General features: G+C 44.9%; 132 protein-coding genes and 2 pseudogenes. 23 read left to right on the top strand and 111 right to left on the bottom strand.

Annotated features, from left to right (window positions below; genetic code table 11):
• Window positions 1-20 precede the first annotated feature (20 nt).
• The 31 genes from ACSIPU_RS23760 to ACSIPU_RS23610 all read right to left on the bottom strand — a co-directional run bounded on the left by ACSIPU_RS23760 (window position 21) and on the right by ACSIPU_RS23610 (window position 18,563).
• Complete coding sequence (locus ACSIPU_RS23760) at window positions 21-230, bottom strand: hypothetical protein (RefSeq protein ID WP_435322372.1); 210 nt, start codon at window positions 228-230, stop codon at window positions 21-23.
• Window positions 231-243: 13 nt separating this feature from the next.
• Window positions 244-903, bottom strand: a complete 660-nt coding sequence (locus tag ACSIPU_RS23755) for a hypothetical protein (RefSeq protein WP_435322371.1) — start codon at window positions 901-903, stop codon at window positions 244-246.
• A gap of 424 nt (window positions 904-1,327) precedes the next feature.
• Window positions 1,328-1,708: a hypothetical protein gene (locus ACSIPU_RS23750; RefSeq protein ID WP_348851453.1), complete on the bottom strand. Its 381-nt coding sequence runs from the start codon at window positions 1,706-1,708 to the stop codon at window positions 1,328-1,330.
• Window positions 1,709-2,080: 372 nt separating this feature from the next.
• Window positions 2,081-2,356 carry a hypothetical protein gene (locus ACSIPU_RS23745; RefSeq protein WP_348851454.1) on the bottom strand — a complete coding sequence of 92 codons (276 nt, stop codon included), beginning with the start codon at window positions 2,354-2,356 and terminating at the stop codon, window positions 2,081-2,083.
• The gene (locus ACSIPU_RS23740) at window positions 2,346-2,873 is read right to left on the bottom strand and encodes a hypothetical protein (protein ID WP_435322370.1); all 528 of its coding nucleotides are present in this window, start codon (window positions 2,871-2,873) and stop codon (window positions 2,346-2,348) included. Before ACSIPU_RS23740 ends, ACSIPU_RS23745 begins: the two co-directional genes overlap by 11 nt.
• 178 nt (window positions 2,874-3,051) lie before the next feature.
• Window positions 3,052-3,795, bottom strand: coding sequence for a hypothetical protein (locus tag ACSIPU_RS23735; RefSeq protein ID WP_348851456.1), 744 nt, complete (start codon window positions 3,793-3,795; stop codon window positions 3,052-3,054).
• 6 nt (window positions 3,796-3,801) lie between these two features.
• Complete coding sequence (locus tag ACSIPU_RS23730; RefSeq protein ID WP_348851457.1) at window positions 3,802-4,314, bottom strand: hypothetical protein; 513 nt, start codon at window positions 4,312-4,314, stop codon at window positions 3,802-3,804.
• Window positions 4,311-4,865, bottom strand: coding sequence for a hypothetical protein (locus tag ACSIPU_RS23725; protein ID WP_348851458.1), 555 nt, complete (start codon window positions 4,863-4,865; stop codon window positions 4,311-4,313). Before ACSIPU_RS23725 ends, ACSIPU_RS23730 begins: the two co-directional genes overlap by 4 nt.
• A 470-nt stretch (window positions 4,866-5,335) precedes the next feature.
• Window positions 5,336-6,397, bottom strand: a complete 1,062-nt coding sequence (locus ACSIPU_RS23720; RefSeq protein WP_348851459.1) for a hypothetical protein — start codon at window positions 6,395-6,397, stop codon at window positions 5,336-5,338.
• Between the two features lie 257 nt (window positions 6,398-6,654).
• A complete protein-coding gene (locus ACSIPU_RS23715) occupies window positions 6,655-6,924 on the bottom strand; it encodes a hypothetical protein (RefSeq protein WP_348851460.1) in 270 nt (89 codons plus the stop codon).
• 267 nt (window positions 6,925-7,191) lie between these two features.
• Window positions 7,192-7,377, bottom strand: a complete 186-nt coding sequence (locus ACSIPU_RS23710) for a hypothetical protein (protein ID WP_348851461.1) — start codon at window positions 7,375-7,377, stop codon at window positions 7,192-7,194.
• On the bottom strand, window positions 7,367-7,681 hold the full coding sequence (locus tag ACSIPU_RS23705) for a hypothetical protein (RefSeq protein ID WP_348851462.1): 315 nt from the start codon (window positions 7,679-7,681) through the stop codon (window positions 7,367-7,369). Before ACSIPU_RS23705 ends, ACSIPU_RS23710 begins: the two co-directional genes overlap by 11 nt.
• Before the next feature lie 28 nt (window positions 7,682-7,709).
• Window positions 7,710-8,216 (bottom strand): hypothetical protein, encoded by a 507-nt coding sequence (locus ACSIPU_RS23700; RefSeq protein ID WP_348851463.1) that lies wholly within the window; start codon window positions 8,214-8,216, stop codon window positions 7,710-7,712.
• Window positions 8,217-8,309: 93 nt separating this feature from the next.
• The gene (locus ACSIPU_RS23695) at window positions 8,310-8,612 is read right to left on the bottom strand and encodes a hypothetical protein (protein ID WP_435322367.1); all 303 of its coding nucleotides are present in this window, start codon (window positions 8,610-8,612) and stop codon (window positions 8,310-8,312) included.
• A gap of 12 nt (window positions 8,613-8,624) precedes the next feature.
• Window positions 8,625-9,221, bottom strand: a complete 597-nt coding sequence (locus tag ACSIPU_RS23690; protein ID WP_348851465.1) for a hypothetical protein — start codon at window positions 9,219-9,221, stop codon at window positions 8,625-8,627.
• Window positions 9,222-9,333: 112 nt separating this feature from the next.
• Window positions 9,334-9,846: a hypothetical protein gene (locus tag ACSIPU_RS23685; RefSeq protein WP_435322365.1), complete on the bottom strand. Its 513-nt coding sequence runs from the start codon at window positions 9,844-9,846 to the stop codon at window positions 9,334-9,336.
• A gap of 58 nt (window positions 9,847-9,904) precedes the next feature.
• Window positions 9,905-10,105 carry a hypothetical protein gene (locus ACSIPU_RS23680; protein WP_348851467.1) on the bottom strand — a complete coding sequence of 67 codons (201 nt, stop codon included), beginning with the start codon at window positions 10,103-10,105 and terminating at the stop codon, window positions 9,905-9,907.
• A 143-nt stretch (window positions 10,106-10,248) separates the two neighbouring features.
• Window positions 10,249-10,563 carry a hypothetical protein gene (locus ACSIPU_RS23675; protein ID WP_348851468.1) on the bottom strand — a complete coding sequence of 105 codons (315 nt, stop codon included), beginning with the start codon at window positions 10,561-10,563 and terminating at the stop codon, window positions 10,249-10,251.
• A gap of 55 nt (window positions 10,564-10,618) precedes the next feature.
• Window positions 10,619-10,873 (bottom strand): hypothetical protein, encoded by a 255-nt coding sequence (locus tag ACSIPU_RS23670; protein WP_435322363.1) that lies wholly within the window; start codon window positions 10,871-10,873, stop codon window positions 10,619-10,621.
• 104 nt (window positions 10,874-10,977) lie between these two features.
• Entirely contained in the window at window positions 10,978-11,310 is a 333-nt protein-coding gene (gene mazF / locus ACSIPU_RS23665; protein ID WP_348851470.1) for an endoribonuclease MazF, read from the bottom strand.
• On the bottom strand, window positions 11,310-11,555 hold the full coding sequence (locus ACSIPU_RS23660; RefSeq protein WP_348851471.1) for an AbrB/MazE/SpoVT family DNA-binding domain-containing protein: 246 nt from the start codon (window positions 11,553-11,555) through the stop codon (window positions 11,310-11,312). The genes mazF and ACSIPU_RS23660 overlap by 1 nt, the downstream gene beginning before the upstream one ends.
• Before the next feature lie 194 nt (window positions 11,556-11,749).
• Window positions 11,750-11,995 (bottom strand): hypothetical protein, encoded by a 246-nt coding sequence (locus ACSIPU_RS23655; protein WP_348851472.1) that lies wholly within the window; start codon window positions 11,993-11,995, stop codon window positions 11,750-11,752.
• A gap of 73 nt (window positions 11,996-12,068) precedes the next feature.
• On the bottom strand, window positions 12,069-12,749 hold the full coding sequence (locus tag ACSIPU_RS23650; RefSeq protein ID WP_435322360.1) for a hypothetical protein: 681 nt from the start codon (window positions 12,747-12,749) through the stop codon (window positions 12,069-12,071).
• Window positions 12,750-12,934: 185 nt separating this feature from the next.
• Window positions 12,935-14,239 (bottom strand): hypothetical protein, encoded by a 1,305-nt coding sequence (locus tag ACSIPU_RS23645; protein WP_435322358.1) that lies wholly within the window; start codon window positions 14,237-14,239, stop codon window positions 12,935-12,937.
• Between the two features lie 107 nt (window positions 14,240-14,346).
• Window positions 14,347-14,778, bottom strand: coding sequence for a plasmid protein (locus ACSIPU_RS23640; RefSeq protein WP_348851474.1), 432 nt, complete (start codon window positions 14,776-14,778; stop codon window positions 14,347-14,349).
• Between the two features lie 34 nt (window positions 14,779-14,812).
• The gene (locus ACSIPU_RS23635; RefSeq protein WP_348851475.1) at window positions 14,813-15,676 is read right to left on the bottom strand and encodes a hypothetical protein; all 864 of its coding nucleotides are present in this window, start codon (window positions 15,674-15,676) and stop codon (window positions 14,813-14,815) included.
• A 36-nt stretch (window positions 15,677-15,712) separates the two neighbouring features.
• Entirely contained in the window at window positions 15,713-15,943 is a 231-nt protein-coding gene (locus ACSIPU_RS23630) for a hypothetical protein (protein ID WP_045268436.1), read from the bottom strand.
• A gap of 55 nt (window positions 15,944-15,998) precedes the next feature.
• Complete coding sequence (locus tag ACSIPU_RS23625; RefSeq protein ID WP_435322355.1) at window positions 15,999-16,448, bottom strand: hypothetical protein; 450 nt, start codon at window positions 16,446-16,448, stop codon at window positions 15,999-16,001.
• Window positions 16,441-16,611 carry a hypothetical protein gene (locus ACSIPU_RS23620; RefSeq protein ID WP_435322353.1) on the bottom strand — a complete coding sequence of 57 codons (171 nt, stop codon included), beginning with the start codon at window positions 16,609-16,611 and terminating at the stop codon, window positions 16,441-16,443. The genes ACSIPU_RS23625 and ACSIPU_RS23620 overlap by 8 nt, the downstream gene beginning before the upstream one ends.
• Before the next feature lie 36 nt (window positions 16,612-16,647).
• Entirely contained in the window at window positions 16,648-17,640 is a 993-nt protein-coding gene (locus tag ACSIPU_RS23615) for a hypothetical protein (RefSeq protein ID WP_435322351.1), read from the bottom strand.
• 164 nt (window positions 17,641-17,804) lie between these two features.
• Window positions 17,805-18,563, bottom strand: a complete 759-nt coding sequence (locus ACSIPU_RS23610) for a class I SAM-dependent methyltransferase (protein WP_348851479.1) — start codon at window positions 18,561-18,563, stop codon at window positions 17,805-17,807.
• Window positions 18,564-18,781: 218 nt separating this feature from the next.
• Here ACSIPU_RS23610 and ACSIPU_RS23605 point away from each other — a divergent pair.
• Window positions 18,782-19,051, top strand: a pseudogene (locus tag ACSIPU_RS23605) (DUF5431 family protein); the annotation flags it as partial.
• Window positions 18,996-19,118, top strand: coding sequence for a type I toxin-antitoxin system Hok family toxin (locus ACSIPU_RS23600; RefSeq protein ID WP_224776414.1), 123 nt, complete (start codon window positions 18,996-18,998; stop codon window positions 19,116-19,118). The pseudogene ACSIPU_RS23605 and the gene ACSIPU_RS23600, both read left to right, overlap by 56 nt.
• Window positions 19,119-19,567: 449 nt before the next feature.
• Here ACSIPU_RS23600 and ACSIPU_RS23595 read toward each other — a convergent pair whose 3' ends face one another.
• The 4 genes from ACSIPU_RS23595 to ACSIPU_RS23580 all read right to left on the bottom strand — a co-directional run bounded on the left by ACSIPU_RS23595 (window position 19,568) and on the right by ACSIPU_RS23580 (window position 23,799).
• The gene (locus tag ACSIPU_RS23595) at window positions 19,568-20,068 is read right to left on the bottom strand and encodes a hypothetical protein (protein ID WP_348851480.1); all 501 of its coding nucleotides are present in this window, start codon (window positions 20,066-20,068) and stop codon (window positions 19,568-19,570) included.
• A 397-nt stretch (window positions 20,069-20,465) separates the two neighbouring features.
• Complete coding sequence (locus ACSIPU_RS23590; RefSeq protein ID WP_435322348.1) at window positions 20,466-21,602, bottom strand: hypothetical protein; 1,137 nt, start codon at window positions 21,600-21,602, stop codon at window positions 20,466-20,468.
• 423 nt (window positions 21,603-22,025) lie between these two features.
• Complete coding sequence (locus ACSIPU_RS23585; protein ID WP_435322346.1) at window positions 22,026-22,361, bottom strand: hypothetical protein; 336 nt, start codon at window positions 22,359-22,361, stop codon at window positions 22,026-22,028.
• Between the two features lie 901 nt (window positions 22,362-23,262).
• Window positions 23,263-23,799 carry an HD family hydrolase gene (locus tag ACSIPU_RS23580; RefSeq protein ID WP_435322344.1) on the bottom strand — a complete coding sequence of 179 codons (537 nt, stop codon included), beginning with the start codon at window positions 23,797-23,799 and terminating at the stop codon, window positions 23,263-23,265.
• A gap of 188 nt (window positions 23,800-23,987) precedes the next feature.
• Here ACSIPU_RS23580 and ACSIPU_RS23575 point away from each other — a divergent pair, with 188 nt between their 5' ends.
• Complete coding sequence (locus ACSIPU_RS23575; protein ID WP_435322342.1) at window positions 23,988-24,260, top strand: glutaredoxin domain-containing protein; 273 nt, start codon at window positions 23,988-23,990, stop codon at window positions 24,258-24,260.
• Between the two features lie 179 nt (window positions 24,261-24,439).
• On the opposite strand, the gene ACSIPU_RS23570 is transcribed toward ACSIPU_RS23575, so the two are convergent.
• The 7 genes from ACSIPU_RS23570 to mobI all read right to left on the bottom strand — a co-directional run bounded on the left by ACSIPU_RS23570 (window position 24,440) and on the right by mobI (window position 29,548).
• On the bottom strand, window positions 24,440-24,973 hold the full coding sequence (locus tag ACSIPU_RS23570; RefSeq protein ID WP_435322340.1) for an HAD domain-containing protein: 534 nt from the start codon (window positions 24,971-24,973) through the stop codon (window positions 24,440-24,442).
• The gene (locus tag ACSIPU_RS23565; protein WP_348851486.1) at window positions 24,970-25,254 is read right to left on the bottom strand and encodes a hypothetical protein; all 285 of its coding nucleotides are present in this window, start codon (window positions 25,252-25,254) and stop codon (window positions 24,970-24,972) included. The genes ACSIPU_RS23570 and ACSIPU_RS23565 overlap by 4 nt, the downstream gene beginning before the upstream one ends.
• 22 nt (window positions 25,255-25,276) lie before the next feature.
• Entirely contained in the window at window positions 25,277-25,633 is a 357-nt protein-coding gene (locus ACSIPU_RS23560) for a hypothetical protein (protein ID WP_348851487.1), read from the bottom strand.
• A gap of 302 nt (window positions 25,634-25,935) precedes the next feature.
• The gene (locus tag ACSIPU_RS23555; RefSeq protein WP_435322338.1) at window positions 25,936-26,367 is read right to left on the bottom strand and encodes a hypothetical protein; all 432 of its coding nucleotides are present in this window, start codon (window positions 26,365-26,367) and stop codon (window positions 25,936-25,938) included.
• Between the two features lie 610 nt (window positions 26,368-26,977).
• On the bottom strand, window positions 26,978-27,898 hold the full coding sequence (locus tag ACSIPU_RS23550; RefSeq protein WP_348851489.1) for a hypothetical protein: 921 nt from the start codon (window positions 27,896-27,898) through the stop codon (window positions 26,978-26,980).
• 722 nt (window positions 27,899-28,620) lie between these two features.
• Window positions 28,621-29,100, bottom strand: a complete 480-nt coding sequence (locus ACSIPU_RS23545; RefSeq protein WP_435322336.1) for a hypothetical protein — start codon at window positions 29,098-29,100, stop codon at window positions 28,621-28,623.
• Window positions 29,101-29,158: 58 nt separating this feature from the next.
• A complete protein-coding gene (gene mobI, locus ACSIPU_RS23540; RefSeq protein ID WP_348851491.1) occupies window positions 29,159-29,548 on the bottom strand; it encodes a conjugative transfer protein MobI(A/C) in 390 nt (129 codons plus the stop codon).
• An 852-nt stretch (window positions 29,549-30,400) separates the two neighbouring features.
• Between mobI and ACSIPU_RS23535 the strand changes: the two genes are divergently transcribed.
• From ACSIPU_RS23535 to ACSIPU_RS23510, 6 genes are read left to right on the top strand one after another with little or no spacing between them, the layout of a single operon-like run.
• Window positions 30,401-31,420 (top strand): ParM/StbA family protein, encoded by a 1,020-nt coding sequence (locus ACSIPU_RS23535; RefSeq protein WP_348851492.1) that lies wholly within the window; start codon window positions 30,401-30,403, stop codon window positions 31,418-31,420.
• Window positions 31,421-31,438: 18 nt separating this feature from the next.
• Window positions 31,439-31,981, top strand: a complete 543-nt coding sequence (locus ACSIPU_RS23530) for a hypothetical protein (RefSeq protein WP_435322334.1) — start codon at window positions 31,439-31,441, stop codon at window positions 31,979-31,981.
• Window positions 31,982-32,003: 22 nt separating this feature from the next.
• Window positions 32,004-32,564, top strand: coding sequence for a lytic transglycosylase domain-containing protein (locus ACSIPU_RS23525; protein ID WP_348851494.1), 561 nt, complete (start codon window positions 32,004-32,006; stop codon window positions 32,562-32,564).
• Complete coding sequence (locus ACSIPU_RS23520) at window positions 32,557-33,081, top strand: hypothetical protein (RefSeq protein ID WP_348851495.1); 525 nt, start codon at window positions 32,557-32,559, stop codon at window positions 33,079-33,081. Before ACSIPU_RS23525 ends, ACSIPU_RS23520 begins: the two co-directional genes overlap by 8 nt.
• A complete protein-coding gene (locus tag ACSIPU_RS23515) occupies window positions 33,078-33,575 on the top strand; it encodes a FlhC family transcriptional regulator (protein ID WP_210846203.1) in 498 nt (165 codons plus the stop codon). The genes ACSIPU_RS23520 and ACSIPU_RS23515 overlap by 4 nt, the downstream gene beginning before the upstream one ends.
• Before the next feature lies 1 nt (window position 33,576).
• A complete protein-coding gene (locus tag ACSIPU_RS23510; RefSeq protein WP_348851497.1) occupies window positions 33,577-34,380 on the top strand; it encodes a hypothetical protein in 804 nt (267 codons plus the stop codon).
• A gap of 59 nt (window positions 34,381-34,439) precedes the next feature.
• On the opposite strand, the gene traN is transcribed toward ACSIPU_RS23510, so the two are convergent.
• Window positions 34,440-37,181 (bottom strand): conjugal transfer mating pair stabilization protein TraN, encoded by a 2,742-nt coding sequence (traN, locus tag ACSIPU_RS23505; RefSeq protein WP_435322331.1) that lies wholly within the window; start codon window positions 37,179-37,181, stop codon window positions 34,440-34,442.
• Between the two features lie 250 nt (window positions 37,182-37,431).
• On the opposite strand from traN, the gene ACSIPU_RS23500 reads away from it, so the two are divergent.
• Entirely contained in the window at window positions 37,432-37,638 is a 207-nt protein-coding gene (locus tag ACSIPU_RS23500; protein WP_435322330.1) for a hypothetical protein, read from the top strand.
• A 31-nt stretch (window positions 37,639-37,669) separates the two neighbouring features.
• Here the strand turns inward: ACSIPU_RS23500 and ACSIPU_RS23495 are convergent, their stop codons facing one another.
• The 18 genes from ACSIPU_RS23495 to ACSIPU_RS23410 all read right to left on the bottom strand — a co-directional run bounded on the left by ACSIPU_RS23495 (window position 37,670) and on the right by ACSIPU_RS23410 (window position 57,826).
• A complete protein-coding gene (locus ACSIPU_RS23495) occupies window positions 37,670-40,975 on the bottom strand; it encodes a conjugal transfer protein TraG N-terminal domain-containing protein (protein WP_435322329.1) in 3,306 nt (1,101 codons plus the stop codon).
• Window positions 40,976-40,984: 9 nt separating this feature from the next.
• Window positions 40,985-42,436: a conjugal transfer protein TraH gene (locus ACSIPU_RS23490; protein ID WP_435322328.1), complete on the bottom strand. Its 1,452-nt coding sequence runs from the start codon at window positions 42,434-42,436 to the stop codon at window positions 40,985-40,987.
• 15 nt (window positions 42,437-42,451) lie between these two features.
• The gene (traF, locus tag ACSIPU_RS23485) at window positions 42,452-43,522 is read right to left on the bottom strand and encodes a conjugal transfer protein TraF (protein WP_435322327.1); all 1,071 of its coding nucleotides are present in this window, start codon (window positions 43,520-43,522) and stop codon (window positions 42,452-42,454) included.
• The gene (locus ACSIPU_RS23480) at window positions 43,512-43,838 is read right to left on the bottom strand and encodes a hypothetical protein (RefSeq protein WP_348851503.1); all 327 of its coding nucleotides are present in this window, start codon (window positions 43,836-43,838) and stop codon (window positions 43,512-43,514) included. The genes traF and ACSIPU_RS23480 overlap by 11 nt, the downstream gene beginning before the upstream one ends.
• 521 nt (window positions 43,839-44,359) lie before the next feature.
• The gene (locus ACSIPU_RS23475; protein ID WP_348851504.1) at window positions 44,360-44,749 is read right to left on the bottom strand and encodes a hypothetical protein; all 390 of its coding nucleotides are present in this window, start codon (window positions 44,747-44,749) and stop codon (window positions 44,360-44,362) included.
• A 342-nt stretch (window positions 44,750-45,091) separates the two neighbouring features.
• Window positions 45,092-45,319, bottom strand: a complete 228-nt coding sequence (locus ACSIPU_RS23470) for a hypothetical protein (protein WP_348851506.1) — start codon at window positions 45,317-45,319, stop codon at window positions 45,092-45,094.
• A 403-nt stretch (window positions 45,320-45,722) separates the two neighbouring features.
• Window positions 45,723-46,028, bottom strand: a complete 306-nt coding sequence (locus tag ACSIPU_RS23465; RefSeq protein WP_435322326.1) for a hypothetical protein — start codon at window positions 46,026-46,028, stop codon at window positions 45,723-45,725.
• 54 nt (window positions 46,029-46,082) lie between these two features.
• Complete coding sequence (locus ACSIPU_RS23460; protein ID WP_435322325.1) at window positions 46,083-46,571, bottom strand: hypothetical protein; 489 nt, start codon at window positions 46,569-46,571, stop codon at window positions 46,083-46,085.
• A gap of 41 nt (window positions 46,572-46,612) precedes the next feature.
• On the bottom strand, window positions 46,613-48,469 hold the full coding sequence (locus ACSIPU_RS23455) for a VWA domain-containing protein (protein WP_435322324.1): 1,857 nt from the start codon (window positions 48,467-48,469) through the stop codon (window positions 46,613-46,615).
• A gap of 62 nt (window positions 48,470-48,531) precedes the next feature.
• Entirely contained in the window at window positions 48,532-49,950 is a 1,419-nt protein-coding gene (locus tag ACSIPU_RS23450) for a DUF3150 domain-containing protein (protein ID WP_435322322.1), read from the bottom strand.
• 101 nt (window positions 49,951-50,051) lie between these two features.
• The gene (locus tag ACSIPU_RS23445; protein WP_435322321.1) at window positions 50,052-51,083 is read right to left on the bottom strand and encodes an AAA family ATPase; all 1,032 of its coding nucleotides are present in this window, start codon (window positions 51,081-51,083) and stop codon (window positions 50,052-50,054) included.
• 100 nt (window positions 51,084-51,183) lie between these two features.
• Window positions 51,184-51,564 carry a hypothetical protein gene (locus ACSIPU_RS23440; RefSeq protein ID WP_435322319.1) on the bottom strand — a complete coding sequence of 127 codons (381 nt, stop codon included), beginning with the start codon at window positions 51,562-51,564 and terminating at the stop codon, window positions 51,184-51,186.
• 360 nt (window positions 51,565-51,924) lie between these two features.
• Window positions 51,925-53,079 carry a lambda-exonuclease family protein gene (locus ACSIPU_RS23435; protein ID WP_435322318.1) on the bottom strand — a complete coding sequence of 385 codons (1,155 nt, stop codon included), beginning with the start codon at window positions 53,077-53,079 and terminating at the stop codon, window positions 51,925-51,927.
• Between the two features lie 63 nt (window positions 53,080-53,142).
• The gene (locus tag ACSIPU_RS23430; protein ID WP_435322317.1) at window positions 53,143-54,678 is read right to left on the bottom strand and encodes a recombinase RecT; all 1,536 of its coding nucleotides are present in this window, start codon (window positions 54,676-54,678) and stop codon (window positions 53,143-53,145) included.
• Window positions 54,679-54,783: 105 nt separating this feature from the next.
• A complete protein-coding gene (locus tag ACSIPU_RS23425) occupies window positions 54,784-55,560 on the bottom strand; it encodes a single-stranded DNA-binding protein (protein WP_435322315.1) in 777 nt (258 codons plus the stop codon).
• A gap of 52 nt (window positions 55,561-55,612) precedes the next feature.
• Window positions 55,613-56,146, bottom strand: a complete 534-nt coding sequence (locus tag ACSIPU_RS23420; protein WP_435322314.1) for a hypothetical protein — start codon at window positions 56,144-56,146, stop codon at window positions 55,613-55,615.
• 380 nt (window positions 56,147-56,526) lie between these two features.
• Window positions 56,527-56,940 carry a hypothetical protein gene (locus ACSIPU_RS23415; RefSeq protein ID WP_435322312.1) on the bottom strand — a complete coding sequence of 138 codons (414 nt, stop codon included), beginning with the start codon at window positions 56,938-56,940 and terminating at the stop codon, window positions 56,527-56,529.
• A gap of 211 nt (window positions 56,941-57,151) precedes the next feature.
• The gene (locus ACSIPU_RS23410) at window positions 57,152-57,826 is read right to left on the bottom strand and encodes a hypothetical protein (RefSeq protein WP_435322311.1); all 675 of its coding nucleotides are present in this window, start codon (window positions 57,824-57,826) and stop codon (window positions 57,152-57,154) included.
• A gap of 575 nt (window positions 57,827-58,401) precedes the next feature.
• On the opposite strand from ACSIPU_RS23410, the gene ACSIPU_RS23405 reads away from it, so the two are divergent.
• Window positions 58,402-59,076 carry a hypothetical protein gene (locus ACSIPU_RS23405; RefSeq protein WP_435322310.1) on the top strand — a complete coding sequence of 225 codons (675 nt, stop codon included), beginning with the start codon at window positions 58,402-58,404 and terminating at the stop codon, window positions 59,074-59,076.
• Between the two features lie 139 nt (window positions 59,077-59,215).
• Here ACSIPU_RS23405 and ACSIPU_RS23400 read toward each other — a convergent pair whose 3' ends face one another.
• From ACSIPU_RS23400 to mobH, 17 genes are all read right to left on the bottom strand, one after another.
• The gene (locus tag ACSIPU_RS23400) at window positions 59,216-60,289 is read right to left on the bottom strand and encodes a TraU family protein (protein WP_435322309.1); all 1,074 of its coding nucleotides are present in this window, start codon (window positions 60,287-60,289) and stop codon (window positions 59,216-59,218) included.
• Window positions 60,290-60,291: 2 nt separating this feature from the next.
• Entirely contained in the window at window positions 60,292-61,548 is a 1,257-nt protein-coding gene (locus tag ACSIPU_RS23395) for a TrbC family F-type conjugative pilus assembly protein (protein ID WP_435322308.1), read from the bottom strand.
• Window positions 61,542-62,072, bottom strand: a complete 531-nt coding sequence (locus ACSIPU_RS23390; protein ID WP_435322307.1) for a S26 family signal peptidase — start codon at window positions 62,070-62,072, stop codon at window positions 61,542-61,544. The genes ACSIPU_RS23395 and ACSIPU_RS23390 overlap by 7 nt, the downstream gene beginning before the upstream one ends.
• A 9-nt stretch (window positions 62,073-62,081) precedes the next feature.
• Window positions 62,082-62,357, bottom strand: a complete 276-nt coding sequence (locus ACSIPU_RS23385; protein WP_348851311.1) for a hypothetical protein — start codon at window positions 62,355-62,357, stop codon at window positions 62,082-62,084.
• Window positions 62,357-64,840: a type IV secretion system protein TraC gene (gene traC / locus ACSIPU_RS23380; protein ID WP_435322306.1), complete on the bottom strand. Its 2,484-nt coding sequence runs from the start codon at window positions 64,838-64,840 to the stop codon at window positions 62,357-62,359. Before traC ends, ACSIPU_RS23385 begins: the two co-directional genes overlap by 1 nt.
• Window positions 64,841-64,860: 20 nt before the next feature.
• A complete protein-coding gene (locus tag ACSIPU_RS23375) occupies window positions 64,861-65,607 on the bottom strand; it encodes a DsbC family protein (RefSeq protein ID WP_435322305.1) in 747 nt (248 codons plus the stop codon).
• 303 nt (window positions 65,608-65,910) lie between these two features.
• Window positions 65,911-66,531: a type IV conjugative transfer system lipoprotein TraV gene (gene traV / locus ACSIPU_RS23370; RefSeq protein WP_435322304.1), complete on the bottom strand. Its 621-nt coding sequence runs from the start codon at window positions 66,529-66,531 to the stop codon at window positions 65,911-65,913.
• Entirely contained in the window at window positions 66,528-67,859 is a 1,332-nt protein-coding gene (locus ACSIPU_RS23365; RefSeq protein ID WP_435322303.1) for a TraB/VirB10 family protein, read from the bottom strand. The genes traV and ACSIPU_RS23365 overlap by 4 nt, the downstream gene beginning before the upstream one ends.
• 1 nt (window position 67,860) lies before the next feature.
• Window positions 67,861-69,021: a TraK protein gene (locus ACSIPU_RS23360; protein WP_435322302.1), complete on the bottom strand. Its 1,161-nt coding sequence runs from the start codon at window positions 69,019-69,021 to the stop codon at window positions 67,861-67,863.
• Window positions 69,021-69,638, bottom strand: a complete 618-nt coding sequence (locus ACSIPU_RS23355) for a TraE/TraK family type IV conjugative transfer system protein (protein WP_348851317.1) — start codon at window positions 69,636-69,638, stop codon at window positions 69,021-69,023. The genes ACSIPU_RS23360 and ACSIPU_RS23355 overlap by 1 nt, the downstream gene beginning before the upstream one ends.
• Window positions 69,635-69,919 carry a type IV conjugative transfer system protein TraL gene (gene traL, locus ACSIPU_RS23350; protein WP_348851318.1) on the bottom strand — a complete coding sequence of 95 codons (285 nt, stop codon included), beginning with the start codon at window positions 69,917-69,919 and terminating at the stop codon, window positions 69,635-69,637. The genes ACSIPU_RS23355 and traL overlap by 4 nt, the downstream gene beginning before the upstream one ends.
• 56 nt (window positions 69,920-69,975) lie before the next feature.
• Window positions 69,976-70,818, bottom strand: coding sequence for a DsbA family protein (locus ACSIPU_RS23345; RefSeq protein ID WP_435322301.1), 843 nt, complete (start codon window positions 70,816-70,818; stop codon window positions 69,976-69,978).
• Window positions 70,819-71,109: a hypothetical protein gene (locus ACSIPU_RS23340; protein ID WP_348851320.1), complete on the bottom strand. Its 291-nt coding sequence runs from the start codon at window positions 71,107-71,109 to the stop codon at window positions 70,819-70,821. It lies immediately after the preceding gene.
• A 91-nt stretch (window positions 71,110-71,200) separates the two neighbouring features.
• Window positions 71,201-71,860, bottom strand: coding sequence for a DUF4400 domain-containing protein (locus ACSIPU_RS23335; protein WP_348851321.1), 660 nt, complete (start codon window positions 71,858-71,860; stop codon window positions 71,201-71,203).
• The gene (locus tag ACSIPU_RS23330; protein ID WP_348851322.1) at window positions 71,853-72,227 is read right to left on the bottom strand and encodes a hypothetical protein; all 375 of its coding nucleotides are present in this window, start codon (window positions 72,225-72,227) and stop codon (window positions 71,853-71,855) included. The genes ACSIPU_RS23335 and ACSIPU_RS23330 overlap by 8 nt, the downstream gene beginning before the upstream one ends.
• A 12-nt stretch (window positions 72,228-72,239) precedes the next feature.
• Window positions 72,240-74,207 (bottom strand): conjugative transfer system coupling protein TraD, encoded by a 1,968-nt coding sequence (gene traD / locus ACSIPU_RS23325; RefSeq protein ID WP_348851323.1) that lies wholly within the window; start codon window positions 74,205-74,207, stop codon window positions 72,240-72,242.
• Window positions 74,200-76,848: a MobH family relaxase gene (gene mobH, locus ACSIPU_RS23320; protein WP_435322300.1), complete on the bottom strand. Its 2,649-nt coding sequence runs from the start codon at window positions 76,846-76,848 to the stop codon at window positions 74,200-74,202. The genes traD and mobH overlap by 8 nt, the downstream gene beginning before the upstream one ends.
• 145 nt (window positions 76,849-76,993) lie before the next feature.
• On the opposite strand from mobH, the gene ACSIPU_RS23315 reads away from it, so the two are divergent.
• The 3 genes from ACSIPU_RS23315 (at window position 76,994) to ACSIPU_RS23305 (ending at window position 78,957) form a co-directional block, all read left to right on the top strand.
• On the top strand, window positions 76,994-77,575 hold the full coding sequence (locus ACSIPU_RS23315) for a hypothetical protein (RefSeq protein WP_348851325.1): 582 nt from the start codon (window positions 76,994-76,996) through the stop codon (window positions 77,573-77,575).
• Window positions 77,576-77,603: 28 nt separating this feature from the next.
• Window positions 77,604-78,527 (top strand): DsbA family protein, encoded by a 924-nt coding sequence (locus ACSIPU_RS23310; RefSeq protein ID WP_435322299.1) that lies wholly within the window; start codon window positions 77,604-77,606, stop codon window positions 78,525-78,527.
• A 67-nt stretch (window positions 78,528-78,594) separates the two neighbouring features.
• Window positions 78,595-78,957 (top strand): hypothetical protein, encoded by a 363-nt coding sequence (locus ACSIPU_RS23305; protein WP_435322298.1) that lies wholly within the window; start codon window positions 78,595-78,597, stop codon window positions 78,955-78,957.
• A gap of 54 nt (window positions 78,958-79,011) precedes the next feature.
• Here ACSIPU_RS23305 and ACSIPU_RS23300 read toward each other — a convergent pair whose 3' ends face one another.
• Window positions 79,012-79,662 carry a phospholipase D family nuclease gene (locus tag ACSIPU_RS23300; RefSeq protein WP_348851328.1) on the bottom strand — a complete coding sequence of 217 codons (651 nt, stop codon included), beginning with the start codon at window positions 79,660-79,662 and terminating at the stop codon, window positions 79,012-79,014.
• Between the two features lie 334 nt (window positions 79,663-79,996).
• Here ACSIPU_RS23300 and traA point away from each other — a divergent pair, with 334 nt between their 5' ends.
• Window positions 79,997-80,335, top strand: a complete 339-nt coding sequence (traA, locus tag ACSIPU_RS23295; protein ID WP_348851329.1) for a TraA family conjugative transfer protein — start codon at window positions 79,997-79,999, stop codon at window positions 80,333-80,335.
• Window positions 80,336-80,427: 92 nt separating this feature from the next.
• On the opposite strand, the gene ACSIPU_RS23290 is transcribed toward traA, so the two are convergent.
• Window positions 80,428-80,715 (bottom strand): DUF1294 domain-containing protein, encoded by a 288-nt coding sequence (locus ACSIPU_RS23290; protein WP_348851330.1) that lies wholly within the window; start codon window positions 80,713-80,715, stop codon window positions 80,428-80,430.
• Window positions 80,716-80,775: 60 nt separating this feature from the next.
• A complete protein-coding gene (locus ACSIPU_RS23285) occupies window positions 80,776-81,156 on the bottom strand; it encodes a hypothetical protein (RefSeq protein WP_348851331.1) in 381 nt (126 codons plus the stop codon).
• Window positions 81,157-81,545: 389 nt separating this feature from the next.
• Between ACSIPU_RS23285 and ACSIPU_RS23280 the strand changes: the two genes are divergently transcribed.
• Complete coding sequence (locus ACSIPU_RS23280) at window positions 81,546-83,012, top strand: 3'-5' exonuclease (protein WP_435322297.1); 1,467 nt, start codon at window positions 81,546-81,548, stop codon at window positions 83,010-83,012.
• Window positions 83,013-83,048: 36 nt separating this feature from the next.
• Here the strand turns inward: ACSIPU_RS23280 and ACSIPU_RS23275 are convergent, their stop codons facing one another.
• From ACSIPU_RS23275 to ACSIPU_RS23240, 8 genes are all read right to left on the bottom strand, one after another.
• Complete coding sequence (locus tag ACSIPU_RS23275) at window positions 83,049-83,714, bottom strand: hypothetical protein (protein ID WP_435322296.1); 666 nt, start codon at window positions 83,712-83,714, stop codon at window positions 83,049-83,051.
• A gap of 53 nt (window positions 83,715-83,767) precedes the next feature.
• Window positions 83,768-85,024, bottom strand: a complete 1,257-nt coding sequence (locus ACSIPU_RS23270) for a hypothetical protein (RefSeq protein WP_435322295.1) — start codon at window positions 85,022-85,024, stop codon at window positions 83,768-83,770.
• A gap of 34 nt (window positions 85,025-85,058) precedes the next feature.
• Window positions 85,059-86,036 (bottom strand): ParB/RepB/Spo0J family partition protein, encoded by a 978-nt coding sequence (locus ACSIPU_RS23265; protein ID WP_435322294.1) that lies wholly within the window; start codon window positions 86,034-86,036, stop codon window positions 85,059-85,061.
• An 82-nt stretch (window positions 86,037-86,118) separates the two neighbouring features.
• Window positions 86,119-87,195 carry a restriction endonuclease gene (locus ACSIPU_RS23260; RefSeq protein ID WP_435322293.1) on the bottom strand — a complete coding sequence of 359 codons (1,077 nt, stop codon included), beginning with the start codon at window positions 87,193-87,195 and terminating at the stop codon, window positions 86,119-86,121.
• 12 nt (window positions 87,196-87,207) lie between these two features.
• A complete protein-coding gene (locus ACSIPU_RS23255; protein ID WP_348851337.1) occupies window positions 87,208-87,579 on the bottom strand; it encodes a hypothetical protein in 372 nt (123 codons plus the stop codon).
• A 436-nt stretch (window positions 87,580-88,015) separates the two neighbouring features.
• Complete coding sequence (locus ACSIPU_RS23250) at window positions 88,016-88,660, bottom strand: hypothetical protein (protein WP_435322292.1); 645 nt, start codon at window positions 88,658-88,660, stop codon at window positions 88,016-88,018.
• On the bottom strand, window positions 88,650-89,375 hold the full coding sequence (lepB, locus tag ACSIPU_RS23245) for a signal peptidase I (RefSeq protein ID WP_435322291.1): 726 nt from the start codon (window positions 89,373-89,375) through the stop codon (window positions 88,650-88,652). Before lepB ends, ACSIPU_RS23250 begins: the two co-directional genes overlap by 11 nt.
• Entirely contained in the window at window positions 89,372-89,806 is a 435-nt protein-coding gene (locus ACSIPU_RS23240; RefSeq protein WP_348851341.1) for a hypothetical protein, read from the bottom strand. The genes lepB and ACSIPU_RS23240 overlap by 4 nt, the downstream gene beginning before the upstream one ends.
• 183 nt (window positions 89,807-89,989) lie before the next feature.
• Between ACSIPU_RS23240 and ACSIPU_RS23235 the strand changes: the two genes are divergently transcribed.
• The 3 genes from ACSIPU_RS23235 (at window position 89,990) to ACSIPU_RS23225 (ending at window position 93,014) form a co-directional block, all read left to right on the top strand.
• Window positions 89,990-90,793 (top strand): hypothetical protein, encoded by an 804-nt coding sequence (locus ACSIPU_RS23235; RefSeq protein WP_348851342.1) that lies wholly within the window; start codon window positions 89,990-89,992, stop codon window positions 90,791-90,793.
• Entirely contained in the window at window positions 90,793-91,908 is a 1,116-nt protein-coding gene (locus ACSIPU_RS23230) for a toxic anion resistance protein (RefSeq protein WP_435322290.1), read from the top strand. Before ACSIPU_RS23235 ends, ACSIPU_RS23230 begins: the two co-directional genes overlap by 1 nt.
• A gap of 62 nt (window positions 91,909-91,970) precedes the next feature.
• Window positions 91,971-93,014, top strand: a complete 1,044-nt coding sequence (locus ACSIPU_RS23225; protein WP_435322289.1) for a hypothetical protein — start codon at window positions 91,971-91,973, stop codon at window positions 93,012-93,014.
• A 50-nt stretch (window positions 93,015-93,064) separates the two neighbouring features.
• On the opposite strand, the gene ACSIPU_RS23220 is transcribed toward ACSIPU_RS23225, so the two are convergent.
• From ACSIPU_RS23220 to ACSIPU_RS23200, 5 genes are all read right to left on the bottom strand, one after another.
• Entirely contained in the window at window positions 93,065-93,250 is a 186-nt protein-coding gene (locus tag ACSIPU_RS23220) for a hypothetical protein (RefSeq protein WP_348851345.1), read from the bottom strand.
• A 154-nt stretch (window positions 93,251-93,404) separates the two neighbouring features.
• Window positions 93,405-93,614 carry a hypothetical protein gene (locus ACSIPU_RS23215; RefSeq protein ID WP_348851346.1) on the bottom strand — a complete coding sequence of 70 codons (210 nt, stop codon included), beginning with the start codon at window positions 93,612-93,614 and terminating at the stop codon, window positions 93,405-93,407.
• A 24-nt stretch (window positions 93,615-93,638) separates the two neighbouring features.
• Window positions 93,639-93,899 (bottom strand): hypothetical protein, encoded by a 261-nt coding sequence (locus ACSIPU_RS23210; protein WP_348851347.1) that lies wholly within the window; start codon window positions 93,897-93,899, stop codon window positions 93,639-93,641.
• On the bottom strand, window positions 93,880-94,344 hold the full coding sequence (locus tag ACSIPU_RS23205) for a hypothetical protein (protein ID WP_435322288.1): 465 nt from the start codon (window positions 94,342-94,344) through the stop codon (window positions 93,880-93,882). Before ACSIPU_RS23205 ends, ACSIPU_RS23210 begins: the two co-directional genes overlap by 20 nt.
• On the bottom strand, window positions 94,341-94,769 hold the full coding sequence (locus tag ACSIPU_RS23200; RefSeq protein ID WP_435322287.1) for a hypothetical protein: 429 nt from the start codon (window positions 94,767-94,769) through the stop codon (window positions 94,341-94,343). The genes ACSIPU_RS23205 and ACSIPU_RS23200 overlap by 4 nt, the downstream gene beginning before the upstream one ends.
• A 210-nt stretch (window positions 94,770-94,979) precedes the next feature.
• Between ACSIPU_RS23200 and ACSIPU_RS23195 the strand changes: the two genes are divergently transcribed.
• The gene (locus ACSIPU_RS23195) at window positions 94,980-95,300 is read left to right on the top strand and encodes a DUF3846 domain-containing protein (RefSeq protein WP_348851350.1); all 321 of its coding nucleotides are present in this window, start codon (window positions 94,980-94,982) and stop codon (window positions 95,298-95,300) included.
• 417 nt (window positions 95,301-95,717) lie between these two features.
• Here the strand turns inward: ACSIPU_RS23195 and ACSIPU_RS23190 are convergent, their stop codons facing one another.
• From ACSIPU_RS23190 to ACSIPU_RS23170, 5 genes are read right to left on the bottom strand one after another with little or no spacing between them, the layout of a single operon-like run.
• Window positions 95,718-96,284, bottom strand: coding sequence for a hypothetical protein (locus tag ACSIPU_RS23190; RefSeq protein WP_435322286.1), 567 nt, complete (start codon window positions 96,282-96,284; stop codon window positions 95,718-95,720).
• A 2-nt stretch (window positions 96,285-96,286) separates the two neighbouring features.
• A complete protein-coding gene (locus ACSIPU_RS23185) occupies window positions 96,287-96,739 on the bottom strand; it encodes a hypothetical protein (protein WP_348851352.1) in 453 nt (150 codons plus the stop codon).
• The gene (locus ACSIPU_RS23180; protein ID WP_348851353.1) at window positions 96,739-97,200 is read right to left on the bottom strand and encodes a hypothetical protein; all 462 of its coding nucleotides are present in this window, start codon (window positions 97,198-97,200) and stop codon (window positions 96,739-96,741) included. Before ACSIPU_RS23180 ends, ACSIPU_RS23185 begins: the two co-directional genes overlap by 1 nt.
• 44 nt (window positions 97,201-97,244) lie before the next feature.
• Complete coding sequence (locus ACSIPU_RS23175; RefSeq protein ID WP_435322285.1) at window positions 97,245-100,655, bottom strand: hypothetical protein; 3,411 nt, start codon at window positions 100,653-100,655, stop codon at window positions 97,245-97,247.
• A gap of 40 nt (window positions 100,656-100,695) precedes the next feature.
• Window positions 100,696-101,208, bottom strand: coding sequence for a hypothetical protein (locus tag ACSIPU_RS23170; protein WP_348851355.1), 513 nt, complete (start codon window positions 101,206-101,208; stop codon window positions 100,696-100,698).
• Window positions 101,209-101,343: 135 nt separating this feature from the next.
• On the opposite strand from ACSIPU_RS23170, the gene ACSIPU_RS23165 reads away from it, so the two are divergent.
• From ACSIPU_RS23165 to ACSIPU_RS23155, 3 genes are read left to right on the top strand one after another with little or no spacing between them, the layout of a single operon-like run.
• Window positions 101,344-101,709: a DUF7673 family protein gene (locus tag ACSIPU_RS23165; RefSeq protein ID WP_348851356.1), complete on the top strand. Its 366-nt coding sequence runs from the start codon at window positions 101,344-101,346 to the stop codon at window positions 101,707-101,709.
• On the top strand, window positions 101,699-102,232 hold the full coding sequence (locus ACSIPU_RS23160) for a hypothetical protein (protein ID WP_348851357.1): 534 nt from the start codon (window positions 101,699-101,701) through the stop codon (window positions 102,230-102,232). The genes ACSIPU_RS23165 and ACSIPU_RS23160 overlap by 11 nt, the downstream gene beginning before the upstream one ends.
• A gap of 24 nt (window positions 102,233-102,256) precedes the next feature.
• Window positions 102,257-102,661, top strand: coding sequence for a hypothetical protein (locus ACSIPU_RS23155; RefSeq protein WP_348851358.1), 405 nt, complete (start codon window positions 102,257-102,259; stop codon window positions 102,659-102,661).
• Window positions 102,662-102,684: 23 nt separating this feature from the next.
• On the opposite strand, the gene ACSIPU_RS23150 is transcribed toward ACSIPU_RS23155, so the two are convergent.
• The 12 genes and pseudogenes from ACSIPU_RS23150 to ACSIPU_RS23095 all read right to left on the bottom strand — a co-directional run.
• A complete protein-coding gene (locus ACSIPU_RS23150; RefSeq protein ID WP_435322284.1) occupies window positions 102,685-103,332 on the bottom strand; it encodes a hypothetical protein in 648 nt (215 codons plus the stop codon).
• 232 nt (window positions 103,333-103,564) lie between these two features.
• Window positions 103,565-103,864, bottom strand: coding sequence for a hypothetical protein (locus tag ACSIPU_RS23145; RefSeq protein ID WP_348851360.1), 300 nt, complete (start codon window positions 103,862-103,864; stop codon window positions 103,565-103,567).
• Window positions 103,865-103,913: 49 nt separating this feature from the next.
• Window positions 103,914-104,684: a hypothetical protein gene (locus ACSIPU_RS23140; RefSeq protein ID WP_435322283.1), complete on the bottom strand. Its 771-nt coding sequence runs from the start codon at window positions 104,682-104,684 to the stop codon at window positions 103,914-103,916.
• Between the two features lie 219 nt (window positions 104,685-104,903).
• Window positions 104,904-105,323, bottom strand: a complete 420-nt coding sequence (locus ACSIPU_RS23135; RefSeq protein WP_435322282.1) for an H-NS family histone-like protein — start codon at window positions 105,321-105,323, stop codon at window positions 104,904-104,906.
• A 763-nt stretch (window positions 105,324-106,086) separates the two neighbouring features.
• A complete protein-coding gene (locus ACSIPU_RS23130) occupies window positions 106,087-106,518 on the bottom strand; it encodes a hypothetical protein (protein WP_435322281.1) in 432 nt (143 codons plus the stop codon).
• Window positions 106,519-106,528: 10 nt separating this feature from the next.
• Window positions 106,529-107,353: a hypothetical protein gene (locus ACSIPU_RS23125; protein WP_435322280.1), complete on the bottom strand. Its 825-nt coding sequence runs from the start codon at window positions 107,351-107,353 to the stop codon at window positions 106,529-106,531.
• Between the two features lie 9 nt (window positions 107,354-107,362).
• Complete coding sequence (locus ACSIPU_RS23120) at window positions 107,363-108,031, bottom strand: PIN domain-containing protein (RefSeq protein ID WP_435322279.1); 669 nt, start codon at window positions 108,029-108,031, stop codon at window positions 107,363-107,365.
• Window positions 108,032-108,052: 21 nt separating this feature from the next.
• Window positions 108,053-108,367 (bottom strand): hypothetical protein, encoded by a 315-nt coding sequence (locus tag ACSIPU_RS23115; RefSeq protein WP_435322278.1) that lies wholly within the window; start codon window positions 108,365-108,367, stop codon window positions 108,053-108,055.
• Window positions 108,368-108,426: 59 nt separating this feature from the next.
• Complete coding sequence (locus ACSIPU_RS23110) at window positions 108,427-109,110, bottom strand: hypothetical protein (protein WP_435322277.1); 684 nt, start codon at window positions 109,108-109,110, stop codon at window positions 108,427-108,429.
• Window positions 109,111-109,130: 20 nt separating this feature from the next.
• Window positions 109,131-109,475 carry a hypothetical protein gene (locus ACSIPU_RS23105; RefSeq protein WP_435322276.1) on the bottom strand — a complete coding sequence of 115 codons (345 nt, stop codon included), beginning with the start codon at window positions 109,473-109,475 and terminating at the stop codon, window positions 109,131-109,133.
• Window positions 109,472-110,215 (bottom strand): hypothetical protein, encoded by a 744-nt coding sequence (locus tag ACSIPU_RS23100; RefSeq protein ID WP_435322275.1) that lies wholly within the window; start codon window positions 110,213-110,215, stop codon window positions 109,472-109,474. Before ACSIPU_RS23100 ends, ACSIPU_RS23105 begins: the two co-directional genes overlap by 4 nt.
• A gap of 60 nt (window positions 110,216-110,275) precedes the next feature.
• Window positions 110,276-110,560, bottom strand: a pseudogene (locus ACSIPU_RS23095) (DUF4942 domain-containing protein); the annotation flags it as partial.

The raw sequence follows: 110,560 nt of genomic DNA, 5'->3' as shown, positions 1-110,560 counted from the left end.
TAAAACAGACAAAAGGTCAGTCATCGTGGCGGGTAAAGTATTATGTCTTCAACCTCGCCTAACCGAGCCTGATAGCTTTCGGAGAGGTCTTTGCCAAGCCGGTCATCACCCAAGCCATTATCAATTAGCCATGCACGATGAGTAGATATGGCACTACGCACGGCAACTGTTTGGGCATGATCCAATACAACACCGTTAATAACTATGCTTGGCTCTTTATCTACAAACATGTTTACTCCTTCTTTAATCTTCAAATTGGCGCACATACTCCGAACAATCCCAGTGCGTGCAACCGTCAAAATCATACGAGTTTAATTGCCAGTGAATTTTGCCACACCCCGGACAATTCCAACGAACTTTCCCGGTACTGTTATTTTTACGACGACGCTGACGTTTCAGCCACTCAGGCATTTTCAACCCCTTGGCCTGAATCATTGTACGCCTGTCTAGAAGACGTAGGGCGAACGTGCGACGTTTCACTGCATCCGCCCGGTCAAACGGAATCCAGACAATATCTTCGCGACTCAGATCTGGTTTGTCGTAAATTGTCGCGTTATGAAAATCAGTCACGGGTATATACCCATCACACAACCAGTACAGATCATTGCCATCCCATTGGTCTTTAGCAAAGCCAACATAACGGGTGCAGCCATCGACAAGCGTTGTCGTAGCCGGTACATGCTGGCAGTCCACATGAAAGACGGATAGGGCGCTTACCCAGTATTGTGACACGGGAACATCAAACTCACGGGCTGAATCCCAGAATCTCTGGGCTTCTTCTTTTGAAAAGACCGCAGCCTTATCAATATCGGTAGTGTATCCAGCACCATCAGTACAATGAAATGCCATGTTGCTTCCCACAGTATCGCGAATACATGCCATGAAAAATTTATTATTGTTCATATCTGTTCCTGAATGAGTAATTGGCTTCTCAATTCATTGTCTCACGCGGATATTTGAGGCCGAAATTTGCGGGATTTCGCCCCGAAATTTTATGCAATATTTATTTTGTTTCAATGACTTATTGTTTGGTTTTCTGCGGGGCGCTGGATTTTTCCCGTAGGGAATTAGCACCCTAAAGGGGTGGCGGTCGCTGATGTGTTCCGGGGATTGGTTGCCCCCCTGAAAATGTGGTAGTAGCCGCTCCGTGACCGGGCTAAAGGCAAAAAAAGGGGAATGGGTTGATGTCTCCCATTCCCTCTGAACGATCAGCGCCGGTGGGCGCGTGTCGTTGTCTCATGCCAGAGGTTATCACTCTGGCGATGAGAACTGCGGTTGCCCGCAAATCGCTACGCTCTTTCTACCCCAAAGTCACAGGTGACGATCACTAGTAGCGTCTTTCCCGGCGATAGTAAGTGACACCCCCACCGACGATGACAATCAGGACAAATACAAGAAACTGGAATCCACCGCTGCCGTAAATGGGTCTGTACTGGTCTGAAAGGATTTCTCTGGATGCGCCAACTAATGAACCGTATTGAACCTCATCAGCCATAGCATCCAAGATAGGTAGCGCTCCTATCCATGTCATAGCAACCGCAAATGTGACAACAATGGTCGTAGGAAACACCGGAAAGCTGGAGTAATAATAATGGCTGCTGTTCTGTTTTACGTAGTAAAAAATGATGGCAGCAGCGCCACCCCCCCAAATCAATATTGAAAGGAAGATAGTCCAACCCCAACTCACGCTGTTAAAAAAATCATCCATAGATTTTCTCCTTATAAAATCAACAATTAAAGCTACATCAATCACTTAGAGATAGTTTGTTAATGCAAGCATCATGCGCAAAAACAGTAGGGCCAGAATGGTCAGCATAAATAGAGCCATCTTCCCGCTGCCTCTCGTTTCCTACTCGGGACAAAAAGCACTCTGACATGTGTTTACCGCAAATCTCACATGGGCCGAAACGCTCACTGCTGTCACCAGTGGATTTAGTTATGCGTAACTTACGGCCTGTTAACTTGCTCGGTATCATTATCATTTTCCTTGGGAATACTTGTAAATGATTTGTTGTCAGCGCTACTTATAACAATTCAGAAAGAGACATGATTGGGCGGTGGCTCTCAACAGTCGCCGGTTTTAGCCAGCTTTGTTCAAATCTGGATCTTCTATCGCTTCAATATGGGCTTCGCCGCGATAGTCTTTACTCCACCCAATCCACACAGAAGGCTCACCATTTGTGGATAATTCTCGGTTGCCGTACATCGAATCGACATCATGCGGAACCGTTTTGCAAGTTTTCACGAGGTCAGGTGATGCAACCATATTAGTGAACATAGTTTCATAGCCAGCGACCAGAACTACAGCTTCGGGATCGGCTTTCTGGAGTAGATCGATAAGCTCTTTAACTTTCATATTCAGCTTTATCCTCTTCTGCTATCGCATCATCAATTTGAAGAAGGAGACTCGCAAATCTGTCCTCCAGTTCACGACGTAGCGCTCCAAGCGCACGTTTGCGAGTGGAATACAAAAGGGTTCCACCCTGCGATGAGTGGCGGCGTGTTTCAGGTGAACCATCACCCGTTCCATGAGAGTTACGTTCAGACCATGCCGCGTATACAGCCGGGCTATAGCTGCTGATTGACCCCATTGAGAACACGCGGCTGACGTTAAAATCAAAGCCAGCCACCAGCCCGGTATCGGAAGATTTGGCATCAAGATCGGTGCTGGTGGGATAATCGCTAAAACGGAGTGAACGATAACTTCTTGCTTTATCAAAGGCGGCCTGTTCTTTTTTGGTCATTGCCATGATGGTTGTGCTCCATTTTTCTTGTTCTGTTATGAACAGACTAACATGGGGCAGGGGAGGCTCGAAGGAGGAGCGCAGGGATAATTTGATGGTTGAGGGGTTAGCTAGCGGCGTTTTACTCACTATAATATCGCGGGATTTCGCCCCGAAATCCTCACATATAGATTATGTAATTCATGTGGTTAGACATGATTTAATAGTTGGGGAGCCTTGTCGGACACTCCCGGAGATAACGCAGACCAGAGCGCTTAACTCGAAAAAAAGGTCGCAGTATGCGACCTGATGAACAAGAATTCCGCCGTCAAATTTTGACGTACCGGTTAAGATCGGCACGCGTAACCGTGTAAAGGTACTGCCAACCTTCGCCGTGACCGCGCCGGTAGTCCAGCTCAGGCACACAGGCATATGCGGTATTACGCTGGAGAAAGTGTGCCAGCTCATGTGCCACCAGCGCTTTAACGTGATTTAATCGGTTTAGCGAAATGAAATCTCCGATAATCGAGGATTTGCTGACATGCCGGTATTCCCAGAACGTGAACCCAAAGAAGTCTGATGGTGTGTTATACAGATAGCCCGGCGAGATCGTAATCCCTTTTTTCCCACCCCACGAAGATTTGGTGTGCCATCGTGTTTTAACAACCGGATCAGGGCCGGTATAACCGTGACTCGCTCTGAATTGCGCCAGCAGGTATCCGGCATAAAACGTCACCAACGCTTCGACGTTCTCTATTTTTTTAGCGCCGAATGACGTGACTACTCTCTCCCGCGCTTCAATCGCACCGTTAGTCTTGCGGGGTAGGGCTGGTGGATTGATCAGGTCGCAAACGTCGATGCGGAAACAGTCTTCAAAGTCGCCTTCCGGCGTATCGAGATGAACCACCAGCTCTTCCGGTTTTCCGTATTTCTCCAGTAGGACGTCAAGGTTCCGTACCTCACGACAATCAATAAAGTCATCCGCACCGGGTATATCCAGCCAGAGAAAGCTACCAGTAGGCACTGTACGAAATTGCCTGACATTCTGGATAATGGCTTGTCTAACGGTCATAAATCATCAATCCTTTATCTTCATGGTGGCTACGGCTTCTTTCCCGGCATCCGTCAGACAGACCGGGTAATAGGTGGATAGAATCTTTAACCCCGGATGAGAATATTCCACCAACCCAAGACGTACCAGTACCGGGATAGACGGTGCTGCTATGTCATCAGTACCGAATGTGCTCCTGATTCGTGGTCTACATTCCAATGCCTTTTTCCTATCCCCGCGAAGCGTGTAACGTGTGCCGCTGGATAAACGGCGCAGCGTGTAGATTTGGGCGTTAGTCAGTCTTTTCATTAAACGCACTTTAACCTCATTTTCTGCGTACTTACACCAACCTGCGTAGACGAAAATGGCTTCCGGCTGATGCGCACGACTGCACTCACGTTCTTCGCGTTTTTCTTCACTATCGTCTTTGCAATGCTCAATAATAGCTTTCTCGATGGCTTCATCACGGCTAATAGCAACAACGTGATAATCGGCGTAGCCCGTGTGGTCGCTCAAAATGACGGTGTATCGCTTCATCATTTTTCCTCTATCCTGAATTTAATGCCGTTATCGGCGCAGGCGTTTGTAACTGCACGGACTGCGTTCTGTGTCCCGTCAACGAACCCATTGCAGTAGTCTTTGCTACCACCTGACATGTGCTCGACAGCGCCAAAATCGCAGTCCGTTAACTTTACGGACAATACTTTGTCGCTTAAAAGTCGGATACCATCTTCGGCCATCTTCTTATAGTGGTCACGGGACTGGATAACCTGCGAATGGCTTTCACTCAGAGACGCTATTTCGGCCTCAAGGTCAAGAATGCGCCTTTGCTGAACATTCCACGCTAGCGCCGCATTTTCGCATTCTTCCGGGTCAGTTTCGCCGCAGTGCGGACAGGAACAATCCCCATAATCGCCGCTGTCTGCTATTGGCTCTCCGCCATAACATTCATTACTTGGATAAACGTTACCGCAGCCCTGACACTCAACGAGATAATAGCCCCCAGAGTTGTTGTCCACGACGTAACGATGCGTCCCGCTGTTGTGCTGGTTTCGCTGTTCAAAGTCCCTCTGCTGGGATTCTGCTGTCATAAACACCTCACTAAAATTTCCATATTAGATTAATGACCATTAAATCATTGCGTTTGTAGAGGCCGAAGAGTTTGGCCCACAAAAAAGGCCGCAATATGCGGCCCGGATAAAAATGTTTTCCCTTTACTTGTTATCATCAACGTCACCCGCAGGGGAGGGGACACAGATCGCTTTAAACCCATCGTATGGATCATTCTTTGGGGAATAAATCTTAGTAATGGCATTTGAACATTCAGCCAGACTAGAGTAGCCGTGGATTTTCTGGGAAGTGACGCCTTCCTTTAAACCGAGAGCCATGATAAGAACCAATGTGTACATATTACTTCCCTCGTACCGGTTGTTCGTCAACACCCGATGCTTTTTGCGCCCGGCGGTGACGTAACGCTTCGCTGAACACGTCAATGAATACGGTCAGATACATAAAGTGACTGCCATAAAAAACACCCCCCGTAAAAACGAGGGGTGAGGTGTTATTGTTGCTCTTCAACGGCACCTTCTTCGGTGTCTTCTTCCTGCTCACTCGGCTCTGCGTTCTGGCTCGCTTCGTACTGCTCCAGAACGGCCAGCAGCATACGGGCAGCGTCTGCCGGGATGTTGATGCTAACTGCGTCAGGGTCTGCGATATCGTCAGTTTTCACACGCTCAATCTGAGAGCGGATCTGGTTACTGGCTGGCAGCAGAGAGGTGAACGTTTCACGGATAACCTTCGGTTTCACCGACACTTTTTTAGACTTAACAAAACGGGCTGTTACCTTCGTTTTACCCGCTTTCTGGGCTTCTTCCAGTGACGCCAGCAACTCTTTATACACGTCGCGTTCAGTGCCTTTGCACTCCACCAGCAGGTTGATAGCCACATCAGCAGATACTTTGTCTTCACGCACCAGCTCTTTAACATTTTCTTCTGCATCGACCAGAATCAGTGAGCGGCGTACTGTTTGCACATTATTGCCAGAACCAGCCGCAATATCTTCGATGCTCAGGTTCCATCCACGCAGACGGCGGAAGCCTTCGGCTCGTTCGATAGGTTTAAGCGCCAGCCCCTGTGCGCTTTTGAGCATTTCAAATACTTCATCCGCTGAGTTACCAGTGTATTCTTCAATCGGCACCGCAGGAATGTTTGCGCCTTCATTGATCGCAGCCATCAGACCAGCAAAACGGTGATGGCCGTCGATGATTTTCAGTCGCGTAACACCGTTGAGGATGACAACTTTAACCAGAATGGCCGGAACACGAGCACCGCGCATCCACATACCTTTGAACATCTCAGCCTGTTCGATGTTCAGGTCGCGCAGGTTAAAGCCAGACTCAACGTACAGCCATGAAGGAGAAACTTTGTACCCGTTGTTACGACCCACATCAGCTTCATCGAACTGGATGCTGCTGTTCTCTTTCTTCACTTTAGTGAGAAGGTCGCTAATCTGACGAAGAGAAGCCGGTTTCTTTTCCATTGCAGCGATAGTGCTAGCAAGATCACCAATAACAGAGTTGTCCTGAGACTTAGCAAAAATTTCCTGTACGTTGATATCGCTCATGTGTCGTGCCCCCGTTGAGATAAAATGTGTTTTGTGTGTGCTGCTGTATTTCTAGTAAACCACGCTGCCGCCAGAGGCCGAATAGCGAAACGCGAAAAAAAGTGTTTTTTTTAAGAAAAAATCCATCAACCCAGTAATACCTCGTCATCAGGGTAGGGGGGAAGTCTAAAAAAAGACCAAAAAAAGACCACAACCCATAGGGATGTAGTCTCATTTGTGCGGAAGCCGGTTTCAACGTGCGTTAAAGTTGTCTTTCGTTACCCCTGAATTTTCAGCCCGACTTCGGTCAGCATTTCACGAACCTGATGGGCACTTACGCATTCCGTGCCTTCGCCGTCCTGCCACGTATGCGGCATTGAAAGCACTGGCACACCTGCAAACATGTCTTCCACCAGCATCAGCAACTGAGGGCCAGTCAGCGGTGTGCCGGGCTTAACGATACCTGCTTTCACCGCAGCGTTCCCGATGGCTTCTGCCAACTGGTTGCGCTGGTGAATGGCATCTTCTAACGAAATATTCTCCCCCATACTTCTCTCCTGAAAATCGCACCAATCAACAGGGCAGGTTACAATCACCTGCACATATAGCTAACAGCCGCAACCACATCAGTCGGTATAACTCATGTGTTCTACAGGTTATAAGACAATATGCAAAACTGTTATAAGCAGTAAAGCAGCCATGAATATTGCGGCCCATTCGCTCATCAATAGCCCGTTCTCTTTATCCATAACCACCTCAGTCAGTACACGTTACACCGTCGTAATCAGCAAGACATCCATCAGCAGGGCTGCGCTTCATTCATCGCCTTCTACGTAAAAATCACGCTGATGACCGTTTTTCGCAAGCATACGGTCAATCAACCGGATATGCTTCGACCAGATGTGATCCGATTCATCTTCTCCGCAACCTATCATCGAGGCGCAATCATCGGTCAACTTCTTTATCGCTTCAAGCTGTGCCGGGGTGACTTCAATTTTCATTGTCAGCACCACTGTTTAACAATTTTTTTCCGGCATGGGTGAAAAACAGCCCCGCATCATCGTCAGCGTAAGAGCAGAATCCTGCGTTCATAATGAACGGCATACCGCAGTCATCAGCCTGACAGTCACCTGTACAGTTCGGCTCAATTTTGGCAACGTGTTTCCCGTTATAACCAGAAAGAGAGTCGAGATTTGAATAAAACTGCCCGCCAGCGTTAACGAACTCTTCCACCGCTGCTTGTAGCTTCTTCCACGCTTTTAACTGTGCCGGGGTCAGTTCCACCAGCTCATCAGCAGTTTTCATAATTCTCCCGGAGATAATTAGATTCGTTTTAAAAACCACCGCTCAGGTGACTGCTAAAGTCGGTTGGCTGATGAAACTCATGCTTTGGACTGAATGCGTTGTCCATGATGTCGATTCTGCAACCGTCAGACGAGAGATAAGGGATGTGACTCAGTGCCGTGATACCGTCTACAGTCCGGCAACCCCATCCATTGTAAGTTTTACGGGCGCTACGAGGCGACTGACGGCGGTTTGATACTGCCTGCTGATATTCCTTTGAGGTCAGCGCGGCCAGCTCGCAGATCAACTCCCGCAGCTCGCGCTCATCATCAACAACTTTAGGTAGCTGAGCAACGACGCGCTTAGGGGCGTAAACGTTGCCATGCCACACAAGCTGGTGGCCTGTGTGCTGATAGCTGAACAGCCACTCAGACTCCTGCCCCTCTTCCCAGAAGCACAGGAGCAGCGAACCGTCAGAAGTCAGACCTTCTTCCAGCGTCAACTCAAAGCCGCGCTTCTTTGCCATATCAAATGTTTTTTTGCTGATAGTGAACATGGTGCAGCTCCTGTACCGTAAAATTGTTTAATCGCTAAAACAATTTTCTCACATCACAGGTGAAGCCGAAATTTAGAGAAGGGAAATGGCCTTTTATGACTTAATTAACCATTTATTGAGTCGTTTACTTCCCAGCAGTCGAACCACTGTGCGTAACTCCGTTTCGTCATGGATTATCTCGGGCATGGATTTAACAAGAATACTTTTCGCATAAACATTTCCATGCCATACCAGCCCACTATCATCAAAGCGGTAACTGAAAATCCACTCAGACTCTTCCCCGCGCTCCCAGAAGCAAAGCAGGGTAGAACCGTCATCAGTGCAGCCGTTCTCGACCGTCAGCTCCAGCCCGCGACGATGAGCCATATCAAATGTTGTTTTCCCGACAGTAAACATGGCTCACCCCCATCAATCTTTTTGCTTTGTGGCGTCCTGTGCGCTATCCATCATGGTATGAATTGCGTCGGTCAGCTCAAGGCTTTTGCCCGTGGTGTATGTCGGCCACGGCATAAACGGTTTGCTCGACATCCCCAGAAGAACAAAACCCTGCGGGCAGCGCCATTCAGTAGGCTGCTTTTTATCCGCGAGATTAACGGCCATCATTTCGCTTTCACATTCCACGTCATTGATTTTTATCATCTGACTGACAAAGCCGAAATTGAGCACGCCGGTATTGTGTGGAGAAACAAACAGCAGGCTGTTCGCGAATATAAAGGTGAGGGTTGCCCCGCAAATCGAAATAAGACCAGAGGCAAAGGCCCGTTTGTTCAGGAAAGACCAGCCATAAATCCCAATCAGCAACAGACCGCCAGCAAGGCCAGCCCATTGCGTTATCAGCGAGACATTTTCACTCACAGAATCCTGGAACATCGTAATATACAACGGGCTTAGCAGCAGACATACTGCGCCAGCCGTAACCAGCGTGGTTGACGCGCCCGGTCTGAGCACACGACTATCATCCAAATTGTCGAACTTATCTTTCAGTGTCGTAACCATCAGATACATCAGATACACCATGATCACTAAGCAACTCAGCATATACAGCATGAAAACCGCGCCCTCATCATCCCATTAGAATAAACAATAATTTTAACAACAATGTATTCAAATTTCGCCATCAGCCATCTACAGACCGAATGACTTCAAAACATGGAATAGCATCAGACTTTTCTTTCAAACACGCCTCATAGAACCTGTCGCGCTGTTCAATGCTCTTTCGAAAGATAACATCAATATCAGGCACATTCAGCTTGCGTGCTGCTTCTGCGTTATACTTCCTCATACGCTCCAGAATCGTCGTTACGGCCTTGTCGGGATATTCCCGATCAGCAACCACAGCATCATGTACGGAGCGCTTAAAATCGGATACAAGAGCGATCCACCCACTATCCTTCACCACGGCCACCGGCAAGCGGTGATGTTCGAGTATTTTCTCTACGCGTAACTCGACATCATTTTTACCGTTTAGAGATGCCCAGTCGATCTTTGAGCCGATAAACGCCGACTGCACAGAGAAGGTAGCCACCAGCGCCAGCACCATCACTTTGCCTGATCTGTTTAGTCGAGATAGGACAAACCACAGGAATGCTAAAGACGGGAGCACCATAAGGATGCCTTCAAGCGAAAACATAGCCACTTCCTTACCAGAGTACGAAGACAAACCCCGGACTTCGCCGGGCAGTGACGGATTAATTGTTTTCGATGCGTTTGCAGTGCGCCTGCTGTTGGATACGCAGCTCGGTCACTTCGTTGATCACATCAGTCAGGCGGGCATTGAGAGCATTAGGGATAGCGGCTTTGTTCGCTTTGCTAAGGGCAGTCATCAGCGTCTCTTCGACGTCATGTAACTCGATCAGTTTCAGTCTGGCCTGCTGGATTGCAGTTGTCATAAAAATCCCCTGTTTCAAAACGTTAGCATCGTTTTATCGATGTTTTGAATTTTCTCACAGGGGAGCAGGGTGCCGAATAGCAACGAGATGATTTCAGGCAAAAAAAAGAGCCACATAAGCGGCTCATTTCACACCATACCGGATCATGCGCCCATTGCCCGTTCCATTGCATGAATACGTTCTATCTCCCTGTCTTCGCGCATGTCACGCCGAATAGCAACCAGCTCACGCTTTTCAGCGAAGGTCATACGGGACACATCAGGGGCTTTGACTGACCCGCGTCCCTTGCAGCGTTCACAAGTGACATCAAACATACCGTCCATATAATTGCGTCGGTCTTCTTCATCCCATTCGTTCCATTCACTTGAAGTGATGCCATTATCGAACGCAGGGTGGCCGGTCTTACCTTCACCATCACAACGGTCGCAGATCACCCAACGGTATTTAGAATATTCCACTCTCATCCCTCCATTGCCATTAACAAGAGACAGCGCTTTGCAGTGTACAGTGAACCTACCGACAACAATCTTTCAGAAATAATCTCTCGAAGCGTCCGAACAGGAAGAGACGAACCAGCGTAGAGAACCTTTCGCAACTCGTCCCGACATAGAGTTTCGCAAGCGTATCGCGCATTGCGTTCCACTCATTGAGGTCTTTCCCACCAGCTTCCGCAGCGGAAACAATCTCACGGTATTCCGAAGTGACCTGACCTCGTGTCCACCCACCCAGAGAGCCGGTGCCGATCACTTCATCACTGATGTTTGTCATAGATATTTTCTCCGTCAAAAATAACTGTTTTTAGTTTCTCACGACAAACAGTTACCCCGAATAACTCCCGATACTGGCTGATGGGGGAATGCCCCAAAAGGGGCTTAGCCAATCAGTGCTTTCGCTTTTGCACGTATCTCTGACAGCTCTGGCCTGCTAACCGTGGCTTTTTTGGTTACTTTTCTGGCTCGCCAGTCAACGCACGTCACCTGATCCGACAGGGCAACTCCTTCTTTATTGCCCGACAACGCGACTTCAAAGGGGTATCCCTTAATTTGCGTAGTGCATGGAACACACAGAAGGAGGCCAACCTTGTTGTTGTAGGCAAAAGGACTCAGAACAACGGCAGGTCGGTGTCCTCCTTGTTCATGCCCGGCAACCGGGTCAAAATCAATCCAGATAAGATCTCCTGCATCTGGAACATAACGTTTTACCATCAGAGCAGTTCCTTACCCATCGCCGGGCCAAAATCCGCTTTATCGTGCAGATTTTCGGAGGAAATCCCTGACAGGAGTGCATCAAGTGAATATTCTTTCGGTCTGGCGGGGATGATGATGATACGGCCATCCTCTACTTCGATATCGACAGTATCATCAACGTTTAGCGATGCCGCTTTCATCACCGCTACTGGGAGCCTGACTGACGGGCTATTACCCCATTTTTTTACTATTGCTTGAGCCATAATCACCTCTTAATGTATCAACGTATGTTTATACTTTACTGGTGGCAGTAGGAAGTGTCAACATTGTTGATACATGCCGACTGTCATCAAGGATGACCAATACCCGCCGCAGCCCACTCAGCAGCCACGACCAAACCGGCTACGCCGCATTTTGGGCAAATTCACGTATATCATTTCACCCTACATCTGACGCTTTAAAGTTTTTCGTTGTGGCTGTCTTCTGGCTTTTTGCCCGGAAACAACATCCACGAACCTAACACCAGCGCCCCCGACATCATTAGACCGAATCCAATCCACGCCACCAGCGCGAAAGGATGATTATCAACCAGCAACGCATTGATTGCCTCGTTGATGATTCCCCCATCACCGACGCTTCCGCTGCTGACGAAAATGATCATCCCGCAAATCGCAAATGCAGTACCTACATTGAGTCTATTCATTATTTTCCCACCATCATTGATTTTGATTTCGATACTTTTTACATGAAAAGCTGCATTCCCTGAACTTTTGTCTCTAGTCGCTGGTTTTTTTATCGTCCTGACGATCACTGTTCAGCCCGACAAAAACCTGCCATGCGGCCATTACCAACAGATAGTCCGGGTTATCCGCATCGGTGACAGTTTGCCCTGACAGACGAGAGCGGTGCTGGCGATACGCCCGGCGAGCCTCCGCATAAATGCGCGGCATCAGATCGGCTGGTGGAGAGAGAGGGGTGAGACCGGCTGCGATATTTTCTGCATCAACGATATCAGCGTATTCCACTGCTGCATTACTGGCGCGACTACGCCAGTTATCATGATCACCTGACTTAATGGATTCGCAGGCAAGCATTTCGGCAAACATGCGCAGTGCAGTCGTTGCCGGGAAGGGGAGCATCTCAGGCACGGCCACTTCCGGTGCAAGATAGTAGTCACAGACCGTTTGAATTTCTGGCGAAAGGTGAGCATCTTCTTCGTTGCGCTTACGTTCACCAAACTTTATCGCTCGTTGTGCCACAACACCCCATGTAACGCTGGTCACTTCATCAGACCAGCCATCACAGGCTTCCCCACGGTAAGCATCAATTGCAGCGTCTGCCGCTTCTCTTGCCTTCTCCGGCGTGTCATGTTCTTCATACCCGTCGTCGGGACTGTAGCTGAAATACGTCGCTGGTGGCCGAACGAGAACCGCTTCGCCTCTTAGAACCTGAGTCATTACTATCACCTTCTTAAAAGAGTTTCGCAGAGGTATTATCCCTCCCGCAGAAGAGAGGCCGAATACCACAGGCACAAAAAAACCCGGTGAACCGGGTTTTGGTGTAGGTATTTGCGAGCGAATGTTTTTCCCTGAAAATCACTTTCCAAAAGCGCCAGCACATTCGAGGATTATTACCGCTGTATTCATGCCCGATCACCATCTGCTGTTTTTGCTTTACAGAAGTTCGCCGTAGCCAGCACAAGGTGCGCCAGCTCTTGCAGCTTGTAACTGAACTGCCCCGCAACAATTTGCTCGCAACGTTCGCGCAGGGAGTCGGGTAGAGTGAAACCACCATCCAGCAGCGAAGCTATCGCGCACATACAATCTTCGCTTAACTCAAATTTCCCACCCGAGTTCTGTTCTGCGATATAAAACTCAGCAATGCCGGGATGTAACTCGCCGGGCCTATTGCCCCCGCGTCGGGTCATACCATCAAGCGCGATACGCAGCGCCTGAATCACCGTAGACTCATCTTTTGGGATCAGGCCGTAGCGTTCGAAAACAAAAAGATGATTACGCATTAACTGCGGTGTCAGTTCCCGGTATGCAAAGGCAAGAGGCGCATCATGTTGCTGCCCAGTCATCGCCCGGCTGATACCATCCAACAACGCCCGACTGCGTATCACATCATTCAGCACATGCTCCCGAGCTATATCGGTACTGTAACCTTTTTGCAGATGGCTTATAGTTCTGTCCAGCGTCGCTACCAGTTTCTCAGACCAGTTCGGCGTATTCAGGGCGCGGGCCACAGCTTCACGTTCAGCCGGAGTAAATCGCTCACCTTTTGCCGCATCGGCCAGAACCTGCGGATCAGCGCCGCGCTGGTGGAGCATCATGGCAAAATTAGCGACATCTTCGAATGTACCGGTGTTCCCTTTCAGCAGATGTTCCACCAGCAATTTCGCCAGCAGTGCATTACTGCACCGTTCCGGGTCTTCCCAGCCCCCTCGACCTTTCACGCGGGCGTTTTCAAGCTTCGCTTTACAGGCTGTAGCGAAATGGTCAAAGGCAATATCATCCGCGTGATTAGTTACACTGTCACTCTTAGTGAAGGGCAAAACTGATAAAAGTCGGGAAATAACGCCCGAAGCTCGTGTTGCATAGTCGGTTATTGAAACGTCTGAGCCGGTATCAACCCCATTCAGCTCAAACCGCAGCTCTACAGTGTCGCTATCGAGATCATCTGCTTCAATACTGCCTATTTGCTCAAGGATGAAAGCGCACATACGCGCTTCATCCAGAAAGGCTGCATCAGGGGCTGGTGGATCGGCATAAGAGGTTGCATACAGTACACGCTTCTCCCACACGGAAGGGTCTTTCAGCGGAGTATGGAACTCCCGTTCGGACACTTCCACCCACTGCTCAGCTTCGGCTGAGTTTTCCAGCATACGCATTTGATACACTGGCTTTCCATTTTCTGTTTCGCGGAATAATAGTTTTTCGCTCATCGCAGGTTCAGCCTTTTTTAATTTAACCCAGTACCATGAATAAGTTACGCATGTGCAAAAGCCAGCAAGACTGACGGTTCGCAGCTTTATACTCAAAAAAACCACAGCTACCCTTCTTTACGGGTATATACAGTGATCGCTACAGAAGGCCCGCCCGTAGATGCTTTTGATGCTGAATCTTCAATAACAAAACCCGTTTCATGCACCCCGGCAGGATCTGAGTACCCCATTTCTGGTTCTTCATCATTCGGCAACAATTTAAAGACAGAGCGGGCCAGTGCTTCCTGCTCCTCAGTCACAGCAACATAGCAGTTGTTTTCATGCGCGGTCAGCGTACCGGTCGCGTGCCGCAGGAACACAATGTCAGAGCCAAACTGACCCACTTTTTTTCTGACCTGCACACAGTAACCGAGCCGGTTCTCAGCCGGGCCACCGTTGTAGCCTGCCACCACAAACTGACCAAATGCGGGGTTGTCGCTGTGACTGATCATTCTCTGATAATCTGCGGCGTCAACTATTGCCTTGATAATGTTCGTCATTTTTCATCACCTTAATTGATGTATAGGCCGTCCATCACTTCAAGCTGGTTGGCACCTGAACGCGGATAATCGGTGGTACAAGTGCGGCTGCGGCGTGCAGGTAAGGGGCTTCGATTGCGTGCAGCGCGGCTTGCTCTGTCGTCACGCGGGCCGCTGTTTCATCGTGCAAATTTTGAAGTCGTGAAAGCAGCGGAGCCAGCTTTTTAGACGCTTCCCGGCACTGACTGGCCGCTTTGTCCAGACTCTGCATATTGAAGAACGAAAATATGTCGAATGCTGGCGCTATGGCGAGGTCTACGGCAAGATCAAGGAAGTCATCCGGCATATCGAATTCGGTGGCCTCCGCTCGCTTTGGAAGGGCTTGCGATAAGGCTTTAAGTGCGGCAGTTGCTTCTTTGACTGAATCGGCAGCGTCTGACGTTTCAAACGAAGACAAGAGAGAAAGCGCCTTGTTGGTCGAAGCGAGATCCAGCAGTTCTGTCGTTGATGCTGATTCGCAATCGCTGCTGGCTTCTTCCAGCTTGTAATGCGCTGTTCGGGCCAAATCCAGCAGTTGGCGGGTACGGTCTTGCCGCTTATTGGCGTTATTGAGGCGCTGACACTGTTCGGCATGTCGGCGCGTATCCTCTGGTGAGGATTGCAGCCCGGAGACAGCTTCGTTGATAATCCATTTCCGCGCTATCTTCGAAGCTTCCGCCGATATTGTGGACAGTTTTTCTTCTTTATCCTGCACTTCCTTCTCTGCGGGCGTAGATGTAAGCCAGTCCACGAACATGCCGCGTAGGGACGATTGGCGACGTTTTTTATCGTCTCGTAGCGCTTGCTGAGCTTTGGAAAGGTCGTTGGTCGCACTAGCGATCTGATCGGCTAATGCCTGAATATCATGCTTGTTCTGCATAACCCTTTACCTGTTTCGTCAGTTGAATCGCGATGACTAAACTTTTACCCATCCTTTTGGCGTGCTGCGAATCACCCCAGCTTTGCGCAGCGCTTGCAGGCGTCGATCAAGAATCCGGTACGGTTCTTTCGTCTTTCCCTCTTCGCTGGCAATTTTTTCGCATTCATTCGCAATATCACTGTCACGTACAAACAAAAGGGAAAAAGGCACCGGGTTATCCCCGATTTTGACCATGATTTTTTTGTCCAGCTCTAAATATTTTTCCATCAGCGCACCTAATGACTTTTATGTTAAGAATTAGTCAGCCCAAGTTAGTCATACATCATTGACTGTCCGGCTTGGTTTTGTTGCTGTTGTTTATGATGACTTTGCGAATTTTCTTCAATGCGGCCTGTACTGCGCCGGGTTTGTACACCGCTGAGTCTTCATGGTCTTCAACGAACGGCAGGGCGGTATGCAGTGCGTCCACCAGCTCATCGCAGTGTAGGCGCAGAAGGGCTAACTCCGCGTTCATCAGATTTATCGGCACATCGGTAAACACAGGGGTACTTTCTGGTGACAGGAAAATTGCAGCCGAATCTATTTCACCACGCTGCATACGACGCAGATTGCAGGAGTCAACGTAGCCCACCGGTTTCAGGTTGGCGCGGGACAAAACAGTTTTTGCCAGCCAGCTTTTTTCCTCATCGCCGTAAGGGTTGTCCGCGATCTCACGTAAACGTCCTTCGCTGATATCGCCCCCATCGGGCCGGTATGCTTTCACATCAGTCATCGTAACCACCAAAGGCGTCGTAGTAAGCTGAATCGACAGGTGTACCCGCTTGATAGATGCCTTCCCAGTCGTTTTTGTCACCGGCATTTTCACCGTTGATTTCCGCCATAAGGCAAAGTTGCTCAAACCACGCATTTTTATTTGTAGAGGCAAAATCAGCCATAAACTCTTCTCCGCTCCGCGTTTTGCTGATGTCCAATCAGGCAGACACCAGCGTTTTAACTTCTTCTACGCCAAAGGCTTTGCACTTCATTTCCGTTTTCTGCCCGGCAGTTGCTGGCGCTTTCCACTTGACGAAAAGCTTGTCTTGTTTCGCCATAAATGTCGCACCTTGCAGCTCGCATGATGGTGCCTGTTGCTTGCCGTCCTGCGATGCTGTGACAATGAACATCCATACGTGATCCGCACTAAATGCTTTCGGCATATCATAGGAGAAGGAGTCTGACGGCTTGTCAGCGTGATGGCTGTCATCTACAACCTTCAACGCAGATGTATCAACCCCGGCTTCTTTCAACTCATTGATAGCCGCTTCCCGGCTTTCACCACTACTTTCCTGCTCTTTGATCTGCTGCTGAATCCAGTCTTTATCGCTACTGGATAAGGAAGATGCATGGCTGTTACTACTGCTGGTGAGCCAGTACAGCATTGCAAGGTGCGACCAACTAAAACCGTTGCTACGATCTCGCTCTATAATGGTTTTGGTAAGGTTTTGAGATGGGGCCGTGTAACTTAGTGATGATTTATTAGTTACACCGGGGATTGAATCTGGGCCACGACTGTTCATTGATTTTGTTGTCGTGTTACTCGATGTGGCAATTTTGCCTTTTTTATCCACCAACTCAGCGCCAGTCGCTGACTTTTTTGCAGCAACACCACTTACAGTGGCTCCGCTTGCGGATTTACCTGTCGCTTCCGCACTTTTACTACCCGTTAGTCCGCCAGAAGCCTTTTCTGACGCAGATACCGCACCTGCTGATACCACAGCGCCAGCCGCAGCGGCTTTCGTTCCAGTAGAGAGGGGCTTGCTGGTGGATGATGACGGGGTAGAGTACGAGCGCGAACTGGACGATGATTTGTATGAAGAACGATATGAACTCTTATAGCTGGACTTGTACCCAGCTTCGGCAGAGAACGAAACAGCTAAGAACAGACTAAACAGAGCAATCACAACGTTACTGATTTTGCTGCGCATGATCATTTCCTTGTATGGTGGTAACAGGCTTTGTCTTATTCATATACCGTATGATTTAAGCTACCATGCTGTAAAAAGGTGCCGAATAGCATATCAGCGTTTTTTTCACCCTCTAAACAACAAAGCCCACAGATTGCGGGCTTTGTTCATTCAAGAAATAATGGTCAGAGGTTCAACTCTAAAAGCACCGTATTCACCATTGTGCCTGACTCCTTAAAAGAGCCGGGTTCAAGGTCAGTAAACTCCCCACCTAAGTTGGCAACCCGCTCCCGGAATGCCTTTATCAGTTTGGTGTTACGGAATTTCACGCCCGCAGACATCACGGCAGAAAGGCGACCGCCCTTGTCGAGCATTGAGATAGCGCGATCAACATGATTAACATCAGCAGATTTGATAAACGGCGGGTTCATCAGGATTACATCGAACTTCTTCGCCGGGTTCCAGCTCAGAAAATCACATTCCACCAGCTCTGCACCGGTACTCGTGATCAGCTCATTTTTGCGAAGCAGTTCAGCTCGTACCGGCTCAAGTTCAACACCAGTCAGAATGATGTCTGGTTGCTCCTGATATGCGGCATACAGGATTCGTCCGTCACCGCAGGATGGTTCCAGCACCCGATCACCAGCATGAAGGGAAACGCTGTCGAGCATGTGACGGATGACCTTCTCTGAAGTAGGGAAAAAATTGAAGTCGTCTTTTGGCTTATCCACTGACGCCGTGAGGATGACCAGCTCTATACGTTCCTCAGCATTAACCGGGAACAGGTGGGCTTTTGCCTTTCGGTTCCACTTGCCTCCGGCAAGCTCAATGACTTTATTCGTCTTCACGTACAGGGCACGGTCAAGTTGGTCGGGGAGTACAAGCTGATTAGCATGAAACTGGCAGTCGGATAAAACGGAAAGGACATCCTGAGTAACGTGCATAACAAAAACCCTTATTCATATAGTGTATGAATAAGCTAGCATGTTCAAAAAGCGCCCCGAAGGGTTCAGCTCCATAAAATAAACCCCGCACAGTGGAGGGGGTTACAGGAACGCAGTGAATTGTTTTTCAGGTATTCGCGGCCAGTTTTTTCCTGACGTAACTAGCGGAATGATCGGATATTTCTGGTCAGAAAGCGCTGTAAGGCGATATAATTACCGTGGCGCTTGAGGCTTTTTGCCTCATACGTGAAGGTGGTTTGTTACCGTGTTGTGAGGCAGAAAGAAGAAAGCCCCGTAGGAAGTTAATTTTCATTAACCAACCAAACGAGGCCATCTGCTTGACTAGACACCAACAGAATAGCCTCTTAGCTGCCGCAAGGCAAGGAGAAGAAGGCCATGAAACTGCCACGAAGTACCCTGATCTGGTGTGTATTGATAGTGTGTCTCACGCTATTGATATTCACGTACCTGACCAGAAAATCGCTCTGCGAAATCCGGTACAGGGACACGAACAGGGAGGTGGCGGCTTTCATGGCTTACGAATCCGCTAAGTAGCCAACCCCGGCGGGGGGTAACCCCCGCCATTCAGGGGCTGAGACTGTCTGGACATGCCTGAAGCGCCTTTAATGAAGGGGTTGCCGGTTCGCCGGTAGCCCCTTTTTCCTTTTCCGGCGCATGGGTTCTCAGGCGCGAAGAAAAATATATTTATATGCATCATTGGGCAGATGACGGCTGGTGGAGGGGGCTGCTTTGATCAGGAAGGGGGCCATGCCCCTCCAGTTGAGGGGCATGAAAGAACATCTTGCACCAGATCTGGCCGATGTTCATGCCGGGCAGTAAAGTTTATTTAGTCTCTGATTTAAATTTATGCATTTACATAAATCCTCCTGTTTTCTAACGGGTTGTGTCTGGCCCGATTCCCAGTTTTAAGTCCGGTGACGTATGTATGCCCTAAAACGATAACCCACCGCAGAGAGACCCCGAATAGCAAAGCAGGGATTTTTTTACCCGGCCCGTAAAGCCGCTTTCTTTTTCTCAAAGTAATGCTCAGATGCAAGGTTTCCGCTCAGCACATAGGAGTAGTTCCCGCGCTCGGCAAAGTCCTCCGCTTCCTCCGTCGTAAGCTGATATGAGTTCATCAGGAATTTCACCACGTTGTTCACTCGGTTCTCACTGACTTCGGACACCAGCGCTGTGTGGCTGGGGCAGTCGTCCGACATACAGACGGCAGAATCGTCATAGACGCGCCCACATTCACCGCAGGTGAACGGCAGTTCGGGCAGAGTGCTCAGCACGTCGTCTACCGTCCATTCGTCATAATCAGGGACGGGCGTGTTGTTGTACTCCACCAGCTTAACGCCCAGTGATTTAGCCAGTGTGGTCGCTGTTTCATGCACACCATGCACTGAACAGTTGGCCTCTGACTGCATAATCAGCGCACCGTTGACACAAAGAATTTCATCACCGTTAGTAAGACTGACAAAAACGACATTTGGCAGGTTCATGAAGATAATCTCCTTATTCATACTGTATATGATTAAGGATAGCATCGACACCTTACCATCCGAAGGGCGGGTGCTGTTCAGAAAGGGTAAGGAATGGCAGCGGGAAAATACCCCGCGAAGCCATTGAGAGTTAATTTGCAGGATAACTATTAGCAAACAGATAAACGAGGAAGCCGCAGATCAGTTGCGTTACCAGCGCCAGCAAGAGGTAAGCTACTGGCCCTCGTGAGTTTGCGACACACCAGAGCAATCCCTGTACCGAGGATAGCTACAGTCAGGATTGCAGGCACTATCTCAGGAAGATAGCCATGTCCTAAAAACTTTGGCATAGAGGGGAAGGCGTAAGGGCTAATGGTCAGGGTTCAGGGCTAGTCACACCCTCTCGTCAGCTATGCCATCAAGAATCTTTCTCTGGTTTATTTGCGGTCAATACCCAGTGAATGATAAACGTCAAGACCACCAGCAGGATAATCAGTTTCGGCCATATCCCCCAGAACGTCCATGTGTTCGCGCTCACCCCGTGGCCGCTCATGTATGCAGAGTATGGTTTCCATACCGGGTTCATTAGCTTGAATTTCGTGATCCCGAGACGGAATCCGTACCCGTAACATTCATCACCGCAGTCGCGTGCCGGTACGTGGTCAAAAGCTTCTCGTGCTCGGTCTCGTGATCCGGCCCTGAGATAGAAATCAGTTAGTGATAGATACAACCCAGAATCAGTGATGTCGGTTGTCAGGGTGCTCTCTATGCGGTCAACGTCGTCAGGTGAAATAGTTCCGTGCTGGCGCTTCCAGCGTAACAACGCACTCACTATCAGAGCATTGTCCGGGTAACGGTTCACCAGCGCCGGTAACTCCCCTCCACGCCCGGATATTGACGACGTTAAAGCCCTATAGATGGCAGGAATTACGGGGTCGCCATACGCTCGCGGGGAGTAGTACGTTCTGTCCATCGTTTTTTTATACAGTCCGTTCCTGAAATCAAAGGGTCTGCCTTCGTTGTTTTTCCCCGTCGTTTCGTGATAGCGAAAACCACCATGCTCATCTTTCCACGCGATAAACGCATGGCCGGGCGCATAAACGATGTAGGTGGGGAGGCCCGCCTCTTTCGCCGCATCCATCATCAGGAACACATTGGCGTCACAGTCCGAATTATGTTCTGCATATCCCCGGCCAGCATCATCAGCAGAGTGGTAGTAGAAATGCCCATGCAGTACGCCGTTGGCACAGTTCAGGAACGTCGCAGCAGCTTCATCCCCCGGAGCATAGTGGCAGCGGTGAGCAACATCAGAAAGAAAGTGGTTCACATTTGCCAGCGCATCGCTGGTGGTCGCAACCCCGATTATTCCGTCATCGGCATCCATTGCTATTATGCGGTGAGAGAGGCGAGAAGGGGTGAACGTAGTGTCCCGCTCTATGGGGGGCTGGTATTTGTTGTAAAACTGACGGGCGTTCGCGTCCAGCGCCCTGCTTGCCGGGAATGCCTGTTTGTAGATGATGATCCCGGCACACGCGACAGAATAGATAATCAACACAGACCGGCAGAGTCCGTAGATGTAGGGGTTACGTCTAAGAGTGGCGAGTATTTTCATCACACAAGTATAAGTCAATCAGGTGTGAAAACCCTACCACGCACAGCCGCTTTGAGGTGAAGCGGGGCGCTCGGTGTCGGGCGTCAGCCCGCGCCTCAGTCGCTGATGGACGAAGGGAAAAACCGGCTTTTCAGTGAAAGGGGTTTTCGCAGAGCGGTTCATCCCGTGATAACTGGTGGCATTATCGTCGCGTTAGATTTCAGGACAAAAAAAACCGGCTGATGAGCCGGGTTTCAAAAGGAGGCTATTACTGGAGATTGTTTTGTTTTTCACGCTGGTGTTGGACTTTCCTTAGACTAACTTTCAGGTCGATGATATGCAAATGAAATTCATATCGATATATTTCTCGCCAAATCACCAGAAGGCTTATTCGCTCCGGGATGCCCCTGCATAGTTTTTCCCTGCCACCATCCCCCCAGTTTGAGCCGCGTAGAAAACATCAATGTTGTTACTTATCTGCTTAATGGAGAAGGCGACGGCAAGCAGAACATTAGTGAGCATAGAGAATTTTATGAGAGACTGGGGATGCGCGAACAGGGTACTGAATGACACATCAAGATAGAGGCTTGCTGCGATAGAAACCCAGAACAGTGTCAACGGCATCATCTTGAGAAATTTCTCTACCACCAGCCCGGTGATACTCCCCAGAGTGAACACAGGACGTGCCACCATCAATAAACGATCTCGGGTTTGAAATTTCATGCGTACTCCTGCACGGATTGATAAAATAACCCGGCGAACCGGGTTATCCAAAGAACGCGGCAGTTTTTCCACCATGATTTATGTTAGTCACTTTCAAACTTAAGTTCACTTCTTTGTGCGAGTAAGAAGCCTTACGTTCCGGCCCTCATCTGACAACTGAACGCTTACGATACCATTTTCATCAAGCATCAGTGTCGCTGCATCTTCACGGCCATCAGCACCACGCACCATTATGTTCACCCTGCCACGCTCGGGCAGAATCATGACTATACGAGCGAGGCTGCTGATCAGCGTAAGACTCCTTGCAGCGAGAGCTGCCCGGACTTTCTCGATGACATCCTGCGGCATCCGCTGACCTCCAATCATTTTGCGCCGAAATGTATCGGCGTGAAAATTATGGCACAAATATCGGCATGATAATATTCGCAGGCTAACACCAGTATCAGGCAGAACAGCAGAAGGAGATCCGGGCGTAGAGGAAAGCGGTCAGAAGATAGGCAGGGAAGGGTGGTTAAGGCAAAAAAAAGACCGGGTTAACCGGCCTATTTTTGCAAAAAGGATAGCAGAGCATCCTACTCAAGTTTTGGGGTTCTGATATTGCCGGTGCTCATCCAGACCTTAGACAGCATCCGGGCAGATAACATCAGCAAAACAGACACTATCGTTCCGATAATCCTCATGTCGCTTTCTTGCCCCACCAGCATCACGACAAAAACCCCCAAAACAACCAACGCAATTATCATCGTCGGTAACATGACGAAATTAGTCTCATCATTCCCCTTCTTATAGAACAAGCTGCCCCCCGGCAGACATGTTCGCCACACCATTTACTTAAAGCTTCTGTGGTTATATCAACCACAGAAGGTTAGATTAACATGAAGTTACTTCTCGGTGAAATTATTTACTCCGAAACCGATACCATTTTTCTAAGCTCATGAAATTTTTCAATAAATATTTTTCTGGCTGTAAATGAATCGACAGGTTTTATAATGAATGATGCTGGTGGATAAAGCACTGGATCAGGTGTCTCATCTTCATCGTATTCGCCGAGGTCGCGCATTTCAGTTGACAGCATGATCAGGTCAGCACGCTTTATCAGCGGGTTCTTGGGTGTATAAATACCAAACCGATGATTTATGGCTGTCTGGATACGACCTTCAATCTCCCGGTACTCAGGCAGCAGCGTCTTTAGCGGGCTGGATATGTCATTGCAGTACGCTTCTGAACCATCATGCAATAACGCCTCAAGTGCCAGTTCTACCGGAACCAGCTCGCTCACCAGAACAGAATGCTGCGCAACGCTGTACATCGTTTCAAGATGACCGGTAAAGCGACATATGTTTGACAGGGCGCACGCAATGTCCTCAATGCAGATGCTTGCCGGATCAGGGTTCAGAAAGTCGAACCTTTTCCGGGAAAGTGTTTTGATCCAAGGCATGTGTATTTCCCCAGTAGTATGTATAGAACCAAGCTACCACAGAGGTCAGGCTCGCCGAAGTTGATGGCAGGAGAGGGCATTGCCGTTTTGGTTGTTTTTCAACCCAGCCTATTCGGCCATCAAGATGCGCGGGGTAAAATATAAAAACATCAACAAAATAGACATATGCATCTACGGGGATATACACCATGAAAATCACTGTCTACTCAAACCAAAACTGCGGCCCATGCGTGGCAACGAAAACAGCAATGAAACGTGCAGAAATTGAATTTACAGAAGCATCAGCGAGCAATGTTGCTGAGCAGTTACGTAGCCTTGGTTTCTCCAGTGCACCGGTAGTGATTGTGCAGACTGAAAATGGCCCGGTTGGTTGGAGCGGATTCAGACCTGACCTGATCAGAAAGCTGGAGGATGGACAAGCACAGGGAACAGAACTCGGCCCGATAGCCATAACACTATGAACCAGCAATAAATAAAAAAGCCACCTGAGTTTGGTGGCTTTTTATTGCCCCACAAAAAATATCTGATGCGACGAGCAGGAGCATTAGACAGAGACGCTGTGACTACTGAACGCCTTAATTTTTTTCAGGCTCTTCTTGTCCAGCTCGACCCCCGGATATTGGCCCATACCAGTATTACCTCACGAAAGCCTGCGACAAAGTTGCTCTGCCGCATCGCGATTTAGTCCCTGATGCCGGGATGTCAAAAACAGATTAGGACAATTTAATGGAAACAGCCGCGCTGTGTCATCAACAAACGTGTAGCGCTCAAGGCCGAAATTCTCAACGACGGACATGCATTCCTGCCACCGCACATATTCTACAACCTTGCCATCCAAATCGGGATTAGCGCCAGCTATGCGTTCACGAACGGCTGGTGGAAAATGACGGAGAATAGCATCACGGCTTACGCCAATGCGCCAGTTGGTAGAAAGGATGATCCCCACGTTAGGATGACTGGCTAACAAATCCTCCAGAACAGGCATAAATTCAAGGCTACCGTTTTCAGCTCTGTGTAGCACACCATCAATGTCGAGAAACAGCCAGTGCCGTGATGGATTTACATCTAACCAAAATTCGCCCTCACAACTCAACGGTTCAACCGGCAGGCCGGGGAGTGGAACAGTACGGCCATTTAATTCACTTAACCAATTCAAAAGACAGCGCAACATCATTGCTCCCGCACATGCAGGATCACGTCATAGAATTTTTTTTCGCTGGTGGCGCGGATAAACTCTTCCAGCGATTTTTTTGCCGCTTCAAGCTCCCCAAGCCGGGCAACTTCAAGGAAATCAATATCGCATACTTTCCATCCCGTTTCTGCGTGGGTCACGACAAGATTGTTAAGGTCGAGAGAACTTGTCACGCAAAAAATCATTTTTTCACCGCACAACACATGGGAAAACTCTTCAAATTTATCTGTCTCACTCCAACCGTGTTTAGTTTTTACCTTCATGTACCCACCATGTTTCAGAAAATTATTGGCCTGCCATAAGCTGCTGATTCCAGCCTGCAAGTAGTTCGTTTGTTTTAGCCGCTGAGAGTCCAGATATATCTACGCGGAATCGGCCACATGGTGAGAGGGCGAATAAACGACCATCCACCAGCGAACAATAGATAGTCTCGTAATCGGCATCCACCCCAATCGGCGCTTCGCTATAACCGGTAACATTGTTGCGAATGGCCATTACATCATTTTCAGGATAGTCAGCCAGTTCTGCCAGTGATGAAAAGGTGCCACTCAGTAAATCTTTCACGATAGGAAGGCTACCATCCTGCTCGGCAACTTTGGCACAAGCCAGTAATACGCCAGCACTAAATTCACAATAACTCATACGCAATTTCCCTCTAAGTTCAAAGTATGCCTTCGGCCAACCCCTCGGCAGGCAGAAACAAGTTTCTACCAACCTCACGGTTATGATTAAACCCAGTATGGTGTCGTTATTGTGATCGAGACATAGTGAACTCTACGTACTCATTTATATCCATACTTCACTGGGGCAATATCCCGAGAATGATAAAAACCATCATTCATTTCTCATGCACTGCATCTTAACTCAAGTCTTACCGATAAGAACGCGTTTAAATAAACCAAAAAAAACCGGCCTAAGCCGGTTAAGCGATATGCTAGCTGGCCCTATTCATGTTCTGGTGTACTCACCTGTTCATTCTTGATGTTACTTGCTGGTGGCTCTTCTAAACTAAAGCGACCAATGACCGCATAACGGCCAAGATTAAAGCCGACAATACCAGAGAGAATAACGCTTATTACTCCGGGAAAAGATACCGGCTTGTGAAGTACATGATCGAGAAGATTGCACATAGAAAGAACACACAACGCATAAATCAGAAAACCTTTCTCGCTTCTGATAACTGCCTGCGCACTCACAAGTGGTTTCTTCATGCCAGCAGCAGCCATTAAACCAAGCGAAACCACAACAAACGCCCCCGGAAAAGAACCAGATGTCAGAGCATAGAACGACACAAGAACTAACAACAGCAATGATACGTTAAACCAGTACAGCGCACTCGGTGGTTTTATAGGAAGACCAAACATACCTTCACTCATAGCAACCTCATAATTTTCCAGTCAACAAATATAACCGACCACCAGTTTTTAGCATAGTGACACTACCACTCCTGAAACAGTCAGGGTTTAAAACAAAAACCGGCCTGCCTGCATTACTGTCATCCATACCAAAAATTTTTCCATGCATAACAACAAACGTCCCGGACGCGCGATAGCTAACGATAAAAACACCAGCATACCGCCAACCAAACTTATGACTATAGAACTTATTCAGCGTTACGTATTTGTGTGCCGAAAGGTGATATGTAATCACCTTTCTGAGCGCAATGATAAAACCAGAGAGAAGAAGGGAAGGGATTACATAACCCGGCATGGACTCTTCTCTTTCAGCGTCAGACGAAACTTAAACTCTGGCACCCGGTTTCTGATGCAATAACTAATACTAACGTTCTTCCCGTATTTATCACGTAGCTGCTGCGCATGTAAGAACGCGTCGCCCGGTTCGTAATTACGCATAACAACATCAACGAAAGTAACACCGTCTCTTTGTACCAACATAAACCCCCCGCCACGACTTGATAGTTAATAAAATTATCACATGCCGAGGATGGGGGTCGAATAGCAAAAATTAAAAATTATTGGTATTAAATCAAACCTTGCCCCCCTGAATTTCACTCACCAAAACAACCTTCCCATCAATACCCCAGTTGCAGTTAAGCTTATGGCTTATCGAATTTAAAACCTCTTTATCCAAATCCGTTTCATGCTGACACGTCAAAACGATACGAACATTTTTCTTTCCGGATTTTTTCAAAAAAATATTTAGGTAATCATTATCTAGGCAATTAGCATCATCTAATATAAGTGTTTTCATATCACTATATTTCTTATCGTTTGACCATAAAAGGATTACCCGTCTCGGGTTCGAGCTTCTCGTACCTTGTGGCATCAAATCTAAAAAATGGCATTCACCTTTACTGACTGTTTTATAAAATCCCGTACAAAAACTCTTTCCCGTCCCTGTTGCACCAATAAGAAGAACATGGCCCTGTGTTCGACACATAAACTCTTTAAATGCATCACCAAGATCAAGCATCTGGTCAAGTTTAGAATTATGTCCTTTGTTATAACCGATAAACTTTCCTTCAATTTCCTTATCCTGATAAACACTGCCTGCAATTGATTCTAACTCCACCGCAATAACAGCACCGCGAGAAGATAATCCACGCAGAAGAAGGTATCGAACCTTTTCACTGAATGTTTCACTCGCATGGCGCGTTTCACCCGAAAAATCCACCAAGCCCGGTACATCATCAACAATTATCCGTTCCAGTGGTTGTGGTATTCGTATCTGGTATGAACCGCCCCCTGATAAGGCTATAGTTTCATCCTCTGCTATTAACTCTGGATCTGTTAGTTCGTATCCTCGGGAATACTTCATTTCAATGATTGCCTCTTCAATCAAAGCAACCAACTCGGCGTTACGAGTCCTTCCGGTTCTGGGTAGCTCTGCATCAATGCGAGCGATCAAATCATCTGATATACGCACGTTCTTTGTCATGATTTTCATTTCGAGTAAATTCCTCTCGTTCTTACTGATTGATTGTTACTTGCATTAACATTGCTGTGGTTATTTCAACCACGAGATAATCTATCGTATACGCAACATAGCCTGCAAACCCATCGGCTCAAAAACATTTAAGGCTGACACACTAATGTTAACCAAACCCTCGAAAACCAAAAACCCCGCTCTTGCGGCGGGGTTATGAAAACCTGAAACACACTTAATTGAAAACAATTATGTAACATAATCACTCACTTACACAGAACCTACAAACACTTAAATCATTAATATAATAGAGAAATAATTTCACAATGATAACCCAACCTCCGCCATGTGAAACCTACAATTGAGGGGTACACCATGCACCGAACTTCCACTCGATTCCATTTGCCATATATCCATGTCATCTTAGCTATCACCCGTGCGTCGCTAACGCTCCAAAAAGAAAACCCTACCTTTTTTACCGTTATCCACTTAAACAGCATCGCTACGTTAACCATATTCAAAGCCATCCTTTGTGAATCATTATCTCATTTTGACAAAGCATGTATCTGCCCCATTAGGGGGAACCCGCGTGTTACGCATCTCAGTTCCGCCCAACACATGTATCGCCTGTTAGCCCGAGGTCGCCTGAAGGCTCACTTGATCAAGACTCAAATTCCGGTGCATAAAAAAAGCCCCGCATATCAGCGAGGCTTTTTTTGTTTTCCCGTCATGCAAATAAAAGGTTAGCGGACGTCCCCAATCGGCGTAGACATGTTGATGGCCCATTGCGATAGTTCAAGATCGTCACTAACCTGCTGAGTTACGATGAACTGGTAAATTCCCATAGACAAACGCGAGGGATCGCTGAAACCGAGTAATGCCTTTGAGCCAACCTCGGACGACTGGAAGGCAACACGCAGAAGCGTATCCTGATTCCATGTGTCCGCATTAGGGATAAACACGACAGTTCCTTTCCCGAGTCCCTTAAGTTGCGGTGACTTTCCTCCATCTATATGAACTGGCTCATGCAGGATTTTCACGGCGCAGACCTTTTTCTTATCGATACACTCAGAGAGAACAGTAGCCGTGTTTTCTTGAAGGGCTTCACTTGCCTTAAAGCCCCAGATAAGGGGTTCATCTTTTTCCCCAATTTTCTTGATGAAATTTCTCATCAGCCGGTTAACCACCAGCAACACCTGTTTATTCACAATAGCTTCTGACATGTTTATACCTTTCAATTAGGCAAAATTGCCTTTTTGGGTTAGTTAAGCCTGCGCAAAACTATTTTCCGTAATGTGTAATCAACTTTGACACACGCATCCGTATCGCACGGTTAGAACGGATAGCTTTGCGTATTTCTGTTAGCTGTGTTTCGTACTTATAAAAAAGCACTTCAAACCATGCCGGACACCCCTTTAATTGAGACAAAAAATACTGGTCTCCTTTTCCCTTATTTATGTGCTTCATCTGTACCCGCCGAGACTCTCCGCCAGCCCGAGTTTTTGGTTTGTATAGCGACCCCCAACGGATTCGATATGTCGCCTGCTGCTGCTGAATATTAAATGCAAAAGGAGCAAACTCATTACGCGCTTTCACATCCACCCAGAATTCCTCAAGCAAAACGTTCGCATCCTGAATGAGAACAAGAACAGCACCATCTAACTCGCTCACAACTTTCCTTAGTGACTCAACATACTCGCTATACCTCATAACACCTCCATAAACATCGACGGGTTTCAATATCAAAAATGTATATATATTATTTATAGGCAGAAGTGATGTGTTCTGCCTATAAGGGAAACACACGAAGCATCTCCAGATTTGAGGTAAATATTGATGTTTTTAACTCCAGATTGCCAATAACATACATAGGCAGAACATGTTGTTTCTGCCTATAAAAGCCCCACATCACTGTGACTTCTGCCAATGTATTAGACATAACAAATATTGTATGCCTATAGCGATTTTCAGGATATCTGGGTAAAGAACAAAGACAAGTTTTTTAGGGGCGTTTTTGTCGTGTTTTTTTCTCTTTCCCGCATGAACTGCACGCCGGAAGAGAAGAAGGAAAGCTCTCGTGAGACTTGATAACGATCGTGATTTTTCAAACGAAGTTCATCGATTGGTTTCACGTTCTCATTTGTTGGCGGGTGTGGTGTGGTTTGAAAAAACTAAATAAATTATTATTTTGCTATTCGACCCCTTAACAAAGCATGAGATTATGGTAGTACAGTTGAAAGCGACACATTCAATAGACAGTTGAATGACATGCGAACGATGGTTTAATGGATGTTGTTTATCTCTCAAAAGAGTGTAAAACGACATTCAAATGGATGTCATTTGTTGTTGTTTTTAACCGTGGAGAATGTATCATTTGTAAGCTCTTGTAAATCGATATGCACTGATGTCACAGGACTTATGAACATAAACGGCATGTGGCTGATTCTTTATGAAGTTGCCGGGTGCAAGAATTTACTGAGCTAAGGCAGAGGCGTTAGCTGTTTTTAAATCAAAGGTGAAAGAATGACTCAAGACTCACACTTCATAGTCGGTTTGGATATCGGTTACAGCAACGTGAAAATTGCCTGTGGTAACACCCAGTCATTTGAGCCATCGGTATCAGTTTATCCAGCTTACGCAACTGCGGAGCCTGAAACAGACGTAGCACTGACAAAGAAAAGTGATCATGAATTGAAAGTGTACCCTCATGGAAATGAGTGGCGGGTATTCACAAATCGTATTGGTCATCGTGAACTTCATGATAAATATCACACCAGCGAAATGTATATGGCGCTGTTTTACGGCTCTCTGATCAAGGCTACGAGTGGGCGTAGCAACATCATTGATGTGCTGGTTACTGGTCTTCCTGTACGAATCGCAAACTCTGATGATGAACGTCAGCAGCTTTGTAAACGATTCACTGGAACACACGAAGTAGCCCCCGGAAAGTTCGTTACAGTGAAAGAAGTTGTCGTTCTTTCACAAGGGGTGGGTATCATGAACGATGTACTGAACCGTGACGGTCTGATCTCTGATGATGACATTGAATTCTCAAATATTCTGGTCATAGATCCGGGGTTTTTCTCAATGGACTATGTGACATTCTCTCGCGGAGACAGAAAACGCGAATTCAGCGGTTCCTCACTGAACGCGACCAGTGTCATCATTGATGAAATCATTCGCACACTGGAAGATGAATTTCCAGAAGAAGGGACACAGGAAGCTGAACGCATTGAAACTGCATTCCGCCGTGGCGATAAAACCTTCAACAACGGCTTTCGCAATGTAGAGATTCAGCCACTTGTCGATAAGATTACTCCGCGCATTGTCGGAACCGTGGTTGCTGAACTACTTAAACGCACTCGTTCTATCGGGCCAGTTCATATCATTATTTCTGCTGGTGGCGGATCTCGCTTCTATGACCAGTCAATTAAAGATGCTTTCAAAAACGCTCGGGTAATTCAGAGTCCTAACCCCGTAGCGAGCAATGCAATTGGCTATTGGCATTACGGAGTAGAAGAACTCAACAGCAACGCACAGTAACAGCCACGGGATATCGATATGAAAGTGCATGTGACTGTGGACGAAAGTATTTACCCTGAGCTACACGAATTAATGGAAGCTACACCTGTTAGCAAGAGAGCGCGAGTGCTTGCCAATCTTGCTTTCAAAGCGTGCCTTCTAAATAACGTCGCACTTATGAATGCTGAATTGACTACGCCCTCAAGGGGGCGTAATTCTAGCAGCAAAAAGAAAAACCCCACGGCAACTGGAAAGAATCGTCGGGATGATAGAAAAACTGACAAACCTGTTTTCGAAGACCGTTCAGGTCTGGGAGAAGATAAGAAAGAGATGGTCAATAACGGGGATAATGTTCAACCAATCCCTCAGTTAAATGTAAATGAGCAGGCAATCGCAGGAGGTGAAAATACTACACCGGTAGTAAATATACCGACACCAGTACGTTCAGATGGCACGGGGGTGCCAGAAAGAAATTCAGGTAATGGGGATGCTTCTGATCAGCAAATCAATGCTGACGGGGAAGGAAGCAAAAACAGTGCGCCGCAGGTGCCTAACACAAGAAAACGGCGCATTTTGGGGTAGGTTAAGTCTTGGTGGGGTAGTTATGAAAAAGTTGCTTATGACTCTGTGTGTGGTCACAGGGGTTATAGCAGTGGAGTCTCCAGCGAATGCGGCTATTGTCGATCTTCGCGGAACTGCTTGGGAAAAATATGGTAAGGGTGAGTGTGGTCTTGATCCTTACCTCATGTATGCAATTGCTTTATGGGAGAGCAAACAAAGAGCTGGTGGTGGAGGATGGGTTGCCCCGAGTCCTTGGGCGCTTAATAACTCTGTTTATGGAGCTTATTATCCCACCAGTTATGAAGATGCGAAGAAGGCTCTTGTGCGCTACATGAAAGCAACATCGGTTACGGACATAGGCATTTCACAAGTTAACTATAAGTGGAATGGTCATTATGTTTCAAAACCGGAAGATCTTCTTGATATCGAAACTAACATCAAGGTGCAGGCAAAAGTTCTTTGTGCTGCTATCAAAAACAATCCTGACGACATCGAACTAGCAATAGGAAGCTACCACACGCCTAATCCAAAGCTACGCGCTAAAGCTATAAATTATGCCCGTAATGTTTTATATATTTGGAAGAGGTTAATTGAAAATGATTAAAGAAAATATTTCATTTTTGACGTGTGCAGGATGCATTGAAACTCGTGAAAGCAGTTTCTACAAAAGCCCTTTCAACTTTTCAGAAGAGGACAAGGTGATCCTTAATGACAAAGACCAACGAGCTGAGCTTTTCAATGCAATTGAAGGGTTGTCGTTGCCTATCTTCATCATTGAACATGACCCATACAAGGCTACAAATCAGGTAGATAAGTTTGCAAGAATGGACTCCTACATTTTGAAACTTGCGGTACTTATCTACAGCGTAAGGCTTAAAATAAATGAGATTGGAGATTCAGAACGTTTCCTCTGGACAGGTTCTGAAGAAGCGTTTTCATTTCTTTCAAAGATGGATCATGACGGGGTAATTGATTGCCTGATAAAAAGGGAAATATCAATTCGTCCAGTTTGCGAACTTTGCGACATTCTCAATGGTCGCTGGCAAATGCAAAATGGAGACGGTCATCATCTGATGAGCCGCTACCTGCAACTCCGTTATAAACATTGGAGAGTGGCATGAATCCGATAACAAAAAAAGAAGCTGATACCCTTATCTCAAAAATGGTAAATCTGGGATTCAGGAAAGTGATTATCTGCTCGTCCCTTGGTGCCCCAGAACGTCAGATTGATGCGCTGAAAAAAAGCAGTGGGCTAGAAGATGTTGGGCGTGGAAGGTTGAAAATCGCAACTACTTTTCTGGTCATGCGACAAGATAAGATTGAAGCAACCAACTTCATGACTATCTATCTCAGAGTAGCAAAAGACCCGGAAAAGGTAGCGGACATAAGAGAGATAATCACAGCATATGAGATTTATCTTAAGCTACACCATAAATTTCGGCCTCGGAATTCATCTGGTATCATCATAGATGCAAACGCAGCGTGGATACTGGCTCGTGATTACAGGACAGAAGAAATAAAAATGGTGACGTGTAACCACTGTTCAAATCACTTCATATCGCCATATGAAGACAGGGCGAAACACAAGTGTCCGTTTTGTGATAGCGGAACCTGACATGACAACAACCATAAAGGTAATGACGATGAACATGAAAGCACTGACGATTAGCCTGTTTGCTGCTACTGCTTTACTGACTGGCTGTGCTAGTAACCAACCAGCCATCACTGTGGATCAGAACCCTTCTAAGGCGTTGCAGTTTGCGCGGGCAATGGATTTGATGGTTATCGCTGATGATGGTAATAACTACCTGATTTATAACAAACTCAGTACTGGAATAAACATCTATCCTTTAGAAACCCCAGTACGTGTGGGGCAGGCGCAGGGGAAAGTGAAGAGCGCAGGAAATGGCGTGGCTGACATTGCTGCTGGTTTGATTACCAATACCTCATTTATTCCAGCCCTTGGCGTCCTGACGGCTCATGGGCCTGCATCGGTGCCGGATGGTGTTCCACGGTTAGGTTCATGGACAACGGGAGATCAGTATAAGGATGGAAAGGAAATCGTTGCCATCGTGAAGGATATGCTCCCGAAAATGGACGGGTATAACGAAAGCGAGGGTTGTGCGAAATATTCAAGTAGTGTTTCTTACATGAATAAACACACTGGGACAAATGGGAAACCAGTAGATCTGGAGCCTGAACGTCTTCCTCGCCCGCCGATTAGTACGACGGAGATGGTCAAACCTTTCGGCTTTTCTTCCTGTCTGTTTTACCTCGCTTCAAAACCATCGAACCATCAGCGCTTGATCGAAATGAGTAATAAGTTCGGAGATAAGCGGGCCTTGTTTATTCCGGGGTATGAAAGTCATCAGCCATACGTTTTTTATAACGGTGAAGTACTGGCCTTCAAGAAAATTTGATGAAGGTTATGCCATAAAAAAACCCGCCGAAGCGGGTTTTTTTATGGGAAGGGAGATAATTACTGGACTCTCATTTGCTCTTCGAGTGTATCTTTTGTCCCTTGTACATCCACACCATCAACACCACTCTGGAAGCGTTCAAGTGTGTTTTTACGGGTGCCGTCTACGTTCAGAACACTACCTTTGCCGGTAATGCTATCTAAATCAACGCTATCTGCTGTAGGTAGAAGGTCTGCTTCGTAAAGTGATCCAATCCATTCGGAGAGGTCAATTTTATTGAAATCAATCTTACCAAACTCCAAAAGCGTCAACCCACGACAATCCGGGTTTTTAGGATCATTACCCCAACTCAGACCTAATTGCTGACGGCCCTGTTCCTGAATAATCCTTCCGATTTGAGAGTTAAAACCGCAGTAGCTGGAACGTTTTTCTATGCACTGACCGAGGACTTTCGTCTGACACCAACTGTCAATGAATACGGCGAGTTTAGTCTCTTTTTTGACCGCAAGTTTAAATTCATCGGCAGTGCAGGCCCAAATGATATTAACTAGGATGTTTGCCATTTGGTAAGCCATGTAAGCATAACCAACAACACTGACAGCGGAAACCAAAGTAGATGAGATCTGCGTGGACGCTGTAAGAGCACCATCTGCGCCCACGGCACTTGAACCTTCCGATACACCGGCACTAGCGCCAGCCTCAAAGATGGCGTTAGTCACACTTGGGCCGAAGGTATCTAACGTCCATTGGGCCGCCTGTTGAGTCAACTGGCTGACGCCTTCATTGATCGCATTTGATATGCCTAAGTCAGATATTTTCTCTGCGACAGCAGAACCAGCGTTACCTGTTAAAGAATCAAAGGCTGATATGGCAGGTTTTGTTATAGCGTCAAAAGCATTGCTGGCAAGCTCTGACCCCATATCGAAAATGCCTTTACCCTGCTCAAAAATACCTGCCTGAACGGATACTGCATCAGTAACTTTGAGCGTGTAATAGGTTAACTGTAGATACTGTATCCAACTTACGTTCACAGGTTGATTGCAGCAATCCACCCAACCGCCCATAGCGGTTTTGCACTCCATTGCTTCACCTTTGAAAACTTGACAGGTTGAGGCATCGTTATTCGACTCACCTGTAGTATCGCAAGCTAATTCATTTTGTGCGTAGGTAGCCGCTTGCAGCATAGCTGCTGCCGTAGCGAAGTCACCACTTGGCTGAGAGGTAGGAGCAAGACATGTGCCATTGATGCACTGTACGCCTCCGGGACATTGGTACTCTTCATGGCTTCCAGTGGAAGGTACTGTAACGTCTTTACCACAATCCCAAACCTCACTCGCTTGCCAGCATCCGCTGGTATTTCCGGTTGACCCATCAAGGCAGGTACTCTTCATGAAATTACAACTGGCATTTTCGTATTGTTGGCAAGTGTTGTTTACGCCTTCCTGCGTACCACAGTTTGCGACAACAGTTGCGCTACGACAAAATTTTGAAATGCCGGGAATAGGGGAAGCGACCAGATCATCCTCACAAACCAAAGCACCATTTATCATGGCGCATCCATTCGCATCAGGCGTTACACTATCATTACACGTTGCGGAATAGTTCTGACAGTAGCCCTGATCGATAGCTTGCTTAAGGGTATCTAAACCTTCGTTGTCAGATGACCAAATATCATTTGTCACAGCGGCATTGGGGTCGAAGCGAATTTCAAGTTTTGCATAACCTTCCCCATTACCACTAACGGAGACGCGTGTTTTAAAGGAAATCTCATCGCCGGACTTAACACCTTTAAAACTATTCGTTATGTCCACGTTGGGGTTAACCGCCCAACTGGTATTTAGCTCACAACTACCGGCAGTTTCAGGTGGAAACTGCTCAGGACTATTATAGGTTGCGGGTTTTCTTCTCCCACCAGTACCAGCATCAATCATTCCCGGCTTAGGGCCACCCCAGACTTTGTTGCCACCGAGATAAATTTGCATATAGTCATCCCACGTCGCATAGATGATTTTTGCGGACGTGATAGCCTCGGGGTTATAGACACGAACAGCCATTGACTGCTCATAAATTGTACATTTACCTGCCCAGTAGTCATCACCAACTTGACCAACCCAAAGGGTGATACAGTCATCACCACAACTCTGAATGTTAGCAGGGCCAGAGCTATGAGAAAGAACCCCGGCAACATAGGGGTGGGAAAGATTATATGTACCAGAAACACTGACAGTTCTGGTGCATTCTCTGTAGTCAGGAATGTGGTTAACCTGATCTTTCGAGTCGAGAATAGTTTGCTTTGAACAATCGCCGAGCAAACTCATATACTCATTCTGGTTTTCAAGGAAGTCTTTATGGGTATTGAAAATAGAATCAGTATTTTTAAGGGAGGATGTTTTTGTGGATACGTTCTGCACTGTACGGTACGCATCACCACGCAAAGAATCCTCAGTAGTTAGGGTTGTTCCTGTTGTGGAGCCTAGCTTGCTTGTCGCTGAATCATCACCGTAGACTGATTTTAATGAATCGAGAGAGGTTGATGAACCTTGTTGGTCAGGATAAACAGAATTAAGGTCAACAGTCTGGCCGCTTCCATACGTAACAGTTCCTTGTCCACTGGCAGAAATTCCGGGCAGTGTATTATAGAAGTTCACTGCATCTTGTGCTTTTTGATTTGTAGATGTCGCTGTTGCAGTGCTTTCGGCAGCTACTGCGTATGGAACAAAACTGATTAGCCCGAGGTGAGATATTATAGACAGCGCGCAGATGGGTATCGAAAACCACCGCTCACGGAAAAGTTTTTTCATAGTTAGTTCACCTTTTTTCATCTAAAACTAACGTCTAATTGCTAAAAAAATCCACTTAGGCTATTCGGGTCAGGCAGTTGACATGAGACTATATGGATATGAACAGTGTTCACGATAATGGTTGATGCTGTTGGTAAGCAACAAACAAAGGGGACAAAACAGGGGGTTTTAGCAAATAGTCAAAATGGCTAAAACGTTACTCGATTTTTGTTTTATAGTTAGTAAAAGTGTTTTTTGAAAAGGTGAGGAAATGAATAACTTTGGTGTCTTTGGGATCATGCCTCTGACCGGGCCGGTTCATAACTTTTATCCATCGGGTTCTTCTAAATCAGAGAAAAAGGCAGAGAGTAAGAATAATGAGATGCCTATAACTCCGGCGGTGTTTAAAGAAAAAATCATAACGTTTGGGCTGTTGATTGCATCATTGCCACTGGTCTTTATGATTGTTCAGCTATAAAAAAAGCCCCAAAAATAAGGGGCTTTTTAGCTTAAATCTTTCTTTTGTGTGGATCAGGGCTTTCATTACCTCTGGTTATTTCAATGCGAATTTCCTCATTATCACTTGCTGATGCACCATTACCAGAACCCTCACCACCCCCAGAAGTTGTAACATTAGACCTTGCTCCTGTGAGGCTACCACCTTCTGCATGACTTGTGGTGTTTGATGGGAGCGTTTTTCCTGCGGCTTCATTCAGACCGAGGGTGACAGTAGACAGAGTGTTTCTGTCATCAGTACCCTGACGTTCGAAGGTTGATTCAATCGCTGTAACAGCTCGTTCCCCCCATTCACGATTACCACCGTGAATTGTGCCATCAGAAGACTGATGACCACCTGTATCTAATGAGATGGCAGCAACGGCATTATCACGGGCTTGCTGAAGGGTATCGCCAGTGACTCCAGCCTTACCGAGAGCATAGTATTCGGCAATAGCTTCGCTGGCTTGAGAGTTATTTCCATATTTAGCTTGTACTTCCTGCGCCTGACGTCGGGTTTCCTGAATGACAGGATTATCATCAGATATACGTGAAGTGAGGTTATTTACAATGCTCAATCCTTCCCGAGCGATGCTGGAAGGAGCCAAATTAGCAATGGAGTTATAGGCGCTCTCTTGTTGAGACGTCACTACTTCTGCACTTTGTTTGTTATGGTCAGTTTGTACAGGACCATCTGCGGCAATATAACTATCAAAGCGATCACCAACTCTTCCAGCAGTTGCAGAAGGGGCGGTATACCCCTCCTGAGTACTGACCGTACCACGAGCCTCGCCTTGAGTTGAAGAAACACCAGCCATAGTTACACCACCGATCCCGTCAATTTTACCTGTGATTTCTGATGCATCTGGAGCAACGTTGCTATATTGAGAAGCAGCAGAAGAAGTAATTTCCGGGCTGCTACCACCATTTACAAATCCTAATTCGTGCGCAACCTCATTTAACTTCCCTGCATCTTTTAAGGCCAATACAGATGCAGCACCCTGTGCTTCGGCACTACTCAAACCATTTCTCATCAATTGGTTAGCATATTGATCACGTTGTTGGGCAGATCCCGGTTCCGCATTAATTAGTTGTTGCATTTTTTGTTCAAGGCCCGGTGATGACGTGACTTTTTTACCGAGGACGTCAAAACCTATAGCCTGATTAACGGCAGAAGACTGGCTAAATGTCTCAGCTTCTGAATACGCTTTTTCGGCGGACTGGCTGTTGCTGTAGGCGCTTGAATAAGATGAGCCTTCGCTTGATGACATACCAAACTGACTGGTATGAGCGGCAACATCGTTTATAGCTCCTGAAAGCTTTTTCTCATAACCGGCACCCAATGAAGATGCGAGGCGAGCAGCGTCCTGATCCCCGGATGATTCACTGCCTTGTATAGAATTACCATGCTGGTCAGTCGATCCACTTGAAACTGCCGCTGTCGCGCCAGCGCTAACGCCGGGGCCACTCCCTGTGCCTACGCCGAGAGAGCCACCTTTAGTAACACTGTTCAGATCCGCGACAGCATCAGTAGCTGTCTTTCCATGAGCCTCCATGTACGAGAAAATTTTAGATGCATCACTTCCGAACGCCTGACTAAGTGAGGACGATACCTGTGCGTTCTGGGCAGTGGAATGCGTACCAGAATGTTGATTTGATGCCAGTGAATTAACAAAGGCATTCCTAGCGGCAGACTCTTGCTGAGAAGCTGTTTCTTTTTTAGCAGCGGCACTTTGTAAATTAGAAGATGCCATTTCCTGCATAGATATAGAGCCGACGATTCCAGAAGCACCGGTCATTGTTGTACCAGACATTGGTGAATTGGAAAATTCTGCACTTCTGTTATTCAGTGCTGGCGCGTTAGTCATATCTGGTGCAAGAACTTTAGTATCAGCAGGCGAAGGTGCAGCCGCTGAATTTGCAAGTGAGTTGAATGCTATAGAACTACCCCAAACAATAAATCCTCCTAATGCTGGAATTAAGCCAAATAAATTACCAGCAAGAGCAATATTCTTTTGGGTGTTAACAATTAAGTCATATAATTGATTGAACGCTACTGTTCCTAAGCTTGAAACACCAGAAGTAATAGACAGAATAGCAGCGGAATCTGACTGCATTTTTGTAAGCATATAGAGGTTGATCACAGCGGCTAAAGGAACCCATGTCTGAGTCCAAACAATGATCAGGAAATACTTCATAATTAGCCGAAGACCCATTACGCCCAGACCTAACAGGAAGGCCATAAAGGGCGTTAATGCATAAATAACACCCTGAAATATTGGCATGAAGGAAGACATCCAATATAAGAATGATGATCCACCAGATGACCACTGGAACGCTTGCTGTGTGGCAGTTTGTGCACGAGTAATTGCCGCAGTACCTTTAAATGAATCGAGGTACGCATCTTGTGGGATTTTAGCAATGTTAGGCATCATCAGCATTTGAAGTTGAAAATCTCTAACATTTGAAGACGCTATGTTATAGAAATTCATCATATTTGTAACTTTCACCTCTGGTGAACAGGTATCATCACAGCGTCCATAAGCGGCCATTACCCGACCAGAGGTGGCAACCAGAGTTGGGTATGAACCTGCGGCTTGATTTTTAAGTCTGGTATAAGCTCCGGCACAGGTATATTGAGATGCGTTTCTAGGATTTACTTGTGGCCCATTAGAGTTAAGACCATCGTAAAGAATAACATACGTTGAGGCATCACTGGATCTTACAGAGTCAACACCACCTCCGTTTCTCCAGATATGTGCATATGTAGTGGCATTTCGGTTTATATCGTTAATAACACAGGTTCTAATATAGCTATCTATTGAAGCTGCGATATCAGGATTACTTCCACCTGTGCCTAGCCTCCAGCGCATAGGGTCTTTAAGAGCATCATAGTATGCGGTAAGAGTGAATAATGGGTCTAACGCCCCATATTCTGTCATTGCGGGCGTAGAGAAGGCTTGCTCCATGTTTTCTGTAACGGAGTAACCTACCGTTGATATAATAGACGCTGGAGCCGCAAGTCCCCAAGGGACGTTATCGACAGCCCTGAACTCACCAGTTGTAAGATCTTCAAGATTAACTCGTGCTGACACTTGAAAGAAAAGCATGTACATGACGATGCACACAGCCATCTGACCAAAAGACAGAGTTTTACCGCCAGAAACAGCGGAGGCTATAACAATCCCAATAACACCTAATAATGCTGAAATACGGAACGTATCCGAATAAGTCCCGTTATTCAGCATCATCGCGATGGAATTGAGTACGTTGTAAAGAAAATCAACGCTCCCAACAGTATAAATATTCCACTCGCTCATAAATACCCCTTATTGCGCACTTAATGGAGTTTGATCTCGTTCATACCGCTGGAGCGGTAATGCATCCATATACTTCATTTTCAAATCGACGATTTTACTTGCTCCACCGTATCTGGTTGCTGCTGCTTGATACGAAGTGGACAATCGTTTACGGGCATCAGCGATAAGATCCTGACATTTTTGAAAATAAGGCGCGGCTGGGTTATCGTTTGATATTTCAATTCTAGCCCCTGTATCCGCAGCAGTTAACATATCGCTCATATATTGATACGCTGCCGTATATGCCAGTACAGGTGCAATTTCATTGATGTATGATTTTGCCATGTTGATGTCGTGTCGAGCCAATGACGCAGCGTTAGATGCTGCACCGTTAGTATTGAAAAAATCCGCCTGTCTAAGTTGTGCTTCTGATAAGCCTGTACCACTTACTATTGCATCAAGGTAACCATCGTTGTTAAAAAAGTTAATGATTTTTGCTGCAAGGCCATCAATCGAAATTTGAGTGCTTATGGGGTTTGGGCATGATTCTGTGTCAGAGCAGCTATAAATAGCATAGGCAGGGTTGCCATTTGTCGCTGCTTCAAGGGCGTCAGAAGTATCCAGTGCTGCTATTTTATGAGGTGCGCCACCGATAAGAGCGCCGGTATCATCAGTAGAAATATCTTTTGGCACAATGTATGTGCCAGTCAATGACATGATGAACTCTTTCTGCTGTTGTTGTGAACCAATAAACTGGCTAGAAAATTCGCCATTATTGAGCAGGCACCACATTAAATTACCGTAATCTTTACAAGCCTCACGTTTACCTGACTCTTCTTTTTGAGCAACTGAGGATTTTTTCCCGTTTTTTTCGCTCATAAAGGCAGTGAACTGATCTGTAAGACCAGTTGAAGATAACTGTGAAGATACAGCGGCTTTTGCTTCTTCGCCGAATGCAGATGCAGTGTCAACTAACAATCCTTTTGCAAGCTGGCATGAGTTTGCGGTCAAGTCGTTCATTTGTTGAACTACAGCCTGCATTCGGGAGATTGCATTATCAAGAACCGCATCCATAGCGTTGAGAGCAAGCTGGAAAGCTAAACCAGCCGCGTTTGCAGCTATGTTACGTAGCATTTGAACAAACTCATCAGCATTGATGAATGAGAAAGAACCACCGAACAGGTCAATACCACCACAACCACCAGCCGCACTAGGCATCTGGATATTGACAGGCGTCAGAGAACGAAGCTTATTACGCAAAGTAAATCCTCCGCCTGTATATCCTTCGCGTGTAACACTTCGGTAGTCGCCGGGGTTAGTAGTATTGGACATAGAGCCGAACATGTTATTTAACTGATCATTAATACTATCCGCATTGGCAGCAGGAACCACTGTGAATAATCCAGCGTACATAACAAGTGCGGCTGAAAGGGTTAACCTAAAACTCTTCGCAGGCTTATAGGCGGAAAAACACTTTTTCATATAACTGTCTCCGGGTTATTTTTTTGCCTGTGAATCGGCATCGGCAGGGGCATAACCTGCTTTTGTTTGAATATATTTAATGAACTGATCAGGGTTTTGCATATATTCCTCTGGCATATCTTTGAGGATGTCTGAATCGATGTAACCGTTATCGTTGAAAGGTAAAGTGCTTTTATATCGTTCGTCAGAGACGATCCCGGCGTCATGTGCTATAAGCACTGTTCGCTTGATTAGCTGATCTGCACTTATAGGGCCAAATGAAACGATGCGGGTTGTATCGGGAGGAATAGCCAATGCAATAGCTGGCACGTTTCTTATTTGCAATTTTTTAGCCTGACCATTATCAATCCTGACCCTAGGGAAGGGATTACCGGGAAGATCATTACCATCAACTGATATAGGTATTATAGGAATACCTGTCATGTAACTGAACGTCTGCATGATAGATGCCTGTTTAGAACAAAGAGTGCATCCTTCCCCTTTGAAAAAGAAGAAAAGGCCAGCTTTCTTACCTATCTCTCGCGCAACATCTCTTTCGTTATCTTCTGCTGAAACTGATTGGGAAAGAGAACCAAATGATGATGTTGAACGGCGTCCAGTTTCATCAATCAACGGGTCTGTGATTGATATAATTTGGGCCATATCTTTATAGCGGCTCGCCTTATCAAGCATGATACGTTGCGCTAATAGGTATGCACGTACATTTTCCGGCGTTGGATCATCAATAGCACGATCACGTATCTGCTGAATATTTTCTCTAAACCAGACAACAGAAAATGGTGGGGGACTGTTTTTAGTCTCCGGTACTGCTGGCGCTACAGGAGAAGGTGATTTTTTTTCTTTCTCCTTTTCCTCTTCTTGCTGTTCTGTTTGTGGGGGTTCTTGCTTGACTACCTCTTCAGGAGGTGGCGGATCTTTTTTCCAAAACCAGCCCTGATCTTTTTCTTTCTGGAAATCTTTACCCCCAGCATAAACATCACCGCTTGTTTTAATATCTTGCTGGCCTTCAGCCGCTATGGCATGGGTGCAGACAGTGCAGCTAACTAGAGCAGCCAAAACTGTTTTCACGAATTGATTAAATGCCATTGGTGTTTCCTTCAATCAAAATCCTCGCAATTTTATCCGTCCAAAAGGCAGTATTTTTTCCGGGAAAAACACGAGAATAAAACAGTTTGCGAAAAATTAAGTGATGCTGGAATTTTGAGTTTCCAATCTTGTGAACGATAGCATTCTTCGTCACACCTAACTCAATGCACACAGCCTCAAGAGACATGCGCGTTCCATACTTACGTTCGAGTTCAAGGCGTACCGCCTCTTTCAGAGAACCATCATTAAGCAACGGTGGAATCTTGTATGCTGGCATCAATAATGCACAAGGTGGTTCTGCAAAATATGGTTTCACCTATAAACCTCATAATCTATGTACAGACTCAGGATTTTGCCACGAAAACAACCGGCAAGGCACGGATAAAAGGGGACAAAAACGGGGGTAAAAAGTTTTGGATTTGAATGGAGAGGTTCTGATAGGTAAAGAAGATTTGCTTAGGTTAACTTAACGAAAGGGTGTTTATAACATTGGAGATAAAGTAGGGAGGTTGAAAGTCAAAAAAAAACCCTATCAAAATGATAGGGTTTTTTAAAGTTATTTAGCTAACATCCTTTCATTTATCCTTCTTCTTTTTCTTTGTTTTGACAAGGGAAAAGGGAAGGGAGATAAAGATTAAAAACCGAATAATGAGTTCCTCATTAACCTTTATACCGAGAGACTCTCCGCGAAAAATCACTATCATCGAAATGATGAAAATGAATATCAAAGAGACGAAACGAAGGTTGTTAGTAGACATGTTAAAGCTCACTCTGGAGGGAAGTTAGCGTTAGATGACTAACGCAGGAGGGAAGTTGATGAGAATACAGAAAACCCTTTTACCAAGCCGACTGCTGTCTCATAAATTCAGATTCTAGCGCGACAAAACGCACAGCCTCTGACACAGTTTGATTGAAGTATCTGGGACAAATACGCATACCATCTTCGACAATCTTATTTTTGAGGTCATCAAGTCTGCTGTCAGAAAAACGACCGCAGGAACAGCAATATGCAAGCCTAGTGCCAAGCATTAACGCTTTTGATTCATTGAGAGTTACACCAAAACAGGTTTGGTGATTACCAATCCCTTTTGATTCAAGTAGTCTTATCGTATCCATATCAGTTGAAATCAACAATAAATCGTCCAAATCTTTAGAGTAAGATCCGGGCCAGATTTGCATATCTCCTGACACAAAACCATAAATCTTGTCTTCATCAAGCAAGTCCATAATGAACCTCGTATCAATTATAAATTTAAAAGAGTTAGAATATATCAGGACGGCAACGACTGAGTGCAGCAACCACTCGATCACGAGATAGGGATGGTTTGACCGTGCTTTTAATAGCGGCAATCCAATCCTCAACTGATAATCGAATGAATGTTTCGTCCGTATTGCGAATGTTGAAGGCAATAATTGCCCAGTTATTGAGAGCAAAAAGAACCAACTTAACATCGCCGGGCAATACAACTCCACGCAGTATAGCTGCATGGCGATTGTATTCGATTAATGCACATCCGCACATTTCATACCTCGTGAAGTTATAAAAGGGCCAGTTGGCCCTTTTAGTATTTAGAAGTCGAGAGGTTCATCAATAACGATAACCGACCTTTCAGGAAGAGAAGAGAAATCCAGAAAAGTAACTTCTTTGATGTTTGTTGCTCGGTATTGAAAACCATTTTTTAAAACAAGGTTTTCGACACTTCTGTTTGTGATAGAAGGCCACCTATCAATGATCTCTGATTCACGAACAAGATAATGCTTAGCGTTGAAGGAAAATGAAATATATTTAGTTTCCATAACACACCCACCTCACAACATATTTAGGATTTCGTTTTTGCTCTCAATTCATTGAGTTACGCGTAGCACTCTCTTTCGTTATGATTCGCTATTTCTAACGATTCATCGGAAATATCAACCTTATGCATAAGGCAAAAGTCAAAAAAGGACTGACGTTCTTCAGTAGGTAATGAATACATGTGAAGACGACAGTGCCTTATCATCTGAGCCAGATACACAGGGAAATGAGAACCACTATCACAAGTGCTGCGAACATATAGATTAAAAAAAGCCTCTTTATGTCCGACGCGTCTGCCTAAGTCCTCAATGACAATGGGATCATTGCAGTAGAGAGTTTCAGTAGAAGCAACACTTGATGATTTACGGAAAATGGAATTGATAAATTTAATGAGATTTTTCATGATTAACGCACCCACATGGATTTTAAAAGTGATTTCACATCTGTCAGACAATCCAAAGTTGCGTAAGGCCACCAATAGCCATCCTCATCTTGGTAAAGATAAAGACGGAGAGTGTCCGGCGCATTTGGATGATATATATTGATGGTGACTGTTGAATCGAAAATAGGAGCTTCATGCTCAAGCATGTAGAACTCCGGGTCGCGATTAGAGCAGACATAACTAATCAAGTCATTGAGATGTGAAGACGTAAACCCATACTGCGAGCCACCAATCTCCTCATTAAACCAAAATTCATTAGCAATTTTCATGTCGATAATCTCCAAATGAAAACGCTGACCGAAGCCAGCGTTTATCAGTTAATATCAGGAGCACTTGCGTTTCGCAGCCTCATGAGGGTAGATATGATAAAAGGCTTTTTTGTACTTCTCGTATCCTGCAATTTCACCATCAATATACTGTGCAATATAACTGATTTTGCTGTAACGACGGTTGTCTGGAGATTGGAGAAGAGAACGCTTGTTATCCAATTCTTTTTTCCAGCAATGCAAAACACTCAATCTTATCTCATAGGGGTCTAATCCATTCATACGGCAGCAATTTGTAAAAGAGCATATGTCATCCTGATTAACATCAGAAAGTATCCATAAAATCTCATCAATTCGTTGCTGGAGGTTGCTGCGATTAAAGGTCATCAGATAAAGCGAGTCACGGATCATTTCGTAAGCCACTTTACTGCTGAATCTGAAATCGTATGACTCTTCGTATTGAGCTACGTAGGTCACTTCATCAGCCTCAAGTATGTGCAAAAAAGACATCTGCGATTCATCGACAACTTTATGTTTGGAATTCATTTTGTATTTCCTTTGATAAATTTATATATTTAATTTATGTATTAACGGTTCAGTAATGCACGACGAGCGACATCAAACAGCTTTGAACGAAGGTTCGAAAGACTGCCGATTGCCACACCGGTTTTACCGAAAATGCGGGACATCATTGATTGATTCACAGAACCAAAACCAATGCCGATCACCACCATTCCGTCAGATTTTGCATCATTAATCATTTTAATAATGTCCTGTTCAGTACCCTTATCAGGGTCGCCATCAGTACAAACAATTAAGATGCGTTGGTCAGCTTTCTCAACAGCTAAATCAATAATTGCAGGCCATAACGCGCCGCTCAGAGGTGTTGAACCTTGAGCGCCTATACCGAAATGGTTTGCAGAAATAGCTTGCCGCAGAGTTTGCTTACGGTCTTTTAATTTACCGACTGAGTTTCCATTGGAATGAGGGAAGTGATAAGCAGAAGTTGTGACGCCACTAAGATTATCCAGTGCATGTAGCAATGAAATAACCGCAGCCTCAGCCTCAACAATACTTCCACCCATTGATCCGCTGGAGTCTAACAGAATGGTAAATGCAGAATTAAGAGAAACAGTTTTGGATTTGTGTTTGAAAACTTTCGAATTGCCTGTAAAGACAGTCGGAAGAAGTCGCCCTTCAATCTTATGACCGGACTCTTTATAAGTTCTGCGAACGTGTTGCATCCCTTGAAGTAAACCGTTAAGAGATTGTCTCAAACCAGCAGAAGCATTTATGCCGCGAGCGACACATACGTTACTGGTTGCAAAGCTTTTAGCGGGAGATACAGAGAAAGGACTAACAGGTTTCGCACGTTGAGCAGGTGTTAATTTATCTTGCATCTTGTTGTTGAACTTATCCGAAATATCTTTTGCGGCGCGATCTATATCAGCATCGTTAGCATCAGCAAACGGATCATAGTTTGGTGAACCAGATGAATTGCCGTTATCAGAAGAGACAGACTTATCACCCGATGAGCCAGAGGCATTGGGTGCATTGTCATCGGAGGTATCGGGTTGACCGTCAGAGCTTCCAGAATTGCCGGAGACGTCTGTAGTGTCAGCATCAGGGGAATCATCAGACCGATCATCAGAACCACCAGCAGAGCCGGGAGCATCGTCAGAGTCACTATTGTCGTTAGAATCACCAGAAGTACCACTCTTCTGATCAGGTTGGGAAGGCGGGGTGTTTTCCTTGTCTTCCTGTTCCTGTTTAAAAGCATCTATTGCGAGGTCATATAACTGCCGGGCTACATCGAGACAGTCAAGAGTGCTATCAGCGAAGACAGCAAGACCCAACGTATCAAGCGACTTATCAAGTAAATCCTGACCAAATACAGAAATGAACTCATTGCGACGAATATCTGCATGTGTATCGAAGCCGTGGTAACGCTGACGACCGCAAAGCAACATGGTATCCAGATAAATCGTTGCAGGAACGTCGCTGGACTCAATATCACCATCAAACACAAAACTACGTACAGCTTGAAGATAACGAAGAGAACCGGGAAACAATCGAACAATAGAACGTTCGATGCGCAAATCCTCGGCAATATTCCAGAGACTGTGGAGTACTTTCTTATTGTAACGACCAGAAGCAACCAGATCGCCGAAATCATTCCTTATATCTACTGACTGAGCAGATAACGCTTTAAGAGCAGGCGATAAAAGGTCGAATTCAGTAAATCGAATGTGAGCGGCTTCATGCACAGTAAAACCTAAAATGGCATCGGAAATACTCTCAGCATCCTTGTAAAAAGGAATGTTGATAGAACCTTTACCATCTACTACAGAAGCATATGCATCCGAGCCACCAACTGTAACGGTAATGTTAAGTTGATCGCCAAGCGCACGCGCTACAATCGGGAGTGAATTGTATATGCCCATTAGAAAACCTCTTTAGATAAATTTATATATTTAGAAAAAGGCTCAATAATGAGCCTTTATATTTAGAAAACGAAAACCCCATCTTCTTCATCGTCGAAAACCGAAGAAATCACAGCGTTATTAACGTCTGCGTTTTCCGAGGTTTCAACAGAAACAACCTCAATAGCGTTGTGATCAGGCAAATCACGATGAACTTTCTCATCATCGAAAAGCGGCTCATCAACAACGACAACATTACGGAAACCTTCAACAGCAGCAGGTGCAACATCATCAGCAACAGGAGCTGGTGATGTTTCAACGACAGGTTCGACAATCACTTCATCACCGGAAGGTAAGTCAGTGGCAAAACCATCGTCAGCACGAGCAACAATATCTGGTGAATTTATTTCTTCTTTCTGAGCCGGAGCAATTTCAGAGGCTTGAGCAGTTTCCAAAGCAGGAGCTACGGAGGCGCTTTCAGCATAAATTTCATCAGGCACATAAGAACCGGCATCAACGATATGACTATCAACAGCTACGGGAGCTGGTGACGGAGACGTGACGACAGATATGGACTGAGTTGCATCAGCTACAGGGTCAGCAGAAACAATTCCAGCAGAGCCAGATAAGTCGATAAAATCATCGACAGTGGACTGTGCAGTAGTTGAATCAGCATTGAGTAAATCAACAAATGATTTAGCTCGTTGCGGATCACGAAGGTTATTTAACAGAGACAGGATGTCAGAGTATTTGCGACCAGTTACTTTGCCAGAGACAGGAACATCATTAAGTACCTCACTCATATAGAGCGCAAGCTTATTAACGCTGTCAGATATAAAGCCAAGAGATGTCAGTTTTTCAGCAGTACGGCGAAGCGGGTTGATAGTATGCTGCGTGAAGGCATTTTGGTTCAAATTCTTCAGGAAGCCATCAACTAGCCCGGATACTTCATCAAATACTTCATCAGTGAGGCTTTTAATCTGCCCGGCAATACCGTCTTGAATTACAGAGTTACCATATGGTGTGATATGAATAGCAGTAAAACCAAATTGTATTTGGCTGTCCATGTACTCAAGGTCAACACTGGCACCATCACGAAGAATCTTGCGATATTTTTCTTCGCATCTGTCAATCCAGCTATCAAAGTCCGATTGCAGGAAAACATTTTTATAGATGTAGAACTCTGTTTTAACATCGTTCAGAGCAGAAATTAGGTCATTGACGCGATCAGCAGGAACTGCATAACCGCCAAGGAAACGAATACCTACAGCAGAACAAAGCGTGTGAGCTTTGGTTTTATACTGCGTAAAGGGATTCAGAAGCTTTGGGTCAATAACCTTTTTGGAGCCGAGAGACACGATTACATCAGGTGGCAAATCAACTCCTTCCCCAAAATCTTCGCGTTTCAGTTTCTTACGCCCACTAATTCCGTGAATTTCAGATAAAGAAACGAGGATAAGGGACTCAAGAACTTTGTTTACATTTGTAGATGCATTAGTCATTTTAGACCTCTATATATTTATATATTTAATAGAAAGTTAATGGAGCGCATATAAAGGCGCTCTTTCAGTTTTGATACAGCAGGGATGATACGAGGGGGAGGTTAACTTGCTAAATCACCGAACACTGACTCTACGATGGTATGCAGAGCTTTTTTCTCATCAGCGGGAGCACGATTACCGATGTGGAAATCGAACGACGTGATGATGGCTTTAGGCATTTTCGCGTGATGCATAATAGCGAAGCGAGATACCCAAGCTTTAAGCGAGCGGGTAGAGCAGGTTACAGACAGTCGAGAAACATTCATTGCATTTGCGTCATCTAGCGAAATTTCAGTACCGACAAATTGTTTACGGATCTGATTAGCGACCTGTACAAATTTGCTGGCGATAAGATCGTCAGGAATGTATTTAGCAATGATTTTCTTTTCAACATCTGGAGCCATGTAAGTAGTGTTAACAAACATATAACGGTCAAGGTTGGCCGTGTTCTGCATTTTAACGCCACCATACATACCAGTAGTGTCACCCTGTCCAATCGAGTTGGCGGTTGCAACAAAACGGAAGTTTTCATGCTTTTTAATAACTTCATTCGTTTCAGGGATAATTAAATTACCGCCTTCAAGAACAGTGTTAAAAGCATTAGCGCAAGAACTTTCAAGCTGGTCATATTCGTCCAGCAGGTAAACCATGCCATATTTATACGCCATAGCCAGAGGGCCATGAACGAAAACGGTTTTTGTATCACCGGTCATAGGATCAGTAGTAATCCGCAGACCACCGATTTGAGTGCTGATATCCATTTCAGGAAAAGCTGTCACTTTCATAACAGGCCAGTTAAAACGGTTAGCAACTTGCTCGATGATGCTACTTTTACCGCAACCAGTTGGGCCAGATAACCAAAGAGATTGACCCATCGGTAAGTTAAACCACATCAGGGTAGCCTGACGCACACTGGCTTCAAACACATAATCTGCATCAAGAGCTGGAACATAGTCTTGGAATGCATGACCTTGTGGGAATCCTGCGTAGTGCTTAACTTTCTGATTGGCTGGGATATTGATTCCAAACAGCGCCGGAGAAACAGGAGCGTTACGAACCAAAGCGTCAACAGCGATAGTATTTACGTTAGTCATGATTTTTACCTTATAAGTTTATATATTTAAATTAGTTAATAGATTTGTGAGATTTAAGATATTTGTAATGCGGTTTTAAATGATGATTGGAGTCTTACTGTTATAATTCAGGCGAGCATTCGACTAATGCTTTATGTACATATGCCTTATCCATAACAGTACCGCCCTTAACGATCATGGATCGTTGTGCAAACGTATAAAAAGGAACTAATCCTTTTTTCTGTAAAGCAGAAACCAGAGTTGGAAGAAAGAACGATTTTGCGTTAATTAAAACGTTCGGCGTTCTGTATTCTAGGCTCAGTTTAAATGCAATGTCAGATATAGCATTTGCTTTATTCAGCATTTCACCCTTTTTGGGTGCCGAATGAAAACTAAGGTATTCAGTCAGTGCTGATGCAACATTCCCATCAACATCAAGGACGCCCAAATTACGCTGCTCATCGCTGGCAAGGTAAGTGGTGAGATTAATGAAACTAGTCATAACGACTCCTGATATATTTAGATATTTAAAGTGATTTGATATATTTAATTGGTAAATCATTCAGGAGAAAGTGCCTGAATACACTGAGTTCCTCAGTTGAGGAAAAACACCTTTTTCGACGCACAAAAAAGCCCGAAGCCATTAAAGGCATCGGGCCATCGAATTCTGTATGTATAGACGTAGGAAAGCCGTGAAGACGAAAGTCTGGCTTTTGTCTGGGGTGGCTGGTGGCCGAAGTTGCTAAGGTGATTTTAAGGGCATAAGCCGGATGTTAGGCGGGTAAACCGCTAAAGTAAGATTAATGGACATTGGTACATTGGTCAAGGCAAAAAAAACCCTGCCGAAGCAGGGTTGGGGGCGTTAGAAGATCATAACACCATCACTTTCACTTACATTGCTTTGAACTGCTCCAGAATCCGCAGAACCATTATCAGACGCGATTGTTTGCGTTTGAGGTAGGAACACATATGGAGACTGTTTAACTACATCAGGTACAGATACAGCTATCGTATCTGATGATGTAGCCACATACTCATAAGTCGTAAGCTTTGACGTTTTCTTGTCGTTATTTATGCAGTCTGGATGATCGTCCGGGTTTACATTCGGAACGAGTTTTTTAGCCAGACTTTTCCAGTTTGTAGTTCCTTTAGAAACACTTTCAACGTACCGAATACCAAACCCATCCAAACGGATAAGATCGTCAGGTCTAAAGCCTAAAGAATCAGCAAGACCAGCAATGCCAGCCTTAGTTAATTTCTCAAGACGTTCGACTTCTGCTTTAGCTTTATCAAGTGCAGAAGCATGACCACGAAGAGCCGATACACGCACATTAAGATCGCTAGGGATGGTAAATCCGGGAGTTTGTTTTATTATCTCGGCATCTGAAATAAGCAAAACATCTTTTTCTTTGTCAAAAACAGGAGCCGTTTTGTTTTTAACCGAATCAAAGAATTCCGTAGAACGTTTAAGTAACCGTCTATGGCAGTCAAGATTCGGCTTAATGTAAAAAACAATAGGCTCATCTTTAGCAGACCAAAAAAGAAGATAAACACCGGGCGCTCCTGTGACGAAGAGCTGATGCTGTGCTTGCCAGAAGTAATATCTAAAATCCGGCGACTTTGTTTGCTTTTCAAGAATATCCAGATGCTTTTGTGCTGAAAGGTTTTTTATCTCAAGGAGATTCATGTCGTCAAATTGACCGTCCAGCGAGGCGATCATGTGAGGGTAATCACGATGACTGACACATAGAGGTAAACTGATTTGTCCGTATTTTCTTTCAGCCCATGCGCGAGCAAGAGGCTCATTAAGCTTTCCTGCACGAACTTGTTTAATGACTGAAAGATCTTCCGGCTCAAGTAGACCAGCATATTGCAGGTATAACTGATATGGGGTTTTCGTAGCACTATCTGCACCCATAAGGATTGGAGCGCATGTAGCGGTCACACCAGTTTTACGCCACTCAAGCCACTCTGGAGTGCCTTGTTCAACATCAACAACAACCATTACTGAACTCATGATCTCACCTTTGATAAATTTATATATTTAAAAGTAAACCGGCTAGGATAGCCGGTTCTGTGTTTAAGCTGCTTTTGTGGATGAAAGCATTTCACTCAAAACCGTTTTTAATGGTTTGAATGAGATTTTCTCAATAGCCGCATCTAAAGCAGTGAAATTTTTTGATTTCATGGCTTCATCGAACAAAGTTCGCATTTTGTCAGTTTCAGTTTGTACATCCTGAACAAACGCTTTGGATTTCTGTTTGAATTCACCTTCTGGTAATTTATTTAAGAAACTTTCAACATCTGTAAAGTCACATTTGTTGACAGCATCAGTTAATTTTGATTGGAGAAGGTTACGACGAGATTCTTCAAGAGAACGAACCGCATATTGGATTTCGCTATCATTGAATTCAAAAGCAGTCTTAACTTCAGCAATCATTGTTTCAAAAGCCAGCGTGTTGATGACACGTTTAACGAGCTTGGTGATACGACGTTTTGCAGACTGACGAACACCGGGCACATCAGACATTTCCTCAGTTTTATCACCCGATTCACAGGTCTGAACGGGAGGAGCCGAGTTAGTGCTTGATGATTCAGTTTTAGTCGGTTCTGGCTGTGTTTGTTTGGTAGTTTCTGTTGCGTTAGCTTCTTGAACAACCTCACCATCGTAAACGTTACCTGATGGGGCTGCTGGTTGCGCTGTGGAGTGATTTGGCTGTACATCATGCCGTTGTGCAGCATGACGAGCAGACATTTCAAACTCAGCAGCCTGTACTGGCGTTGCATTCACGTCACGGAAACCCTCACCTCCATCTTTGTTCAGATAGTCGATGATGGTTGCAACACGAGTGCGATTGCCGGGGATCTGATGAATAGTCTGCTTGATAGCAGATTTACGCACCATAGCCCAAGGGAAGCGAACCCAAGGAGACATATCGCGCTCTTCAACCTTCTTCCATGATTCAGAAGCACCACGGGCGGAGGCCAGTTCTGCTTTGGTTAGGAAGTAGACAAGATTACGTCCGTCTTTCATTAGGTAATCGACATAAACTCCCCTGAAATTACCTCTGTCACCTACATCCCCTTTATCAGCAGTAGTAAGCAAAAGAGCGCCTTTATCCGCAAACGGATCAAAGCTATGTTCAGGACTTTGACGACGACCATTGGATTTGAAGATATCTTTTTCAAATACCAGTTCTACAACAATATCCTCACACAAGCCTTCATCGGTAGCCATTCGACTTAAACCAATGTAAGACACGTCGAGGAATACACGACCCATGCGAGGGACGAGGTAGGCCATCTTCTGTGCTGGATCGAGTGTTAAACCGCTTGTAGCAAGCTGGAGAAACGCAACCTCAAAGGACTTGAGGTTCTGGACAGCGAGCTTAGTGAGATAGGGACTATTGTTGATAACATGTTTAGCGAAAACACTTTCTTTCGTGAACGAAAGAGTCGGATTCCACGTTGCAGCAGCCATAAAATCTTTTTCGAGTGATACAATATGTCTGGTAACAGTATCTAACTGAGCAACTTCATTTCCATTGCTGTTATTGCTGTAACCATTGTTACTTTGACTCTTGTACGCACTACGGCTTTTATTGTTGTAACCCATGATATGTTCCTTAATTTATATATTTATAAAATTTTAACACTGATTTAGAAAAGCCGAAGCCACTCAGAGAGTGGCTTCATTGGCTTCGGATAATTAGTTAAACGTTTATTGAACGTTTGACCATCCACCACGTACATGAGCGTAGCCATTGCTATTATCTCGAGCGCGTCCAGAATTTCTGTTTAAAGTGTTTTTTGCTTTAAGCAGATTGTCAGTTACAGAATTCCCCGAGGATATTTCTGTAGCAGGAATGGATGTACAGGGATTAATTGCAGGAGTACGTCCACCAGCAGGAGCAGGAGATGAAACAGAAACCTTTTCAGGTTCGGTTGCTTCACCTTTAGCTGGTGCTTTTGTGGCTAAATCGGCGATTCTTTGTTTATGTGCTTCAAACGTCTGACGGAAACGACTGGCAACCTGACGTGCTTCTTCAGCAGTTAATGGCTTAGGAGGCTGTTTAGGCTGTTCTGCTACTGAATTTTCTGGCTTATCCATTTCTGGGAAAGGCAGTCTTTCAGATGCAACAGGCGCAGGGGATGATGTTTTGTCAGTTTGAGCATGATTTATTGCATCAGCATCAGACATAACACGAGCAGTGAAGGCATGGAACTCAATGCCTTGACGTTCGACACCATTGACTATCCAACGTTTATTGCGGATTGAAGCTTCCAGAAACACAAATGAGTCTTTCTTTATGGTCTGGTGCAGATAGTCAGCAACACGACCGAAAGCCTTAATTGTGTACCATTCTGTTATTTTCTTTGTATTGGTGAATACTTCACAACCGAGTCGAAAAGCGATTAAAGAATCTTTTCCATCAACAGCAGCTTTGTATTTTGGATCAACACCAACAACACCGATCAAAGTGGCTTTAGAGAACATAATATGCTCCTCATCATAAATTTATATATTTGGAAGATTTAGTAAGGACTATTTAAAAGCTATCAGACCAATGAACTAACTCATCTAGTTCGCCTAACAGGATGAAAATAGAACGTTTGATATCCCGCGAAAGTGGGAGACCTGCAAACTGGGTTAGATCGAAATTGATTACATCTGAACAGTTGCGATGGATATCATCCGTAACTTTGTTAGAGATGGCACCACAAGCAACATACTCGGAAAAATCAATTTTTACTTTAGCCAGAATAACCATGAGGTCAGTTTCAATTCGCGCTAGAAAGAGATAAGCCAGAACTAAACTGGTGATCCCGTAGCGACTGGCAATTTCTTGACCAGTTTCTATACGAGAGCGTTCCTCGCAGATATTGCAGCATTCATCATCACAAGAGTGATAACCACAGGACGGACATTCAGTAGCCTTCTGAGGATTCAAACAACCGAGATTACAACTTTCAAAAAAGCGATAATTGGCAGGTGAACCGCAGGAAGGGCATTTACAACCATTAGCGACTGTGTGTCCGTTCAGATCAATAACACCTTCGGAAACCAGAGTTTCATAGTTCATGATAGAGTCCTTATATATTTAATATATTTGATAAATTTGAGGGAAGTTAAGAGATTTAATTAAAACATTCAGGAGAAAGTGCCTGAACACACTAGTTCCTCAGTTGAGGAAAAACACCTTTTTCGACGCACAAAAAAGCCCGAAGCCATTAAAGGCATCGGGCCATCGAATTCTGTATGTATAGACGTAGGAAAGCCGTAAAGACGAAAGTCTGGCTTTTGTCTGGGTGGCTGGTGGCCGAAGTTGCTAAGGTGATTTAAAGGGCATAAGCCGGATGTTAGGCGGGTAAACCGCTAAAGTAAGATTAATGGACGTGGCAGCATTGGTCAAGGCAAAAAAAAACCCAGCCAAAGGCCGGGTTTTATGGAGGTTGTAAGGTATCAGACTGCGTAACGCAGAGGTGCCATTTCGGATGAAAGTAAGCGAAGAGAAGACACTAGACTTACAAGCATCGGAGTCTTAGGCAAAGAAGATTCAAGGAATAAACAGTAATTGATCTGCCCATCAAGAATCATAGCCTTAGCACTAGTAGAATCCCCGAATTTGAGCATAGCTTTTGCCGACAACAATGAACCTTCAACTTTACTTAGGAAGACCAAAGCATCAGTAAGCGTTGAAACCGAACACATGACATCAAGATAGTAATCGGCTTCTTCCTCTGGACTCATGGTAAAATGCATATCACATATATCGCATATTTCAGCATTACATTCGTGATGCCCGCACACTGAACAGTTAATTGAATACCGTTGATTGATAGAACCACCTTCACAAGTTTCGTAACGACGATCCATGCAATTAGCTCCACAGTCAGGGCATTGAACAATGTTAGTGTCATCGTCGAGCAACATTCCACCCGGCTCTACAGTGTTTCCATAAACTAAAGTCATGGGATACCTCTTTATTTTATATAGTTAATAAATTTATATATTTAGCTTGCAGAAAAAAAGCCCAGACAAATGTCCGGGCTTATATTTGAAGTAAGCTTGTTTATTTAAGTACAAATTAGTCAGAAACAACTTCCATAATCCACAATCCACGACGCTTGTCCTGAGACAGCGTGCGGCATCCGGTTACTTTGCCTTGATTATCAAAAACTCTAGCTTTGTTGGTTCTAACTTCAGCTTCTTTCCAGAAACGGATGATATTACCAGCTTCGGCATTGCAGTTTTTGATAGCGTCTTTCAGGCCAATCCCCCAAACTTTTTTGCCATCACAATCAACAAAATATGATTTGTCATTGCCTGGGACATCATTGTAAGGAGCGAAACCGTGGCTCATCAGTGTACCTTCGTAAACAGTGAGCTTTGTTTTCTTAGGCTTGGAAGCTTTCTTAGATAACTCATCGTCATCTACGGCAGATAGGCGTGGGATGTCAGAAAATTCACTGTCATCATCTCTATCTTCGATTTCATCGAAGATAGAAACAGCGTCATCTTCATCTTTACCGCGATTCTTAGCTGCTTTTTTCTGAGCAACACGAATAGCATCGAGAATGAAAAACATCAGCAGAACTGCAAACATTAGAATAGTAATTAAACCATATCCTGTAACAGCACGACCGCTGAGGATAACAAACAAGATGATCCACATAGGGGCCAGAAAACGGATGTATGAGACGCGATAAAATAACATCGCGAACATAGCGAGAGAGATCATAGCCATAGTTTCGTTGAACATAATTCATACCTTATATATTTAATAGACAGTTAACGTGAACGAAGTCCGGCCACTGTTCTTAAAACACACAATAAAACGCAAATGCAGCGTGAGGAAGCATACGTTTGTTGTGGGTAATGAGAATAATGACTGAGTTCATGCTTTACACACGAAGTCCGGCCACAGTGGCGGGTTACGCACAGGAGGTTGTGGGAAGTTTTCAATTTATTGGTTTGGATTGAGAACCAAAAACACCCTCGGAAGGGTGGCAAAGTGACATGATCAGTCAAGGGACATGAATCACATCGGAGGTGCTCGGGGCCGTTTGACGGGCGTGCAAAATCCTGACCAAAAAGAAAATATCTTTTTGAAGAGAGCGGTATCGTCACGCTAAGTTGAAATCAGGATTTTTGAAATTTATGAGGATGTTGTGCTGAGTGCCATCAGCTAGGTAGAAATAGACTAGTCCAGAATTTTCACCGTTGCAATAGAAAACAGATTTTCCACCGCAAATCGTCCTGTTTTTTAAGTGACTTTTACTTTTTAGCGTGCCTAAATACTTATGCAGTAAAGAACCTTAACGTGAGGAAGTAAATATGGCCGAAAACAAAAAACAACAGCAGAAAGAGGTGAATGCAAACGCCACTAGCAGGCTCACCCGGCGTACTCGAAATGTAGAGAAGATCCCATTCTCAAACCCCGAAATCGAACACAAATTTACGTTGAAAACACAGGAAGCTATTCGTCTTTATACGCGTAATTTTAATACTACCTCTCAGGCGTTGTTCAATATTATGATCAATACAACGCGGCTTGAAAGGCTCGGGCAACGTGGGGTAGCTGCATCAGCTAAAAAAGCTATTGATGCAGCACTCGATACGCCCACCAAAGAGATCGAACTGGGCATTAAGGCATTCTCTGAAATGCTTAACTCGGCAGGTGATGTTTCAGAGGTTAACTATACGAACCCACGAGAGTTCAGCACATCAACACGAACGCCAGAAGCTACCAAGCTCATTAAGCTTTTCAAAAGTTATGATCTCATTATAACGATTCTGGATAAAGCTTACCTCAACGCACTGGCCCCGGCTGACGAAGTAGAAGATACTAAATCTTTCCATACCAGTAACATTCAAACCCTTGCCAAAACTATTAAAGGTCATGCGCAAAGTTCTGTTCAACAATTGGAAAGTATTGCAGGTGCAGAAAATAATACTGACAAGGCAAGCGTTAAAGAACCGGTTGAGAAAGAAGAAAACACAGAAGCGTAGACTCCAACTCAGGAAAAAAAAGCCCCGTTTTTCGGGGTTTTTTTACGTCCAAAAGTATTAGTGGTTTATTTTATATCTGGAATCCCTCATCGTTCAGAAACTTGTTTTCTGAACGATGAGGGGTTGGCCGAAGGCATGTTTACAGTGTCCTGCAACAATCGCTCCACTGGAAAATCATATAGGTCGAATCCTGCCCCATACCTGTCGGATAGCGGAACATACCACCTTGCCATTTATATGGGGATTCACCTATATTATGGCCCTTTTTAGTCTCAGGCGTAGGGTAAAACATATTTAGCTTGTACTGTTGCTTAGGTATTGTTGGGTAAATTTTAGCTCGACATGCAACATCATCTCCAACTGAACGATATGCAAGCCCTCTGCGATGCTCTACAGCAAGTTGGCGCGTTGCAGCCAAGCTCGTAGTTCGAGGTGTATCCATAGTTCTTACTGAGCCGGTGAGCGGATACTGACCACCCCACGAGCCAGCGCACCACCATAATGTAGATTGTGGTTGAGAGCCTGCAAATTGTGCTGCTGCTTCAACCGCACAGGCTTGTTGGGCAATAACGTTAGATACTGCGGCTGACTCTGGGTTCTGGAAGAAGGCCAGCGTAGTGTTATTCCACGTTGGATCAATTTCGGTAAAGCTTATGATATCGAAATCCGAATATGGGTCTGCGTTACAGTCTCCCGGTAGATAAAGGTCTAACATTCGAAGTAATGGCATTGCGTACATATGTGCATTATAGAAGCTGATGGATGCTCGCAGACGCTCATCCTGAGCACCATCAGTTTGTGGGCCGTATTGCAACTCACTGCCCAGATCCAGTTTTGCTCCCCCAAGGGAAGACATACATCCCGGTGTTCTAGTTAACTCAATGAAACGCCGAGGCTCCCACATTGCGGAAAGAATGCCCGGATGGTATACGCCTAGCCCATCAGCGCAGGCGCAGACCATTCCCTTTGCGGCATCATCAGGAACTTCTCCTGACGGGCCAAGAGTCGCTCCCGCGACTTTGATAGGGAATATACATCCCCAGCATACATCAGTGAACAATTTCGCTGATAAAACATGGTTGTCACGACACACCTCGTTTTCTGCCTGTGTATCTCCGGGGTCATCGGCGTTAACACCAGCAGAGAATACCAGCGTTGCTGTTGTTATCACTGTGGCTAGACCTAATTTTAAACGTGATGTATTCGCTCTCATTATTATCTGGCCTCTTCTTTTGGATATTCATCAACGACATACTGCGATCCGTTGGATGTCACAATGCTAGGTAATGCGGTGACGCCAAAACGCTCTGACATTCCGGGCTGAATCATATATAAGCGACTTTTAGCTCCATACATTTCACCTGCATCTTTAAATGTTCTCCAGCCATCCCCGTATACGTTTGTAGTAATGAGAATAGGTTGTATACCTGTCTTGGCATTCTGATACTCACGTTTTGCAATTTGTCTTTGCCAGTCACTGCGTGCGTCAAAAAAAATGAGTTTTAAGCGGAAAGGGATTACTTCGAGAGGGTTTATCTGTCCCTTCTTAGCGATTACTTGACCATCTGGCGCGAGTATATCCTGTGGGATCACAACTTTTGGATTAATGGTTTTTTGATTCCGTTTTATTACGTCAGGGAAAACCTCAAATTTCTGTTTTTTCCAGTAGCTATCAAGAGCTTCAGTTTTCATCTTTTCAAAGTCGAGGTTTTTGATTCTTTCTTCTATGATATCAAGCAGACTTATTTCCGTAATATTTTTTGTAGGGCCAGCCGTACCGAGATCACCATTTTTATCTTTTAGGTAACCAACATTGGATATACCGGATACTCGGGCCACCAGCTTACCGTCTTTTTCATGGATTATTGTTGGCACAGAAGTGACGCTATAACTTTTAAAAATTGTAGGGTCAAGGTTGACCGGTGTGTTACTGCCTGAATCGAGCACCAACTGTTGCCAATGAGTAAGTTCTTGCAGAATGTTCTGCTTGTCTTTAACACCTCTAATAACTAGGGCAACATCATTACGGTTCTTGTATTTGGCGAGTATGTTTCGGATTTCATCGTCAGACAAAGATGATGAGACGAGAACATAATAAAAATCGCCGACTATTTTATTTTGCTCACGATCAGCAATATCGGATTCTGAAATCGCACCTGTAACGGCATCTGTTATAACTTCATGCTCCGTTTTGGGGACAGGCATTTTTCCGATCTTTTGATGGTTAGTTATTGCCGTTTCACGGGATTCCTTTTCATATTCGGCTTGTTTTTTGTTCGCTACCTTAACCAGTTCATCAAGATCGAGTTGGTCTTTTTCTGACAGCGGTGCAGGGCGCTGAGGAAGGCTCGTTGCAGGTATATAAGCGTTTGGCCGCGTAGGAAGTTTTGTGCTGTCATCAGAAAAAACCGACGTGCTGGTTAGTGCAGCGGCTGCGATTACTGATATTGTGTAAAACTGTTTTCTCACCATAGTGGATATGCCCGTCCTAATATATGTTCCTGCGACACCGACCCCCAGTAGCGAGAATCGAAGCTAAGCTTCGTGCGGCCCATCAACCAAATTCGTCCTTCTGGTATTTCTCCACTACGAGTAAGTTCCTGTTCACTGTGGCCTGATTCTTTAGAAAGTCGTAACTCTTCACCAACCATTGAACCGTTAACAGTCGTTTCTTCTGGTGTGACTGAAACGATGTCACCCGGAACCGCGTCAACTATTTTAATTCCTTTTCCGTATACCCGAATATATTTGGAAGTAAATGCAAATGGTTTTCCTCGAACCGGTGTTTTGTCGAATTTATCGACAAGGTAAATCCTGTACGGAGGGAGGCATTGATTGTTTTGCGGATCAATAGCAAATTGATAACGATTCATCAGATACAGGCTTGTTGGAGCAGAGACTAGGGCCACCAGAATCATGAGCGCGGCTTGTTTTTTCCAAGGCCGCTTTTTCTTATAGACTTTTCGCCACACCACATTGAGATATTTCGCCACCATGAACCCCCGTTATTTGGTGTCAGTTACAACCGACTGAGGCACGGCTAATCCAGATGGGAATGCGTACATAGATGAAGAATTGAAAATGATGTAACCGGCTTCTGACATCTGATCAGCGCGACGTTTGACAAGTTCTAACTGCGCTGGCGGAAGTAAATTTCCTGCATTGTCTGTATATTTTGCAACGGCGATATAGTCATAAGGTGATTGAGCGGGGAAGAAGCGCCCATAAAGGGCTGCTCCGATAAACCCACACACTAAAGCGATGGCTGCCGTTTTGAACATTAGGCAATCCCCCTGTCTTTCAGTATGTCGTTGATGGCTTGTTCAGTGGTCAAACCAGAGTCTTTTTTGCGCCTGATCTCAGAAACATCGTCAGGGTGAGTGGAGTACAGAAGCAGGGAGAATGGATCAACGATCAGGCGGCTGATACCCTGTCCTGATTTTGAAATGACGAAGACTTCTGAGTACACGCCACTGCTGGAGCGGACGGTTTTCAGGAAGCGATATCCGGCATCGTCAAGTGCCAGTCGTTTGCTGGCCTGAGCTTCATTAATGGCTGATTCGCCCTGACCCAGTAATAACATAAACGCAGAGTTATCGGCGATAGCTTTACCGACCCCATCTTTATAGATGTCGTTAATAGATTGAGTAATCGTGATTGCTGCGCCTTTATATTTACGGAAGCGTCGATATCCTTTCTCAATAAACTCCCCGATGTTGCCTTTAAGCAATGCCCACGCTTCATCGATAACGACGATTTTCATTTGCGAACGGTCGCCAAGGAACATGTCCTGCTGGATCTGATAAATGAGCTGCAACAAGACTACCTGCTTCAGGTGTTCAGAACTTTCAAGTCGAGAAAGTTCGAGAACAGTGAACGGATTTTTGAAGTCAATGTTGTTCTTACCAACAAAATATTTTCCGTACTGGCCTTCGCTGGTGAAGGGATACAACTGGTGGCCGATATCAGTTACACGCGGATCATCATCGGTAAGGCAGGAAGCTGCGACCATATCAATGGTCGTGTCTTTCTTATGAAGCTTGATAAGATCGGCCACATGCTTTTTCAGGCGAGCGGTTTGGAAATCGTCTAGCCCTTTTTGCGGTGCAGCCATTACCGTCAGCAAGCCGATAATAAGGTCTTCTTCACCATTACCGTCTTCGTTAGACGGATCTTCACCGAAATAGTCTTCAACTAATTCAAAGAAGTTCAGGCATGGCTTTTTGTCCGGGTGGAAGTCGAGATAATCCCCACCGTAGGTTTCGCAAATGTTTTTGTACGAATCACCCACATCGATACACCAGATCTTAGCACCAAGACTTCGGTATGCTGTGATGATGTAGTTAGTCAGGAATGATTTACCGGAACCTGACTCTGCGGCGATACACGCATTATAGTTTGTGTCGGAGTCAAACAGGTCGAGCATCTGGATTTGACCAGAGCGTGATGTCAGCATAATGGCCGGGTTTTTGGTGCCTTGCCAGTCCGCATATAGTGGAGTGAGTACAAGGGCTTCACTGAGTGCCAGAGTGCGATACCGGCCCATTGTTTTTTCTGCGGCTACTTCATTAAACAGTGGGAGTGTTGAAAGGAATATAGGGCAAACAAAGTTCGTATCAGGGATCATCTTAAACTGATACGTATTGAGATAACTGGCTGCTTCCTGCGCTGCACGGAAAACACCATCTTTTGAATTTGAGAATATCGTTACGGAAAACTTAGCTTTACAGATCGGTTCACCGTTATCGACTTTATCACTGAGAAGGTCATAACCTTCACGAAGTGTTTTCAGTGATGGTATCCATTTGATCATTGGCCCATCGCTTTGCTGCACTACCCAGCTACGCTTTTGAGTGAATTTAGTTTTCGCATTCTGCTGGTCGAAAAAGATCATACTCATAGAAATGATGCATGAACTTTTAATACCTGTAGCTCCACTCATCAGGTCGCCGAGATAATATTGAGCTTGCCCCGGCCAGAATCGACTAGGAAGCTTTTTGGCGCTCAAGGTTTTAACAAACGTGGTATTCGTTTGTCTTTCACCGCGCTGATTCTCATCTTCTGGATTACCGATACCAATGTATTTAGAACGGACGAAGAAAGAACGGTCAGGGTCGAGTAATTGTTCCGAGATCATTAAATCATCCTGCACCTGCACAGGGGAGCGATCACGCCAGCTTGCATTCTCTCCCTGATTAAGAATGGATGATAGAATATCAATGTATGATTCACGCGTCAGAGCAGTAGGCGCTAGGCCGAGAATACCGAGAGAGGTATCAAAGCTGTGCCTGAATTCGTTTACTAAATTCAATTCTTCTTCTTTGAGGTCATACTCTGCTTTCACAGGAATTTTCACTGTGCAGACCATAAGGCAATCGCGCACACGCGTACCAGTGCCTTTCATTGGATAGTCTGTACTGTGAAGAAGAAAACGAGAGCGATTGATAATCGCATTTTTTAAAATAGGATCGCCGCAGTTAATTCGCAGGAAATCCATCTGATTAATTTTGTTAACAATGTTAGGGCTTGCAATAAGGTCAAATTGCACAATGGTTTTTGCAGGAAAATTTGATGAAAGCAATGTTTGAAGTTGCTGCATTTCTTTTCCGCTACTGCCCGATAGAGGACGACAAACGAAGCCGAAGCCTACACATTTGTTGTCCAGCATAAAGATGCGATTTCTCTCATCATATGCTCTTACCGGGCATACGTCTGAAAAACGCTTAATATTTTTCAATCGCTGAACAATGATTGATTCGCTCATATTTCCCCTCAGAACAATACCTATTTAGTTTCAAGGTAGGCTTTCAGACCTTGGGCTGGTTTGCCAATGCTGTAATGGCCGTCATCGCGAATGATGAATGGAACCATACTGACACCCAGAACCTGTGCGGTTATATTTCGTCGAATCATTGCTGATTGGTCGCAGTCTTTTACCTGATCGAACTTAGTCGTTTTGTCCCCGGAAATGATTGCACGGTCGGCGCGATAACGATCGCTTGCACAGTACAATTCCTGATTGCGTTTTTTACTTTCTTCTCCCAGAGCACCAAGTGAAACAACACTGACGGTGTATTTTTTTGGATCAAGATCGGCTAGTTCTTTTAGAACTGCATGACAGAATGGACAATTTGGGTCTGAGAAAATCATTACTTTCTCAGGGCCGCTTCCCCATACAGCAGGTTGCAGATCGGCAATATTCAGATTCAGTTCTTTCAGTGGAATAATAGATGCGTACTTGGCAACATCATCAAACTTATCCAGAGGTTTTTTCGCCCACGTATCGTAAAGATAACCTTTAAGAACGAAACGACCATTGGATGTCATGACATTAAGATTACCGTCAACATCTAATGCAATGAGGCCATTAGTTGGGACAACGAATCGCTTTGGTTGTGCTGAATTCTTGGGGGCTGCTTTTAATGCATTTTCAGTGAAAACCGTATCAGTTGGTGACCCGGTTCCGGCAAATGCATTAGAAAGAAAACCAGCAAGTAAGGAGGCGGCTAAAAAACATTTTTTAAATACCATATTCTTTCTCTCCACGAATAGAAACCGCATTGTTTCACATCTTTTCAAGAAAGTAGTAATGAAAAAGGGGACGTTTTGGGGGGGAAAAACCCGCCTGAAAATCAGGCGGGTTTTACAGTGAACTCCTGCCTGCATATTTTCAGCTTGGTGGGGTTTCCTCAACGTCCGGGGGGAGACGTTGCTGCTGTATGCAAAGCAATGTGGTGTGGCGAACACTGCACTGGCAATGATAGGTTATAAGCCGCAGAAATAGCAAAGGGATTGTTCTTACAATCCCTTTTCTTTTGGTGTTTTTAAACTAAATTAGCGATTTGGCATCATTGTACGTGTATTTGAGGCTTGATTTTTCCCTCCACGGGCGTTCGCAGAAGTGTTCTTAGCTTGTGTTTGAGCGGCTGTATTTTCAGCAATTGGTTCAGAACTGACAGGTGCCTGCATCGGTCTGATAACAGGTTGAACGGTTGCCGCACGAGATGCACCGACTTCCCAGCGACGCGGTTCAATTTCAGTATAGACATACCCCGGAACGTTCAAATCGCCGTCATCAGACTCATATGGGTCTACCAGTACGCGCATAACTTGCGATGGAGTACGAATAGGCTGTGGGTTAGCAGTTGGCTGAGGAACTGGCACATAAGGAGCACCACCGCTGACCGATGGGCCGGAGCCTTCACCACCGGCAGTTTGCTGCTTTACGTTGACGTCTTTCCCTGCCATTTGTTGTTGTGAAACCTCACTGACTCGCTGCTTGTAATTATCACCGTCAGTAAGTTCATACACATCGCCGACGCTCATACAAGTGACGGAATCAGGCATACCTTTACAACCGTATTCGGAACTCCCGCCCACCAGCGATGAGCATCCTGTTAGCGCAACCATGCTAACCACCCCGAACAGAGCTAAAACCATCTGTTTCATGCTCATTGTTTACCCCCAACATTGTTAATCTTGTTAAATTTCAGAGCCACGCCTTTTTGCACAATGAAGTCAACACTGCGAGCAGGATCGATTTCAATCACAGGGAACAAGTCACCAGCCATTTTCATATAGAAATCGGCTAAACGGTTTAAAGCGCCACCCACACCAGCAATTGCAGCGCCTTGCATGGCTTGACTACTCATTACTTGTTGGTACGGGCTACTGTTTGTATCTCCGTCTCGGTTAACGTTGATAGTCGGAATTGACTGTACGCTAAACAACTGAGATGCGGCTTGCAGGAATCCGGCTGTAAGTGCTTTAGCAAGGTACTGACCTTGTTTTGTTACGAGACGTCCCCGCACACCAGCTTTACCATCTTCACCTACAGCGTAGGCATCAATTTTTGCTTCAAATACAGCACCGTCTTCCCGGATGCAGGTGATGACCTCAGACCGGAAATAAGCTCGCTCTGATGAAAGATCGCCAAATCCAGCAGCCAGCAATGCACATTCACGAATGTCAGACCGAAACCGATTCGGAAGAATTGCGTCTTTCTTGATACGAATCAGCGCCGGGTAAGGGTCATTACGTGCATTTTGTGCTGTAGGTGCATCCATCCCTGAAATGAAAACGCCGCTCATGATGCTGGTGGCAGGAAGATACGTTTGAAAAGCTGGGTCATCTTCGGGGTTAGGCTTTTCTTCTTCTTTGATATCCTGCTGAACAGTCACAATATCAGGGATGGATTCTACCTTCTGATCTTTACCATTTTTGTTGTCCGCTTCATCACCGCTAAAATCAGCCGGATCAGGCGCAACATCACTTTCATAAACACGTTGCAGAGTACCGTTGTTACTTTCATTGTCGGTAACATCTGATGGTTTGCCGTCTTTCGGGGCAGCGTAGAGATTCTTATTGGCTGAAGTGCCATTTGCAGAAATTCCAGCTTTAAGACTATCAACACGAGTTGCCAATGAAGCACGCGAAGCCGCCTCACTTTTTTGTGCGCTTTCGATAGCACTTAGTCGTTTATTTAACACCTCTGGATCAAGCGTTTTTGTCAGAGTCTCAACAGACTGTTTGGTGCTTTTAATACTGTCGTCGAGCGAACGCAGCCGGGCTGCAATCGCATTTTGACTGACACCAGTTGTGTCCGAGTCGGTCAATACGTTTTGAATGACTTTCTCTTTGTTTGACTTTGAACGAGGTGAATTGTTCTCGGGCATTAGGAGAACGAGAATAGGAATCAACACGACGAGAATGGCAATCCACAACGCCCAGCGTTTTTTGTTTGGGGCTAAGTTAACCCAAATATCTTTTATTTTATCCATCATATTACTCCGCAAGCTTAGGACGCGCACCGTCATCAACACGTACTTGACGTTGACCATTTCGAAGGACGAAATAAGCTTCGGTCTTCTGACCCGGTTCTAGCGTATTTCGACTCCACAAGGCACGCGCGGCCATTTGCGGATGTGTGCATAGAGATTCGTCAACGGTCACTGTAGTCGGCCCAGTATTCTGAGCAACTCCGACAATAACGCTGAACTGGCTACCGTTGATGTATTGCCCCCCTTTAAAGCTGTAACGGATGTAATCCTGTACTGTACCGGTACTAAAGTTGCAGTTGGGAATGCTTACGCCACTACCGAGATTCCCGAGTGCATAGCCGGGTGGGAGATCCCCCAGAGCAATAGTACGAAGGATGTTGCGGACAGTTTCTACATAGCTATCTTTCTGTTCCCACTTCTTCGCTTTCGTTTCACTACCGCCATACATCATAGGAGAAGCGCCACCAGTAAACGCCGCATTATTTAATTTTCGGGACACCATAAGGGTGGCCTGCACTGGAGCAATACGTTGAGGGACAAGTGATAATGAAATCGCAACGCTTTCATCACCTTTCTCAGTAACATAAAGGGCTACTGGTCGAGGGTTAGGAGTGAAAACATAGATTGCGTTGCCCTCGACGTTTACCTTCACATCGTTTAACTGGAGCTTCTGGATAGTAGGGCGTTCAAATGGTGTGACAATACGGTTAATCTGTCCCATCGAGATAGGGATTAGAGTATTGACACCCGGCTCAACAATAATTTCCTGACGTGATGGAATAACGTCGTCAGTAAGACGTATTGGCTGCACAACTTTATTAGGTACTGGTTGAACATTAGTTCCATCAATAGCAGGGTTATCTCTGCTGTTAGCGTTTTGTGATGCGCCAGCCGTCGCGGTATGATTTGCTCGATCAGTCGTAGCACGTTTCGTGTTATTTACTGTTGGATTACCGGCAGAGACTACTACAGGTTCATTACTCCCAGCAGTGTTCCCGAGAACAAGCCCTTCATCAACAGAAAGAGTGTTTTTTGCAGAACCTGATTGCTGCCCCCCGGCAGAATTTTCAGCAAACGGAAGACCGTAGCTATTTACATCAGCAACGGCAGAACCGGTGACTATCAACGACACGAGCATTGCCAGCGATCTAACTGGTAATTTCATTATTTATCCCCCTGAGCATTACCGCGACCACGATGCTTAGCGGCTTCGGAAGGCAATACAGCCTTACCTTGCGCGATATTCACATACGTGATCACCGGACGATACCCCTTAATATCTACATTAACTTGAAATGTCATTGGTTTGACTACTGGCGCTCCGCTGATCCCCTCTAACCCTTGGTTCCCTTCCACATAATAAACACCCGGAGCAACAGGATCGGTGATCACTCGATTAGGCGTAAAATAGAGACTGATACGGTCACGCTTAATCTGGTCAATTTGATCATCAATGCGCTTCATCATTTCCGTGTAAATCTTAGCGTCAAGAAACGGGCCGATTGCATCTTTAACCATGTCAACAGAAGTTGGATTCGCATTTCCCAAAGACTGAGCGACATATACTGCCCACGCTCGCATATACGGTGCCGAAGCGGCGTTTTCATCCAGCCACGCAGTTTGTGTCAGATTCGGAGGTATAATGGTGACGACCTGCGACCGGGACATTAACGTTGCTGAAAGAATTGCTACCACACCCAACAATCCTAACACGAGCCATTTGAGGGTCGAAATCTCACCGGCCATCTGTAAAAGACCTTTTTTAAACTGTCTGATTTTCATACCACAAATTCCCGTTCAAATGAGTTGGGTACAATTGTACTTTTGCCAAATGAAACGCCGAGGTTCCAATAGCAAAGATGCAAAAAGTATTTTTCAGATGCGCGTTGCAGGAAGCTGCCGTAATAGCGCGTGATCACTATCCCAATGATCGCGAATGTGAGAATACGACCGGTGAAGATTCCAACCATGAGAAATACAAAAAAAGGCATTGCCTCATCGATACTCCAGAAAAAAAACTTTGGTGGATCATCGACAGAATGTGAAATTTGAATTGGTTCCATTTGCTGCTCCAAATATTAATTGAACACCACACAGTTCAATACCCGAAGGCATATTGTTATTTACCTTTTTGTTCTGACGTTCCCCCATCAACAAGCTGGGCCATCATTTGCATAATTCCTGTCCCATTTACCATCCCCTGAACTAAAGCAGAGCGATCACCATGAACTACAATAGTGGAAGGCGTCTGCTGAATATTGAGACCAGCCGCTTCCCGAACGTCTGCTCCGATTTTCTGTGCAGGACGAGCTGCATTAACACACTCGATAAGTCGTTTACCATCAAACCCATTTCGAGTCGCAAGTACATCGAGTGGGGTACTCAATCCACGTCCATCAGATTGTGTGTTTTCAAAAATCGCCCGAGCCAACTTGTAAAATCCGGGATTACCATTTTGTTCGGCTGCGCACTCAGCAGCGAGTGACTCGACTTGGGAAGCTTGACCGTGTACAGGGACGTGCTTAAAAACGAGGGCTATGTTACCGGAAGATGAGTCAACGAGATCAAGGAGCTGTGGGAAGTGCTCTTTGCAATAAGGACACTCAAAGTCGGAGTATTCGATAAGATAGAATTGCGCATTCGGGTTACCGTAGATTCGTTCATCAGAAGGTGAAGGAATATAGTCTTCTGCATTTCTGGCACCAGCACGTTTAGATGTGGACTTATTAGGTATTGCATGAGTCATATCTAGTCCACCAGCAGAAATGTATTGTGAAAAGAGGTCATTCAACTGCTCTCGATCAGTTACAAGAGGGCGACTGTTTTGCACCATAAACGCTACATCATCAAGAGTTTTCCCTTGCTTGTGAACGCTGTATACAATGTATGACGCTGTACCTATCAAAATCGCCAGCGGAATAGCAAAGATAGCTGTCATTTTAAGTGAAAACATTTTGGTCATTTAGTAGCCTCTGGAATTTTGTAGCTGTTCTGGTGCGTAAACCGTATCGGGTTTTTTGATTTTCTTTCGGGCCTCTTCTTCCTTACGCTGCTTTTGCAAAAGTGGAAGCATGATGTCTGCCATCTCTTTGTTCATCTTCTCTTGCGTAGTCAGATAAACAGGTTTTTGGGCTTGTTTCGCTAGAGCCTCAATTTGAGACGATTTATCTGCATATGAAAATGTGGCAACAAGTAGCGCTGAACATACAAGGCTAAGCCCTGCTGATAGGAGGAACATTTTGGTTTCAGACATTTTCTCACCTCTTTTCGGGTAATCTATCAAAGAACCGCTGAGTTCCGATAAGAAAAAACAGGACGTTTTGCCCTGTTTTTTTAAATAGTTCCTAGATGCGTTTTGGAAGGTTACTAATAAGCAGGATGAAGGCTATTGGCATGGCGACAATCATCACCACGGCTCCTATCATTGGAGGTATAGGGAAGGGTACGAACAATGACAGGAGCATAGAAAAAATCCCCCATCCTATCATTGTCAAACTGCGCCTATTGAAGAATGGTGAAGAGTAACCAAACGTATATCTTTTTGACATCCATTTCATTAATCCTGCAAACATCGAAGGAACGCCGACAACTAGCAGAAATGGAATCCAGTAGATGATGAGGCTCAATCTGTATGTCATGATAAACAGCAGATAGTTGAATACCTTTGCCCCGTTCATAAAGAATGGAACAGCGAGATCTCCAATTTTGTTGAAAACATCTCCTGTAGTTGTTTTTGCTTTAATGGGTTGATAATAATTCTTTAGTCCTGCGTCGATGTGCGTATCAATGAAAAAATATTTGTAACGAGCATTAGTAGTGTCCATAACAGCGGGAAATTCGTTCGCTCCAATCATCTTCTCACCCCAGCCAATTTCCTTCATCATATTTTCATAGACAAATGAAGCTGGTACGAAAAACATGATAACAAGCCAGATTGCCGTTCCCCAGATCATCAATCCTTTAAATGATATGGGCCATTTATCATCCTTTAACTGGTCAAGCATATTCTAACTCCATTGACAGTTTCTTCGCTGTATCCTCAATGAAAGCCGGAGTCATCTTCCTTGGCAGAGCGCAGGTTTTTGCCACCTCATGAAAATTCATTTTCCCAGCAAGAATATGGGTGGTGAAATTGATTGTCATAATGAGGTACACGGCAAGTCGTTCCCAGTCCGTCATATAGAATGGATATGGCTGGTGGTAAGCTGCAATGGCTTCCTGTACGACAGGGACGATTAAACTCTGCTGGTCATCAGGAATAAGAGAGGCTAGATGTGACGAGATTTTTTCTGCACAAGGCCACACAAGGACGAGTCCTTCGTAAGCAGCGATTTCATCCTTAGACCGAAAAAGTGTTTTTAGTTTTACCATGATTATTTCGCCTTACGCCTGAGCTGACTTAGAGCGGACTTTTTCACCGCGAACCTTTTCTTTGTAAATCTTCTGGAACCGAGCGGCTTTTGCTTTTATTCGGTCTATTTCATTTTTATTCTTTGGCTTGGATAAAATTGGCACTTTACCTTTAACAATCACTTTTGCCTGATTCAGTGCAAAGAATTCAAGGTTAGGCAACCAGCCGAGCAGTGGAGCGGGGAACAATTCGCTTTCTTCTTCCATCAAACGCTCCCCAACACTACCGGTAATTTGTTCAGGGTCAGCCCCAGCACTGGAACCGTGACCGCGCATGATGTACTTGAATTTTGTAGGAGGCACTCGTTCCATGATCGCTTTCTGTGCTTTAGGTGACGGTGTACGAAGGGCAGTAAAGTGGTTCGTGTTGACTATGATCTGTTCCATCTTCGCTTCTGAACCTAAGCGAGCTTCGAAGTCTGACGTGCCCTGAGAGGCAATAAACATACAGAAACCAGCGCCACGCGATTTATTCAGCATCTTAATGACCTGATCGTTAACAACCTCAGCGGCCTCATCGACCAGTATCATGACGTTCGCAACGTCTTCACCACGCGGTTGCATAAAGTTATAGATTTCTGATGCAACGCTGGTTATGTCAGAAAGGAAAATCGAGCCTACAGCAGAAGCGGTATCACCGTCTGCTAAAGCATCCAGACCGAGATATAACATTCCGTTAGTGCTGATAATTTCACGGATGTTGGCGATAGGGCGGTCATCTTCAAGTTGGTCAGGATCAAACGTGTCAGGTGAAAGAAGATCCCCCATAAATCCAGTTGTGAGCTGGGAAAGTATTGGCATCACATTAAGGATCATTTTCTGAAAATGCTCTCGATTATGGCTAAGGGTGTCTATTCCTGCCTCAATATCCGGGAATGCCTTGTTCTGTCGAATATCGCTCATATAAAGTTCGCTACATATTTTGGCGATAGCGACTGCATCAATAGTTTTTCCTTGCAAACGACTTTTTCTTGCCGCAAGCATAGAATCAAACCAGCCATCAGGCATGACCTCACGTCCGACTTTCGTTATTGCGTGAGTCACTAATTCAGCCAATGATGTAATGTTAGAACCTAATTGCGTTTTAAGGCTTTTTAATGTCGGTTTTATCTCACACATTTTCATCATTTCGAGAATGCTGGTTAAGGACATTGTTGCAAACGAAATAAATGGATCACTGGTAGAATCCGAACGTTGAATAACTGAAATAATACGGTTAGCCACCTCACCAGAACGGGTGAAGTTAGTAATAGGCGAAATACGCACGGATTTTTCCGGGTGGGCCAAAGAGAAATAATTCAATTTATGTGATCGGCCCACAAAGTCAAGACACATCTCCATCCACTTCGCCAATCCTTCATCGTTTTTAGGGTCAACCATAATCAAAGGTTGTCCTTTTAAAGCAGCCTGTAAGATTATCAGTTTGTAATAAGTCGTTTTACCGGAGCCGGTAGTTCCAGTAATGAGTGTATGTAAAGATAAAAGGTCTTCAACAGTACGAACATAATCACTATCTGAGCCAACTTGATGAATCCAACCAAGGCCCATAAAGTTATCATCAGTTTTGGCTGCGAGCTTTGATATGTCACGTTGGAGGAGTTCAAAAGCTGACTGTCCTTCTTTTTGCCCCCATTGAAAACCCTTCCCAAAAATATAAGAGTCTGGGTATTTAATCATTGCATCAATAATTTCTTCTATGCGCATGATTAATACATCTGGCTTCTTAGCAAGACGACGTTTGTGCTTATAAACGTAATGAGCTTCTGGCAATGCTCTTATGCCATATGCAACCTGAACGGCTACAGCCATGTAGCACGGCAAAGATGGCATGTTAAAGTATGCATTTACCGCAATCGCACTGGCGATCCCTGCACTCCAACCAGCAACTTCAAATGCTTCATAGTTGGGACGCCAAGGCATGTTGTACTTCCACTCACTCATGAGAATCCACCATGTAAGGTCTAATGTTTTCGTCTACAAGTACGTGCTCTGAGCCGCGCTTATTGACGGAATCAAAGTTGAAACACACCAAAAAACGAACACTGGTTGTATCCAGTTCCAGTGACTTAGCCATATTTCTAATAGCGGAACCACTCAGCGCGATAACTTCTTTGTTATCGAAAGTTTTTTTTACTTGCCCATAGCTGGCGATAGCTCTGTAAAGATCATTTTCAGGACAATAAACATTGTTAGGGTTTACTGGCAGTATGCTCTTTAGGTAATTGCCTCCTGACAAATAATCTATATCATCATTAAGCCCACGCTTAAGGAAGTAACCCGGTTTTGATTTATACATATGAAACTTATCATTAGGATCAAGAAAAGGTTTCCATACCCAACCGGCAGCAACCATAGCTGAATAGTTTTCTTCGTCCTGCTCATCTTTTTTATGAATGAAAAGATGATAATTATCCGCGATAAGTTCTTTCGGGCGTTCATTAATTATTTTTTTTAAAATCAGTTTCGTTGCATCTGGAGCATCTTTGAACAAAGAGGAAAAAAGATGGCCTCCCTCAAGAACACCGGGGATATCTTTTAGTTCATAATTTTCGTGCTTATTCGCATAAGGCTGAGTTGTTTGCTCGTATGCTTCATCCTTTGATTGTCGAATGCGCTGCTGAGCCTCAGCCCACAGGTCAAGAGCGGGTTTAGCTGAGTCCTGCTGGATGTGAGCTTCATCATCTTTATATTTTTGCTGAATGGTAGCTTGATCCATCCGCTCACGTAAGGTGATAGTTGATTGTTCGTTATCCTGCATCTGATACTGGTGAGCTATATCAGCCGTATCATCATCAGAATCAGCCTCAATGTAAGGATGTGAGGCATATTCTTCAGCGAACAACTGCCCCTGAGTTTCAGCAGGTTTATCCGGGGACTTTGTATCTACAGGGTTCTGATTGTTCGATGGTTTTTTGTTAGATGTGTTTTCAGGATGATTATCTTTCTCTGAAAATCGTTTACCTATGGTTTCTGGAGGGCTAGCTGCTGTTTCTTTTGCCTTTAAATTTTCTGCGTCGCGTTTTTTTATTGCCGCTGCAACTTCCGGGGATAAGAGGTTAATGCGAAGCATATGATCAACAATGTTTTTAGGCTCAACAACGGTGCCGCGTTTAACAACAGTGCCATCTGGAGGTAAGTCTTCCGTTGGAGGGAGCGATCCACCTTTAAGTATTTCCGGGTCAACATTAATCGGTAGGGTTTTTTCTTCTGGCTTATCACCGATATAAGCCCGGCTTTCTTTTAGTGTGCTTTTTCCACCAGCAGCCAAAAATTCTTTCCAACCATCAGCCAGTTTAATGCGGCATGATGTTGGGTTAGGCACGACATCCTCGACAAAGATAACGATAGGATCAACGAACTTAATGCAACTTAAAGCATTTTTTGGCTCTTTGTCTTGACGTGATTTCTTATCGTTCAGGATGTGTGGGGCCATGCGCCAGTAGACCGAATCGTTTTCGTTTAAAACGAAGAGGCCATAGCTCAGCATGATATCGGCAAGACTATCGGCAGAGTGAGGTACGTTCACGCCAGATGACTTCACAATAGTCGTAATCGGTTCTACTGCTGAACCCCAGACAACAAAAAGCCCTTCTGTTGTATACCAGATAGGTGAGCCGGGCTTATTGGGAACCCAATCACCACGTTTCACAAGCAGACGGATAGCATCGACTATACGAGCCACAACTGATACACCGGTTTGCGCTGCACGAACAGCATCCCCAGAATAACGTTTAAGGTCTTCTTTGACCGAACGGCTATCAGCGGTAGAAACTATTTTATGGATCTTGTTTTTATACGCTGTACCCGTTTCGATGCGAGTAGCTGTAGCTCGGAATGAATTACTTCCGGCGAGCGCTTCAGTTAATTCGTTATATATGTCGTTGCCTTCTTCCATGAGAAATGCGAGCAATGTCTTTGGCACAATATCAGTCATTTTGGTCAGGCTGGTATTGTGGTGACGTTCGTGACGATCTGAACGCCAGTATATGTAAAAACGTTCAATATCTTTATTTTCAGCCCATTCATGAATGCAATTAACAGTTGGTGACCAGTGATGCTCACCTGATTTGTCCCATACATCGACATCAGAGATTGGCTTTCCGATATCGTGCATCACAGCACCTACAACAACAGCTATACGCCATGCCAGCGCACGGTCTGATTTTATAACGGGTGATTCGTTTGCATCAAACTCAAAGCTTTTAGCTATTTTGATGGAGTACAAAATAACTTCAAGTGTATGACGAAGCAGCCCACCTTGTGCCCGATGATGATGGGATTGTGAGGCAGGAAGAAGATGAACGAAGTTTGCAAAATTATTGAGCATAGGCTGAACGAACTCTTCAAATTCCGAGTCCCGGATCATCAGCTCACGCTTGATTTTGATAATAATCTCTTCTTGCAAGGACAGCAGTGCATAGCCTGGGATTTTTGCCGGGAAGCCATTTTCAGCAGGAGGATATTGCAAAATGTCCCTGCTTGAGCTGAGGGCTTCGACGACCTCTTGTGGCATGATAATCTGTCCACCAGTCGGTTGTTTTTCTTTCGTTCCAAAAAGCAACCTCTGAATTCTTTTAAACATTACGGTGCCTCCATTTGATGCAGACACATTACAGTAAAAGAGTTGAAAACATTAAGAGAAAAAGGCCGCAAAATGAGGGGGAAAAAGTTTTTTACTGGGAAGTAAATGCTGGATAATGAAATTGCTATTTACCGGAGAACCGTCAATGAAATGTAATTATCGCCTCAAACTGTCAATTGTATCAGTCGCAGTGGCCGGGATCTTTCTGTCGGGTTGTTCAGACAGTAAAGAGAAAGAAAAGCGTCAATACGAATACGTAAACTACACGCAGATCATCCCACCAAAAATGTACGTCCCGGAAGGGTACACTTACTCTGAATCGTGGCATGGAACACAGCGCGGTGGTGCAGCACTGCGAACACCAAGCTATGAACATGCACTTGTTAGCCCATATGCGGTATATGACCCTACGGGGAAACGCTATGCCGATAATCGTGACAAATACACCGATATGCTCCTGACCAGTGTGGCGAACTCCGCTTATGCAAATGGGCCGCGCGGTACGTTCACTCAAACGCCGAGTTTTTGTGGTGAAAACTCTCGACTGTTGAATAGTTCAAGTCAGAAAGCTTCCCGGTCTGAATATATGCAAATCAAAGAGCGCTATTGTTCTACTCCGGGATACCGCCTCAGCCAACATGAGATCGATGTCCTGAATGGTGGTGAGCCGCAAGACCTACGCGATTATCGCATCAAAATGTACGTTGATAACCAGTTACCAAAGTAACTAAAACAATTTTCATGGGGGAAGTTAGATGAATGAAATGAAAAAAGCATCCGTTCTGGGGCCGTTAGTGATCGGATGTTTAGTTCTTGTGGCTGCTGGTGGTTCTGTCTATACCGCAGTAAAAGCCCACGATATCGATAAAAGTCTAAATGATGTAAAAGGTATTAGTATTGAAATCAGTAATTCATTGAAAAGCATTCAAGAGCAACAGGATTACCAAACGTCATTGCTGAAAAATAGTGGCGGGGATGCTGCAAATTTACAGGAGTCAGTTGCTGCTGCACTGGGTAAAATTGAAAGTGATAAGATTGCACAACAGCAAGCCGATTTGTATAAAAACTGGAATGCTTCTGGTGAAAGTAAAGATGGCCATCACCTCTACGGGAATCCTACGGCGCGTTTCACTCTGGTAAATTACTCAGATCTCGAATGTCCATTCTGTAAACGATTTCACGAGACACCGAAGTATCTTGTTGATAGTGCTAAAAATGGCATGGTTAACTGGGAATGGCGACATTATCCGCTATCCTTCCATGAACCGATGGCCTCTAAAGCCGCTGTTACCGGTGAATGTGTAGCCCAGCAAAAAGGCAGTAAGGGCTTTTGGGCGTTCACTGAATATTGGTTCACACATACCGCTGGGAACGGGCAGGGTTTCGCCAGCTCTGAAGAGGTTCCTGCTTTGTTTGGGTTGGATAAGTCTAAATTCGAAGCTTGCCTGACCGATCCGACGATCATCCAAAAAATCAAAGATGACATGCAGGCCGGTAACACCGCAGGTGTAACCGGCACACCGGCAACTGTGATCATCGATAACCAGACGGGCCAAACAGAAACTGTCGTCGGAGCGCAGCCGTTCGCTAAATTTGTTCAGGTAATAGAGGGTATGGCTCACCCAGAAAAAACGAAGGCTACACCGCCTGTTGAAGCTGAACCTCCGGCTAAAAAATAACATTTCATATCAGCGCAGGCACCTTTTTATGGTGCCTTTTATTTGTGTTTGATGAGGTATGTTAAGTATGAAAAAAACTCTAATCGGTGTGCTTCTGGCATTTTTGTCCTTACCGGTTTTAAGCCAGAGTGGTGAGATAACTGTAAATGATGTTTCAGCCAGCGAGGTTTCGGCGGACAACAGTGAGATCAATGATTATCTGGATGATCTGACTGATGAAGACGCTGCGTTGGGTTCAGTAATGACCGATGTGGTTAAAATTAAACGAGAACGTTGTGATTTGAATATGGGTATTCTGGATATAAAACTGATCTCGACGAAAGACGATGTATTTAAAGATCTAGAAGAGAAGGTGGAAGCAAACCCCGCATATATCAAAAGCTTCGAGTATGCCAACCGGATGAAGTCCCATTTTGGAAAATGCAGCTAAGCAGCTAAAAAGAAGGCTCCTGATCGGAGCCTTCTTTATTTTAGGGCTGGTTCACTAATAAGATGACTCCCATTCTTTGCCGTCATTCCAGCGTGATGTCCAATGATTAAGATACTGGGTTGCTACTTGAGGCATGTTATATAACACAATGACATTTTCACTGTTCCGTAAGTTAGCAGAACGAGAGTAATTGAACGACCCTGTTTCAACGCTCACCCTGTCAACCACAATGAATTTATCATGATGTATAGCATACTTCTGGATTGTTCTAATTGGTATTCCAGCATTAACAATCAGGTTCATAGCCGCGACGGAAATCTTTCCTGTATTACCCTTGTAATCAACAACCAACTTAACGTCTACCCCGCGTCTTTTTGCCTGAGTGAGAGCTTTCACCACTTCAGGTGACGTAAAAGAGTAAGCGGACAGCCGAATTTCTTTTTGTGCTGAGTTGATCAGGTCAAGAATTGCTTTCTGAGCTGACCCCTCTGGCGAAAAGCCGATAGCAATACTGCTTTCGCCAACATCACCACGATAAGTGTTAGATGTTGATACCTGTGAGTTGTGATTTGTACCTGTTTCACTTTCTTCAGATAACGCCTTCTTAGCTGAGTCAACAAGGTCTCCGATGCTAAGAGCATATACAGGCGATGAAATCAAAAAGCCAATCAATACTGTCAATAAAACAGTTTTATTTTTAAACATACCCCCTCCAAACTTTAAACATACTCCCCCCACAAAACGACTTTACCTGCTCTCCAATTAAAACACGGAGGTGGCTTTAGTCGAAGCAATTGCGCATGAATAATAGATAACAGACATATGAACTATGAAGTTAAAAGCAGCGGATGTAATTATTTTTATATTTGCCAAAAAAGCAGAGGTTTTTCTACAATTTGCCATCGATTTTGTCCCCTTTTACGCGTGGTTTTTAAGTCAAATGCCGATATAGTTTATTCCGTTCCCGGCTGAAAACCGTTAAATAGTCGAGGGGCATTCCAAAATCGTAAACTCTGAAAATGACTTAGGAATGTTGAAAATGAAAACTCTGAATCGCGCAAATCTGAAATCAGTTCTGGCTACTTCCGCAATCATCGCTCTGGGCGTTACTGCTGTTTATGCAAACGGCACAGAGCAAACTGGTTTCAGCGAAGTGTGGACAACCATCACTGAATACATGCAAGGCTCTCTGGGCCGCGTACTGGTCGGCCTGATCGTAATCGTCGGTGTTGCTGCTGCGGTTGTTCGTCAGTCTCTGATGGTGTTCGCTGTAGCAGTCGGTGCGGCAATCGGCCTGTACTACTCTCCGAATATCATCGACGGTATGATGGCTTCTACCGAAGGTGTTCAGACTGTACTGCCTTCTGTTGGTATCTAATTCAGTCGAAAAAAGAAAACCCGCTTCGGCGGGTTTTTTTGTATCTGAGAAAAATGAAATAAAGAAAACCCGACGAAGCGGGTTTTTATTAACTAGATTATCTGGCCTACCCACAGGAAATACCAGAGTGCGCTGTAACCTAAAATCCATGTAATAACTAATGCTCTAAAACGGCGCTGGTAGGCGCTACGGGTTTTGTGGCGAAATTTATATTGAGCATAAATGCAGCCGGGCCAGCCACCAAGTAAGGCTAAAGCATCGAGGGTTAACTCTTCAACTCTTAACCCGCGTGTTTCCGCCTGCTTTTTATCCTTTCGGTAGACGAAAATAGAAATGATACTCCATGCGATCATCCAAAGGATTGTATAGAGATAAAACATTGAACCTCCAATGTCAGTTAGAAGCCCTTAAGTGGGCTTCTTGTAGTAAATGACCGGAAGTTAAAGAACCTGTTCATCTGTGATCTCATTAATCAACTCATCAAGGAAAGAGCGTAGTTCTTTCAGCTTATCACCAGTTCCGTCTCGAAGCTCTTCATAGCTGTCGAGGAACTTATCCAGCTTGCGAGAAGCCTTGTTCAGATCCTTAACTGCATCGGAGTATTGTTCGCGATTATGCTCTTCGCCATTCGCCAATTTTTTAGATAGAAGATTTACTTTTTCGCTTGCAGATCCAACATCGGTTTTTAATTGTTTTTCAGTTTCATCCAGATTGAAGGAACCGCGCAGAGATTTAAGCGCGATTTTAGACAGGGAAGAAAATCTATTCTCTTTTTCTTCTGTTGTCAGATCTGCAAATGGTTTAACTGCATCTTCGCTCATTTTAGTTCCTTAGTTTGAAATGATTGAAATCGAATGCTCTGTGTCGAATTCAAATATACAATATTCTCCACTGTATCTACGAACAAAAAACAGGTCGTTTTGTGGTGTTTTTTTGAAACGGCATCTCAGCAACACTTTCGTGCGTTAACAGATCGTAATTTATGTTCAAGCGAAAGGTGTAGTGATGTCAAGTACTGGTAGTGAAAATATATGAAACAGGAGATGAGTGGTTGAAGGAGATGTCTAAATGACTTTCGGCCTCAGAATGTCCTGTTTTTCCGTAACTATTAGACGGAGAGTTGAGGTATAAAATATCCTTGCACTTGAAATTGCAACACAGGCAAAAGTGTTTTGCCATTGTTTTTCTTCTGAAAAAAGGAGCGCTGTTCATGGCATTAACAGATGAACAACAGCAGATCGTTGACTACACCGGCAGACTACTTTGCGGAAAGGCATATGCAGGTTCAGGCAAGACGTTCACACTTATTCAATTTTCCCTCAAGAATACTGATAAAAGAATTCTCTATATTGTTTTCAACAAAGCGATCAGAGAAGAAGCGGAGCGAAAATTCCCTAAAAATGTTCACTGTGCTACTTCACATGCAATGGCTTTTGCCCGATTCAAAGAATATGCCGATAAGACAAGGATGAATATCAGCGTAAAGGAGTACCGGGACATACTTGGAGAGGATAACTGGCAGGTTGTAAAATTAGCTGTAGCTGGAGTCGGTAACTTCATGAATTCAGCAGATCGCGTTATTATGATGGAACACATCAAAAAGAATGTTGAAAATGAAGATAAGATATCATCGTCTCGATTTGATACTGCGCTCAGAGCAGCTAAAAGGCTTTGGGAAGGTATGATTGATAAAAATTCAGATATACCCTGTACAGGAAATACCCTGTTAAAACTTTTCCAGTTATCGAACCCGGAACTCCATACTCTTTATGACATTATTCTCTTTGACGAGGGTCAGGACGCAAACCCCGTTACATTGGATATCGTCATGAATAACACCTGTCAGAAAATCATCGTTGGCGATGACCATCAAATGATTAACAGGTGGAGAGGTGCTGAGAATGCTTTATCTGTAGTTGAAGAGCAGGGGGCTGATATCCTGCGACTTACCAAGTCGTTCCGCTTTGGCCCTATGATAGCGGGGCTTGCTAACCTCGTGTTGAGTATGAAAGGTGAAACTCATCCACTAATAGGTTTAGGTGATCTGGACTATGTATGTGAGCCGCAGGACATAATAGAGCAAGGTTTCCATGCTGTTATAAGCCGAACATTCATGGGGGTTATTCAGTCAGCTCATGAGGCTATCATGATGGGCAAGCGGGTGATGTGGAACGGAGGGATTGCGAAGTATAACCTAGATGAGTTACTCGACATTCACTCCCTTAAATTGATGAGACCTGATCTTGTTAAAAATAAAAAAATACTCAGTGATTATGGTAACTGGGCAAATTATGCGGACATAGCTGAAAGTACTAAAGACACCAATATGAATCGTGCCATCAGGATCATGGACGAATACATAGACATTCCCGGCATGATAGCCACTATGCGAAGTAATGAAGCCAGAACGGAATCTGAGGCCGATCTCGTCGTAACCACCGCACATACAAGTAAAGGTTTGGAGTGGAATAACGTGATTCTTAATGATGATTTTTCTTCCGTGCTTGAAGCAATTGATATGAAAAAACCAAAAGCAACAATAATTGATGAAATGAATCTAATCTATGTTGCCATTACCCGAGCCAAAGACAGATTAAGTATTAATTCGGTTATCATGGAGTTGATAAAGGAATATTACACCCGACAGGAAAGAGGTGAAACTATCGTTATTGTATAAATTCGATAGCGGGGCTACTAACGTTGCCCCTATTTTCTAAAAACCCTCATCCAGAGGAAATCGGAAGGATTGAGGCGAGGATTTTGCCATATGTGGAAATATCTTTTCCACATACCTCAAAGAAAGTAGTTTACTCAGGTTGTTTTTTATTAAGAACTCATAAAGTAATTTATCACTTCTCCCAAGCTCATTCAGTGGTAGTGCTGAAAGATACGCAGCTTCCGTCATGGTCAATCCAGCAACTTCAACCCTAAAGCCAAGTAAACGACTGAATACCTCTTTATGAAGACCTCGCCGAACAGGATATAGTTCATCTGAACTATAATGTGTTGGTAAATCTCTCATGGTCATTGTTAACGGATCAACAGGAGAATAGTATTCAGCAGACAACTTAGTTTTAAATAAAAATTTGTCAGTAATTAAATGATCTGGGTTACACGGATCAAATATTCCCTCATCACCAGCGTCAATCCACGCATAATTGGAATGCCGAACGGAATAACCGTCAGGGCGTTCCTCATCATATGACTCATAAAAACGTTCACGCAGAACGCCGATTACGGCTTTACCCGGAAGTATCCCGTTATCCACCAGCCCGCGACATACGAGGTATGATAACTTTGGTGTCCACTCATTTAGAGGCACGTTGATATATAGCGAGGCTAAATAAGCGCTGATACCTTCGGTTATTGTATCGTTCATTCGTTCTCCTGAAAAAAGGCGCATCTAAAATGCGCCTGTAGGAATTAGAATAATTATTTTTTTCCAGCCTTAGTTACCGGGATCGCCTTTGACTCAATGTAGCGAAGACTATCAGTACGCAATTTTGGCTCGTCAACGCCTTGCAAGATCAGGGTATATGTGCGTTTACCAGCAACAAGGAAGAGGTCAGTAGCATCGCTCCAATCTGACTTATTATAAGAACGTTTGATGCGAAGAATGTCACCCGGCAGTTGGCTAACTTCCCACCCTTTGCTGTCAGAAAGGTATGCGTTGATTTTTTCACTTTTGCCAATCGGCAGAAGATACACTTTGGCAGCGAATGAACCGTAAACATATACCGTATTTTGTGACTGTGAATAATAGGGTACTTCGCTTGATTGCCCGGTATAGCTTTTCAGCATGTCGTCGCTGCTGATGTCAGAAGACTGTTCTGTGTTTTCAACTTCCTGCTGAACTGGTAGCAGATGTTGAACTGAACGAGACTGCTGAACGGAAGGGGAAACAGTGTTGGTTCCAATACCAAATTTAGCCGCATCGAATTTTTCGATTTCAGTTCCCGCTTGCGAAACCTTTTTGGCTTCGTCAGTGGCCTTCACTGTAGGATCGTGGATTACAGCATCAGCGATACCCTTAACATCTTCCGGTGGAAGTTGGCCTGTGACGCGTTGTTGCACTTTTTCCGCAGGAACAATCTCAGTTGAAAGGTTTGCTGGGGCAGCATTGTCCAGCAGGTGCTGTTCAGCCTCGTCAACGCCGGAAATATTTTCCGATGTATCGACAGCGGCAGCTTTATCAGCGGCGGCTTTGTCAGCGGCAACTTTGTCAGCGGCAACTTTGTCATCGGCAGCTTTGTCATCGGCAGCTTTGTCATCGGCAGCTTTGTCATCGGCAGCTTTGTCAGCGACAGCTTTGTCAGCGGCAGCTTTGTCAGCGACAGCTTTGTCAGCGACAGCTTTGTCAGCGGCGGCTTTGTCAGCGGCAGCTTTATCAGCGACAGCTTTGTCTGTATCTGCATTAGCAACAACAGGCTTAGTAGCTTCGCTATCTTCTACAGAAACGCCGTCTGAATTTAGCGCAACAACTTCTTCTGTCTTTTCTGCTGGCGTTTTACTACCGCCGAACAGTACCGGATATAATGCCCCCACACCAATGATGGCAATAATGAGGACGCCGATTAGTTTTAATTTAGATTTTGGCTTTTTTTCGTCAGCAGCCAAATCGTAATTATCTGCTCTATCCTTTAATTTATCCTGACCGTATTCAGTCCCGGTTCCGCGTTTCTCAGTCATATATTTACCCCTTGGGATCTGTATCAAAAATTGGTTACTCAACCAGCTTCGCTAACACACGGATACCTGTGCTTAGCAATGCTCGTAATTCGGATGCATCATAGTCATCAGAGAAACTCGCTAACTGACTTTCAGATAATGCAGTGTCTATAATATTGCCCCCATCGTTGGTATCCTCTGCGGTTGCCCCAAGCACGATTATAGCGTCTAGCAATGAGTGGCCGAAATCGTTCGCTTCATCAATGGATATTTTTTTTCCGCGTGTTTTCCTCACTTTTACAGAAGTGACTTCATTTGCCAAACTATCATCATTTTTCATATCGATAGTTTCCATTTCAATTTCACTTTGTGATTTTTTTGTTTCTGGAAACGTGTAATTTTCAATAGCATCCAGACCAATAATCCTTTCAGGATCGTCTTTTTTCTTTCTGCCTTTCCCTTTAGTCATCGCTTTAATTTTCTTAGCGACTTCTTTTACACGCTCAGCGCCTTCGCTAACGATAGATTTCTGATCTTCCGAATTAAGACGGGCAATTGCCGTTGCATTGTGAAGGCTTATATCACCGGTCTTTACTCGTTCAATTAACTTAGAATCGGCATTTTTTTTAAGACTAGTGGCTTCCACTACCATTCTTCGTGATATGCCTAGTTTTTTTGCTATGGCTTCTTGAGTCTCGTACTCTTCTTCATCACCATGTTGTCCTTGTTTAAACTCAGCAAGAAATGCCGCAGCAGCAGCCTTTTGGCTTGGTGTTAACTGACGACGATGAAGATTCATGCTTTGAACAAATCCAACAGGGTTATCGCCTTCATATTCCTGAGTAGGGATATCATCAAGTCCAAGTTCTTTAGCAACACGATACCGGTTACGACCATCGATAATCTTGCCTTCGAAAAGATAAACGGGTTCAAGAATGCCATTAATACGGATGTCTTCTTTTAATGTTTCATATGCATCGCCACTAATATACGGAAACGCATTAGCTGTATCATGGAAATCATATTCAATCATGAGCACGAGCCTTTGTCTGTTATGGGTTCACAGAGTTAAACGCTCCGATGGAGCGCTATTCATGAGACTAAACATATGGTGTTTAGACTTCATGAGTGTTTCGACAATCAGGGTAGTTAGAGCACCCCCAGAATGTTTTTTTATTAGCAGTTCTCAGAACCATATTCCCGCCACACATGGGGCAGGAATTCTCTTCGATTGGTATTGTGCTACTTATCGTCGCATCAGTTTGTTTTTCAAATTCAGAATCACCTTTAATTATTTCGATGAGAAGGTTTCCGTCAATCAGCACTACTTTTCCAGATACTTTATCGGCAAATTCACGGGCGTCTTCTGTGAATAGGCCAGACGTAACAATGAATCCCCTGTGCATCCTCTCTGCCTGAACAACACCATATATTTCTCGAACCACGGAAACACCGACACGATTTACTTTCCAGTGTTTGGCTTGCACCATTTCTCTGCGTCCGTTTTTCTCCAGTGCTACGTCGATACCGCCATCAGAACCTGTACTGGTTAAAGTGGCTTTATATCCTTTTGACTCGAAAAATTTTCTGAGTATTTTTTCAAATTGATCCCATGTCATTTGCTCTAGAACACGCCTAGCATCCGCGCTGTTTCGTATGCGATTAATAATCTTCCCTGACATACCAATCTGCATGTTTTTTACAATCGATCCGATTCCGAACAGATAAGCTAAATACAGTGCTAGGGAAGAAAATAAATTGGGTAGTTTTGTATCCATAACACTACGTAACTTTGTGAGCATGGCACTGTTGGTAATGTCTTCACTTGCTGGGAACACATAACTCATAACTTCGTCACTAACAACACGAGAGTATGTTGCCGTGTGAATCATAAGTGCGGCAGCGATAACAGGGATAGCTACATAGAATTTGAAAAAAACAGTTTTTTGAGGAACGTTAAGAGTGCGCCATTTTTCTTTATTGGCCCATGTTCCAACCAGTACACGGCCAGCAGGAGTGAATAGAAGGGTGGTTATCAGCATCAGACCGAGTGTCAATAACTGAACGCGAATATTGTCTGAAAATACAATATTCAAAACGATGACTAAACCCGACATCCCGAAGAAACGTTGTCGCATCACCTTCTCGCCTGATATCGGCTTGGCGACAAACTTCTGATTTTTCCTTCCCATGTTCACCCTTCATTATTTTTTAAACGATACTGAGTACCGCTTCCCTGTTCGCTGGTAAATCCCTTTGCATCGGCAGACCACTACATCATAGAAGGTGATCAGGACATTCAGCCCGGCTACGCCAAACACAACAACCAGAGGAACATCAAGTGCATCTGGATAGATGAACCCGAAGTAACCGGCCAGCACGATGAGGTAAGCGCCCCATACGTAGTAGAAGTGTTTTCTAGCATTCCACCAGATGACAGTGAACAGGAAAACAATATTCAGCACTGCGTAGAATTTCATGATTCCGGCGTGGAGAGGGATATCACCACCCAACAAAGGAACCGTTGCGTAAATCAAAACCATGCAGGCCAAGTAACCCAGATAATAAAAAAACATACCACCCCCAAGAGGTTTGCGTTCAAGCGTGTCATTCCCGAGGCTTGATTATATCATGACCTTTTTTACGCCAAAAAAGCCAAGTTTTTTGACCGCAAAATGTCGCCAAAAAACCTTTATGGTGAACATCCGATCTGATTTGGCATCCAGAAGTCCCCATTACTGGTAGTGATGTAACGAAAAATCATTTTACACGGAGCATTACGTACATCAGCAATGATCATTGTTTCATTACTGTTTGGAATGTAGTCGGCTGAGCTGTAGTCATCGTTAACCATTAACCCGGCATCCTTCAATATCTGTAATGCTGGGGTGCGTTCAATTACCGTCTCAGATGCATCTGGTTGAGGTGACGAATCTGACGATTCGTGTATAGCTTGTGGTGTAGAGCATCCGCTTATAAAAACAAGAATGACTGGTAGAGTGCATTTCAAGGTCATGCTTCGTCCCTTCCTGTTAACTGGGCGTTGTGTGTATTGAATAAAGTAATAACCTCGTGAGATGAGATTGCTTGCCACACGGAAGGAACAGACGGAACGCAATACATTTTGTTTTTTTCGGTTAAAGCCGCAGGGATGGATGAAACAAGCAATGCGGAACCCTTAGAGTCGATTATTCGCCATACCTGTGAGAACGCAGTTATGTCACCTTGATTAATAGTGTGGTCGATGCCGAGAAGCATACATACAGCATGTTGGTATCCGACATGTTTTGGTCGTCCATAAGCCTCCTGCCTCAGATTAACAGACGCTAACTTTGTTCGTGACAGATCATCTATTTGACGATATATCTCTGCGCCAGCAGGGTAATCGCGCCTGAGCGTGAATACCTCAAAGTCTGACTGAACGTATACGGATTTGTCGTTAACCGGGTTAAAGCCCCGACCTCGCAATTTTTGACTAAAGCGCTCTTGCAGAAAAAAATCTGGAGTGCAAAAGTCAGGGCCACAGAAAGACTCAAACCCATGTTGTGCACAGATATTAAGCATACTTTTCCGCCATTCCTGATGAGCTTTAACTACCAGCGAAAAGGTATGCATGGCGTCTTTGTCCCGTGTTGTGAAATAGACTTCAATAACCATTGTTTCGAATAATCCTCAACTCAGCTTCCAGAGGGTCATAGCTGTCAAACAGCTTAAAATTGAAGAGCCTTGCAACGTAACGTGATTCAATCTGATCTTTTTTTATCAGGCCGCGTAGGTGTTTTGGTGTGCCGGGCGGATTTTCCCAGTACCGGCCATCCCAAGAATGATCACGGTTATCACCGACCATAAAGTAATAATCGTCAGGGATAACCCACTTATCTTTTGATTTGAGGAAAGGGGTGCTTTTGTCGATAACGAACTCATAGTCTTCACCAGTTCGTTCGCTTTGATCTTGAAAAACCAGCAATTTGTCATTTTCAGAAATTACCTTACCAACAGGTATGTTATTCACAGTGAAACTTTTGTTCTGATGGTATTCAACGACATCTCCCGGTCTCCCCATGACACGTTTGATATACAGGGTACGAGGGACTGATGGGGCTTTAAAAACAGCCACATCACCTCGTTTAATATCTCCGTTGTCTAACAGGCCACCGATACGGACACCAACGATGTAATCACCGACATCAAGAGTCGGCTCCATTGATGCAGATGGAACGTTGTAAACGCCTCCAACAAAACGCATACAGAAGAGATTAGCGACACAGACTGCTATAGCAACGAATACCCATCGAGCTGGTTTTTTTTTCTGTAAAACATTTTTTGCCAGCAGAACAGTAAGGAGAATCAATACAACGACAATACTGATCATTTAGTATTTTCCTGTGTTTTTAATTTTCTGGCATAGCGGGTTAGCGCGTTACAAAGGCTCATGTAAACGTAAAGCACATAGCGCTGATAGAATTCTCCCATTGGCACTTTAACTGGTACTGTGATTTCTAAAGGCTCTTTACCGCAAGCTTCGGGCTGTATGATCAAAGCAACACAGATAAACCCAGCATCGTATTCGATGTTCGTTTTGATGAGGTTATGCATTTCAATGAGGCGGAAGTAGCGGGTGTAGCTGCTCCAAATGTAAAACGCGGCCAAGATAATTGAAAAGCAAAGACCTACCGACCAATGTATGACCCCGACATACGAAAGATACAATGCGTATAGCACCAGAAAATCCATGAGTGTAACTATCATCCGGTTGTGAGCGACCCGGCCAGAGGCAAACATTATGGGCAAAAAACGAAGCATAAAACCCCCTCACAAAATAGATATTTCACAGCATACATAAGAGGGGCAAAAATCTTCGTTTTTTTCCACCTCATTTTGCGGTCAAAAGTGAGATTTTTTCTTCGACCTTTTTCATCGTTATCTATTCGGCACCTTAATACACCATGTTAAGATCAAAAAAAAAGCAACAGGCAGAGACGAATAATGAATGAGGTTCTGAACGCGAGCTTGTTAAAGAAGCAATTGCCGGTATATGTCAACGATACGCTAGGTAGCGTGAATTTTGGCCCATCGTTGAAAACACAAAGTGATGATGTAGTCATGGTTGGGAGCGTTGCCATCCGTATCGATGATCTGATGAAGAGATGCTCTGATGATATCGAGGTAAAGGCACTTACTGCTGAGCTGGTGGACGCTATCGGAAAGGCAAGTCCCCGGAACCTTTACCGGTATAAAAACGCCGGTTTCTTCGGGCGATTATGGAATGGTCTGACAGGGGGGATTGACTCGAAGATCATTGAATTCAACCTTTACTGTCGCAGGGTAGAGAAACTCGCAAAACATGCGCCAGCAATGCTTGAGCAGGTAAAGGAATCTATTCAGTTGATCAGCGGGCTTAGAGAGCTATATCAAAAAGATGTGGCACTGCTTGACCAGTACATAGAAGCAGGCACTGCTTACTTAAAAGACTTTGAAAACTGCGAAGAAAAACTTTCGGGTTCTCTTGAATATGGTTTGAACCGGCTTAAACGAAAACTGGTTAATCTGAAAGTCACTAAAAGCACGTTGGAAATGCATACCGCCTCAGTGGAGATGTCTCTTCACGCTTCACTGGACAACCTCGAAAGAATGAAAGACTGCGTTAATGGCCTGATACCTATGTGGCAACAACAGGTTCGAATGCTCAAGTCTGGCGCATATGACATTAATACAGATGCAGAAACCGATGAAAGATTTCGTGCATTGGTCAACAAAATTAACGCGAACACGGGTAAAGGAAATTACTAATGACAACTTCAACTAATTTGTCTCTCGATATCAGCACTATCCAATTTGATCAGCAAAAGGCTTTCGGCATCACCGAGGCAAACCGCGATGAAATCATGCAAGCGGCCTCAACCATTCGGCTCGGTGATGCTATGTCAGTTCATAACTTTGGGCGTCCTAAAGCGGGTGATACTAACTATCTTGATACATTGCTTGAAGATGTGAAAATTATCGATCAGGGCCAAAGTGGTAAGAAACTTAACGAAGTGGTTGAGCTAACCCGGCAGATAAGCGAATCAGTTCAACCTTCACCTTTTCAGTTAGCAGTAAGCAAAGTTCCGGTGGTTGGCCCCATTATTTCGCGTCTCACCATTATGCAACGACGTGCATTGAGCCGTTTTGACTCCGTTAAAGGGCAGATCGATATCCTCACTAATGGCATTGAGTCCATTTCTACAGGGTATCTCACTGAAAACGTAAAGCTGGAGGCGATGTATAACGACGTGATAGTAGACGTGCGTCAGCAGGGTATCAACATCGTTGCGTCGGAGCTGGCTATCAAAACGATTGAAGCTGAGCTTAAAAAACGTCAGGAAGAGTTTAGAAAAGACAAGTCAAATACGTTACTGGCTGTAGAGATCAACGGTATCGAATACCAGCTTACGGCATTGAAGAAGCGCCGAAAAGACATGATCACCAGCCAGCAGAAATCCTACGATGACCTGACAATGCTGCGAATGATCCAGCAAAACAATCTGACGATGGTCGATAAATTCCGCTCTATTGAAGAAATGACCCTCCCTGCGGCCAAGCGCGGACACCTGATCGTTGATGCGCTTGAAAAGCAAAACAGTGGCGTGAAACTGACAGAGGCGATTGACGATACTACTAACGCGCTGGCGATACGTCAGGCTGAGCTGGTGAAAGAGAACTCTATTCGTATCGCCAAGCAATCACATCGCGCTGTGTACGACGTAGAGACGCTGGATCGGGTATCTAAGCTGATGAACGAAACTATCACGGAAGTGAAAGCAATACACAAAAGCAGTTCAGACAATCACCTCATGCTGGAACGTCGCGCTGCCAAGTGGCAGGAAGAGCGCCGGGAGCGGTTGATTGAGGGGATGGAGAAATAATATTCACCATGCCGGGGTTCCCGGCATTCCATTACGACCGTACAAAATTGTGAGTAGCTGATATGATAAAAAATCGGTTTAAAGATGAAATACCTGAACCATCGCATACCGTTAAAAAAATAAGGGGCAAAGCAAGGCTCTACCTGATCTTTTGGGTGTCATTTTTAGTAGTATCTGGGTTGGTGTACTGGGCATCAATGTTTACTGTTGTTGATCTCCCAACATTAACAGCAATTGCCAAGTCCTCTCCTATATCGTTCGAACTCACTATAAATTCGTCCCCTTCGATTGAAGATACATTCGGTACGGTTGGTTCTCCTGTTTTTACAAGCATGAGTGACTTTCTGGGGACTGGCGTAAAAATTGCCTCTGCCTTGATGATTCTTGCTGGTGTCGCTTCCTTCATTTTCACCAGAAACATCATGGTTCCTTGTATATCGCTAGTTATGGCTGGAATGCTAAATTTCGCACCAGATATTTTTGATGTAGATGGCGATAATACTGGTTCATCTGTCCCAGCGTCTGTTGCGGAGAAAATCGATTTTGGTAACTATATAAAATCAGGGAATTTGAAAGGCTTTCTGGAAGGTATTGAAAAATACTCTGCACGGGGCGGTTTCATACTCAATAGCGTCATCGAGAGTAAAGCAGCTAATCAGGACGACGCAAGAAACCTGCTGGATGTGTTCTCAAAAAACGATGCACAGAAAGTCAGTGTGGGACTTGCAGAAACACTGGCAAATGCCATATCAAATGGTGACACTTCATTGAATAACAGTACATCTATTGCCTCAGCATTATCTGCCTATGTTCTTTCGTCAGTCGAACTGGATGATAATGAGCCTGTTGTTGATAACAGAACCGGATTTGCCATCTTCGATGCAGCGAAGGGATTAAAAGGTTTTGATACATCCAATATGTTCTCAGATGCAGTCACCGCTAAAGTCACGTCGCAGGTGAAGGTTCGGGCTTTCCTGATCAACATCTCGGCGATATCTTTTTCATTGGGATGTGTATTTCTCTGGTTGTGGGGCTTCTCTTTCAGGAACTTCCACAGGGCAGAAAAAGTGTTTGTCGAAGAGGAAAAGCTACGTAACATCAGCTAGCAAAGAAAAGCCCCGTATGCCGGGGCTTTATTCTCTGTGTGATGCGGGGATTATTCTTCGTCTGAATCCTGCTTAGTGCCTGACCAGACTTGTGGCTGCTCCGGTTGTTCACGTTCGAGACGACGACGTTCATCTTCCTCTCGTACTTTCTTGTAACGTGAGTAAATGAAATGCGCTCCAAACGCAGCAAGCGCAATGCCAATTAATACAAAATCTGTAGTATCAAGCGGGTGCATGTGTCCACCTAAACGGCTGTGTGGTTTCTGTCCTAGGCTGATGTTTACGGGGTTCATATCAGCTTTAAGGACTCGTAAAGCCGAGTATATACGATAAACTAATCGTGGATAAAACATAAAACGGGACATAATCAGGGGTAAAAAAAGAAAGTTATTAAGACTCGTCTTCAAGAGCGCTGTTGAACAGATCCTTGAACATAACTATCCTTTGTCCTTTAAGCTTTCGATTCATGTTCGTTTCATACTTATAGCGATATGCTGCCTTTATCTCACCATCGCTGTCGATCAGAGCATACGCGTAACCGTTGGTCATAAACTTACTGAGGTACTCCAGCCGTTTCTGTTTAGCTGATTTTCTGAACATAAAGATTCCTCGGTCTGCTGCTGCTCATGGAAACAAGATGTCGAGACAGTGACGGGTCAGTAAATTTAACCGTTCACCTGCAAGATGCACTTTCATTAGTTTTGCACCGAAGATGAAAACAATAAGTGTGACGAGAATGACCATCGCTATAGATGGCTCACCAAACAAAGAAGATACCCAAAGGAAAAATAAGAATGCGAGCAGAACGAAAGAAAACACAAACTTATTCTCAATTGCATTGCTGAGGTATTCTTTTAAAATACTCTTAATTATATTTTGTTTCATCTGCAAATCCGCCAACAATTTTTTTATTAACAACTTTATTTAAAACGGGGAGTTTAAAGAAATACAAATAACCAATAAATAGCGTAGCGACAACTCCGCCCTCCATGCTAAACAGACTAGAGGCTATTACCATTGAGGATAAATAAGCTATGCATTTAAACGGAAAAAGAGATGCTTTGATTATGGTGGTTAACGAGGAAAAATTGACAGAGGTTCGTGAACGAATTCTACACATTATACCGCCAACAACTAACGTCAGGAAGTGTTCTAACGCTATGAGGAAGATAGTGAGACAAAAGAGCAGGCCAAGTGTTATAAATGTTTTATCTTCAGGGCCACCGTTCCATACAGGAAGAAAATGCAGCCTCCCTAACTTATAGATTGCATTGGGCGAACAAACAGATATTAACCCAGTACATACCATTAGCAACTTATTCATCTTCATGCGTCCATCCCCACATTAATTTTACTCAACTCCAAGCATTTAACCATGCACTCTTTTATTAAAGGCTTTCTATCTAGGCTGTTTAAGTAACTCTCAAATTGAGGTCTAAATCCACTGTTCTCGGCTTCTCTCAAAAAAAATATAATCTCTTCGTCAGTAGCTATTTTGTCTTGGTTTTCCACAAAATATTCCATTAGATTAAAGCTTATTATTGAATTTCTATTTATCACGGCATAGAAAGCTATCGTCATCATTATGAAGTAGAATAATGCAGCAAGACCAGAAACTAAATCGTTGAAGTCTGATTTTGCAAAGTCCACAGTTTTTATGAAAAACAAAGCGGTAAAAAAGACAGTGATGAGTTTGCTGAGTAAGGGGTTTTTGTAAAAAAAGACCATCAGCCCGGTTGTTATCTTGTGAAACAATGTCTTCTCCAGTGCTTGAGCTGCTCAAAAGGGAAAGTTACGGGTAGTTGTAGCACAGGAGTGGGGCGGTTGTGAACTATCGTTACGTGACACTGTAACTTGTTGGGCGGGCGGGGTCTGTTGAACTCTCCTTAAAAACTCTTTTTTGTCGCTTCGGGGCCAGCAAACCGATGGTAAAATGATACTTAACTAATATGTTTGGGAGGATTTATGGCTTTACTGGTGAAAACTGACAGAACGATGAAAGAGATTAACGCCGATGATTTACAAGCCAGCAGAGGCAATAATGGCGAGCTATCGCTTGAAGATATTCATGACTTTATCGGTGGGTACATGCAACTTGTCCCGCTCTCTCCGCCGCTCCTGCTGAATAGCAAAGAGTACGTTTACCTGCTGTGCGATGAGGATGGAAAAATGAAACAGTACCCTATAAATCATCTTGTCACCGATTTCCTCTCGGGTACACGTATTGCAAGTGATGATTTTGTTGTAGGGGACGTCTTGCTGATTGAACGTCACGAAATGTCCTAGCAACTTCGGCGGGCAGCTAAAGAATGTCATTGCCCGCTCTATCGTAATACCCAGCGTTATCATTTCTGTTATTTGTTGTACGTTTTATCCACAAATTCTGGGGATAAAACGAGAGTAAGCACCTCAACACCATGAAACGTTTTGGGTTTTATCATGGTTTACTTTGTGAACAGGTGTTTTCATTTGGAATGTTTTGCCATGAAAATTCTTACAGGATAACATCGGCCATATGGGCCAGATCTAAGTGTGTCACAGTGTAGTGTGAGCAGAAAGACATAACGAATGGTGGTGCTGAACGGTCGGGATGCCCTTCGTACGACCAGAAGGTTGATACCCCATCTATCTCATTAAGTGCTTCACACAGGGTGAAAATACCTGTCTCTATCTTCCCAGAATTCGGGCGTTTAACTTCTCCCTTCACTGAGCATCAAGCCTCAGACGTAAGCCATAGGTGCCGGGGGTAAAATCAAAGCCCATGTTAACAAACCGTCCTTTTCCGGTAGCGGGATCATACTCACTCACATGTATGCCATCGAGCGGACGAAGCTGGGTTATGATGAAATCAACAACTCCCGTCGCTGTGTTCGGGGGGACAGCGAAATAAACGTTTTGCCACTCAGCGCCAGACAGATCGTGACTACCATCGGTAACACCTTCAATTTGTATCCACTCAGGAGGTGGTATGGGATTCCGAAGGCTACTTTCAGCATCAAATGGAAGTGGTCGAATGTGATCACTTTGGCGAGGGGGGCGGGCATAAACAGCCTCAAAAAGTTGGATAAGATAGTTATCCATTTCCAGCAGCCAGCCTTTGATCCACGGCTTGCATACCAGCAAGTCGGTGTGTCTTTCTACCTCGAACATTAGCTCGCGATGTTCGTCAATTCGCTTACTTAATTTAGGGGGGCTATTTAAAACATCACATGGTACAGATTTACTTTTCTTCTCTTTGATAACGTCCGCGATTAATTCAATTATTCTCATAATTATTTCTCCGTATAATATACCGATGTTGTTTCTGGTATCTTCAATCTACCTGCAAATCCATCAGTCATCAGGTTGAGAATCCCCATATTTACGTCAGAGGCGGGACTATTTCCTGTCGCGGTATATTCATAGTCATAATCACCGGCGTTGGCCGCGAATATGCCATGTGGCGCACCGGCAACCTGATCTGCCCCGGAGAGAATGCGAACCCACATCCTTAGCCGATAATCCAGAATGAAACCATCGATATTAATCCAGAGGTGGGGTGCTAGAGTGAAACAACCGTCCTGACCGGAAACGTTGCCGACTACACGTTCGTGAGGAATGCCCGCCTTAGACAAGGCGATACTTACCATCAGGGTGTGACCATCACACTCAACGGGAGCAGCATCGACACTCATCAATTCGTCATGCAGGCAAGCAAGGTGCGCCGGTATCGCTAACGTGGTCATTATTGTTCATCCGGGTTTTTTGTCAGACTAGCCAGTTTCTGGTTGACTCGCTTTCGGGTTGTGGTCTGTTTAGTGGTCAATTTTCTTTTATTCATGGTATCCACATAAAAGTCATATTCCCATTGAGTGATCAGCCTGCATTCCAGAGCAAGTTTAATGGTCTGAATATTGGCTGACTTATTGTCATCTTTAGATACGCGGTTTACAGCGTTAAATATCGTGTCAGAAGGCAAACCCATGAATTTTTTCACACAACAGTTTCCCACCGAGGCTGTTCTGCGATTAATAGTATTCTTGAGCACACACACATTGCTTATTGGCGTGTGCCCGCACAGACAACTCATCGGCTTGTCTGTTTTATAAATGCGATCAAGCCGCCATTCTTTGCGTGCTGATTCCCACTCATCGGCCTGTGAAAGCCGGATGATCCGGCTTGTCAGTTGATACTTCGCATCTGCCATTACCTTTCTCATCGCCCCCACGAAAAGATGTTTTGTAAACAGAACTACGCTCTGACTAGTCTGATCACTCCTGCTGGTGGCATTGCCGCTTCCGGCACGCCTTCCATCTCGTCAATTAGTTTGTACGAGTTGTGGAACGACTGGCGATTGATGTAACGCTGCGCGGCGTCACGGTTATTAAAAGGTAAACGCTTAATTTTAATGTCTCCGCTTACCACGCCGGACAATAACGCCTCAGTCGATACGTCCCGCTCGCAAATGTCATACCAGTCGTAAAACTTCACACCTGCGCCAGTTTCCGCGTAGTGACACTGCGGCGGCTTATCATCAGTAACCGAGCGGAAACGGTTGTAGTCGTTCAGGTAGATGCTCACGAGATCTACCGGCTGATAAGTTTCCGGCATCGGGTTATTCAGCAGTTCGTCAACACACACGTCCCCGGTCTCATTTACAAGCTGAGGTGAGATGTAAAGAGAAACTTTTTTCCCGTTCTGCGAACAATTTCGGCCCAGCTCGCTTTTATAGAAAGTCATGGCATCCGCGAAACGATCTGGAAGGGCATCAGTTCCCAGAACTCGATGAGGATACCCAGCGACATTAAATAAGCGGCCATTGCTGATATTGGCATCACCCGCCATATAGAGGGAGAAAGTTGTCGGTTTTATTGCCCCATCTACGAGTTTTCGTGAGTAGTTTTCTTTGTAACTTTCACTATACCAATTGATGTAAGCCTTCCTTACTGCATCGCGGGATTGCTCATCTGGAGCCAGTTTGTACAAGAGTTGCTCAGGGTTGGTTACGCAAACACATAGGAAATCCTGTTCGTCACCCCTGACACGATATCCAAACGGTATCAATAGATGAGGGGTTACGACCGTTGAACTCTTCATCGTAAGAGCATCATAGGCATCACACCATTCCTTGAAGATCGGGGCAAAGACTTCTCTGCTCATTGTCCCGGAGAACATTTTCAGAATGTCGCCGCACTTTTCAATTCGTTCAAAAATTCTTTGCTTCGCATTGTAAGAAGAGAAGACAGACTTTTTACCTGCCCATGCCTGTGCCTCATCCCACTGGTGGATAGTGGTTTCAGCGGCCAGTGATTCTGGAAGAATAGTCCATGTCCGGCTTGTCTCACGGACTTTGCGCTTTCCACGGACGATATTGATACGATGAACCCAGACATGCTTTTCAACGCGTTGATCACGTTCGTGCTCCAGTGATTCCGCATAAACAGCCAGCTTTCCTGATGCATTGACAACAAGGCGGAGCGGCTTATATCCCAACGTCATTACAAATTTTTCTACATCAACGATCTCGTTACTGGCGCTGCCTGCCAGCATATACATCTGGTTCAAAAGAGATTGCCAAGATTTTTTACTAACCAGCGCATCACGGAGTGGAGCACCGCGTTGCGCCGCACGCCACGCTATAACGGCTTGTTTTACCAGAGAAGGGCGTTCATCTGGCGCACCAATATTACCTTTATCCAGTGCATCCGCCATGCCCTCACGAACTTCTTTTTCTTCCTCCCGTTCGGCACGTATGAACTTGATGGCCATTTTGAAGAAGCGGATATAAAACAGATGGTCGCTGCGATATTTTCTGTTAAGCACATACCATTCGAGATCATCTGGCTCGATAGCATCAAGGCAAAGATAAGGAAGTTGCTTATCAGTATCATCATAGTTTCCGAGACTCGCGGTCAAATCGACTTTGCAGTTAAACCACGAATCGGAATATTCACGTTTAACCGGAACATCAACGCAAATCGACTGCGCCTTGCGATAGGCAATTGAGAGGCTGATATCCTCTGCGGGCCGGGCGGTATGGTAGAACGAACGGTAACTTCTCTGATTTTCCTCTTTACATGCCCCCGGCGCAGTTAAAGGCGTCATGAGCGAATACCAGTTGCACAGCATACGTGACCCGGAGCGCATATACGCGTTCGCTTCCTGAATGTACTGGCTTAGGCCCGGACGTGCATCGCTTGCAGCCAGAAGCCCTGCACCGTCTTCATCGTGCAGGAAACGACAGTAATTCTCCTGAAACTGCATTGATACGAAGTTCATTGACGCAGGCTCGTCATAGAAGTCGCCAAATAGTTTTTCGCGATGGTCAAGGCCGCAAATCAGCAGCAGGAAGCGTTTGTAGTGGAGTGCGCGGAGTTCGAAGCCTTTCAGACGGTCAGTATAGGCAATGTCATCAAACTTAATCTGGGAGCCATCCAACCCACGGAAGTGAGATTCGGTTTCATCCTGTGACGGGAATAACCGGTGTGTTCCAAGGTGACTTTCGACAGAAGAAAACACCTGATAGATGTTTTCTCCATCACGAACCATGAGAAAAACTTTGCGGTTCTGACGGTTCATGTTTTCATTCGTCCACGGATCAGCGTAGTTGAGGTCGTGGTTTGTCATTGCCATAACCAGAACGCAACGCTCCGCAGGGAATATCTGATCCACCAGCTCAGGATGTTCGTTCAATGCTTTAAAGAACAGGTCAGTGGAGCGGAAATCAAACCATTCATCGAGATCAGCCCATACAGCAAGTTCTTCTTCAACGATAAGCTTTCGCTGGACAAACGTAAGAGGGATGTCTGGCGCTGCTGATTCACCTTTTTTTACCGGCACAATCTCTACGCCTTCACCGGTATAAAGGAAAATCGACTGAATGCCTGATTGCAACTTATCGACGTACTCTCGAACGTCTTCCGTCTTCGCCAGCGCCGCAGCGGGCATTTCGTTGAAATAGGGCATCAGCTTCTTGAGCGTGCTGCCTATCTGGTTTCTTTTAGACTCCAGCCATTTTGACTGAATTTCGGCAATGCGATGCTCACGCTTCGCGGCCAGTTTCATTGCGTTAACGGTTTGCGGCGTCACACCCTTAGCCAGCGCATTTTGCACTGTCCCTGTAACCATTGGCACGGCTTCATCATACAGTGCTGGTGGGAGTGCCTGCTGGGCTTCATTTCCGCGACTATTACGCTCCTGCTCTTCATCCAGTCTAAGTTGTTCTGCAACTATGGATTTCATCAGCGTGGGATTAGACATGCCTTCGCTCATTTCCTGCTGTATCTGGGCGACTTCGGCATGTACAGCCGCAACTTCACGCTCGCGAATCTGCTGGTGATCTGGCTCAAATTCGAACCGCTCCAAAAAATCGTTTACCAGAAAACGATGTTCTTCCATTCTTTTATGAGTGCGCTGTTTCTCACCGTTCTGGCTGACATATTCGATGTTGACGTGCTCGCCGTAGTGGCGAGGGTGAGAGCGAAGGATGACCGTGTGCGGATAGTTATCTACCCAACGAATAGACATCAACAGAAGCACGTCACCGGCACGTATGGCCTCTTCGTCAATATCCTGCTTTGACTTCCAGAACTCCCCGGACTGGAGAGACTGGAAGCGAGCGATACGTTCCACGCTATCTTCTTTACGAACGATGTCATTCATCACTAATCCTCATGCACCATAATTTTGACTGACGCCATTATCACTCATCTGAGCGGGGGGCCGAAGTCATCTGCTGCAAGACTTTGGAAACAGTATTTTGTGCATTCTTACTCATGTGGGAGAACCGTTGAGTTGAAAGGGCGCGGATAACCCGAAACAAGGCAGCTTTTCTCTCTGGTGACGCAGATAGTGACTCAGCAAGATATTTTTCAGTGATAAGGCGTTCCTTGCGCGTCTTGCGAATCAGATCAGGAATAACAAGCCACTCCATACCCCGCAGCGGCCAGCTCGGCCTGAGTGCTTCAACTAACTGTAAGGCGATGTTATGAGTAATGGCATCCCGGAGGCGGTGATCGTCTGGCGTGAGAGTGGTTAGGTTAATCAGCTTCTCAGGGACGTCATGCAGGTATGCCGTAGCAAGTGGGGATGCGAGTAAGGCAATGTTTTTTCCATCGATGTTCTCGGTGGCGTTTTTGTCGAAAGGTGGGTATTCAGCAGCCGGATTAAACGGAACTGGTCTTTTAGGGCTGGTGGCCTTCGTCGTTCTACCCATATCGATATCCTGTCTTTAAATGAAAAATAAAATGCAACTACAGCAAAATCATATCATGAAGAGTTGAAGCTTAACGCTTCGGCCCGCCGGTGCGGCATGTATAATGGATCAAACGACACTCTTTGAAAGGGGGACATGATGGATTCAGAATCTTTTAGAGAAACAATGCTGGCGCTTGATGAACGCGCAGCGCAGCGTGCTCAGGTAGTTAGTGACGGTACAGCGGCACTGAAAAGGCTGGTGGAGGTAGCGCAGGGGGATAGCGGTCAATCTCAGGTGATCGCCTCATTCCTGCTGTCTTTGTATAACAGCTATCGTTTCAAATTTAATCTGGTTGAATTACGAAGCCTTGACTTTGGCCTTTTTGATGATTGTATTTCTGTTTTAAAAATGGATTATCAGCCCGAAGTTGATGTGCATGAGCGCATTGAAAATGGTTCTGCAATATGGGAATCGTTGGCACAACAATGGAAAAATAACGAGACTGAAAATGACAGATGAAATTGATAAAGAAATCAGCAAACACAATCTTTCTGCTTTCGGGTGGAAAATGGGGGAGTTCAACCACTCAACTCCGTTCGATTCCCACGTAATCTATCTACGCGATTTTCGGTATAAGCATCAGCAGTTATTCACTGTGGCACAAAAAGACTTTTATCAGCTAAAGGTAAAGGAAGATTTGCCAAAAGATGAATGCGTGAATTTTATTGCACAGATCATTAAGAAGCTCGCGAAGAAGAAAAAATTGAACGAGGTAGAAAATCAGGCCATTGTTCCTATTATGATTCATTACATAAAAAGCACTCGGGTGTTCTCTCAATGGCGCTCTCAGGCATCACCTGACACTCGCTTGCATATGGTCATGAACATTTACCACGATGGAACAGCCAACGCGAACGCAGTGCGCCTGCGTCCATTTATAGTCATGCCTGATGCCGTCATGTTGACCGTTGCTGAGTTTATGGATTGCACCTCTCGGGTTCATGATACGGATAAAAAGAATCACCCAGAGTGGTTTAGATAATGAATGTTATTGGGGGATAGCACTATGACCGTAGAGGTTGTGCTTTATGCTTGCCAGCATTGCGCAGGTGAAGGGACGTGTAAAAATGGTGTCAATGGAAAGACATGCGTAATTTGTGCAAAAAGAGCAGAATATGAGAAAGACATTCCAAAATACTACGGAATTAGAAGGAAAGAGCATTTTGAATCCTTTTCTGGATTGGTTTGTAGTTGCTGTCGCGGAATAGGGAAAACAGATGTAATGACTGCGAGGATGAATAACAGAATAACTGTTGCCTTAGCGTCAGTATTACCATTCGTTTTATTAGGAATGACATGTATATCTTCTGTTAATATGTTGTTTAATGAAAAGCTATTTTACACATTATCGACATTAACTAGTTCGGTGATCGGTACAATCATTGGTTATTATTTTTCGACAAAGAAGTAAACGAACTAACCTATGTTCTGTAACTATCCAACAATCAACGACTCTGCATGTTTTATGTTCAGAGTCGTCATATTAGACCTTAGCCTTTCCATCATTCCGATATTCCCATATTTAACAAATGGTTTTAACTGACCGTCGTATGAAGCGGTGGTAGTGATAGAAAGCTGTTTGTTAGGCTCGTAAAGATGACATAAACCTTTCGCAAGGTCATGCTCGATAGCGTTTAAATATACCGGTGACGCGGCAACAACAAACGTATCCAGTTTGTGTAAGCGCATCAACTCTTCAAGTGAAGATATCCGGCCCGGAAGAACAGGATTAGCCGTCAGAAGACTCCAGAGGTCAGAACTATTTTTACGAATCTGAGTAAAACTCGCTTCATAGGGAATGGCTGGATCAGAACTATGGCGCAGTCCTAGTCCGGCAGACACAACCCACAAGCTGATATAGTCATGCTTTTCAGCAATTCTTTTGGCCGTATCCCAGTGCTGCCCACGATAAAGATGTTGAGTTTCCATCGTATCATTTCCCTGAACGTAACGTTCGAGCAAACAACTTTTCCAGTGCTGGAAAGCAATGTTTATGTCCTCATAGCCGTAAGGGAAAATCGTATCCCCAATCGAGCCATTCTTACTTTTTGAACATGTGGTGACAAGATGGATGATGGACATTCATTAACTCATTTTTGACGATGGCCCAAAGTTGCCGGGAAAACCATGCATAAATTTTAGCAGGGGAGAAGCCTCACAATATAGCTGTATGCATGTACATATCGCATTTAACATAATGCACATTATGCGCACTAAGTCGTTGATAGATATATAGTTTATTGGTGCGCGTTTTTCGGGAATTCGTGGCTCAATCCAAATGTCCATTGCCATTTTCAGTTCGGTTACGTCAAGATCAGGCTGGCACGTACACAAACATCATGACTATGCAGACAGAGATCCCGACTAAAGTGAAGACGTTGAGCGACAGCGAAATGATGCTCTTCTTTTTGAGGAGATCGGTAATTTCCGGGTGCTCATCTTCATACTTACCAGCACTATGCGCTTCCTGTATTTTTTTCGTGACCACATAGGTCGCATAATGTCTGGCTGACTGCCATATCAGAACCAGATAAAAAAGGACAACACCAGTGATGATTAGATATTTGTTCCCGTTTAACAAATCAAAAACTGTCACAACCTGATTTTCTAACATTGAAATTCCTGGCATTTTTTTTGGATTGTAACATACCCTAAATGCCTCGTTAACACCTCGGCATTCTAAGCTTGCACGCATCCAGAATCGCTTTGTGCAAAGGATGATCTAGAGGAACTGAATCATAGGTATAGTCAAGTAAGTACAAACGTTCATCGTAGCGAATTAAGTGATATATTTCCTTTTTTCCTTCATGAGCAACACAGAATCTGTAAAACATCTCATCGTTACTCTTGCTACGCTTGCACCCCTTGTACGCTGCTCGTATCGTGTTAAGGGATGATTGTTCCACCAGCGCTTCATGCCATACTGGTTCGCTGTGTTGATACCATTGCTCATAAGCTGCGGCCATCTCGCCAGCATCCATTACAAGTGGCTTTGGCTGGAAGTATTTAGAAGGGAACTGAGGCCAGAGAAGCCAAGCAGAGAAGTCATTTTTGGTGCTTAAAACCGCTCGGATCGAGTCAGGCTCAATGTTTTTTTGGTTGTTAGCGATAGTTGAATAAATTCCGGCAAGGTCAAATTGCGCAATGAAGGTGTTTGCATCTGATTGGGAGATTTCCGATAGTGTTACAGCCCGTTCAGCGCCATAAAAAACGACACCTAACCTAAACCCCTTCTTCGACGTCCAGCTCAAATCTACTTGTTGATTCATCAGAATATCGCTTCTGACAAAGTTACTGCTTTCTTTGGCGTTCACTTTTCCCGGCGTGAAATCATTTTTATTAACAAACAGATCACAGCCTGTCATTAGCATTTCAATGGCCGTATCAACGATGATATCAATACCAACCTCGTCAGCACTACCCTTGCAAGCCATACATTCCCCCAAATGAAAACATAGTAATAAAGTTAATGGATATGAAAACTCATTAACAGTTTTTTACAGGACAAAAACAGGGGGAAATATTTCGCAGTGTCAAAGCTAGGTGACAAAGGTTTAACGTGCTTAGAGGTTTAGAACGTTATGAGTGTGGTTAAATTCATTACATTGTGATGCAGGCTAAAAAAAACCGCCTGTAATTAGGCGGTTCATTGATTATTCGGATTTTGGCTCGATGAGAAAATCTTCCAAAGTTTTACCTGCATCCAGTAACGTCTTAATCCCTACAGGCGTTCTGCCCTGCCCTGACCACGTTCTTTCCTCCCCGGACTCGTCAGTGTATTTGTATTTAGGTGGGCGTGTCTCACGTACCTTCTTTTGCTTACGTGGTTTGGCGACGCCTTCTTCAATCAGTTCATAAGGGTCAACACCTTGCTCGACAAGCAACTCACGGAGTTTTTGCACCTTCTCCCTATGTTCTCGGTTGGCCTCTTCTTTCGCTTTTTCTTCGTCCCGACGCTCGCCTGCAATAACCAGCAATTTTTCGATAATTTCTTCAATAGTTTCAGGCGATAGCTCTCGCGCTTGAGCGCGAAGGGTACGGATATTATTTAAAGTTTGTAGTGAATCGCTCATTTATACCTCATGATCAAATGTTAGTTAATGGTGCTACCTGCGCACATTAGTTTACCAGCCGTGCATCCGGCAAGTTCTCTTTTAAAAGTTATTGTAACTCATCCCCGATTATAAATAGCATTCGAAATGCAGGTAAGCAAATCGCTCTGATTATAGGCTCGTTTTACGGGGAGGTGAAGTATCGGTAAACAAACAGTTTTGAGTAGAACACAGGAGCAAATCGTGAAAAATTTACACTGTTCAGCACTCCTTCGATTATATCCATTAATTTTAGTCAACCACTATAAGTGGGATTGTGCTCACAATATCTTTCAAATCACACAGACCCATCATTATTCCCATCCTTGTCGGGACGTTTAAGCGCCTTTTGGCATAAAGGTATGCCATTGCCCCCATACAGTATGACTCTTTCCCTGATAGCTGATACTGGTCTGAATCGTCATCATAACCTCCCCCCGTCGAATATGTTGTTTTATGGCAAAAGAAAGGTACGGTGTCATCGGCCAAAAGGTTGTTCTTAATCCCCTGCAATCGACCTTCAGCCAGAGAGATGCCGTTCTTTTTCAGAAACGGGCAATTCTTACATGGGGCTTTCATTGCGAATAATTTATTTATCTTCAATTCGTCTGTACTCCCGGTTGTTCGCGCAGGCTATTGAGTTTCGCAGAAGAAAACGTAATTTTACATCATGAGCGAGATATCCCAAACGTGGCGATGGAAACAAAAAGGCCACTACGGAAGTGGCCTTTGGGAGAGGAGCGCCTTATTGTGCTTGGCCGTTAAGCTTAAACCTCTCACTTGCCTCAGTGGCTCTTTGCTCACTGCCGCTCACCAATTGTTCACAGGATTTCTTGCGTAGCTCCGGGCCTGCACTCACTTCGTCGAACTGTCGGGTAAGTTGGGCACCGGGATCTTCATTTTCGATACGCTTTTCCAGCACGGCGATCATCATTTTGGCCTTATCGCGATCATCCGTAGCTCGGGTAAACGCCTCTTCCGCTCTGCTGAGGGCTTGATGATATTGTCCGTTACCACCATCTAACGTTGTCCGGCAAGCATACGTTGCTACGATGGCAGATGTGTAAGCCTTAATGACTTCATGCGCCCCTTCTTTAGCCAAGGGTTCACCGGCTGCTGTAGAGAATGCGGAGATCAGCATCAAGGCACCGACTAATATCGTATTTTTCATTTGCATAAATTAGTTCTCAAAATCTGGTATGTGGATTGACACCTTTGACACTGCCGCGTTTAAAAAGGCACTTTTCAGGCATGTAAATCTGTTCTGCGATCACGTAGGAAAATACTGACAGGTAAGCCAGCGGCAGAGCAGACAGGAAGATGAGGTATTCACTTTTAACGGCCATGTACGACCACAGAGCCATCAGGCAAACAGTAAAGATAGAGAACACCACCATAGTACCAATATTACGGTGCAGGCCACGGAACAGCAGCCCAAGATTACGGTGAAGAGGTGCGTTAACGTTAACCAACGCCGCGATAATGACTGCAACAAATGGTACGAAAGCGAGCACGGAGAATGTTGCGATGCTAAATATGTTGAACATTACAGGGAAAACAGAACCGAAGCTGACCGGTGTAGCCTTAAAAGGCTGGGGGGATAGTCCGACAGGCGCATTTGTGATTGCAGGCTGAACGTCAGCAGCACTAGCGGTCGGGATATAGATGCGAATTGACCAGAGGAGCAAAAGTAACAAAATGGTCACGGCAACCCCCATTAGTACATTGAGGATAACATTGCGGAACTCTTTGCCTATGGGTAAAGAGGCGTTACCAGAACGGTAGCGGGCGAGCAGGCATACAAAGTAGATGGCAAATACTGCTGGCTGGATAATGAAGTACCCTAACCCCTGCATTGTTACCTGTCCCATAATCAGGCTAATAGCGCCACCACCAAATCCAATAATAACTGCGAACATCAGCAATCCTGAGACGGAAAACATTAGTTTAAGGGAGTGAAACAACATGGTGTTCCATTCAGATATTGCCAGTTTGCGTGGATAGTTATGCATAGAACCCTCTTATGCCGTCTTCTTAAGTTTTGTGTTTCCGATATGGTAAGTAAACCGATTACCGTGTGTGTTAACCAAGCCGCGACTGGTCAGTAAATAAATCATGCGTTTCAGTTCTTTGTTGCTGATACCTCCTTCACATTCGCAGGTTGATTTAATTAAACCTTCCAGAGCCTTGCGATCTTTGGGGGCGTGAGCAGACATAGCATTGAGCGCACGAATGATGCGTTTAATGTGACTCTCACGCTTGCTGGTGTGCTTTCGATAAGGAAGATGGGAAACCTTCGCCTTTTTTCTTTCAGGGGCAGCAGAGACGCACAGACGCTCTATCTTCGTTCCACTTGCGTTGAGATAGCTGATAACTGGATCATAACCTCTGTCGTTAGACACAATGACAAAGGCAGCGCTCGGGTCACGCTGAGTGATTTTCCCGACGAATAACGCGATATGAAAATCTAACGCGTTGGAGCCGGTTCCGTGAATTTTCACGTACTCAGCCCGTTCCCCAAGAGGTTGCAAAATAGATGCAAGGTCAAAGTTAACCCGATCCTGCTGATGCCCGACAAAGATGATGAAATGCGTTTCAGGTCGCGTTGCGAACCGGCTTACCGATGGCTGGACATTTTCATAGTCAACCATGACATACGTCTTTCCCGGCTCCGGGCTGTCGTTTCTCATATACCCCCCTATAGATAACAACTACTTCGTGCGATATTTCTCAAACGAGACAACGGTACTCTCCCCAGAATGATCCGTTGGCTTTGTATCCTTTTTACCCAGAGGGCGAAAAACGTAAACTTTAAAGCCCATAAGCATCAGCGATACACCACTACCGCCAACCTCTGAACAGCTCCCGCCTTTCTTCTCGTGGATGCGCATACGGTTTTCAACCTCATTGAAGCTGCGCCGAATATTTTTCATTAACTTTCTGTCATTGCGGGCCATACTCAGCTCTTCACTGCTTACCGTTAAACGGTAAACCAGCAGTTCGAGCCATGAACGAAACTTTCCCATAAAGGCGACTCCGTAAATGCTGTTTCGCTCATTATCTCATGCAAAATTAATAGCCGAAGTCAGATAACAACGACCATCGAAACGATAGTGCGGGTTTTCTCGCAATACGAATTACAAAACTCGCAACGCCCTTCCCCACGAACAATTTCATCAACAACAGGAACGGCCCATGAGATATTGAGTTTTTCATCCATAGATACGCTATGAATGTTGCGAAAACTGCGCTCTTCTGATTTCATTGCATCGTAAAGATGAGCGGAATTCCACGCTGGATCAACGGAGCTAGGCTTTCCCGTGATCACGGAAGAGCTACAGCGGGGGCAAGTAGCAAAGTTTTTAATGAACAAACGTCCTGACATTTTGTTACCTCGCGTTTTAAGGTGTGATTTTGGTTCTATGTGAACCATTTTCTTCTGGTCATACGTTACAGGTTGATTGAAGCCAGTAACATCGATAATCAGTCCGCTACTTGTCAAAGCAGTTGCTACGTTATCAGTTAAAATACTGACTCTTCCTATGCGGCAGTGAACAAGTCCGTCGTCAAAAACATAGCAGCCGAGTACACTATCCCATCCTGTTTTTTTTCCATAAAGAGTTTTCACATACTCATCAAGCAGAGCCTTTAGTTCTGGCCTGCGTGCATAGATTAAAAACAGAGAAGTGATTTCCTTTCCCTGAATATCACTCTTAATCTGGAACAAAAATGGCCTTTGTTCTTGAACCTTTTTTTCTTCATCATCCATTGCATCAACCCATAAAAATGCTATGTCATTTCAGCGAGGTATTGCTGGCATTTTCGGTAAATACACGTTGCCAGAGCAATAACCTCGGCATATTTCATTGTATCGAGGCCAAACTCTTTCTCATCATCACGAGTAGTATGCGACATCCTGTACTTCCCAGAATGCTTGCGCCCGGAGACAAACCAGCAAAGTTCTCCTCCCTCATCGGCGACAATGAGAAGCTTTGCCTCACCTCTTCTATCGGTAATAGCGAAGCCTTGCGGGACAGGATATATCAAACCAGATGATTTATCAGGGACTGTCGTTTCGTTTGCTGTGGTAAAGAACAGTTTTTTACTGCCTAATCTGATCAGCTTCCTCGTCATGCCACCACACCCAGTTCCCCTGCAAGAACAGAAAACAGACGACGGGCCACCTGCGAACGGTGAATGTCCAACAGTAACTCCCCTCCAAGTTTCCCTACGTCAGCGTCCTCAAGAGCAAACATGGAAACCACACGGCCATCAACGTCAGCAGCAGAACAGAAATAGCGTTCATTAGCACATTCCGTGAGCGCAAACACTGGCTGGCTGTTGGTGTCTATGAAAATAAACCCTTCAATCGGGTCATGATAAACAGCACCGTCCATCCCTTTCGGAATGTCGCCCCCTTTGGTGATGAAATATGTTTTATTGAAAACCGTTACCGAGCGGCGGATGCTGTCAAAAAAAGGCTGTTTCTCCGCAAACTGCGAAGACCAAAGCTGGTGAACTTGCCTGCAAGACTTGAGCATAGTAAGAGCCAAGTCTGGCATGTTGATTCCTGAAGGAATACCAAGCCTGCTTTCACGAGTAAATTCAGGGTGAATCATAGGCATCTTGTTCTTCCCATTCCAGTTAACGTCCATCAGTTCTGGTTCTTTACGGGAATGGAACATAATTATCGCTATAGGCTGTCGTTGATTGTCAGCGAAAATGTAGGTACACAGGTACGGGAAAATGTAGCCGTCATAGCCTGTCGCCATTTCATCATCGTGAGACGTGAGGAAAAGGTATCGTTTACCCCTTACTACAACATGCGGATGCAGGTCGTTTTGGTTTGGTGCATAAATCTCTGTATTCATCATCCCCCCGGATAATTGATATGTTGCTTTTAAAACTGTGCCCGGAAAACCATTCCATCTACGCTACTGCTCATACCGATCAATCGTAATGATGGTGACGCTTACCACTGCTCCCTCAAAGGCCCGATTGAATACGTCAGAGAATGAAACCCCATAGCATTCTCTGATGGAATCAACCTTCGGGCTGGAGGTCACGGAGGCTGGTAGCACAGCCACCAGCTTCCCGCCCGGTTTAATGAAACTCAAAGCATGAAGCAAGTGATGTGACCAGCGCCCTTCGGAATAAGGTGGATTCATGAGAACGCGGTCAAATAGCCCTATATCTGTTGGTTTAACGCCAAGAAAATC

This window comes from Klebsiella sp. HN106 (assembly GCF_051209435.1).
Classification (GTDB): Bacteria; Pseudomonadota; Gammaproteobacteria; order Enterobacterales; family Enterobacteriaceae; genus Klebsiella; species Klebsiella oxytoca.
Note: the sequence above shows the minus strand (reverse complement) of the source record. Positions and strands in the feature narration are given on the sequence as shown.

What these genes read in the sequence shown, in the direction of transcription:
- ACSIPU_RS23225 (WP_435322289.1), top strand. Translation starts at nt 91,971, where the DNA reads ATGATAAAAAATCGGTTTAAAGATGAAATACCTGAACCATCGCATACC.
- ACSIPU_RS23330 (WP_348851322.1), bottom strand. Translation starts at nt 72,227, where the DNA reads ATGGTAAAACTAAAAACACTTTTTCGGTCTAAGGATGAAATCGCTGCT.
- ACSIPU_RS23105 (WP_435322276.1), bottom strand. Translation starts at nt 109,475, where the DNA reads ATGACGAGGAAGCTGATCAGATTAGGCAGTAAAAAACTGTTCTTTACC.
- ACSIPU_RS23155 (WP_348851358.1), top strand. Translation starts at nt 102,257, where the DNA reads ATGACCGTAGAGGTTGTGCTTTATGCTTGCCAGCATTGCGCAGGTGAA.
- ACSIPU_RS23550 (WP_348851489.1), bottom strand. Translation starts at nt 27,898, where the DNA reads ATGAAAATCATGACAAAGAACGTGCGTATATCAGATGATTTGATCGCT.
- ACSIPU_RS23135 (WP_435322282.1), bottom strand. Translation starts at nt 105,323, where the DNA reads ATGAGCGATTCACTACAAACTTTAAATAATATCCGTACCCTTCGCGCT.
- ACSIPU_RS23150 (WP_435322284.1), bottom strand. Translation starts at nt 103,332, where the DNA reads ATGTCCATCATCCATCTTGTCACCACATGTTCAAAAAGTAAGAATGGC.
- ACSIPU_RS23220 (WP_348851345.1), bottom strand. Translation starts at nt 93,250, where the DNA reads ATGCACCCGCTTGATACTACAGATTTTGTATTAATTGGCATTGCGCTT.
- ACSIPU_RS23745 (WP_348851454.1), bottom strand. Translation starts at nt 2,356, where the DNA reads ATGAAAGTTAAAGAGCTTATCGATCTACTCCAGAAAGCCGATCCCGAA.
- ACSIPU_RS23470 (WP_348851506.1), bottom strand. Translation starts at nt 45,319, where the DNA reads ATGGAAACTAAATATATTTCATTTTCCTTCAACGCTAAGCATTATCTT.
- ACSIPU_RS23195 (WP_348851350.1), top strand. Translation starts at nt 94,980, where the DNA reads ATGGCTTTACTGGTGAAAACTGACAGAACGATGAAAGAGATTAACGCC.
- ACSIPU_RS23280 (WP_435322297.1), top strand. Translation starts at nt 81,546, where the DNA reads ATGGCATTAACAGATGAACAACAGCAGATCGTTGACTACACCGGCAGA.
- ACSIPU_RS23520 (WP_348851495.1), top strand. Translation starts at nt 32,557, where the DNA reads ATGATTAAAGAAAATATTTCATTTTTGACGTGTGCAGGATGCATTGAA.
- ACSIPU_RS23235 (WP_348851342.1), top strand. Translation starts at nt 89,990, where the DNA reads ATGAATGAGGTTCTGAACGCGAGCTTGTTAAAGAAGCAATTGCCGGTA.
- ACSIPU_RS23495 (WP_435322329.1), bottom strand. Translation starts at nt 40,975, where the DNA reads ATGAGCGAGTGGAATATTTATACTGTTGGGAGCGTTGATTTTCTTTAC.
- ACSIPU_RS23175 (WP_435322285.1), bottom strand. Translation starts at nt 100,655, where the DNA reads ATGAATGACATCGTTCGTAAAGAAGATAGCGTGGAACGTATCGCTCGC.
- ACSIPU_RS23415 (WP_435322312.1), bottom strand. Translation starts at nt 56,940, where the DNA reads ATGGATCGTCGTTACGAAACTTGTGAAGGTGGTTCTATCAATCAACGG.
- ACSIPU_RS23630 (WP_045268436.1), bottom strand. Translation starts at nt 15,943, where the DNA reads ATGGAAAAATATTTAGAGCTGGACAAAAAAATCATGGTCAAAATCGGG.
- ACSIPU_RS23610 (WP_348851479.1), bottom strand. Translation starts at nt 18,563, where the DNA reads ATGCACGTTACTCAGGATGTCCTTTCCGTTTTATCCGACTGCCAGTTT.
- ACSIPU_RS23215 (WP_348851346.1), bottom strand. Translation starts at nt 93,614, where the DNA reads ATGTTCAGAAAATCAGCTAAACAGAAACGGCTGGAGTACCTCAGTAAG.
- ACSIPU_RS23475 (WP_348851504.1), bottom strand. Translation starts at nt 44,749, where the DNA reads ATGGACTTGCTTGATGAAGACAAGATTTATGGTTTTGTGTCAGGAGAT.
- ACSIPU_RS23440 (WP_435322319.1), bottom strand. Translation starts at nt 51,564, where the DNA reads ATGACTAGTTTCATTAATCTCACCACTTACCTTGCCAGCGATGAGCAG.
- ACSIPU_RS23435 (WP_435322318.1), bottom strand. Translation starts at nt 53,079, where the DNA reads ATGAGTTCAGTAATGGTTGTTGTTGATGTTGAACAAGGCACTCCAGAG.
- traC (WP_435322306.1), bottom strand. Translation starts at nt 64,840, where the DNA reads ATGAGCGAATCAATCATTGTTCAGCGATTGAAAAATATTAAGCGTTTT.
- ACSIPU_RS23355 (WP_348851317.1), bottom strand. Translation starts at nt 69,638, where the DNA reads ATGAAAATCAGACAGTTTAAAAAAGGTCTTTTACAGATGGCCGGTGAG.
- ACSIPU_RS23140 (WP_435322283.1), bottom strand. Translation starts at nt 104,684, where the DNA reads ATGGCTTGCAAGGGTAGTGCTGACGAGGTTGGTATTGATATCATCGTT.
- ACSIPU_RS23580 (WP_435322344.1), bottom strand. Translation starts at nt 23,799, where the DNA reads ATGCCTTGGATCAAAACACTTTCCCGGAAAAGGTTCGACTTTCTGAAC.
- ACSIPU_RS23340 (WP_348851320.1), bottom strand. Translation starts at nt 71,109, where the DNA reads ATGTCTGAAACCAAAATGTTCCTCCTATCAGCAGGGCTTAGCCTTGTA.
- traL (WP_348851318.1), bottom strand. Translation starts at nt 69,919, where the DNA reads ATGGAACCAATTCAAATTTCACATTCTGTCGATGATCCACCAAAGTTT.
- ACSIPU_RS23315 (WP_348851325.1), top strand. Translation starts at nt 76,994, where the DNA reads ATGAAATGTAATTATCGCCTCAAACTGTCAATTGTATCAGTCGCAGTG.
- ACSIPU_RS23515 (WP_210846203.1), top strand. Translation starts at nt 33,078, where the DNA reads ATGAATCCGATAACAAAAAAAGAAGCTGATACCCTTATCTCAAAAATG.
- ACSIPU_RS23305 (WP_435322298.1), top strand. Translation starts at nt 78,595, where the DNA reads ATGAAAAAAACTCTAATCGGTGTGCTTCTGGCATTTTTGTCCTTACCG.
- ACSIPU_RS23545 (WP_435322336.1), bottom strand. Translation starts at nt 29,100, where the DNA reads ATGTCAGAAGCTATTGTGAATAAACAGGTGTTGCTGGTGGTTAACCGG.
- ACSIPU_RS23345 (WP_435322301.1), bottom strand. Translation starts at nt 70,818, where the DNA reads ATGACCAAAATGTTTTCACTTAAAATGACAGCTATCTTTGCTATTCCG.
- traN (WP_435322331.1), bottom strand. Translation starts at nt 37,181, where the DNA reads ATGAAAAAACTTTTCCGTGAGCGGTGGTTTTCGATACCCATCTGCGCG.
- ACSIPU_RS23455 (WP_435322324.1), bottom strand. Translation starts at nt 48,469, where the DNA reads ATGGGCATATACAATTCACTCCCGATTGTAGCGCGTGCGCTTGGCGAT.
- ACSIPU_RS23735 (WP_348851456.1), bottom strand. Translation starts at nt 3,795, where the DNA reads ATGACCGTTAGACAAGCCATTATCCAGAATGTCAGGCAATTTCGTACA.
- ACSIPU_RS23725 (WP_348851458.1), bottom strand. Translation starts at nt 4,865, where the DNA reads ATGACAGCAGAATCCCAGCAGAGGGACTTTGAACAGCGAAACCAGCAC.
- ACSIPU_RS23100 (WP_435322275.1), bottom strand. Translation starts at nt 110,215, where the DNA reads ATGATGAATACAGAGATTTATGCACCAAACCAAAACGACCTGCATCCG.
- ACSIPU_RS23335 (WP_348851321.1), bottom strand. Translation starts at nt 71,860, where the DNA reads ATGCTTGACCAGTTAAAGGATGATAAATGGCCCATATCATTTAAAGGA.
- lepB (WP_435322291.1), bottom strand. Translation starts at nt 89,375, where the DNA reads ATGATCAGTATTGTCGTTGTATTGATTCTCCTTACTGTTCTGCTGGCA.
- ACSIPU_RS23595 (WP_348851480.1), bottom strand. Translation starts at nt 20,068, where the DNA reads ATGAACCTGCCAAATGTCGTTTTTGTCAGTCTTACTAACGGTGATGAA.
- ACSIPU_RS23190 (WP_435322286.1), bottom strand. Translation starts at nt 96,284, where the DNA reads ATGAGAATAATTGAATTAATCGCGGACGTTATCAAAGAGAAGAAAAGT.
- ACSIPU_RS23260 (WP_435322293.1), bottom strand. Translation starts at nt 87,195, where the DNA reads ATGGGAAGGAAAAATCAGAAGTTTGTCGCCAAGCCGATATCAGGCGAG.
- ACSIPU_RS23750 (WP_348851453.1), bottom strand. Translation starts at nt 1,708, where the DNA reads ATGGATGATTTTTTTAACAGCGTGAGTTGGGGTTGGACTATCTTCCTT.
- ACSIPU_RS23115 (WP_435322278.1), bottom strand. Translation starts at nt 108,367, where the DNA reads ATGGGAAAGTTTCGTTCATGGCTCGAACTGCTGGTTTACCGTTTAACG.
- ACSIPU_RS23265 (WP_435322294.1), bottom strand. Translation starts at nt 86,036, where the DNA reads ATGATTGAATATGATTTCCATGATACAGCTAATGCGTTTCCGTATATT.
- ACSIPU_RS23570 (WP_435322340.1), bottom strand. Translation starts at nt 24,973, where the DNA reads ATGATGTTGCGCTGTCTTTTGAATTGGTTAAGTGAATTAAATGGCCGT.
- ACSIPU_RS23180 (WP_348851353.1), bottom strand. Translation starts at nt 97,200, where the DNA reads ATGGCAGATGCGAAGTATCAACTGACAAGCCGGATCATCCGGCTTTCA.
- ACSIPU_RS23680 (WP_348851467.1), bottom strand. Translation starts at nt 10,105, where the DNA reads ATGACAACTGCAATCCAGCAGGCCAGACTGAAACTGATCGAGTTACAT.
- ACSIPU_RS23275 (WP_435322296.1), bottom strand. Translation starts at nt 83,714, where the DNA reads ATGAACGATACAATAACCGAAGGTATCAGCGCTTATTTAGCCTCGCTA.
- ACSIPU_RS23585 (WP_435322346.1), bottom strand. Translation starts at nt 22,361, where the DNA reads ATGAAATTTCAAACCCGAGATCGTTTATTGATGGTGGCACGTCCTGTG.
- ACSIPU_RS23120 (WP_435322279.1), bottom strand. Translation starts at nt 108,031, where the DNA reads ATGAGAAACGACAGCCCGGAGCCGGGAAAGACGTATGTCATGGTTGAC.
- ACSIPU_RS23555 (WP_435322338.1), bottom strand. Translation starts at nt 26,367, where the DNA reads ATGAGTGAAGGTATGTTTGGTCTTCCTATAAAACCACCGAGTGCGCTG.
- ACSIPU_RS23125 (WP_435322280.1), bottom strand. Translation starts at nt 107,353, where the DNA reads ATGCATAACTATCCACGCAAACTGGCAATATCTGAATGGAACACCATG.
- ACSIPU_RS23620 (WP_435322353.1), bottom strand. Translation starts at nt 16,611, where the DNA reads ATGGCTGATTTTGCCTCTACAAATAAAAATGCGTGGTTTGAGCAACTT.
- ACSIPU_RS23230 (WP_435322290.1), top strand. Translation starts at nt 90,793, where the DNA reads ATGACAACTTCAACTAATTTGTCTCTCGATATCAGCACTATCCAATTT.
- ACSIPU_RS23285 (WP_348851331.1), bottom strand. Translation starts at nt 81,156, where the DNA reads ATGAGCGAAGATGCAGTTAAACCATTTGCAGATCTGACAACAGAAGAA.
- ACSIPU_RS23640 (WP_348851474.1), bottom strand. Translation starts at nt 14,778, where the DNA reads ATGACGAACATTATCAAGGCAATAGTTGACGCCGCAGATTATCAGAGA.
- ACSIPU_RS23560 (WP_348851487.1), bottom strand. Translation starts at nt 25,633, where the DNA reads ATGAGTTATTGTGAATTTAGTGCTGGCGTATTACTGGCTTGTGCCAAA.
- ACSIPU_RS23360 (WP_435322302.1), bottom strand. Translation starts at nt 69,021, where the DNA reads ATGAAATTACCAGTTAGATCGCTGGCAATGCTCGTGTCGTTGATAGTC.
- ACSIPU_RS23760 (WP_435322372.1), bottom strand. Translation starts at nt 230, where the DNA reads ATGTTTGTAGATAAAGAGCCAAGCATAGTTATTAACGGTGTTGTATTG.
- ACSIPU_RS23425 (WP_435322315.1), bottom strand. Translation starts at nt 55,560, where the DNA reads ATGTTCTCTAAAGCCACTTTGATCGGTGTTGTTGGTGTTGATCCAAAA.
- ACSIPU_RS23700 (WP_348851463.1), bottom strand. Translation starts at nt 8,216, where the DNA reads ATGTTCACTATCAGCAAAAAAACATTTGATATGGCAAAGAAGCGCGGC.
- ACSIPU_RS23165 (WP_348851356.1), top strand. Translation starts at nt 101,344, where the DNA reads ATGATGGATTCAGAATCTTTTAGAGAAACAATGCTGGCGCTTGATGAA.
- ACSIPU_RS23690 (WP_348851465.1), bottom strand. Translation starts at nt 9,221, where the DNA reads ATGTATCTGATGGTTACGACACTGAAAGATAAGTTCGACAATTTGGAT.
- ACSIPU_RS23270 (WP_435322295.1), bottom strand. Translation starts at nt 85,024, where the DNA reads ATGACTGAGAAACGCGGAACCGGGACTGAATACGGTCAGGATAAATTA.
- ACSIPU_RS23385 (WP_348851311.1), bottom strand. Translation starts at nt 62,357, where the DNA reads ATGTTCAAAACGGCAGCCATCGCTTTAGTGTGTGGGTTTATCGGAGCA.
- ACSIPU_RS23375 (WP_435322305.1), bottom strand. Translation starts at nt 65,607, where the DNA reads ATGGTATTTAAAAAATGTTTTTTAGCCGCCTCCTTACTTGCTGGTTTT.
- ACSIPU_RS23185 (WP_348851352.1), bottom strand. Translation starts at nt 96,739, where the DNA reads ATGACCACGTTAGCGATACCGGCGCACCTTGCTTGCCTGCATGACGAA.
- ACSIPU_RS23450 (WP_435322322.1), bottom strand. Translation starts at nt 49,950, where the DNA reads ATGACTAATGCATCTACAAATGTAAACAAAGTTCTTGAGTCCCTTATC.
- ACSIPU_RS23695 (WP_435322367.1), bottom strand. Translation starts at nt 8,612, where the DNA reads ATGTTTACTGTCGGGAAAACAACATTTGATATGGCTCATCGTCGCGGG.
- ACSIPU_RS23130 (WP_435322281.1), bottom strand. Translation starts at nt 106,518, where the DNA reads ATGCAAATGAAAAATACGATATTAGTCGGTGCCTTGATGCTGATCTCC.
- ACSIPU_RS23565 (WP_348851486.1), bottom strand. Translation starts at nt 25,254, where the DNA reads ATGAAGGTAAAAACTAAACACGGTTGGAGTGAGACAGATAAATTTGAA.
- ACSIPU_RS23400 (WP_435322309.1), bottom strand. Translation starts at nt 60,289, where the DNA reads ATGAGAGCGAATACATCACGTTTAAAATTAGGTCTAGCCACAGTGATA.
- ACSIPU_RS23110 (WP_435322277.1), bottom strand. Translation starts at nt 109,110, where the DNA reads ATGGATGATGAAGAAAAAAAGGTTCAAGAACAAAGGCCATTTTTGTTC.
- ACSIPU_RS23755 (WP_435322371.1), bottom strand. Translation starts at nt 903, where the DNA reads ATGAACAATAATAAATTTTTCATGGCATGTATTCGCGATACTGTGGGA.
- traA (WP_348851329.1), top strand. Translation starts at nt 79,997, where the DNA reads ATGAAAACTCTGAATCGCGCAAATCTGAAATCAGTTCTGGCTACTTCC.
- ACSIPU_RS23365 (WP_435322303.1), bottom strand. Translation starts at nt 67,859, where the DNA reads ATGATGGATAAAATAAAAGATATTTGGGTTAACTTAGCCCCAAACAAA.
- ACSIPU_RS23575 (WP_435322342.1), top strand. Translation starts at nt 23,988, where the DNA reads ATGAAAATCACTGTCTACTCAAACCAAAACTGCGGCCCATGCGTGGCA.
- ACSIPU_RS23255 (WP_348851337.1), bottom strand. Translation starts at nt 87,579, where the DNA reads ATGTTTTTTTATTATCTGGGTTACTTGGCCTGCATGGTTTTGATTTAC.
- ACSIPU_RS23160 (WP_348851357.1), top strand. Translation starts at nt 101,699, where the DNA reads ATGACAGATGAAATTGATAAAGAAATCAGCAAACACAATCTTTCTGCT.
- ACSIPU_RS23670 (WP_435322363.1), bottom strand. Translation starts at nt 10,873, where the DNA reads ATGACAAACATCAGTGATGAAGTGATCGGCACCGGCTCTCTGGGTGGG.
- ACSIPU_RS23170 (WP_348851355.1), bottom strand. Translation starts at nt 101,208, where the DNA reads ATGGGTAGAACGACGAAGGCCACCAGCCCTAAAAGACCAGTTCCGTTT.
- ACSIPU_RS23460 (WP_435322325.1), bottom strand. Translation starts at nt 46,571, where the DNA reads ATGAATTCCAAACATAAAGTTGTCGATGAATCGCAGATGTCTTTTTTG.
- ACSIPU_RS23205 (WP_435322288.1), bottom strand. Translation starts at nt 94,344, where the DNA reads ATGAAGATGAATAAGTTGCTAATGGTATGTACTGGGTTAATATCTGTT.
- mazF (WP_348851470.1), bottom strand. Translation starts at nt 11,310, where the DNA reads ATGGTAAAACGTTATGTTCCAGATGCAGGAGATCTTATCTGGATTGAT.
- ACSIPU_RS23390 (WP_435322307.1), bottom strand. Translation starts at nt 62,072, where the DNA reads ATGGTGGCGAAATATCTCAATGTGGTGTGGCGAAAAGTCTATAAGAAA.
- ACSIPU_RS23210 (WP_348851347.1), bottom strand. Translation starts at nt 93,899, where the DNA reads ATGAAACAAAATATAATTAAGAGTATTTTAAAAGAATACCTCAGCAAT.
- ACSIPU_RS23655 (WP_348851472.1), bottom strand. Translation starts at nt 11,995, where the DNA reads ATGAATAGACTCAATGTAGGTACTGCATTTGCGATTTGCGGGATGATC.
- traD (WP_348851323.1), bottom strand. Translation starts at nt 74,207, where the DNA reads ATGAGTGAGTGGAAGTACAACATGCCTTGGCGTCCCAACTATGAAGCA.
- ACSIPU_RS23420 (WP_435322314.1), bottom strand. Translation starts at nt 56,146, where the DNA reads ATGAACTATGAAACTCTGGTTTCCGAAGGTGTTATTGATCTGAACGGA.
- ACSIPU_RS23145 (WP_348851360.1), bottom strand. Translation starts at nt 103,864, where the DNA reads ATGTTAGAAAATCAGGTTGTGACAGTTTTTGATTTGTTAAACGGGAAC.
- ACSIPU_RS23710 (WP_348851461.1), bottom strand. Translation starts at nt 7,377, where the DNA reads ATGAAAATTGAAGTCACCCCGGCACAGCTTGAAGCGATAAAGAAGTTG.
- ACSIPU_RS23395 (WP_435322308.1), bottom strand. Translation starts at nt 61,548, where the DNA reads ATGGTGAGAAAACAGTTTTACACAATATCAGTAATCGCAGCCGCTGCA.
- ACSIPU_RS23405 (WP_435322310.1), top strand. Translation starts at nt 58,402, where the DNA reads ATGGCCGAAAACAAAAAACAACAGCAGAAAGAGGTGAATGCAAACGCC.
- ACSIPU_RS23290 (WP_348851330.1), bottom strand. Translation starts at nt 80,715, where the DNA reads ATGTTTTATCTCTATACAATCCTTTGGATGATCGCATGGAGTATCATT.
- ACSIPU_RS23240 (WP_348851341.1), bottom strand. Translation starts at nt 89,806, where the DNA reads ATGCTTCGTTTTTTGCCCATAATGTTTGCCTCTGGCCGGGTCGCTCAC.
- ACSIPU_RS23635 (WP_348851475.1), bottom strand. Translation starts at nt 15,676, where the DNA reads ATGCAGAACAAGCATGATATTCAGGCATTAGCCGATCAGATCGCTAGT.
- ACSIPU_RS23660 (WP_348851471.1), bottom strand. Translation starts at nt 11,555, where the DNA reads ATGGCTCAAGCAATAGTAAAAAAATGGGGTAATAGCCCGTCAGTCAGG.
- ACSIPU_RS23615 (WP_435322351.1), bottom strand. Translation starts at nt 17,640, where the DNA reads ATGCGCAGCAAAATCAGTAACGTTGTGATTGCTCTGTTTAGTCTGTTC.
- ACSIPU_RS23730 (WP_348851457.1), bottom strand. Translation starts at nt 4,314, where the DNA reads ATGATGAAGCGATACACCGTCATTTTGAGCGACCACACGGGCTACGCC.
- ACSIPU_RS23500 (WP_435322330.1), top strand. Translation starts at nt 37,432, where the DNA reads ATGAATAACTTTGGTGTCTTTGGGATCATGCCTCTGACCGGGCCGGTT.
- ACSIPU_RS23530 (WP_435322334.1), top strand. Translation starts at nt 31,439, where the DNA reads ATGAAAGTGCATGTGACTGTGGACGAAAGTATTTACCCTGAGCTACAC.
- ACSIPU_RS23510 (WP_348851497.1), top strand. Translation starts at nt 33,577, where the DNA reads ATGACAACAACCATAAAGGTAATGACGATGAACATGAAAGCACTGACG.
- ACSIPU_RS23465 (WP_435322326.1), bottom strand. Translation starts at nt 46,028, where the DNA reads ATGAAAATTGCTAATGAATTTTGGTTTAATGAGGAGATTGGTGGCTCG.
- ACSIPU_RS23650 (WP_435322360.1), bottom strand. Translation starts at nt 12,749, where the DNA reads ATGACTCAGGTTCTAAGAGGCGAAGCGGTTCTCGTTCGGCCACCAGCG.
- ACSIPU_RS23625 (WP_435322355.1), bottom strand. Translation starts at nt 16,448, where the DNA reads ATGACTGATGTGAAAGCATACCGGCCCGATGGGGGCGATATCAGCGAA.
- traF (WP_435322327.1), bottom strand. Translation starts at nt 43,522, where the DNA reads ATGGCATTTAATCAATTCGTGAAAACAGTTTTGGCTGCTCTAGTTAGC.
- ACSIPU_RS23310 (WP_435322299.1), top strand. Translation starts at nt 77,604, where the DNA reads ATGAATGAAATGAAAAAAGCATCCGTTCTGGGGCCGTTAGTGATCGGA.
- ACSIPU_RS23445 (WP_435322321.1), bottom strand. Translation starts at nt 51,083, where the DNA reads ATGACTAACGTAAATACTATCGCTGTTGACGCTTTGGTTCGTAACGCT.
- ACSIPU_RS23720 (WP_348851459.1), bottom strand. Translation starts at nt 6,397, where the DNA reads ATGAGCGATATCAACGTACAGGAAATTTTTGCTAAGTCTCAGGACAAC.
- ACSIPU_RS23715 (WP_348851460.1), bottom strand. Translation starts at nt 6,924, where the DNA reads ATGGGGGAGAATATTTCGTTAGAAGATGCCATTCACCAGCGCAACCAG.
- ACSIPU_RS23430 (WP_435322317.1), bottom strand. Translation starts at nt 54,678, where the DNA reads ATGGGTTACAACAATAAAAGCCGTAGTGCGTACAAGAGTCAAAGTAAC.
- ACSIPU_RS23535 (WP_348851492.1), top strand. Translation starts at nt 30,401, where the DNA reads ATGACTCAAGACTCACACTTCATAGTCGGTTTGGATATCGGTTACAGC.
- ACSIPU_RS23705 (WP_348851462.1), bottom strand. Translation starts at nt 7,681, where the DNA reads ATGAAAACTGCTGATGAGCTGGTGGAACTGACCCCGGCACAGTTAAAA.
- ACSIPU_RS23490 (WP_435322328.1), bottom strand. Translation starts at nt 42,436, where the DNA reads ATGAAAAAGTGTTTTTCCGCCTATAAGCCTGCGAAGAGTTTTAGGTTA.
- ACSIPU_RS23685 (WP_435322365.1), bottom strand. Translation starts at nt 9,846, where the DNA reads ATGTTTTCGCTTGAAGGCATCCTTATGGTGCTCCCGTCTTTAGCATTC.
- ACSIPU_RS23525 (WP_348851494.1), top strand. Translation starts at nt 32,004, where the DNA reads ATGAAAAAGTTGCTTATGACTCTGTGTGTGGTCACAGGGGTTATAGCA.
- ACSIPU_RS23645 (WP_435322358.1), bottom strand. Translation starts at nt 14,239, where the DNA reads ATGAGCGAAAAACTATTATTCCGCGAAACAGAAAATGGAAAGCCAGTG.
- ACSIPU_RS23300 (WP_348851328.1), bottom strand. Translation starts at nt 79,662, where the DNA reads ATGTTTAAAAATAAAACTGTTTTATTGACAGTATTGATTGGCTTTTTG.
- traV (WP_435322304.1), bottom strand. Translation starts at nt 66,531, where the DNA reads ATGAGCATGAAACAGATGGTTTTAGCTCTGTTCGGGGTGGTTAGCATG.
- mobH (WP_435322300.1), bottom strand. Translation starts at nt 76,848, where the DNA reads ATGTTTAAAAGAATTCAGAGGTTGCTTTTTGGAACGAAAGAAAAACAA.
- ACSIPU_RS23410 (WP_435322311.1), bottom strand. Translation starts at nt 57,826, where the DNA reads ATGTTCAACGAAACTATGGCTATGATCTCTCTCGCTATGTTCGCGATG.
- ACSIPU_RS23250 (WP_435322292.1), bottom strand. Translation starts at nt 88,660, where the DNA reads ATGGTTATTGAAGTCTATTTCACAACACGGGACAAAGACGCCATGCAT.